This window comes from Sporolactobacillus pectinivorans (genome assembly GCF_002802965.1).
GTDB classification, from domain to species: domain Bacteria; phylum Bacillota; class Bacilli; order Bacillales; family Sporolactobacillaceae; genus Sporolactobacillus; species Sporolactobacillus pectinivorans.
Window position 1 is genome coordinate 3720416 of record NZ_NXGA01000001.1, and the last position, 115343, is coordinate 3835758.

General features: G+C 42.0%; 103 protein-coding genes, 4 pseudogenes and 1 riboswitch (2 of these 108 running past the window's edge). Of the genes and pseudogenes, 34 read left to right on the forward strand and 73 right to left on the reverse strand.

Translation table 11 applies throughout. From position 1 onward, the window contains the following. The 3 genes in view from COP04_RS18195 to COP04_RS18205 are tightly spaced (each overlapping or abutting the next) and all read right to left on the reverse strand, a layout consistent with a single transcriptional unit that may run on beyond the window. Positions 1–386, reverse strand: partial view of an ABC transporter permease gene (locus COP04_RS18195; protein WP_100489321.1) — the 5' portion only. Its footprint begins 355 nt before the window's first position; the window shows 386 of its 741 coding nt (coding positions 1–386); it begins with the start codon at positions 384–386; its stop codon lies beyond the left edge, outside the window. Continuing rightward, positions 383–1297 (reverse strand): ABC transporter ATP-binding protein, encoded by a 915-nt coding sequence (locus COP04_RS20380; RefSeq protein WP_100489322.1) that lies wholly within the window; start codon positions 1295–1297, stop codon positions 383–385. The genes COP04_RS18195 and COP04_RS20380 overlap by 4 nt, the downstream gene beginning before the upstream one ends. After that, entirely contained in the window at positions 1290–2123 is an 834-nt protein-coding gene (locus COP04_RS18205) for a MerR family transcriptional regulator (RefSeq protein WP_100489323.1), read from the reverse strand. The genes COP04_RS20380 and COP04_RS18205 overlap by 8 nt, the downstream gene beginning before the upstream one ends. A gap of 471 nt (positions 2124–2594) precedes the next feature. On the opposite strand from COP04_RS18205, the gene COP04_RS19800 reads away from it, so the two are divergent. Continuing rightward, positions 2595–2747: a hypothetical protein gene (locus tag COP04_RS19800; RefSeq protein WP_157800377.1), complete on the forward strand. Its 153-nt coding sequence runs from the start codon at positions 2595–2597 to the stop codon at positions 2745–2747. A 399-nt stretch (positions 2748–3146) separates the two neighbouring features. Here the strand turns inward: COP04_RS19800 and COP04_RS18210 are convergent, their stop codons facing one another. After that, positions 3147–3668, reverse strand: a complete 522-nt coding sequence (locus COP04_RS18210; RefSeq protein ID WP_100489324.1) for a GNAT family N-acetyltransferase — start codon at positions 3666–3668, stop codon at positions 3147–3149. A 219-nt stretch (positions 3669–3887) separates the two neighbouring features. On the opposite strand from COP04_RS18210, the gene COP04_RS18215 reads away from it, so the two are divergent. The 8 genes from COP04_RS18215 (at position 3888) to COP04_RS18250 (ending at position 14204) form a co-directional block, all read left to right on the forward strand. After that, positions 3888–4514 (forward strand): DNA alkylation repair protein, encoded by a 627-nt coding sequence (locus COP04_RS18215; protein ID WP_239984933.1) that lies wholly within the window; start codon positions 3888–3890, stop codon positions 4512–4514. A gap of 951 nt (positions 4515–5465) precedes the next feature. Then, on the forward strand, positions 5466–7067 hold the full coding sequence (locus COP04_RS18220) for an AMP-binding protein (protein WP_239985014.1): 1602 nt from the start codon (positions 5466–5468) through the stop codon (positions 7065–7067). 689 nt (positions 7068–7756) lie between these two features. Further along, positions 7757–7857: riboswitch (SAM riboswitch) on the forward strand. A 358-nt stretch (positions 7858–8215) separates the two neighbouring features. Next, positions 8216–9826 (forward strand): ABC transporter substrate-binding protein, encoded by a 1611-nt coding sequence (locus COP04_RS18225; protein WP_204988055.1) that lies wholly within the window; start codon positions 8216–8218, stop codon positions 9824–9826. 27 nt (positions 9827–9853) lie between these two features. Next, the gene (locus tag COP04_RS18230; protein WP_100489325.1) at positions 9854–10840 is read left to right on the forward strand and encodes an ABC transporter ATP-binding protein; all 987 of its coding nucleotides are present in this window, start codon (positions 9854–9856) and stop codon (positions 10838–10840) included. Further along, positions 10837–11763: an ATP-binding cassette domain-containing protein gene (locus COP04_RS18235; protein WP_100489326.1), complete on the forward strand. Its 927-nt coding sequence runs from the start codon at positions 10837–10839 to the stop codon at positions 11761–11763. Before COP04_RS18230 ends, COP04_RS18235 begins: the two co-directional genes overlap by 4 nt. Then, a complete protein-coding gene (locus COP04_RS18240) occupies positions 11760–12707 on the forward strand; it encodes an ABC transporter permease (RefSeq protein ID WP_100489327.1) in 948 nt (315 codons plus the stop codon). Before COP04_RS18235 ends, COP04_RS18240 begins: the two co-directional genes overlap by 4 nt. Positions 12708–12722: 15 nt before the next feature. Beyond that, positions 12723–13589, forward strand: coding sequence for an ABC transporter permease (locus COP04_RS18245; RefSeq protein ID WP_100489328.1), 867 nt, complete (start codon positions 12723–12725; stop codon positions 13587–13589). 9 nt (positions 13590–13598) lie between these two features. Next, the gene (locus tag COP04_RS18250) at positions 13599–14204 is read left to right on the forward strand and encodes a peptidase C39 (protein WP_100489329.1); all 606 of its coding nucleotides are present in this window, start codon (positions 13599–13601) and stop codon (positions 14202–14204) included. 249 nt (positions 14205–14453) lie between these two features. On the opposite strand, the gene mqo is transcribed toward COP04_RS18250, so the two are convergent. Further along, a complete protein-coding gene (gene mqo, locus COP04_RS18255; protein ID WP_420852771.1) occupies positions 14454–15941 on the reverse strand; it encodes a malate dehydrogenase (quinone) in 1488 nt (495 codons plus the stop codon). Between the two features lie 231 nt (positions 15942–16172). Here mqo and COP04_RS18260 point away from each other — a divergent pair. Further along, positions 16173–16301 (forward strand): annotated as a pseudogene (locus COP04_RS18260) (YdeI/OmpD-associated family protein); the annotation flags it as partial. 181 nt (positions 16302–16482) lie between these two features. Here COP04_RS18260 and COP04_RS18265 read toward each other — a convergent pair. From COP04_RS18265 to COP04_RS18275, 3 genes are all read right to left on the reverse strand, one after another. Next, positions 16483–17421, reverse strand: a complete 939-nt coding sequence (locus COP04_RS18265) for an aldo/keto reductase (RefSeq protein ID WP_100489330.1) — start codon at positions 17419–17421, stop codon at positions 16483–16485. Between the two features lie 470 nt (positions 17422–17891). Beyond that, positions 17892–20138, reverse strand: a complete 2247-nt coding sequence (locus tag COP04_RS18270) for an ATP-binding cassette domain-containing protein (protein ID WP_100489331.1) — start codon at positions 20136–20138, stop codon at positions 17892–17894. A gap of 111 nt (positions 20139–20249) precedes the next feature. Beyond that, positions 20250–20726 carry a GyrI-like domain-containing protein gene (locus COP04_RS18275; protein ID WP_100489332.1) on the reverse strand — a complete coding sequence of 159 codons (477 nt, stop codon included), beginning with the start codon at positions 20724–20726 and terminating at the stop codon, positions 20250–20252. A gap of 84 nt (positions 20727–20810) precedes the next feature. Here COP04_RS18275 and COP04_RS18280 point away from each other — a divergent pair, with 84 nt between their 5' ends. The 10 genes from COP04_RS18280 to dhaM all read left to right on the forward strand — a co-directional run bounded on the left by COP04_RS18280 (position 20811) and on the right by dhaM (position 31893). Continuing rightward, positions 20811–21767, forward strand: coding sequence for a helix-turn-helix transcriptional regulator (locus tag COP04_RS18280; protein WP_100489333.1), 957 nt, complete (start codon positions 20811–20813; stop codon positions 21765–21767). A gap of 93 nt (positions 21768–21860) precedes the next feature. Then, complete coding sequence (locus COP04_RS18285) at positions 21861–23006, forward strand: sensor histidine kinase (RefSeq protein WP_100489334.1); 1146 nt, start codon at positions 21861–21863, stop codon at positions 23004–23006. Then, positions 23003–23692, forward strand: a complete 690-nt coding sequence (locus COP04_RS18290) for a response regulator transcription factor (RefSeq protein WP_100489335.1) — start codon at positions 23003–23005, stop codon at positions 23690–23692. Before COP04_RS18285 ends, COP04_RS18290 begins: the two co-directional genes overlap by 4 nt. Positions 23693–23868: 176 nt before the next feature. After that, complete coding sequence (locus COP04_RS18295; protein WP_100489336.1) at positions 23869–24780, forward strand: ABC transporter ATP-binding protein; 912 nt, start codon at positions 23869–23871, stop codon at positions 24778–24780. Then, on the forward strand, positions 24773–25576 hold the full coding sequence (locus tag COP04_RS18300) for an ABC transporter permease subunit (RefSeq protein WP_100489337.1): 804 nt from the start codon (positions 24773–24775) through the stop codon (positions 25574–25576). Before COP04_RS18295 ends, COP04_RS18300 begins: the two co-directional genes overlap by 8 nt. Positions 25577–26836: 1260 nt before the next feature. Next, the gene (locus COP04_RS18305; protein ID WP_204988056.1) at positions 26837–28858 is read left to right on the forward strand and encodes a sigma 54-interacting transcriptional regulator; all 2022 of its coding nucleotides are present in this window, start codon (positions 26837–26839) and stop codon (positions 28856–28858) included. 164 nt (positions 28859–29022) lie between these two features. Next, on the forward strand, positions 29023–29730 hold the full coding sequence (locus COP04_RS18310) for an MIP/aquaporin family protein (protein WP_100489339.1): 708 nt from the start codon (positions 29023–29025) through the stop codon (positions 29728–29730). Between the two features lie 35 nt (positions 29731–29765). Continuing rightward, complete coding sequence (dhaK, locus tag COP04_RS18315) at positions 29766–30767, forward strand: dihydroxyacetone kinase subunit DhaK (RefSeq protein WP_100489340.1); 1002 nt, start codon at positions 29766–29768, stop codon at positions 30765–30767. 21 nt (positions 30768–30788) lie between these two features. Next, a complete protein-coding gene (dhaL, locus tag COP04_RS18320) occupies positions 30789–31421 on the forward strand; it encodes a dihydroxyacetone kinase subunit DhaL (protein WP_100489341.1) in 633 nt (210 codons plus the stop codon). Between the two features lie 85 nt (positions 31422–31506). Then, positions 31507–31893 carry a dihydroxyacetone kinase phosphoryl donor subunit DhaM gene (gene dhaM / locus COP04_RS18325; RefSeq protein WP_100489342.1) on the forward strand — a complete coding sequence of 129 codons (387 nt, stop codon included), beginning with the start codon at positions 31507–31509 and terminating at the stop codon, positions 31891–31893. A gap of 390 nt (positions 31894–32283) precedes the next feature. Here the strand turns inward: dhaM and COP04_RS18330 are convergent, their stop codons facing one another. Beyond that, positions 32284–33063, reverse strand: a complete 780-nt coding sequence (locus tag COP04_RS18330) for a LysR family transcriptional regulator (protein ID WP_100489343.1) — start codon at positions 33061–33063, stop codon at positions 32284–32286. A gap of 114 nt (positions 33064–33177) precedes the next feature. Here COP04_RS18330 and COP04_RS18335 point away from each other — a divergent pair, with 114 nt between their 5' ends. After that, positions 33178–33909: an SDR family NAD(P)-dependent oxidoreductase gene (locus COP04_RS18335; RefSeq protein ID WP_193437434.1), complete on the forward strand. Its 732-nt coding sequence runs from the start codon at positions 33178–33180 to the stop codon at positions 33907–33909. Positions 33910–34198: 289 nt separating this feature from the next. On the opposite strand, the gene COP04_RS18340 is transcribed toward COP04_RS18335, so the two are convergent. From COP04_RS18340 to gabT, 3 genes are all read right to left on the reverse strand, one after another. Then, a complete protein-coding gene (locus COP04_RS18340; protein WP_100489344.1) occupies positions 34199–35020 on the reverse strand; it encodes a carbon-nitrogen hydrolase family protein in 822 nt (273 codons plus the stop codon). A 29-nt stretch (positions 35021–35049) separates the two neighbouring features. Continuing rightward, entirely contained in the window at positions 35050–36447 is a 1398-nt protein-coding gene (locus COP04_RS18345; protein WP_157800378.1) for an APC family permease, read from the reverse strand. A gap of 163 nt (positions 36448–36610) precedes the next feature. Next, positions 36611–37936: a 4-aminobutyrate--2-oxoglutarate transaminase gene (gene gabT / locus COP04_RS18350; RefSeq protein ID WP_100489346.1), complete on the reverse strand. Its 1326-nt coding sequence runs from the start codon at positions 37934–37936 to the stop codon at positions 36611–36613. A 95-nt stretch (positions 37937–38031) separates the two neighbouring features. Between gabT and gabR the strand changes: the two genes are divergently transcribed. Beyond that, entirely contained in the window at positions 38032–39450 is a 1419-nt protein-coding gene (gene gabR, locus COP04_RS18355) for a MocR-like transcriptional regulator GabR (RefSeq protein WP_100489347.1), read from the forward strand. Positions 39451–40050: 600 nt separating this feature from the next. Here gabR and COP04_RS18360 read toward each other — a convergent pair. Together COP04_RS18360 and COP04_RS18365 are read right to left on the reverse strand one after the other, a co-directional pair. After that, entirely contained in the window at positions 40051–40377 is a 327-nt protein-coding gene (locus COP04_RS18360) for an AzlD domain-containing protein (RefSeq protein WP_100489348.1), read from the reverse strand. Next, positions 40364–41071 (reverse strand): AzlC family ABC transporter permease, encoded by a 708-nt coding sequence (locus COP04_RS18365; protein ID WP_100489349.1) that lies wholly within the window; start codon positions 41069–41071, stop codon positions 40364–40366. The genes COP04_RS18360 and COP04_RS18365 overlap by 14 nt, the downstream gene beginning before the upstream one ends. Before the next feature lie 224 nt (positions 41072–41295). On the opposite strand from COP04_RS18365, the gene COP04_RS18370 reads away from it, so the two are divergent. After that, positions 41296–41850, forward strand: a complete 555-nt coding sequence (locus COP04_RS18370) for a helix-turn-helix domain-containing protein (RefSeq protein WP_100489350.1) — start codon at positions 41296–41298, stop codon at positions 41848–41850. A 30-nt stretch (positions 41851–41880) separates the two neighbouring features. Here COP04_RS18370 and COP04_RS18375 read toward each other — a convergent pair whose 3' ends face one another. From COP04_RS18375 to COP04_RS18405, 7 genes are all read right to left on the reverse strand, one after another. After that, on the reverse strand, positions 41881–42144 hold the full coding sequence (locus COP04_RS18375) for a hypothetical protein (RefSeq protein WP_100489351.1): 264 nt from the start codon (positions 42142–42144) through the stop codon (positions 41881–41883). 35 nt (positions 42145–42179) lie between these two features. Continuing rightward, positions 42180–42644 (reverse strand): phage tail protein, encoded by a 465-nt coding sequence (locus tag COP04_RS18380; protein ID WP_100489755.1) that lies wholly within the window; start codon positions 42642–42644, stop codon positions 42180–42182. 284 nt (positions 42645–42928) lie between these two features. Next, entirely contained in the window at positions 42929–44104 is a 1176-nt protein-coding gene (locus COP04_RS18385) for a spr1629 family repressor/antitoxin (RefSeq protein ID WP_100489352.1), read from the reverse strand. An 18-nt stretch (positions 44105–44122) separates the two neighbouring features. Beyond that, entirely contained in the window at positions 44123–44890 is a 768-nt protein-coding gene (locus tag COP04_RS18390) for a spr1630 family ClpXP-sensitive toxin (RefSeq protein ID WP_100489353.1), read from the reverse strand. A 599-nt stretch (positions 44891–45489) separates the two neighbouring features. Then, entirely contained in the window at positions 45490–46437 is a 948-nt protein-coding gene (locus COP04_RS18395; RefSeq protein ID WP_157800379.1) for an MBL fold metallo-hydrolase, read from the reverse strand. A gap of 600 nt (positions 46438–47037) precedes the next feature. Then, on the reverse strand, positions 47038–47487 hold the full coding sequence (locus COP04_RS18400; protein ID WP_204988057.1) for a LysE family transporter: 450 nt from the start codon (positions 47485–47487) through the stop codon (positions 47038–47040). Between the two features lie 434 nt (positions 47488–47921). Continuing rightward, positions 47922–48506, reverse strand: coding sequence for a TetR/AcrR family transcriptional regulator (locus COP04_RS18405; RefSeq protein WP_100489355.1), 585 nt, complete (start codon positions 48504–48506; stop codon positions 47922–47924). 136 nt (positions 48507–48642) lie between these two features. Between COP04_RS18405 and COP04_RS18410 the strand changes: the two genes are divergently transcribed. The 3 genes from COP04_RS18410 (at position 48643) to COP04_RS18425 (ending at position 51925) form a co-directional block, all read left to right on the forward strand. Beyond that, positions 48643–49536 carry an SDR family oxidoreductase gene (locus COP04_RS18410; RefSeq protein WP_100489756.1) on the forward strand — a complete coding sequence of 298 codons (894 nt, stop codon included), beginning with the start codon at positions 48643–48645 and terminating at the stop codon, positions 49534–49536. A gap of 392 nt (positions 49537–49928) precedes the next feature. Then, positions 49929–50186, forward strand: a complete 258-nt coding sequence (locus tag COP04_RS20385) for a maltose acetyltransferase domain-containing protein (protein ID WP_239984934.1) — start codon at positions 49929–49931, stop codon at positions 50184–50186. An 827-nt stretch (positions 50187–51013) separates the two neighbouring features. Next, positions 51014–51925 (forward strand): DMT family transporter, encoded by a 912-nt coding sequence (locus COP04_RS18425; RefSeq protein ID WP_100489357.1) that lies wholly within the window; start codon positions 51014–51016, stop codon positions 51923–51925. A 398-nt stretch (positions 51926–52323) separates the two neighbouring features. Here the strand turns inward: COP04_RS18425 and COP04_RS18430 are convergent, their stop codons facing one another. The 8 genes from COP04_RS18430 to larA form a co-directional block, all read right to left on the reverse strand. After that, positions 52324–53154 (reverse strand): SDR family NAD(P)-dependent oxidoreductase, encoded by an 831-nt coding sequence (locus tag COP04_RS18430; RefSeq protein ID WP_100489358.1) that lies wholly within the window; start codon positions 53152–53154, stop codon positions 52324–52326. Between the two features lie 87 nt (positions 53155–53241). Then, the gene (locus COP04_RS18435; protein WP_162297126.1) at positions 53242–53859 is read right to left on the reverse strand and encodes a TetR/AcrR family transcriptional regulator; all 618 of its coding nucleotides are present in this window, start codon (positions 53857–53859) and stop codon (positions 53242–53244) included. 116 nt (positions 53860–53975) lie between these two features. Next, the gene (locus tag COP04_RS18440) at positions 53976–55025 is read right to left on the reverse strand and encodes a HoxN/HupN/NixA family nickel/cobalt transporter (protein ID WP_239984935.1); all 1050 of its coding nucleotides are present in this window, start codon (positions 55023–55025) and stop codon (positions 53976–53978) included. Positions 55026–55118: 93 nt separating this feature from the next. Beyond that, on the reverse strand, positions 55119–55952 hold the full coding sequence (gene larE / locus COP04_RS18445; protein WP_100489360.1) for an ATP-dependent sacrificial sulfur transferase LarE: 834 nt from the start codon (positions 55950–55952) through the stop codon (positions 55119–55121). Positions 55953–56046: 94 nt separating this feature from the next. Next, positions 56047–56760, reverse strand: coding sequence for a D/L-lactic acid transporter LarD (gene larD, locus COP04_RS18450; RefSeq protein ID WP_100489758.1), 714 nt, complete (start codon positions 56758–56760; stop codon positions 56047–56049). A gap of 29 nt (positions 56761–56789) precedes the next feature. After that, positions 56790–58028 carry a nickel pincer cofactor biosynthesis protein LarC gene (gene larC / locus COP04_RS18455; RefSeq protein ID WP_100489361.1) on the reverse strand — a complete coding sequence of 413 codons (1239 nt, stop codon included), beginning with the start codon at positions 58026–58028 and terminating at the stop codon, positions 56790–56792. Positions 58029–58058: 30 nt separating this feature from the next. After that, entirely contained in the window at positions 58059–58805 is a 747-nt protein-coding gene (gene larB, locus COP04_RS18460; protein ID WP_100489362.1) for a nickel pincer cofactor biosynthesis protein LarB, read from the reverse strand. 30 nt (positions 58806–58835) lie between these two features. Then, complete coding sequence (larA, locus tag COP04_RS18465; RefSeq protein WP_100489363.1) at positions 58836–60110, reverse strand: nickel-dependent lactate racemase; 1275 nt, start codon at positions 60108–60110, stop codon at positions 58836–58838. 204 nt (positions 60111–60314) lie between these two features. Between larA and COP04_RS18470 the strand changes: the two genes are divergently transcribed. The 3 genes and pseudogenes from COP04_RS18470 to COP04_RS18480 all read left to right on the forward strand — a co-directional run bounded on the left by COP04_RS18470 (position 60315) and on the right by COP04_RS18480 (position 61959). Beyond that, entirely contained in the window at positions 60315–60980 is a 666-nt protein-coding gene (locus tag COP04_RS18470; RefSeq protein ID WP_100489364.1) for a Crp/Fnr family transcriptional regulator, read from the forward strand. Between the two features lie 326 nt (positions 60981–61306). After that, a pseudogene (locus tag COP04_RS20860) lies at positions 61307–61543 on the forward strand (EamA family transporter); the annotation flags it as partial. Further along, positions 61471–61959, forward strand: coding sequence for a DMT family transporter (locus COP04_RS18480; RefSeq protein ID WP_100489366.1), 489 nt, complete (start codon positions 61471–61473; stop codon positions 61957–61959). The pseudogene COP04_RS20860 and the gene COP04_RS18480, both read left to right, overlap by 73 nt. Before the next feature lie 122 nt (positions 61960–62081). Here COP04_RS18480 and COP04_RS18485 read toward each other — a convergent pair whose 3' ends face one another. The 11 genes and pseudogenes from COP04_RS18485 to COP04_RS18540 form a co-directional block, all read right to left on the reverse strand. Beyond that, on the reverse strand, positions 62082–63011 hold the full coding sequence (locus tag COP04_RS18485) for a tetratricopeptide repeat protein (RefSeq protein ID WP_162297127.1): 930 nt from the start codon (positions 63009–63011) through the stop codon (positions 62082–62084). Further along, positions 62977–64116, reverse strand: coding sequence for an ISAs1 family transposase (locus COP04_RS18490; protein ID WP_100489368.1), 1140 nt, complete (start codon positions 64114–64116; stop codon positions 62977–62979). The genes COP04_RS18485 and COP04_RS18490 overlap by 35 nt, the downstream gene beginning before the upstream one ends. A 69-nt stretch (positions 64117–64185) precedes the next feature. Continuing rightward, on the reverse strand, positions 64186–64455 hold the full coding sequence (locus tag COP04_RS18495) for a helix-turn-helix domain-containing protein (protein WP_100489369.1): 270 nt from the start codon (positions 64453–64455) through the stop codon (positions 64186–64188). Between the two features lie 624 nt (positions 64456–65079). Continuing rightward, positions 65080–65841 (reverse strand): annotated as a pseudogene (locus COP04_RS18500) (tyrosine-type recombinase/integrase); the annotation flags it as partial. Further along, on the reverse strand, positions 65834–66040 hold the full coding sequence (locus tag COP04_RS18505; RefSeq protein ID WP_100489370.1) for a DUF3173 domain-containing protein: 207 nt from the start codon (positions 66038–66040) through the stop codon (positions 65834–65836). The gene COP04_RS18505 and the pseudogene COP04_RS18500, both read right to left, overlap by 8 nt. 517 nt (positions 66041–66557) lie before the next feature. After that, on the reverse strand, positions 66558–66785 hold the full coding sequence (locus tag COP04_RS18515) for a helix-turn-helix domain-containing protein (RefSeq protein WP_093672815.1): 228 nt from the start codon (positions 66783–66785) through the stop codon (positions 66558–66560). Next, the gene (locus tag COP04_RS18520; RefSeq protein WP_100489371.1) at positions 66782–67249 is read right to left on the reverse strand and encodes an RNA polymerase sigma factor; all 468 of its coding nucleotides are present in this window, start codon (positions 67247–67249) and stop codon (positions 66782–66784) included. The genes COP04_RS18515 and COP04_RS18520 overlap by 4 nt, the downstream gene beginning before the upstream one ends. 291 nt (positions 67250–67540) lie before the next feature. Beyond that, positions 67541–68239, reverse strand: a complete 699-nt coding sequence (locus COP04_RS18525) for a 4'-phosphopantetheinyl transferase family protein (RefSeq protein WP_100489372.1) — start codon at positions 68237–68239, stop codon at positions 67541–67543. Beyond that, on the reverse strand, positions 68236–69606 hold the full coding sequence (locus COP04_RS18530; protein WP_100489373.1) for an MFS transporter: 1371 nt from the start codon (positions 69604–69606) through the stop codon (positions 68236–68238). Before COP04_RS18530 ends, COP04_RS18525 begins: the two co-directional genes overlap by 4 nt. Beyond that, entirely contained in the window at positions 69596–70435 is an 840-nt protein-coding gene (locus COP04_RS18535) for an alpha/beta fold hydrolase (RefSeq protein WP_157800383.1), read from the reverse strand. Before COP04_RS18535 ends, COP04_RS18530 begins: the two co-directional genes overlap by 11 nt. Further along, positions 70435–73239, reverse strand: a complete 2805-nt coding sequence (locus COP04_RS18540) for a non-ribosomal peptide synthetase (protein WP_239984936.1) — start codon at positions 73237–73239, stop codon at positions 70435–70437. Before COP04_RS18540 ends, COP04_RS18535 begins: the two co-directional genes overlap by 1 nt. A gap of 199 nt (positions 73240–73438) precedes the next feature. Here COP04_RS18540 and COP04_RS20865 point away from each other — a divergent pair. After that, positions 73439–74322 (forward strand): annotated as a pseudogene (locus COP04_RS20865) (IS4 family transposase); the annotation flags it as partial. A 31-nt stretch (positions 74323–74353) separates the two neighbouring features. Here the strand turns inward: COP04_RS20865 and COP04_RS18545 are convergent. The 8 genes from COP04_RS18545 to lgt all read right to left on the reverse strand — a co-directional run bounded on the left by COP04_RS18545 (position 74354) and on the right by lgt (position 81600). Next, entirely contained in the window at positions 74354–74650 is a 297-nt protein-coding gene (locus COP04_RS18545) for an ArsR/SmtB family transcription factor (RefSeq protein WP_010024626.1), read from the reverse strand. A 216-nt stretch (positions 74651–74866) separates the two neighbouring features. Continuing rightward, a complete protein-coding gene (locus COP04_RS18550; protein WP_010024625.1) occupies positions 74867–76027 on the reverse strand; it encodes a murein hydrolase activator EnvC family protein in 1161 nt (386 codons plus the stop codon). 478 nt (positions 76028–76505) lie between these two features. Beyond that, entirely contained in the window at positions 76506–76880 is a 375-nt protein-coding gene (locus COP04_RS18555; protein ID WP_093672803.1) for a hypothetical protein, read from the reverse strand. Positions 76881–76882: 2 nt separating this feature from the next. Then, positions 76883–78517, reverse strand: coding sequence for a mercury(II) reductase (gene merA / locus COP04_RS18560; RefSeq protein WP_010023127.1), 1635 nt, complete (start codon positions 78515–78517; stop codon positions 76883–76885). Between the two features lie 20 nt (positions 78518–78537). Next, the gene (gene merR / locus COP04_RS18565; RefSeq protein ID WP_010023125.1) at positions 78538–78930 is read right to left on the reverse strand and encodes an Hg(II)-responsive transcriptional regulator; all 393 of its coding nucleotides are present in this window, start codon (positions 78928–78930) and stop codon (positions 78538–78540) included. A 116-nt stretch (positions 78931–79046) separates the two neighbouring features. Further along, positions 79047–80210, reverse strand: coding sequence for a geranylgeranyl reductase family protein (locus COP04_RS18570; RefSeq protein ID WP_100489375.1), 1164 nt, complete (start codon positions 80208–80210; stop codon positions 79047–79049). Positions 80211–80345: 135 nt separating this feature from the next. After that, positions 80346–80777, reverse strand: coding sequence for a hypothetical protein (locus COP04_RS19805; protein ID WP_010023122.1), 432 nt, complete (start codon positions 80775–80777; stop codon positions 80346–80348). A gap of 37 nt (positions 80778–80814) precedes the next feature. Next, positions 80815–81600, reverse strand: a complete 786-nt coding sequence (gene lgt / locus COP04_RS18580) for a prolipoprotein diacylglyceryl transferase (RefSeq protein ID WP_010023121.1) — start codon at positions 81598–81600, stop codon at positions 80815–80817. 326 nt (positions 81601–81926) lie between these two features. Here lgt and COP04_RS18585 point away from each other — a divergent pair, with 326 nt between their 5' ends. Then, on the forward strand, positions 81927–82301 hold the full coding sequence (locus COP04_RS18585) for an ArsR/SmtB family transcription factor (RefSeq protein WP_093672797.1): 375 nt from the start codon (positions 81927–81929) through the stop codon (positions 82299–82301). Then, the gene (locus tag COP04_RS18590; RefSeq protein ID WP_100489376.1) at positions 82294–84408 is read left to right on the forward strand and encodes a heavy metal translocating P-type ATPase; all 2115 of its coding nucleotides are present in this window, start codon (positions 82294–82296) and stop codon (positions 84406–84408) included. Before COP04_RS18585 ends, COP04_RS18590 begins: the two co-directional genes overlap by 8 nt. 261 nt (positions 84409–84669) lie before the next feature. Here COP04_RS18590 and COP04_RS18595 read toward each other — a convergent pair whose 3' ends face one another. The 19 genes from COP04_RS18595 to COP04_RS18685 form a co-directional block, all read right to left on the reverse strand. Continuing rightward, entirely contained in the window at positions 84670–85332 is a 663-nt protein-coding gene (locus tag COP04_RS18595) for a methyltransferase family protein (protein ID WP_100489377.1), read from the reverse strand. A gap of 140 nt (positions 85333–85472) precedes the next feature. Then, a complete protein-coding gene (gene istB / locus COP04_RS18600; protein ID WP_100489378.1) occupies positions 85473–86228 on the reverse strand; it encodes an IS21-like element helper ATPase IstB in 756 nt (251 codons plus the stop codon). Continuing rightward, the gene (gene istA / locus COP04_RS18605) at positions 86225–87742 is read right to left on the reverse strand and encodes an IS21 family transposase (protein WP_100489379.1); all 1518 of its coding nucleotides are present in this window, start codon (positions 87740–87742) and stop codon (positions 86225–86227) included. Before istA ends, istB begins: the two co-directional genes overlap by 4 nt. Positions 87743–87944: 202 nt before the next feature. After that, positions 87945–88316, reverse strand: a complete 372-nt coding sequence (locus COP04_RS18610) for a cupredoxin domain-containing protein (protein ID WP_100489380.1) — start codon at positions 88314–88316, stop codon at positions 87945–87947. 19 nt (positions 88317–88335) lie between these two features. Next, positions 88336–90450 (reverse strand): copper-translocating P-type ATPase, encoded by a 2115-nt coding sequence (locus tag COP04_RS18615; RefSeq protein WP_100489381.1) that lies wholly within the window; start codon positions 90448–90450, stop codon positions 88336–88338. Between the two features lie 376 nt (positions 90451–90826). Beyond that, positions 90827–91141 carry a winged helix-turn-helix transcriptional regulator gene (locus COP04_RS18620; protein ID WP_100489382.1) on the reverse strand — a complete coding sequence of 105 codons (315 nt, stop codon included), beginning with the start codon at positions 91139–91141 and terminating at the stop codon, positions 90827–90829. A 178-nt stretch (positions 91142–91319) separates the two neighbouring features. Then, on the reverse strand, positions 91320–93176 hold the full coding sequence (gene ftsH / locus COP04_RS18625) for an ATP-dependent zinc metalloprotease FtsH (RefSeq protein ID WP_100489383.1): 1857 nt from the start codon (positions 93174–93176) through the stop codon (positions 91320–91322). A gap of 196 nt (positions 93177–93372) precedes the next feature. Further along, a complete protein-coding gene (locus COP04_RS19810) occupies positions 93373–93546 on the reverse strand; it encodes a hypothetical protein (protein ID WP_157800384.1) in 174 nt (57 codons plus the stop codon). Positions 93547–93980: 434 nt separating this feature from the next. Continuing rightward, the gene (locus COP04_RS20080; protein ID WP_010025839.1) at positions 93981–94145 is read right to left on the reverse strand and encodes a hypothetical protein; all 165 of its coding nucleotides are present in this window, start codon (positions 94143–94145) and stop codon (positions 93981–93983) included. 29 nt (positions 94146–94174) lie between these two features. Further along, complete coding sequence (locus tag COP04_RS18635) at positions 94175–94366, reverse strand: hypothetical protein (protein WP_010025838.1); 192 nt, start codon at positions 94364–94366, stop codon at positions 94175–94177. Positions 94367–94683: 317 nt separating this feature from the next. Further along, positions 94684–96093 carry a sensor histidine kinase gene (locus COP04_RS18645; protein WP_100489384.1) on the reverse strand — a complete coding sequence of 470 codons (1410 nt, stop codon included), beginning with the start codon at positions 96091–96093 and terminating at the stop codon, positions 94684–94686. Then, positions 96090–96797, reverse strand: a complete 708-nt coding sequence (locus COP04_RS18650; protein ID WP_420852772.1) for a response regulator transcription factor — start codon at positions 96795–96797, stop codon at positions 96090–96092. Before COP04_RS18650 ends, COP04_RS18645 begins: the two co-directional genes overlap by 4 nt. Before the next feature lie 153 nt (positions 96798–96950). Next, positions 96951–97610 (reverse strand): TIGR01906 family membrane protein, encoded by a 660-nt coding sequence (locus COP04_RS18655; RefSeq protein ID WP_100489386.1) that lies wholly within the window; start codon positions 97608–97610, stop codon positions 96951–96953. A 195-nt stretch (positions 97611–97805) separates the two neighbouring features. Beyond that, the gene (locus COP04_RS18660; protein ID WP_157800385.1) at positions 97806–98618 is read right to left on the reverse strand and encodes a DUF4247 domain-containing protein; all 813 of its coding nucleotides are present in this window, start codon (positions 98616–98618) and stop codon (positions 97806–97808) included. A 19-nt stretch (positions 98619–98637) separates the two neighbouring features. Continuing rightward, positions 98638–99141 (reverse strand): DUF4178 domain-containing protein, encoded by a 504-nt coding sequence (locus tag COP04_RS18665; protein ID WP_100489388.1) that lies wholly within the window; start codon positions 99139–99141, stop codon positions 98638–98640. A gap of 96 nt (positions 99142–99237) precedes the next feature. After that, a complete protein-coding gene (locus tag COP04_RS18670) occupies positions 99238–99903 on the reverse strand; it encodes a PspA/IM30 family protein (RefSeq protein ID WP_100489389.1) in 666 nt (221 codons plus the stop codon). Between the two features lie 317 nt (positions 99904–100220). Beyond that, a complete protein-coding gene (gene copZ, locus COP04_RS18675; protein WP_100489390.1) occupies positions 100221–100436 on the reverse strand; it encodes a copper chaperone CopZ in 216 nt (71 codons plus the stop codon). Between the two features lie 64 nt (positions 100437–100500). Further along, positions 100501–100716, reverse strand: a complete 216-nt coding sequence (locus COP04_RS18680) for a cation transporter (RefSeq protein WP_100489391.1) — start codon at positions 100714–100716, stop codon at positions 100501–100503. 67 nt (positions 100717–100783) lie between these two features. Continuing rightward, positions 100784–103183, reverse strand: coding sequence for a heavy metal translocating P-type ATPase (locus COP04_RS18685; RefSeq protein WP_100489392.1), 2400 nt, complete (start codon positions 103181–103183; stop codon positions 100784–100786). Between the two features lie 545 nt (positions 103184–103728). Here COP04_RS18685 and COP04_RS18690 point away from each other — a divergent pair. Next, the gene (locus COP04_RS18690; RefSeq protein WP_100489393.1) at positions 103729–105399 is read left to right on the forward strand and encodes a multicopper oxidase family protein; all 1671 of its coding nucleotides are present in this window, start codon (positions 103729–103731) and stop codon (positions 105397–105399) included. Between the two features lie 60 nt (positions 105400–105459). Beyond that, complete coding sequence (locus COP04_RS18695; RefSeq protein ID WP_100489394.1) at positions 105460–105699, forward strand: SHOCT domain-containing protein; 240 nt, start codon at positions 105460–105462, stop codon at positions 105697–105699. A 96-nt stretch (positions 105700–105795) separates the two neighbouring features. Here COP04_RS18695 and ltrA read toward each other — a convergent pair whose 3' ends face one another. The 6 genes from ltrA to tcpF all read right to left on the reverse strand — a co-directional run. Beyond that, positions 105796–107181 carry a group II intron reverse transcriptase/maturase gene (gene ltrA, locus COP04_RS18700; protein WP_100489395.1) on the reverse strand — a complete coding sequence of 462 codons (1386 nt, stop codon included), beginning with the start codon at positions 107179–107181 and terminating at the stop codon, positions 105796–105798. A 590-nt stretch (positions 107182–107771) separates the two neighbouring features. Continuing rightward, positions 107772–108341, reverse strand: coding sequence for a YdhK family protein (locus COP04_RS18705; protein WP_100489396.1), 570 nt, complete (start codon positions 108339–108341; stop codon positions 107772–107774). Between the two features lie 669 nt (positions 108342–109010). Further along, positions 109011–109907, reverse strand: a complete 897-nt coding sequence (locus COP04_RS18710) for a conjugal transfer protein (RefSeq protein WP_100489397.1) — start codon at positions 109905–109907, stop codon at positions 109011–109013. A gap of 22 nt (positions 109908–109929) precedes the next feature. Continuing rightward, positions 109930–110937, reverse strand: a complete 1008-nt coding sequence (locus COP04_RS18715; protein ID WP_100489398.1) for a bifunctional lytic transglycosylase/C40 family peptidase — start codon at positions 110935–110937, stop codon at positions 109930–109932. Continuing rightward, positions 110934–113210 (reverse strand): CD3337/EF1877 family mobilome membrane protein, encoded by a 2277-nt coding sequence (locus COP04_RS18720; RefSeq protein WP_100489399.1) that lies wholly within the window; start codon positions 113208–113210, stop codon positions 110934–110936. The genes COP04_RS18715 and COP04_RS18720 overlap by 4 nt, the downstream gene beginning before the upstream one ends. Then, positions 113211–115343, reverse strand: the 3' portion of a protein-coding gene (tcpF, locus tag COP04_RS18725; protein WP_100489400.1) for a conjugal transfer ATPase TcpF. 318 nt of this gene lie beyond the right edge of the window; only the last 2133 of its 2451 coding nucleotides appear in the window; its start codon lies off the right edge, out of view — the gene reads right to left on this strand; it ends in the stop codon at positions 113211–113213. It lies immediately after the preceding gene.

The following is a 115343-nucleotide window of genomic DNA, read 5'->3' on the forward strand; positions in this document are numbered from 1 at the left end:
GTCGCCTTTGGCCAGTCGGCATGAAAGGCGGACGGCGCAACGAAATAGATGATCAGTGAGGCAATGAACAAGTGCACGCAAGCACTGAGTGCCTGAACGGCAAGCACGGCACCGCCGGGGATGCCGCTGACTTTGAATGCACGCAGTGTTCCCGACTCGCGCATCTGCACGAGCGGCATCGGCGTGCCCATCACCGCCCCCATCGTAACAGCAAAGATCGTCATCGTCGCTGCAAGTGTCGCTTTCATCTGCGGATTAGTCGACGTGAACACCGAACCCATAACAAAGAAAAACAGCAGCGGCACAAGATAGAAATGCAGCAATATTGAGCGGTCACGCACGTCCATCTTGAGCTGAATCGGCAAATATCTTAAAAAAGCGCTCATTCGTGTTCCCCTCCCTCTACAAGTTCGAGGAAGCGTTGCTCAAGCGATGGCCGCTCAACACGCAAGTCCTCGACCACATCGCCGGCCGCCTCCACCCGGCTGAGCAGTTCGATGACGGAAGCCGCCGCATTGCGGCTGCGCCATTCCAGATAGCCGTCATGACTGCCGGTAAGCGTTGCCGCCGCAACAGCATCGCCCGCATGCAATGATTCGCCAGACGTGCGCAGCCGGATCAGCGTTTCCTCGTTGCCGTGTGCTGTGATTTCCTCCGGTGTCCCGCTGGCAACGATACGGCCATTGCGCAAAATGGCAAGCCGGTCGCACAATTCCTCCACTTCGGCCATGTCATGGCTCGCCATCAGAATCGTCATGCCAGCCTTCTTCATCTCGCGCACCGCTTCGTGCAAATGTGCCCGGCTTTGAACGTCAAGCCCGGCTGTCGGTTCATCAAGCACGAGCACGCGCGGCCGGCCGATCAAGGCAAGAATCAGGTGCACGCGCCGTCTCTGCCCGGTCGAGAGCTGGCGATATTGTTTCTTCAGCAGCGTTCCAGCATCAAATCGTTCAACAAGATCGCTGCACGATCCGGCGTGCTGGTAGGCGCGCATCAGTGCAATCGCCTCATCGACACGCATGCAGCCCGGAAGCGCCGCCGACTGGAGCTGAACACCGAGCCGGCGGCGCAGCGTGCGCCCGTCCGTCTGCGGATTGCAGCCGGCGATGCGGATGGCTCCGGCACTCGGTTGACGCAGTCCTTCCAGACATTCCAGCGTTGTCGTCTTGCCGGCGCCGTTTGCCCCGAGCAGTCCGAACACCTCACCGCTGCCAATCTGAAAATCAATACCGTTCAGCGCAGTAAACGTGCCGTAATGCTTGACTAATCCCCTAACCGATACAACAATTTCAGTCATTCCAATCTGCCTCCGATCCGGTCTGAATATTGTTCTTTTTAAAATAAATATCAAGTGCAGCAGACAGGAAATCGCGAATCGGTCCGCGCACCTGTTCTGCTTCCTCCGGCCAGTTGTCAACATCCTCACCGGAGGCCAGCAAAGTCTGCAGCAGCTCTTCACTGCCGCCGGTAAACTCCGTCACCATCTTCCACCACGCTTCGGCAAAAGCCTGACCTGCCGCTCCAGCGGGATCGACGTGCTCACGATAAAGTTGATGGAGCTGCTGAAACAGCGTGTTGGCCTTATCAGTAAATTCCCCTGCCTGATGCGAAGATGTAAAACGATTCATCAGCTGCTGCAATTGATCGTCCTTAAAATAGCGAACAACAAATGTATAAGGATTGCCTTCTCTCATGAGTTCAAGAATAACAATCAGCTTCTCAAGACTGACGCTACTACCGTTTTCCGTCTCAGCAATGACCGTATTCAATGTACCAACAATTTGCTGCAGATTCTCAATCTTTCTGAACAGAATGTCACGCTGTTCGGTGAAAATCCGCTTAAAATCCGTCGCATCGCCTTGCTGTATGATGCTGCGGATCTCCTTGAGCGAGAAGCCAAGCCCTTTCAGAAAAAGCAGCTGCTGCAGTTTGAAAACGGCATCGCGTCCGTATATTCTTCTACCCCCTTCACTGAAGGTTGCTGGCAGCAGCCCATTTTGATCATAGTACTGCAACGTTCTGACACTGACACCAACGAGCTTCGCCAGCTCGCCGACTGTAAAATGACGTGCATCCGTCAATTCTCCTCCTGCCAATGTGTCAATTTGCCGATCATGCGTCATTCCAGTTCCTCTTTTCTCTCATTTGAAGCGGCCGCTCCTTCCGATTGCTCTTATTGTAGTACGCAACGTTACGTCACAAGCAAGTGATTTTTTGAAGAAATGTGAGGTCCTACAGATGGCATCATCCGATCAGTCTTTCAGGTTTTCTTTTCAGCTCACGTTTGCATGTACACTTTATTGCATGAACTCTGAAAAATCTATCAAATCAAATTCTTTAAGTGTAGCTACGCCTTTCATTCTTCATTTTGTGGGGCCTTGTTGTTAGTGTATTAAAAAGCTTGCAAGTGACGCATCGTAACGGCGTAGGATGAACACATGCAGTTTTCTGGAAGGCGAGAAAACGACGCATGCCAGAAACAGAGTAAGAGTCAACGGTCCATAAAGGAAGCCACGCTTCTCGTCTGGGTACGTAGACTTTTGCACGTGCAGCGTTCAAAAGTGCCCGTCATATTCAATTAAGGGGGAAGCATTATGGCCATTATCTTCGTTGTTGTATTACTCTTCTTTGGTCTGAGATTTTTGATTAAGCCGGGGAAGCTTCAAAAGTCCGGACGTATGATCGGAGCGATGCTCTGCGTGATTGCAGTTATTATCTGGTATTTGCAGACCTATCCAATAAAGTGATTAGAAATTATTTAGCTGACAAGCTAAATTACATTAAGCATCAGTTCAGTCCGTTGTTCTTAGTCTGCGTCCTACTGAAATAGTCAATATATAATACAAAAAAGAGGAAAAAAGTTTGTTTAAGTGTCCAGTCAGTGATTGATTCAAAAGTATCTATTAAGCCTTAAACTACATCAGTATGCCTATCGCACTATCGCACCCAAAGTGACACATAAAAGGCTGCCTGAATGTCTTTTTCAGACAGCTTTTAGTGATTTTCAAAAAAAACATCACAAATTGCTAAACTCATTCATTATATAAATCTCCTAGAAATCTGTTTCTTTTATTGCACAGTATTCGTCTACCCCACAATATGGCTCTTTACTGAGAATAGAACTACTGCGCAACAGTGTGAATATCTTATTGGTCAATGAACAGCCCCATTGCAAAACAGTCATAAAATATTCCGTCAATTAAAAAATCTCTTTTTATTGTTCCTTCTTTAACAAACCCAAATTTCTTATATAAATGAATTGCCTTCTCATTATCAGTACGTACTCTCAAGTTAATTTTTCTTATGACCCTTGAACTTTTGCTCCACTCTATGAATGTAGATAATAATTTAGTTCCAATTCCTCTTCCTCCATAATTTTTTAGAACAGTAATTCCAAATTCACCTGTATGAGCTACCCTAACTTTTGTACCTCCTGAAAACTTAAGATTTCCAACAATTTCCCCGTTCAATTCAGCCACCAAGTTTATTGCGTTATTTCTTTTATAAATTGACTCGATACTCTTTTCAAGTTTTACGATATTCAACTGCAATTCTTCAACAAATCGAAATGTTAAAAAGTTGGATTCAGTTCCAATTTTATTCAGATATGAAAACATTTCAGAAGCATCTTCTTTTACTGCTTCTCTAATTATTATGTCTTTTTCCATTGTCAAAGCTCTCCTCTTATTACGTTTTATGCATCGACTGCGCTATACTTTTATTCCATTTAACACCTAATGCCCACCGCTAGACAACCAATGGAGGTGTACAGAAATTTTGTTTGTCACTATATTTATAATTTTTTAACAGAAATACCCACTTTTTTGCTATAAAATAAAATGGTCGAGTGGTTTGAATGAATTGCTGCTTGTAGAGGGGAAAACGTGGTGACCTACAATGATGCATTTGTTGAGAAAATCAAACACGAAAAAGTAAGCTTCAAGGAAATTGAAAAGATGTCGAAACTCTTAGTGAAAAATCTTTCAATTGATCAGTGCGATGAAATGGCTGAAAATCTTTATTCATCCTCTCATTACCAAGTAAGGGAATTATCCGTTTTTACTTTAGGTCTCATCTCATCCCAAATGGAAAAAGCACTAAATTATTTAAAGAAAAATGTAAGTCTTGATGAAAACTGGCGTGTTCAAGAAATTTTAGCAAAAGCGTTTGATATCTATTGTCATAATCAGGGTTACGAGAAGTCATTGCCGATTATAAATAGTTGGTTAGCTGATGAAAATCCAAATGTAAGAAGGGCCGTTACTGAAGGACTACGAATTTGGACGAACAGAGAATATTTTAAGCAAAATCCTGAGCAGGCAATTTGTTTATTATCAAATCTTAAATATGATGAAAGCGAATATGTCAGAAAATCAGTGGGAAATGCTCTGAAAGATATAAGTAAAAAACACAAAGAACTAGTGATTTCAGAGTTAAGCAAGTGGGAGCTGAACCAAAAATCTATTAATCAGGTCTATAAATTTGCCACAAAATATATCAACAACAAGGGATGAGCCAGATTGATTAACTATGATAACTTTTTCTTGGGCGTAAAGGTGTGATTTCAAACTAATTTGACTGATATTCTACTCGTTTCGTCTGATGCATTCTCAGTTTCCGCTTATAAGACACGGCTAATAAACTGCGGAGCCCGCTGGCTCTGTCCGAAAATGGAAAAAACTTTATCATGAACGGACATGTTTATTCTGATATTTATACAAATAAGAACCCTCATTGAAAACTGTTTCAGATTATTGAAATTTATAAGGGGATGTTAAACTTGAAGTAACTCATAATTTTATTTACACTACCACATATTTTACAAATACGCCTGTTGCACGTGCAGAAATGACGTCTTAATCCCTAGTAATTAAAGCCAATATAATGTGCCAGCTATATCATCCTCATTACCACATTACCACCGATTGCTGATAACTTTACCGCATTTACCCAAGGTGTTTTCCAGACAAAGAAATTCCAACAGATCATCTATAATGTTTTTTATTAACCCAACTTGCGCACCTCAACAAGATTAACTAAGCCCTGATTTTATTTAAATTGATCAACAGCAGTACGCGCGATAATCATTCGTAACTTCTGTTTATAATTAATTGAAACTATCCGCGAAAAATAACGTACTTAGAAGAGACATTGAAAGCGAAAAAATTATGTTATCAATCCATCGCTTTTTGGCACAGGGATTACGCACGAATCACAATCAGTGGATTCGTGATTTATTCAAAATCCAACATTTTCACTGTGCTCAAAAGTAAGCGGACTGTGCGATTGATCCATCAACGCCTGCGTCAGTTCTTAGTCAGGCTCAGGTCTCTTTTCAGAGACAACTGCTGTATCTGGCTGAACAATTGTCCCAGGTAAAATTCTGAATGATCAACAGGCGGAGGAGCATGAATTTGAGAATAAAAAAGTTGAACAAGGCCACACGGTACACTGATTTTCGGGAAATGATTTACTCTAGTGCAGAGAAGTTCAGGAAAAAGCCTGCCTTTCAGATAAAGATTGGGAACGGGAGCTATCGGTATGTGACTTATTTTCAATTTAAAGAGGGGTACAGAACGCTAGGCACGCATTTTCTCAATCTTGGCTTGCTTGGTAAGCGAATCGCAGTCGTTGGAAAAAACAGCTATGCATGGGTGCTGCACTATGCTTGCGCCGCTACAGTCGGTGTGGCTGTTCCAATCGATTGCGAACTTTCACCGGAAGATATGCATCATTTCATTGTCAGTGCCGACTGCGCGGCGGTGTGCGCAGACAAAGAGATACTCGAACAACTAAGACCGATGATCAGCAGTGAACGATTGCTTTTGTCTTTGCAGGACACCCTGCCACCTATGCCTGCAAATGATACGCGAATTGACACCGTTCCAATTGCTGAAGATGAAATGAGTGTGCTGATTTTCACTTCAGGCACTACCGGGAAGCCAAAAGGTGTGTGCCTTTCTCAAAAAAATATTTGCGCGAATATTTTTTCGACCTCACAAATTGTAAAGATTACGTCACGCGACAAAACCCTCTCAATCCTGCCCCTTTGTCATACGTACGAGTGCACATTGGACTGTCTGCTTATTCTGTCACGCGGAGCATGTATTGCTTACGCAGACAGCCTGAATGCCATTCGCCGTAACATTATTGAATACAGGCCGACCATTCTCGTCGTAGTTCCCGCGCTGCTTCAGCTTTTAGACAAGCGGATTCATGCGGCTATCTTAAAGAGTTGTCCAGCAAAGTATCAATCAAAGCTCAAAACCTCTTCCATTTCAATGGCGCTTCGAGATTTTCCTGCGCTTATAAGAATGGTCATCCGTCGAAAAGTAAATAAATCGCTCGGGGGCAAAATTCATACGTGCATTGTCGGCGGGGCTGATCTCTCTTCTGCTGTGGTAGAGGACTTCCTGGCGCTTGGTATTCGGGCTTTGCAGGGCTATGGGCTCACTGAATCTGCCCCTCTGCTGGCGGGAAATAATGATTTTTATTTCAATGCCAAATCTACCGGCGTTGCTATTCCTGGCGTCAAATTGATGATAGACAGTCCAAATGAAGCCGGGGTCGGCGAAATTCTTGCCAAGGGCGATAACATCATGCTTGGTTACTATAACGATCCGGTGGCCACGGCCGACACTTTCAGCAACGGCTATTTCCGGACCGGTGATTTGGGATGCATCGATAGAGACGGGGCTTTGTATATCAAAGGGCGTATGAAGAATGTGATCGTAACAGCTAATGGCAAAAACATTTATCCCGAGGAATTGGAAGCGCGGCTCTTGGAAAAGGAAACGATCAGTGAAGCACTTATTCTTACCGGAAATGATCGCAATGGAGGTGCCTGCGTGAAGGCCAAAATATTCCCGGACATTGATTGTGTTGCCAAAATAATCGGTCATCTTCCTGCAAAAGAAGAAATACAAGCCATGGTAAAATCGATTGTTGATGAAGTGAACAAAAAAATGCCGGATTATAAACACATCCGTGTGTTTGAAGTTCTTGAAAAAGGATTTGAAAAAACAACGACACGGAAAGTCAGGCGATGTGGTATGAACCTCGCCTGATTGCATCTGGCAAACGAAAAGAATCCCATTTGCCGAAAGAACAGCACCCACGTCGGATGATGTTATTCGTTCGTAATACTTGATGACGGCCAACTCGAAGGAGTTAGCTGTATATACCGTCCGCATTCAATAGGTAAAGTCTTTCCATCTTTTTTCTTCAGAGGATTTTTTAGCGCTGTTCCAGCAATGCGCGTAAAAGTTCTCTTTTTTCTTTTGATTCGTCATGAAAACGGTGGCCGAACAATTGAATGTCATGATAACTTATTTGAATTGTTGCGCAGTAAGGGCGTACTGCGCAACAAATAAAGTACCTGTATCTAGCAATACCTCATGCGTTTCGATGCAACCCAGGAAATTAGGTGCAACCATTTCAGTACGGCTCGAAACGACTCGAAAAATTAGGTGCGACTTTCTCCGGATTAGATGCGACTTCGGTTCATATCAGTCGTTCAAATAAATTTCACTGTTGCGCGGCAGAACGCGAACTGCGTAACTGAATGTCTTTAATGCCCAGTTATAGACTTCCTGTCCACTTTGCACTGCAAAACAATTTAATAAATTATATTGACATACGAATAGTATGAATTATAATTTAGCTAATGATCAGCGCAACAAAAGTCCGGAACGCGTCCGGGCATGGTCAGGCAGAAACGTTTCGCAAGACCTGTTTTTAAAAATGAATATCAACATTCTTATCAAGAGCGGCGGAGGGACTGGCCCAATGAAACCCGACAACCAGCACAGTGTGTATGGTGTCAATTCCAACAGATTAAATTCTGACAGATAAGAAGAGACGGCAAAAAGGCTGCTTTTCTGATTCTGTGAAAAGGAGCCTTATTTATGTCTCTATATACCCAACTTTAAATTTTCCCAGCTAAATTGGGACAGATAATGCTCAATAGAACTGGGCAGAAACGCAAACTATCAATAGAGTTAACCAATCCCCATCTTTTTGATTCAGCCAGGTGAGTGCGACGATCACAGAATGTATGGCAAGGTATGATCATCGGCGCTGCAGCGGTTCTGCCAGGATAAAAGAATAATATCTCGCAAAGACAATTGTTATGTAACTGACGAACAGATTGAGATCAGGAGAATCATAAAGCCGGTTTCATAGATTTAAAAATAATTTACGAGGAGGCGTATCAATGAAATTTAAAAAGGAAATAGTTTGTATTTTATCTTTTCTTTTAGTTATTTTAATGCTCACAGGATGCAGCAGTGCGCCCGGCGGGACGACTGGAAATAAGATTAATAAAAATGTTGTCAATATTGGCGTTACCGATTCATTGACAACGATCAATCCGTTGTTAATAGATGCTACTGAATTAAGCAAATACGCGATCGGGTTCAGTTTTCTGCCGTTAATTGAACTGGATAGCAAGCTGAATGTTGTCGGCCAGCTGGCGAACAGCATTACAACAAAAGATAATCGGACATTTACCGTCAAAATTAATAAAAATGCAAAGTGGTCGGATGGTCAGGATATCACAGCGGATGATGTGATTTTCTCTGTTCTGAGATTAACCGATCCCAAGGTCGGAAATGTAAATATTGGCGGATATGCTGCATTAAAAGGATTTGATGAAAATGGAAATTCTCCGGAAGGGGCGAAGAATATCGCAGGCCTGAAAAAGGTAGACAATAAAACAGTAGCGTTTATTACAAAGAGCCCGCTGTCGCTCGCAACCTTTGATAATACTATAGGGCGATATCTGTTTACAATTCCAAAGCACGTTCTAAAAAATGTGAGTCCTGATAAATTAAGCAAATACAGCTGGTTCAATAAACCGACCGTAATCAGCGGTCCTTACAGATTGATAAATTACGATTCGAATCATTATATCTCTTATACGGCAAACGAGAATTACTGGAAAGGCGCACCCAAAATTAAATATCTAAACCTAAAAGTTGTTCCGGCAAGCCAACTGTATCCTGGGCTTAAATCTGGAGAAATTGATTTTGTTCAACAAACATTGGGTGTCTTTCCACAAGAAGATTATAAAAACGTTCAAAAATTAAGCAATGTAAAAACAGTCTTAGAGCAGCCATTGACGAATCAGCTCGTTTTATTAAATACCAAAACAATTTCTGATGTGCGAATTAGAAAGGCCATTCAACTGGCTACAAATCGAGAACAGATCGTGAAAAGTTTACTGAATGGAAACGGTGAGGTAGTTGATGGCTTCGTTACGTCTTACAGCCCATACTTTGACTCATCGATCAAGCCGGTCAAGTTTGATTTGGATCAGGCAAAAAAACTGGTTAAAGAAGCACATTGGGACAAATCAAAACAATTGACTTTTCTTGTTGATTCCGGTGACAGTACTTTCGTCCAGGCAGCTAATATTATTGCAGCCGATCTGAAGACCATTGGTATTAATGTAAATGTACAGACTCAGGATCTTTCCAATCTTCTGGCCAAAGCTGCGAAGCATAAATTTGATTTGTTCGCCGTTCAATATACTTTATCTCCGATTGACCCTTATCCGGACGTCGATTGGATCGTCAATAGTGATGGAGACTGGCCGCAATATAAAAATAGTGAACTGGCCGCAAATCTTTCCAAGATTCAGTCAGCGAAAAGTACGGAAGAAACTAAAAAGCTGTACAGCAACATTGATAAAATTGTTCAAAATGATGTTCCTCTTTACTCGGCATATGTTTTACGCTCACTCGGCGCTTACAATAAAGAGCTTAAGCACGCTGAACCGCATATTTATGGTTCCTTCAACAATGTTGAAAAGTGGGAAAAATAGGAGAATGGCATAAGGGAATGAGCATTGATGGATCATTTGCTTGAGATAAACCATCTTGATACCACATATACGGTTCATTCAGAAGACCGGATTCTCGTCCATGATGTCAGTCTGCATGTAGACAGTGGAGAAACATTGTGCCTTGTGGGAGAATCCGGGTCTGGAAAGAGCCTGACTATGCTTTCTGTATTGGGATTATTAAAAAATAATGGCAGGATTACTTCCGGGTCGATAAGATTTGAGAATCAGGAAATACAAAATCTTACGGACCGTCAGCTGGATAAAATCCGCGGAAGCCGGATCAGCATGATTTTTCAAGATGCATTGACCAGCCTGAATCCTGTGTTTACAATCAGAAACCAAATTGAAGAGATCATTGATGCCCATCTTAAAATTTCTGGCAAAGAGAGAAATGAAAAAATGATTGACCTACTGAATAAAGTAGGTCTTTCTGATCAAGAGCTGATCTTGAAAAAATATCCGCATGAATTGTCTGGAGGACAAAGGCAAAGAGTGCTGATTGCCATTGCCCTGGCATGTAATCCCAAGGTCCTGATTGCAGACGAACCAACGACAGCACTGGATGTCACCATTCAGGCTGAAATAATGAATCTTCTCGATCGGCTTAAGAAAAAAATGAATATGGCCCTGATATTAATTACTCATGATATGGGTCTCGTGGCACAAATGGCGGATCGAGTGGCGGTGATGTATGCGGGGCAAATCATTGAAGAGGCAAAAGTGAATGACATTTTCTTCTGCCCCAAACATCCTTATACAAAAGCTCTGCTTCAGTCGATTCCAGATGTCGGGCTTTCAAAGTCTAAGAAGATTGAGCCAATAAAAGGAGTCGTTCCGGAAAATTATTATCAGATAAAGGGATGCCGCTTTGCCGAAAGATGTGCTTTTAGACAATTAACATGCACGCAGAATGTCCAGTCATTAAAAAAACTTCAGGAAACAAGTGTACGCTGCCAGCATGCTGAACAATTACCGAGTGGTGAACAGCGATGAATAACCATATATTGTTGAAAATCAATAAGCTGAATAAGGTATATAAGGTTCAGTCCGCTTCGTTTTTTACTAAGGCTGTAGTACATGCTGTGAATGATGTGTCCTTTGATATCAAACAAGGGGAAATATTAGGATTAGTGGGCGAGTCAGGCAGCGGGAAGACGACAATTGGCAAACAAATTGTCGGATTGGAGAAACCTACATCAGGGACTATTCAGTTTCACGGCAGGGATATTATGACTTTCAAGCCGAAAGATAAAAAAACGAACAGAGTGAAGATCCAGATGATCTTTCAGGATTCTTACTCTTCTTTAAATCCCAGAAGAAATGTCTTTGATATACTGGCAAAACCAATTTTAGTTAACCGTATAACTTCAAAGCGCGATGTGGCTGTCTATATCGACCATCTGCTCGATATTGTCGGACTCTCCAGAAATTCAATAGACAAATATCCCCATGAGTTTTCGGGAGGACAGCGGCAGAGAATCGGTATTGCGCGCGCCTTGTCGCTTAAACCCGAACTATTGGTATGCGATGAACCTGTTTCCGCACTTGATGTTTCTATTCAGGCTCAGATACTGAATTTACTTAAAGAAATAAGAGAAGAGCTGAATATTTCAATGCTTTTTATTGGTCACGGGCTTGGGGCAGTGAGTTATGTAAGCGATCGAATCGCCGTGATGACCAAAGGCAGAATTGTCGAAATCGCTGAATCAGTTGAGCTATTTAAGCATCCCGTTCATCCGTATACAAAGATTTTAAAGGAAGCCATTCCTATTGCTAACCCCTTAATTAAATCGATGAAAGTGGAAGAAAACGATCGTTGTCTTTGGGACCCGGATGACGAATCACCGCTCCAGCTTATTGATCTGCGGACGGCTCATTATGTGAAATCTTCAATTCTGAAGGGAAAAGGGCAATGAGAAAATATGTTATAAAAAAAATTCTATTAGCCATTCCGATTCTCATTGGTATTACGATTATTGATTATCTTTTTATGAGCTATGCGGGTAATCCGTTGGAAATGATACATGGGCCAAAGGTTTCTCAGGCAGCTCTGAATGCGAAGGAAATAGAATACGGATTGAATAAACCCTTTTATATCCAGTATTTCGTTTGGCTAAATCAAGTGCTCCATGGGAATTTCGGCTATTCATATAAAAGCTATCAGCCTGTTTCGAATTTAATATCCAGCCATGTTGGACCCACGCTGTTATTAATGGGAAGTGCTCTATTCATCAGCATTGCCTTCTCAATCCCGATTGCCATTTACAGCGCGACGCACCAATACTCAAAGAAAGATTATGCAATTGTCACGACCTCCTTTGTCGGAACAAGTATTCCAAGCTTCTTTTTAGCTTTATTTTTGATTTATCTCTTTACCGTTAAGCTGGGTTTGCTTCCCTCCAGTGGAATGAATGAGTTTGACGAAAGTGCAAGTATTGGAAACGTCGTCAGTCATATGCTATTGCCTGTCAGTGTATTAGTCGTGGCGACAGTCGGAAGCAACGTTCGCTATATTCGTTCCGCCATGCTGGAGATACTGCAAAAAGACTATCTAGTAACTGCCAGGGCGAAAGGTATTGGCAGGTTTCTGGTCATTAATAAGCACGCATTCAAAAACGCACTGGTCCCAATCATCACGATTATCGGTATGCAGATTCCTTCATTATTCGGCGGAACAGTCATTATTGAGCAGATCTTCTCCTGGCCTGGGTTGGGACTGTTGACCATGACTGCGGTTCTGAATGAAGATTACCCTGTCATTATGGCGGTCTGCCTGTTAACGGCTGTTGTGGTGCTCATAACAAATTTGCTGACTGATATTCTTTATGCTGCGGTCGATCCGACAATAACTTTCAAATAACTTTAGAGGGTAAAAATGGAAGAAATTATTCAAAAAGAAAATCAAAAGCACACTCGCTCTCATGTTTTCTGGAAACATAAACTGGCTTTCGCCAGTGTGATTATTATCGCTATTTTTTCAATAGTTGCAATTTTTGGCCTCACGATTTTTCCATATCATCCTAATGATATTACGGGCCCTTTTTCTTCCCCTCCGTCAATGCAGCACTTGCTGGGAACGGATGAGATTGGAAGAGACGTTCTAAGCAGACTCATTGCCGGGATGAGAATCTCTCTGTTTGTTGGGTTGTCTGTAACCATTATTTCTTCGGTTATTGGGATTGTTATTGGACTTGTGGCAGGCTTTTTTGGAGGAAAGATCGATGTTGCATTAATGGGACTGACGGATATGGTCATGTCCTTCCCTTATATTCTATTATTGCTTGTAGCTGCTGCGATCTTCAAACCCGGTTTGCTTTCCATTATTCTCATTCTCGGATTTGTCGACTGGCCAGGTATTGCGCGATTGGTACGCGGCAGTGTTCTCTCTATTCGGGAAACAAATTTTATTAAAGCAGATGAGCTGGCGGGATTGCCAAAGACATACATTCTCTCTTCTGAAATACTGCCCAATGCCATAGCACCAGTCTTAATCTATGCTACATCTGTTATGGCCTACTCCATACTCGATGAGGCAGCGCTGAGCTTTCTGGGAATGGGCATTCAGCCGCCGACGGCCAGTCTGGGCAATATGTTAAATGGAGCAGAGAATCTGACCATCCTGACTGAAAAACTATGGCTTTGGCTTCCGCCGGGAATTGTGATCATTTTACTGGTGCTTGCCATCAACTTCATCGGTGACGCGTTAAGGGACAGCTTTGATCCAAACAATCATTTTAAGTGAGGTGATCGCGTGAAGACTCCGCTCTATTATCAGATGTCTGAGTATGACTGCGGTACAGTAACGCTATTAAATGCCGTTAAATATCTTTTCCCGCGAGAATTGATTCCGCCTGACGTAATCAAAGCGATTACGGCTTATTCACTGGATACATATAATTCGGATGGTGAAGTCGGCAAGAGCGGCACATCGAAAGCATCGATGAAGTTTATCGTCGAATGGTTAAATTATAACGGACCAATAAAGGGGCTTCCCATTCACGGAACTTATTATGCAGGTGAACGTGTACATTTGGGAGAAAGCAGTGAGATCATTGACGCCATCAAAAACGACGGTGCAGCCATTTTCAGATTGAACTACGGTGGGGCGCATTATGTGCTGGCAACGAAAGTAGACACGAAGAATAAATATCTTTATTTATTTGACCCTTATCTGGATGAAGATTTAAAGTATACAGACGGGATCGTTCTGCTTGACGGATTTCCCTATGAATATAACCGCAAAGTACCGTTCAGTTTTTTTGAAGAAGAGGATAACCAAAAAGTATATGCATTTGGCAAAAAAGATCAAAGGGAAGCCGTCGTGTTTTATGCGCGTGACAAGGTGGCTTTCAGATGAAAACAATTTACAAAATTTAGCGAATCGTACAGGAACGCGGTTCGGCAATTGCACTAATTTTCATGTGATAAAAAACCTTCTCTATAGGAGAAGGTTTTTTAATAAGTTCATTTATCCATCTTTTATTCAGATTCCCGAAAGAAGCATCCAATTTAGTTTGAGAAATAGATTCATCAAAGTGAGACTCAAACCGAGAGTGCCACAGTGGTGACGTAATCATTGCCCTTTCAATCTCTTAGATGATTCTTTCTAGCTTAGACCGAGCGTCCGCGCTGTTGACGAATGAATTTTTTGGAAAAGCTCCGGGTTTTCCACTAGCGGTACACCGTAAGAAGGAATCATTTCTTTTATCTTCGGTTCCCACTCGCTCATCTGCTGCGGGAAGCATTTTCCCAATACCTCAAGCATCACGTGAACGGCGGTAGAAGCACCCGGAGACGCACCGAGCAACGCAGCGATCGAGCCATCAGCAGCCGTAACCACTTCCGTACCGAATTGAAGTGTTCCCCTGCCGCCGGCATCCGTATCTTTGATCACTTGCACACGTTGACCCGCGACTACTATATGCCAATCCTCGCTTTTGGCATTCGGAATAAACTCGCGTAATTCTTCCATACGTTTCTCACTCGATAACATCACTTGCTGGATCAGGTATTTTGTCAACGCCATCTCTTTGACGCCGGCCGAGAGCATCGTGAAGACATTATTCGGTTTCACGGAACCTATTAAATCAAAGTTCGAACCTGTTTTTAAAAACTTTGGTGAGAAACCGGCAAACGGTCCAAACAGCAATGTTTTTTTGCCCGCGATATATCTTGTATCAAGATGCGGAACAGACATTGGAGGAGCACCAATTTTCGCTTTACCGTATACTTTGGCATGATGCTGCCGTGCAATTTCCGGATTGTCACACACCATAAACAGCCCGCTTACCGGGAATCCGCCAATATGTTTGGACTCAGGAATACCGGTTTTTTGCAGTAACGGCAGACTTCCGCCCCCACCGCCAATAAAGACGAATTTCGCCGTATGGTATTCAATTTTACCGCTGTCGCTATCGTACGCCTTCACTTCCCACGAGCCGCCGTCGGTCCGTTTAATATCTTTAATGAGATGCCTGTAGTTTATCTCGACATTTTTATGCTTTAAATGGTCAAACAACATGCGTGTTAAAGCGCCAAAGTTGACATCCGTTCCAGAGTCGATCTTTGTGGCTGCTATCGGTTCATTCAATGTGCGGCCCTCCATGATCAGCGGAATCCATTCCTTCAGTTTTTCCGGATCATTGGAAAATTCCATCCCTTTAAACAACAGATTTCTTGACAGCGTTTCAAAACGGTTTTTCAAAAAGGTTACATTTTTCTCCCCTTCAGCTAAACTCATATGAGGTATTGGCCTGATAAAGTCCTGCGGGTGACGAATCAGATTGCTGTTTACAAGATAGGACCAAAACTGTCTGGAAAGCTGAAACTGTTCATTAATTTTCACAGCTTTACTAATATCTATCGACCCGTCCGGTTTTTCGGATGTATAGTTCAATTCGCACAGTGCAGAATGGCCCGTACCGGCATTATTCCATTCGTTCGAGCTTTCTTCCCCCGCGTTGGCGAGTTTCTCAAACACTTTGATTTCCCATTCAGGTGATAGCGCTTTCATCAATGACCCTAAAGTCGCACTCATGATTCCGGCACCAATTAAAATAACGTCTGTTTTTTTCTGAATACGGCCCACTGTCATCTTCGTCATCCCCTTTATTTACGCAAAAGAGCAGGCGCTGCCTAGGAGCACATTTTTTCTGACTCAATAATTATCTTATCAAAGTCTATTATAATGATTTATCCGTTCAAATAGCTACCACAAGGGCTAGGCACAAATATAAATTCAGACTTCATCATCAAAGTAACGTGTGAGCTGAACTTTGAACGGGACATACTTGTCAACAAAAATGAATATGACAAAGATCAGCAATGTTTGACGCCTGGACGTCAAAGAGCCTACCTGCTTTATTTTTCCCAACCCAAACAATCCAAAACCCGAGAGTCAAGGGTTGAAAAGTACATGCCGGAAATCCTTAGTGGAAAGGGATTAAATGATTAATCTATTCGATGAGAAAATACATCCAGAACGGATTATTATATTTTCAACAGAATGAACGCTGTGTGCTGCGGCGCATCACAGGAACCGGCTTTTTCCATTCAGTATGATATCACCTTAAGAAAAAAGAGTGCCACTCAGGCACTCTTTTTTGATCTCCGGTATCGTTTCAAGAAAAACACGATCACAAAGCCAAGAAATTTCGGTCGATGAGATCGTATTCGTCCTTTGAGAGGTTGACTTCAGATGACTGCACAATTCCCGGAACCTGACCGGCATTACGGGCGCCGGGAATCACTGCGGTCAAATCAGGATTGGCCAAATACCACGCCAGCACGATCTGGAGCACGTCAACATGATGCCGGCGTGCAATCGGACGGAGCGTATCAACCGCCTCCATCGTGCTTTGGAACGATTTGCCCGTGAATTTCTCATTTTTGCTGCGCGGATCATTTTCAGCAAAAGTCGAATCCTTTGTGTACTTGCCGGTAAGCAAACCTGACTCAAGCGGGAAGTACGGTACAAAAGAAATGTGCGCGTCTCTCAAATACGGAAATAACTTTTCTTCCTCATCGCGGTGAATCAGGCTGTAGTAATTCTCGACAACATCAACATAACCATCCCGATTCGCTTCCTTAACCTGCTCAAGCGTGAAGTTGGAAATACCAATCGCCCGTATTTTCCCTGCCTCTCGCAGTTCCTGAAGAGCGCCGACTGCCTCACTTTTTGGCGTCTTTTCATCGGGAAAATGAATATAGAAAATATCGATATAATCTGTTTTCAATCGTTGGAGCGCATCATCCACCGATTTTTTCAGAAATTGCGGTTCATTATTCAGTACCATTTCACCGCTTGAGAAGTCATGAGCGGCTTTGTCGGCAATGATCACTTGATCCCTCGGAAAATCGGCAATAACCTCGCCGATTAATTCCTCGGAGCGCCCTTTTCCATACATAAAGGCCGTATCGAGCAATTGAATTCCCGATTCAAGAGCAGCACGAACCGTCTCCAGGCCGTCTGACTCCGATAAATTGGGAAACAAATTGTGTCCGCCGACTTTGTTTGTGCCTAGTCCAAGTGATGTTGTCTCGACCTGGCTTTTTCCGACTTTAATCCTATCCATCAATATGCCCCCTCAATAATACTTCATCCCTATGAATATATCACAGCAACTGATAAAAATCCGTTTTTGTGCTTGATCCATAGGTACATTAATCAAGGAGCTTTCATGCCACGAACATGAAGAGATCACCCGTCTTTTGGAATTCTTCCTAACCTGTTTTATACACAAGAAACTCTCAGGGTGGTCGAAACCCGATTGAATATCGGGTTTCGACCACCGAACAAGTGGCTTAATAAGACTGTCCAACTTTTGGGGTTCGGATCATGTCAGTACTTTAATATCTTTTTCACTTTATCACTGCTAATTCTTTGTTTTTAAATATTTGACAATCGCAATATATCTCGCGTAGACAAGTGTATTGATAACGGATGTACTGAAAAGTTCTGAGATCTGTTCAAAGATGAATGGCAGCAAGTCCAACTCTTACCACGTATTTTTACAAAAATACAAATCTATTCAAAATCATCATTTTAAAAAAGATACTGTGCAGTAACTGATCGGCTGGCACTTGAAATCTCTTCTACGGGCCCTTCATAAATAATCTCACCGCCACGAGAACCGCCGTCCGGACCAATATCAATAATCCAATCTGCGCTGCGCATAACGTCAGTATTATGTTCAATCACGAGAACCGTATTCCCTTTACCTGCCAGATCATTAATAATACGAATGATGTTTTCAATGTCAGAAGTGTGTAACCCAGTTGTTGGCTCATCAAGGATATAAATATTCCCCTTTTTGTCCAATTCTTTTGCAATCTTCAGGCGCTGACTTTCACCACCAGAAAGGGTGTCAAGTGGTTGTCCTAACGATAGATAACCCAAACCAACATTTTGAACATTAGCTAATTTGGAACTAATTTTTGAATCATTGAAAAAGTCAAAGGCTTCTTCAATCGTCATATCCATAATCTCAACAATATTTCTGCCCTTTAGCTTGTGGGAAAGAACTTTAGGATCATAACGAGTACCATGACACAGCGAACATTCAACTTCGGAATTATCCATGAAAGCCAAATTTAATTCAATCACACCTTTACCACCGCATTTCGGACAAGCACCCGTCGAGTTGTAACTAAACAATCCCTCACTAACCTGATTGTGCTGAGCAAACAACTTGCGAATCTCATCCATAATGCCTGTATAGGTGGCGGAATTAGACCGATTATTTGCGTGCAGGGCACTTTGACTGATCCTGACGGCTTCCGGAAATTGTTTCGCAAAGACCTGTTCCACTAACGTACTCTTACCAGAGCCAGCAACGCCTGTAATGACTGTAAATAAACCAACCGGAACCGTCAAACTGATGTTTTTCAAGTTGTGTAAGGAGCTTGGCTGACTGCTCATAAATTGTTTGGGTTGCCGCGGGGTATCATTAAATGGCAATCTGTGCGTTAAGTATTTACCAGTCAACGTATCCGATTTTAATAATTCTGGAAAGGTGCCAGTGAACATAATTTCACCGCCATGAATCCCAGCGTTAGGACCAACATCCACCACGAAATCCGCGATTTTAATCACATCGGGATCATGCTCCACCACAATAACGGTGTTTCCTTTGTCACGTAGTTTCAATAGTAAATCATTCAGTCGATGAACATCTCTTGGATGAAGCCCGGTACTTGGTTCATCCAAAATGTAAATTAAGTCAGTTAAACTATTTGACAAATATTTAACCGTTTTGACTCGCTGCGATTCACCACCCGAAAGTGTTGTCGTCTCACGCGTTAAGTTTAAATAGTCCAACCCAATTTCAATCAAATCGCCAATACGCTTTTTAATATCAGCAATGATCGGCGCCATGCGCTCGTCGTCAAATTGATCTAAGGTATGATCTAATTCATCCAGTTGCATATTGGTGAGTTCAAAAACATTTAAGCCGTTGATTTTTGAATCCAAAACTTGTTGATTATATCGCTGGCCATGGCACATATCGCAAGCTGCCATTTCTGTAAAACTTTCAATTTTTTTCTTATTTGCTGCGGTCATTTCTTTATTGGCCTTAATGTTGAGACGAAAGAACTGCTTCGCAATCCCCTCATAATTGATCTTGCGTTTTACGCCATTAAAATCGACAGTGATTTTTTCCTCGCCATTCAGAAATAGATCCATTTCGGCTTCATTAAAATCTTTAATGGGTTTCTCGTTATCAAACAACCCCGAATTCAATATCACTTGGAGATAAAACGATCCCTTTGAGTAGCCAGGCAATTGGATTGCCCCTTGTGCAATTGATTTTTCGCGATCAACGGCCTTATCCAGCTTTAAAACATAACTTCGCCCAATCCCCTGGCACTTAGGACACATCCCCGCCGGATCGTTAAATGAAAATGCGTTGCTGCCGCCACCGTAATGCGGCTGACCGAAACGCGAGAATAACAGGCGGAAGAGGGGGTTAATATCACTAATTGTGCCTAAAGTAGAACGGGCGTTACCGCCAAGCGGTTTCTGGTCAATAATAATGGCAGTCGAAAGATTGTGAATGTCATCAACATCGGGCCGCTTATAGTGTGGTAAAAACGTACGAACAAAGCTGTTATAGGTACTGTTCCACTGCCGACCGGCTTCCTGGGCAATCGTGTCAAAGACAATCGACGATTTACCGGACCCCGAAACCCCGGTGAACACGGTTAGCTTGTTTTTCGGAATCTTTAAGCTCACACTTTTGAGATTATTTTCACGATCATTAACAATTTCAATAAATTGATTATTGGCCATGGAGACCTCCAGTGAATTATTTTTATGGACGACCCAAAAGCTGCGGGAAGCTAAAACGCCAAGTCAGGACTAAAGTCCATAAATAAGGGACACGACACTAAGCGTTTTAGCCTACTTTCTAACGACCGGAATCCAAATCTCACCGCTTACTTTGCCATCGATTTCGCTCGTTTTCACCGATGTGTTTGGACCGCCAACATAAGCAAAATCAGTCACGTTACTCAAGACTTCACCAAAGGCAGCACCTTCTAATTGACCAAATAATTGTCCTTCATTGTCGGCTGAACCGGCAATGACCAGATATTCACCGGCGGGGAATTGAATCGCGCGGGAATCTTTGCCATCGGGCAGCTCAGCGTTACTTTGAACACCGGAGTAATACCACATCTCATTATTAACGGCTTCATTGACTGCAAATTCTAAGTCGTTATCCGCCAAATTTTTTAACTGATCCCAGCGACCGTCATTGATTACCGTCTGCCACCAAGCCGCTTTAGCAGCAGGGATTTGTGCGTAGTCGCCTGGCAGCCTTGTACCATAACCTAAAACAGTGAATGCTTCTTTTGTTTGAATTTCGTAAGCTGACATGTTTGTTATCTCCTTTAGTTTGATATACTTAGTGTAAAACTTAATCATGTCAAAAAATGATACCTTTTAAAAGGAAATTAAAAAATGAAAAGAACTGAACGTTTAAATACAATGATGCGTTACATGAATAACCGGCAATTCTTTACGATCAGCGAATTGATGCGTGAGTTTGCCATTTCGCGCTCGACGGCGATTCGTGATGTGCACGATATTGAAGCATTAGGAATGCCACTCGTGACAGAAGTTGGCCGTGATGGTGGTTATTCGATCATGCCAAATCAATTACTGCCGGCTGTGCAATTTACAAACGATGAGCTCAAAGCATTATTTATCGCTTTTTTAGGAACAGCTAATCAACAACTGCCCTATTTACAAAATCGTAAAACGTTAAGTGAAAAACTATTGGCCATTGCCTCAACCGGGCAACAAGACGAATTAATTGAGTTAAAGCACTTGCTGCAATTTGCAAACACCAACCCCAATAATGCCGACTTGCTGGAACTGACCGATTTTGCCACACCAATGCTTAAAACGGTACTCGAACTCGCACTAAGGAGTCGCTATCTCATATTTGATTACCAAAAGCCGCACGATGGGCAGATGACGCGACACGTGTACCTGTTAAATTTTTTCAATCGCAATGCAAATTGGTACGCAGTAACTTTTGATTTTTTGCGCCGAGAGCAGCGGACATTTCGAGTTGACCGTATTCAAGCTGCGCGTTTAGATGATCAGGCATCAATGCCGCAAAAACAACTCGCTGCGCTATTAAAGCTTAGCCGCCCTGAACCTAATTTAATCGTCAAGTTAGGCAAGTCAGCAATAAGCAAATTCAAACAAATGCACCTGCCAGCGCTTAGTTTGCACTATTTAGACGCTTTTCAACAAACAGCAAGATTTTCAGATTTTGTTGAGGCGCACAATCCGGAACGCTTGGCTTCTTACGCTGAGTGGCTGTTGTTTTTAGGGGACGAGTTAGAAGTTGTGAAGATGCCAAATGAACTGCGAAACGTGATTCGAAAAAAGGTAGCCAAGTGGTGAGATCAAATAATTTATAAAAAATTTAACACTAATTTGTCAGCAGTTTAGCACCTTGTATTATTGTAAATAAACAAGGCATGAGGAGTGAACAACATGACAATTAAAAAGCGGCTTTTTATATCAAATATAATGATGATTATCATTCCAAGTGTCGTTACAATTGTTGTCTTTTCAATCTGCGCCATGATTTTTAGAATGATGTTTCAAGAAACGCCAAACCTGAACCAAGTTGGAATTGATGCACATGAAGTCCGGGACGCATCTATGAATGCCCTCATCGCGTTGCTTGCTTTTTTGGTTTTGGTCGGTTTCGTCACCGTAATGTACTTTACCAATCGCTTTCTGACAAAGTTTGTGTTTAAAAAAATTGAACAACCTCTGGAAATGCTGTCGGATGGCGTTCACCAGGTGAGTGACGGCAATCTGGATTATCGGCTCACTTATCAGCAAAATGACGAATTCAAGCCAGTTTGTGAGGGCTTCAACAATATGGCTGCGCGACTGAAAGATTCCATCGAGGAAGTCCAAAAAAACGAGAGGAATCGGAAAGAACTGCTGTCCAGCATTTCACACGATCTACGTTCACCTTTGACTTCCATTAAAGCATTCGTGGAAGGTTTACTTGACGGTGTGGCTACGACACCTACATCACAGCGGGAGTATTTGGAGATTATCAAACAAAAAACAGATGACATTAACAGTATGGTGTCACAATTGCTTTGGTATTCAAAAATGGATATGGGCAACTACCCGATGTCACCGGAAAAATTGGACATTGGGCGAGAACTTTCTGATTTTGTGACTGCTTCCAAGGAGGAATATAAAGCCAAAGGGCTGATGGTTCATGCAGGCGACATGTTTGCGTTTGCCAACAAATATATCTACGCTGACCCAGCACAACTTCGGAGCGTTTTTGCCAACATCTTAGACAACAGCGCCAAATACAAAAATAAAGATGCTGCTAACACATCCATTCATTGTGCGGCGAAAAACGGTGTAATCCATATCGTGTTTGAAGATGACGGGCCGGGTGTCCCGGAAGATTCACTTCCCAACCTTTTTGATGTATTCTATCGCGGCGATTTTTCAAGGAGTAATCCCCGTCAGGGAAGCGGATTGGGGCTTGCCATTGTTGCCAAAGCGGTAGAAAGGATGAACGGCACGATTTATGCCAAAAATCGCAAGGAAGGCGGCTTGTGTATGGTAATAGAAATCCCGGAGATGAGGAACGCGCGATGAAAAAAATTTTGATTGTTGAAGATGACCCTCAAATCGCCATGATTGAAAGAGATTACCTTGCCGTCAATGATTTTGAAGTCAAAATAGCACAAACAGGAGATGAGGGTATTCAAGAGGCGTTAGCCGAACAATACAACCTGATATTGCTTGACCTCATGTTGCCGGGAACAGACGGCTTTTCGGTATGCCGCACATTGCGGGAAACGCTGGATATTCCTATTATCATAGTGACGGCCAAACAAGAGGATATTGACATGATTAAGGGGCTTGGACTGGGCGCGGACGATTATATCACAAAGCCTTTTTCGCCCAATGTTCTGATTGCTCACGTCAAGGCGAATCTCTCTCAATACGAGCGGCTAAAAAAGACCGGACACAGAAATATGAGTGAAATACGCGCCGGTGATATTTGTATTCAGACAGGTTCCCGACGTGTGTTTGTCCAGGAGAGGGAAATTGAAGTCAAAAATAAGGAGTACGAATTGCTGCTGTTTCTCGTTACAAACATAGATATGGTGTTTAGTAAAGAAACGCTGTATGAGCGGATTTGGGGGTTTAACGCGCTCGGTGACAATGCTACAGTAGCCGTTCATATCAACCGTCTGCGTGAAAAAATAGAGCATGACCCCGCAAATCCAAAGTATATCCAAACTGTTTGGGGAGCGGGCTACCGGTTCAAGGTATAAACAATACGGAAAAACGCAACTTTGGGCAGCGTGAACTGCCAAAAGCTGCGTTTTTTGTTTTCACTCTGCTCATTGTCCAGTTTATAAAAAGTTTATGAACGGTTTAACCTCGTTTTATTAGGATTTTCAGTAGCGGACTTATACTTGAAACATCTTAAAGAAAGGTGGTTATACGTATGGATTATTTACTTCAAACAAAAGAGGTATCCAAGAGCTTCGGTGGCAAAATAGCTGTTGACCACGTGTCTCTCGGTGTAAAAAAAGGTGACATCTACGGCTTCATCGGAGAAAATGGAGCCGGAAAAACAACGCTTATGCGTATGGCCTGCGGCCTGGCAAAGGCTACCAGCGGTGAAATTATATTATTCGGAAGCCATGACCTCGTTTCTCAACGACATAGGATGGGCTGTACAATTGAAAACCCGGCGCTGTATCCGTCCATGACGGCAATGGAAAACATGGAAGCACAGCGTTTGCTGCTCGGCATTAAGGATGAAAAGGTATCGGAAAAGTTGCTGGATACAGTCGGACTTAGCAGGACGGGCAAGAAAAAAGCAAAAAATTTCTCCCTCGGTATGAAACAGCGGCTGATGATTGCTCTGTCGCTTTTAGGTGACCCGGAACTACTCGTACTCGATGAGCCGACAAACGGCCTTGACCCCATGGGTATAAAGGAAGTCCGTGACTTGTTTCTGCATCTGAACGAAGATCGTGATATGACGATACTGATTTCAAGTCACATCCTCGGTGAATTGGAGAAGATCGCCACCCGTTACGGAATTATCAGCAACGGAAAAATGGTAGACGAATTTCAAGCAGATGAATTGAGTACCCGTTGCGGCAAAAACCTGCTGATATATGCAAATGACCCTCGGCAAACAAAAGAGATCATAAGCCATATGTTTGCGGACGCGCTGTGTGAGCAAACGCCTGAAAATGCGATCCGACTGAAAGGCCATCTCGAAGATGCCGGCCATATCAATACACAGCTCGTCAACGCCGGGATTACCGTAAATGCGTTGATACCGGAGGGTGAAAGCTTAGAGGACTATTTTATGAGTCTGATGGGAGGGAAAAAACGTGCTTAACATTTTAAAATCAGATTTTTATAAATTGAAAAAGAGCAGAGCTTTTTGGATTTGCACCGCTCTTTGCGTCATATTCGGTGCTATGATGGTTTTTTACATGCAAAAACAACTGGCAGCCGCCCAACTGTCGGGACATGACCATGACCTTGACCCGTTGGTTCCGCTTATTCCTCATGTCAGTGGTATCTTTATGATGGGGAATCTTATGTCAGTTTTGGGCAACACTCCGCACATTCTCATTATGGGTGTATTCACAGCTATATTCGTATCAAGTGAATTTATCTATGGAACGATGAAGAATACGCTCTCACGCGGAGCGGACCGAATCAAGGTCATTTTTTCTAAATTCATAGTTTGCAGTATCGCTTCTCTTGTCATGCTCGGTGTGTATACGCTGGCAACGCTTATAACAGGAACGATGGTATGGGGATTTGATCCGCAAAAAGCCGCAACCTTCTTGGGAATACTCGCTATGCTACTGACACAAGCACTCCTAGTGCTTTCCTTTACTACAATTTTTGTCTTCACTTCTATGTCTATGCGTTCCAACGGTGGAGCGATCGCAGTCAATGTTATATGTGTTGTATTGGTATCTTTATTGCTCAGCGCAACCAGCTCGCTTTTGGGCCCTACTGTTGATTTAGGAAAGTATTGGCTTATGGGCAATATAACAACACTCGCAACCATCTCACCCGCATCCGGAGATATCACTCATGGAATACTCGTCGCACTTGGGTGGAGTGTTGCCGCCATTCTAGCGGGAATAGGGCTGTTTAAAAAACAGGATGTAAAGTAAACCTGAAAGCCGACGTGACGAAAGGCCTTGTCCATGCATACGAGACAAGGCCTTTCGCAATGGACACAAATATGAAGCAAATGAAGCAAGATATTTGTATCTTTATGTATGCACTGATATGCATACCATTTGAGCTTTTGAAATTTAAAGAGCTCCTTAATCGTTGAAAATTTTCTTGAACATCCCCATCGTCCCTGCTTATGATATAGGTGGTACGGTCTTTTACTATATATAGCCTTGATGAATATTTCAGATACATCTCTGGTACCACTTAATACGGGCGTCAATGGTTGTTCGCAAGGTTTTCCGTGATTCTGCGATGAGACATCAAGTGGGTAAAACATCTACAAACATAAATTACTCACCCGGCTGGCCGAATAGGTAAAATAGTTCACCTAAAAAAGTCTCAACAAGTTAGTTAAGACTTTTTTTATTATGAGTAACTTTATTGAGAGAAAAATAAGACTGAAAATTGGTGATTTTAATGAAAAGTCGAATTATCACACCCGTCGCAATAATAGCCGCTATGCTTCTCTTCTTTTGGGTAACAACGTGATCACATACTTGTTTTGCAGTTCAAAAATCAAGGTGATTGCATAACCTTACAAGTCGCAAAGCTCATGAACTAAGGTTCTTGATTAAATAGAAAGACACCACTCTTTTTGATACAGTGAATTTGACCGAAACACTACCAATCAGAAAAGGTGTCTTTCCCGTGATAGCAAATATCATCACAGTAATCGACCCCCTGGAGGCACCGATATAGCTACCGCCCATTATAAAGATAAAAAATAAAATAACAGCAGCACTCGAATCAAGAACCGCTACTGTAGCAAGGTTACTCGTGTATCCATTCTTTTATTCAAGCATAAATTTCATGAGATTTCATGACAAAAAAATTCTTTACTGCTCTATAATTAATGAAATAGACTATTCCGTAGTTGACAATTATCACGCAATTAGATAAAGACTTAATGGAAGAAAGAAATACGGTGGATTTTTTGGATACAAGCGATCCGTTAGCTCGTCACAGTAAAATTACAGGCAGCATCTATGCGGATTATATGTCAATGTCAATAAGATGATTGGTTCTGCGAGCCCTAATTAAATATTCTGCAAATCAATCACTCTTCTAAAAATCTTCTCTCACCTTCTGCTCGATAAAAAGCAAGCGGTTCAAAGTAATTCAAGTAGCTTTTTTTAAATAAACTATAAAACCTGTGGAAGCGTGTCCAAAATGGAACATGAGGAGTGATGATCTTGAGAAGTCACGAAATTGAATTAAATTTTGCAAAGGGATTACATACGCGTACGGCTGCCGCTGTTGTCAACATGGCAGACAGAATCCAGGATAAGTATCAAGTTCGTCTATTCATTGTTTTTCGTAACAGGCGTGTGCCTGCAACAAATCTGATGCCACTTGTTAACTTAAAGATTAGAGATAAAGATCGATTGACGCTCATGGCGACAGGAATGCATGAAGAACAAGCTCTGAATGAATTCAATCAATTTTTTGAAAGCGGATTCGAAGATTTAAACAACCAGACGATTAATGATATTGATACGATCTTAAACGAAAATATGATCACGACAGAAAAAATTTTCCATAACATTGCGAATGGCATTATCGTCACCGATCAAGCCAATCGCGTGATTCTATTTAACTCGTTTGCTGAACGTTTGTTTCAAATAACAAGCGATCAAGTCATTGGCGAACCGTTCACCACATTGCTCCCCTTACCCGATTTAGCGCTTAAAGATGATGCACCTGAAACGATGATTCGCAAGGTCATTAATAACCAGATTCTTTTAATCACCCGTCGACCGCTTGTCATCGATGGGCAAACGCGTGGAACGATTACCATTCTTCAGAACATATCCCGATTAGAAAAAGTAAAAGGCGAATTGAAAGAGGTTAAAGAATTAAAAGAACGCCTTCAATTAATCTTAAAATATGTTCAAGACGGAATCTGTGTCATGGATAAGAACGGCTTAGTTAATTACGTCAATGACGCCTATTTAAAAATACAAAAACTCAACAAGCCCGATGTTATCGACAAAAATATCAGTGAACTTTCACCGCACGGGATCAGACAGACTGTACTAAAGACCGGTCACGGTGTTAAGAACAAAATTATAAAGAAAAACGACGACGTCATGATTATCTCAAATGTCAGTCCGATTATTGTTGATGGCGAGCAGGTTGGTGCCATATCGATCGTGAAAGATTTTCGTGAAATTCAGCAGCTGACTGAAAAGTTGAATCAGGTCACATCACGCGCCGAGTATCTTGAAGAGGAACTGATCCGATCGCGAAATCCGGAAAAGATCTTCAGCAATTTTATTGGCAAAAGCGGCAAAATTATCGATGCTCTGTCCATTGCTCTCAAGGCCGCCCGTTCGAAAGCCACGATCTTGATTCGCGGCGAAAGCGGCACAGGTAAGGAAATGATCGCAAAGGGCGTTCACTATGCCAGCGCCTATCGTAAAGGACCGTTCATCCGAGTCAATTGCGCCTCGATTCCGGAAAATCTATTTGAGAGCGAATTGTTCGGTCATGAAAAAGGATCGTTTACTGGAGCCGTCTCGCGAAGACTTGGTAAATTTGAACTGGCTCAGCATGGCACGATTTTTCTTGATGAAATTGGTGAATTGAATATTCATATGCAGGCAAAAATCTTGCGCGTTTTACAGGAAAAAGAGATTCAGCGCGTCGGCAGCGAAACCGTTGAGAAACTGGATATCCGTATTATTGCTGCGACCAATCGTGATTTAGAAGAAATGGTAAAGAAAGGTGAGTTTCGTGAGGATCTTTACTATCGGTTGAATGTCATTCCTATTTTTCTTCCGCCGCTCCGCGAAAGAAAACAGGACATTGCCCTTCTCGTCGAACATTTCATGAATCGATTTCAAGAAAATCGCGATCGCCCAATTCTTGGTATTTCAAATGATGCTATGGAATCCCTGCTAGCCTATGCATGGCCCGGAAATGTACGGGAAATCGAAAATCTATTTGAACGTTTGTTCACTTTGATCGATAACGATTACATTGAAGCCGAGGATCTTCCAACGTATATTCGCGGTAAAAAATTGAGCTCACAGCATATTCAGCATTTCGGGCTGCTTTCATCCGATCGCATACTGCCTATGGAAGATTATGAAAAAGAAATTATTAAAAAAGCTTTGGAGAAATATGGGAGCTGCAACGCTGCCGGAAAAGCACTACATTTAAATCATAAAACCGTTGCTGCAAAAGCAAGAAAATATAACCTTATCAACTAACCGGTGGAGCAGGTTGATAAATAGTACCAAAGCAAAAATTTCCCTTGCGCATTTTTACCATGTAAGTATTTGGTAAACGTTAATACAACACTGTTTTTGCCTTCCTAAAGAATTGGCATCAAAAATGCTTCTTTAAAATTAGCAAGAAAATAAGGGGGCAAAAAATGGAAGCGTTTTTAGGAGAACTGGCCGGCACGTTTATTATGGTACTTTTGGGGGATGGTGCGGTGGCCAATGTCATTTTGAAAAAATCTAAAGCAGAGAATTCAGGCTGGATTGTGATCACAGCCGGATGGGCCTTTGCCGTTGCTATTCCCGTTTGGATTTTCGGCAGCGTCAGCGGCGCCCATTTTAATCCGGCAGTTACTCTGGGACTCGCTTGTATTGGCAAGTTTCCTTGGAGCAGCGCTGCAGCATATATGACTGCACAGTTTATTGGTGCTTTCCTTGCTGCAGTGGTTCTCTTCCTCCACTTCTACAAGCATTTTGAGGCAACAACTGATCCGGCAACTAAGCTTGGGGTTTTCTCCACCGGACCTGCGATTCGCAGCAAATTCTTTAATTTCTTCGGCGAGTTTATCAATACTTTTGTTCTTTTATTTGGAATTGTAGGCATCGTTTCGCAAAAAATGGCTCCGGGACTCATGGGACTGGCAATCGGTATTCTCATCTTTGCCATCGGTCTTTCACTTGGCGGAACGACCGGGTATGCGATTAATCCGGCGCGGGATTTAGCTCCGAGAATTGCTCATGCACTTCTTCCCATTCCTGGGAAAGGAGGCTCGGATTGGGCCTATGCCTGGATTCCCGTTGTCGGCCCGATCCTTGGCGGAATTTGCGGTGCGTTTGCCTATGTCCTTCTTTTTCACTGAATTAAACCATTTCATCCTATCAGGGAGGCATCATCATGAAAAAACTGATCAATCAACCGGAAAATAGTCTTAATGAAATGTTGTCGGGTATGACCAAAGCATATCCAGATTATTTAAAAAGGCTCGAACATACAAATGTACTTGTTCGTCAAAATTTAGATAACCAAAAAGTTGCCGTGATCAGCGGCGGCGGAAGCGGCCATGAACCGACGCATGCCGGCTATATCGGCACGGGCATGCTGGATGCCGCGGTTGCCGGCGATATCTTTACGTCACCTACACCCGATCAGATCTACGAGGCAATCAAAGCCGTTGACAGAGGCAGAGGCGTACTGCTCGTTGTCAAAAATTACAGCGGTGACGTCATGAACTTTGACATGGCAAAAGAAATGGCCGAAATGGAAGGCATTGAGATCGATTCAGTGATTGTCAATGATGATGTGGCTGTGGAAGACAGTACCTTTACTACGGGAAGACGAGGGATTGCTGGAACTGTTCTCGTTCATAAAATTGCCGGAGCAGCTGCAGAACGGGGTTGGAATTTACAAAAGGTCAAAGCAGTCGCTGAAAAAGCAATCACACACATTCGCAGTATGGGAATGGCACTCAGTCCATGTACCGTCCCGTCAGCCGGGAAACCAAACTTTACTTTAGCTGAAGATGAAGTAGAAATCGGCACTGGTATTCACGGTGAACCGGGCACGCACCGTGAAAAAATCAAAACAGCTGATGAAATAACCAAAGAACTTTTTGACCAAATCCAGGCTGACACCCCGTTCAAAAAAGGCGATGAAGTTGCAGTTATCGTGAACGGCATGGGCGCAACGCCGCTGATGGAACTCTACATCGTAAATAATAAATTCCATGATCTTTTGAAAACACTCGGTGTGCACATTCACCAAACGTTTGTCGGTGAATTTATGACCTCCCTGGAAATGGCAGGCATGTCGCTTACCGTCCTGAAACTGGACGATGAATTAAAGTCACTTCTCGACGATTCGGCTGACACACCTGCGCTCAAAATTATTAAACATTAAACAAAAAAGGATGGTTGACTTATGGCAAATCTTAATCAAGTTGTCGGCGCTTTGAATCTTGCGGCAGACATTATTGAAGAAAACAAACAGCATTTGACGGAATTAGACGGAGCCATTGGCGACGGCGACCACGGAATTAACATGAGCCGCGGATTCTCTTTTGTCAAGAAGACTCTTAGCGAGGGCGGCTTCGAAACCGTCGCCGACCTTTTCAAGAAATGTGGTATGGATTTAGTCGCTCATGTGGGCGGAGCATCCGGGCCGCTTTTCGGCACAGCTTTTCTAAAAGCGTCCATGGTGCTTAAAGATAAAACGGAAGTCAGCGCAAGCGATTATCTCAGCATTCTCAAAGCTTCCGTCGAAGGCATTAAAATGCGAGGCAAATCAGATGCAGGTGAAAAAACGATGCTCGATGCGCTTATCCCCGCCTATGAAGCCGGCGCAGAAGTTGAGAAGCAAGAAAAGAGCGCTCAAGAAGTGCTCAAGGCGGTCAAAGCAGCTGCAGCAAAGGGCGCGGAAGATACCGAAGCATTAGTCGCTAAAAAAGGCAGAGCCAGCTATCTCGGAGAACGAAGCATTGGCCATCAAGATCCGGGAGCAGCGTCGACTGCACTCATTCTTGGCGCTGTCTCCGATTTTTTTGCCGCATCTTGATAGAATGCTTAAACGCTTTTTCAGGTTAATTCGTTCTGAAGCTAATGTTGCAGTCTTGAAATAAGAAGGGAAGGTATTTGTTGAGATGGTTGGAATTGTATTGGTTTCGCATAGCCGAAAAATTGTTGAAGGAATTCAAGAACTCGCTTCTCAGATGTCGAAAGATGTCCCTGTTGCTCTTGCCGGAGGAACCGATGATGACCGACTCGGTACAGATATTACAAAAATCAGTAAAGCAATTCATGACGTTTACTCCAATGACGGCGTTTTGGTTTTCTTTGATATGGGCAGTGCCTATATGAATGCACAGATGGCATTAGATTTTCTGGAAGAGGACAGCAGCAAAGTAGAAATTGTTGATTCAGCATTCGTCGAAGGCGCCATCACCGCAATTGTTGACAGTGGCTTAAATAAAAACATTGACGAAATAAAAGCAGACATCGCTACTATGAAACTTGGAAAAATGCCTTGATTGATCCACTTAAAATTTGATCATCGATTTTTAGAATGAACCGAAGATCATGCGCACGCAGTGAACAGAATCTGTTCGATTGACCTCCGCTTAACGAAGAAGCGGAGGTTGTTGCTCTATATACTCAAGTAAAAAGCATTTTATCAGTCACGGATTCTTTTCGCCCCAGCTTATCCTACAGTTTCATGGCCTTATTATAACGAGGCTGTACCAGAAAGTTAACAGCCTCAATTCATTCTTTGTTCGAGTGTAAACAAATAATTATTTTCATTCCCACTCTTTTATAATCAATAAAGTTAGCAAACAGAAAGCCGATTTGTTAGGTTTTTGAATGAGCTGAAGACGTTCAGATAGGGTTAATAAGAATTTAAGTGGTGACATGGCAAGTACCTAGCCTAAGCTGATTATCGTTTCTTTTTTTGCCACTAAATCAATATCTACATATTCTTTTATGTAGGTTATCTTTAAAGAACGATCAACGCCGTTTGCCAACCCTTTAGGTAAAAGAGTCACGCTGTTCGGGACTGTATGGATGCTATTTAAAACAGACCCAAGATTATCAAAATCGATAACATTATATTTCTTAAGTTTTAAGAGACTCATAAGTTTTTTTCGATAAGGACAATCTTCGTCTTTGCTCACCACAATGTTAAAATTATTCTTTGTGTTCCAGTCACAATTACTAAGGATGAAAAGCTCCTCGCGGAAAGAATGCATGGATTTGTATGTTTTATTATCAAAATCGCGATTTATCCATATACAATCCACTTCATTTTGATCTAATTTCTTGAATAATTCAGAGATTGAATGCGTCGAATTGATAACATTTCGGTAACCACAACCTTTCAAACGCTGCGTAAACTGAGGGACTACCGAATATGCCAGAGTCGGCGTCGCACCAACTCTAATCGTTTTATATTTTGACAATTCTTCGACCATGTTGTGATAGTCCATAAGGATTTTCTTTGAATGAACATACAATTGATCTGCCGCCGGGAGTAAAGATATCCCCTTATTTGTTCTCTCAAACAGTCTAATTCCCAATTCAGTCTCTATTTTTTTGATTCTGTTAGAAATATTGGGCTGAACATATCCAAGATTATCCGCAGCTTTCGAAAATGAGCCACACTGATAAACCTCGACGAAAATAAGAAGATCATTGAACTCCATTCCATTTCCCCTCTTGCCATAATTATTATTGATACCGGATATGATTTACAACTATTATACAGGTCACGCTAGAACATGTAATCTTATTCATAGTAAATAAAATGGGGTGTTGAAATGATGTTTAATAATAAAGTGGTATTGGTAACCGGTGGCGCAACAGGAATTGGGAGCGCAACCTGTGTAAAATTATCTTCTCTGGGTGCTAAAGTCGTTGTAAACTATTCAAAGTCACTTCAAGAAGCTCAGGATACGTACAATCAATTATCAAATGATGGGCTGTTGTATCAGGCAGATATTAGTGATGAGCGTCAAGTAAGGGAAATGATTCTCGCTTGTATTCAAAAGTTTGGGAAGTTAGATTATCTCGTTAACAATGTTGGTATAACCCATCAGTTAGCTATGGATGATTTTGATGGGGCCACTGATGAAGTCTGGGATAAGCTTTGGAATGTAAATGTTAAAGGAACATTTTACTGCATTAAGCACGCAGTACCTTATTTAAAAAAAGAACAGGACGCAGCAATTGTTAATGTCGGTAGTGTAGCAGGTATAACCGGGTTAGGTTCCTCTGTCCCATATGCAGTGACAAAATCCGCTGTTCATGGATTAACAAAATCGCTCGCGTTTTCACTGGCACCAAACATAAGAATTAATAGTATTGCCCCCGGTGCTGTTAATACAAGATGGTGGAAGGGAAATGAAGAAAAAATGAAAACTCTAGCTGGGAATATTCTCTTGAAAAGGATTTCCACACCTGAGGACATTGCCGAAACCATTTGTTATACACTTCTTCAGAAATCGCTAACAGGACAAATCATCGCAGTAGACAATGGTCAAACTATGTAAGAAAGCATTACTTTTTGAGTTGTAACCCAAATTCTCGGGAAATTATAACAAGGTGATCAAAAATGTGCGTCAGAAAGGGATTTTTAGGTTAGCGCCCCTTCTTCGAGTAAGTTTAATGTTTCTTGTTTAACCTACTACTGTTATACCTTTTTTCATAGAAAGAAAAAAGATTCGAGGATATTCACCCATTCCTCGAATCCAAATTTACTTGGCGGTGCATCGCTCCATATATTAGGTTCTGTAAAACGAGACAAGCTATAGCTGCTGTTTTCGAATTAACGCGATCATTTTAGTATTTCTTGCAAACCATACTGTACGTATCCGGTTTACGATCCTTAAAAATAGTGTAGTAGCCCGACTTTAATTTAAGCGGTAATTCAGAATCGAGTTCTGCAAAAATGTATCCTTCTTTTTCTTCGTTCAGTTCTCTAAGCGGTTCACCGAGAGGGCTAATAATCTTGCTTCTTCCAAAAAAACCGAGCGTCGTATCGAAACCAACACGATTTGCCGCCACGATATAAATAATGTTGTCTATTGCCCGTGCCCTAATAACAAGATCCCAGTCCGCTTCATACGGTTTCTCCCAATTTGTAGAAATCACAAGAAGATCGGCTCCGCGAAGGGCATAAGTCCTCGCTACTTCAGGAAATGCTGTATCATAACAAATCATCATTCCTATTTTTCCAATTGATGAGTTGATTAGGGTATATTCACAGCCAGAACGAAAATAGGTTTTCTCATTTCCAAAAAGGTGAACCTTCCGATATACACCCAATACTTTTCCATTATTGTCAATAAAGACAGAAGAGTTGTATAAAACGTCAGTAAGAGTGGAATCCTGTTCCGGAAAACCATAAATCACATTAACTCCGTGTTTCTTGGCACACGACCCTATCCGTTTCATACTTTCGCCGTACGGTACTACTTCGGCAAGGGCATGGAATTCCTTGTTACACTCATATCCCGATGTGATGAGTTCGGGGAAAACGATAAGGTTCATTTCCGGATGTTCTATCATAACTTTATCGATATAGTTTTCCATTTTTCTGATATTTTTATCCACATGGTACATGACCGGTTCCATCTGAACGCAAGAAACATTCACATTCATGAGTGACTACCTCCCCAAATTATAGAATCTTATATTTGTTCCGTATTCGGGTTCTCTTGCAGACTAGTGTGTTGTTTAACAAAAATATAAAAGACAAAAGAAATAATAAGCCAGGCAAGAAATATAATTGGCAATACGGCCATCGGGAATGAAGGGAAGGGATAGACACTTCCGATCAGCGGTATGCACAGCAAGATGAACGAAAATACTGCCGTGACGACGTGGGGCCATTTCAGTTCCTTTAATTTATAAAGTAGAAGAGGCGCTGAGACTGTCACAAGCAGATAGTTAATTAAAAATCCGTAAACAGCCATACTTCCAGTCCAGTTGTACACATCCATATTTGAACTTCTGAGCAATTCCAGGACAACAGGAATACCTCCTACGACAATTGAACAAACCATGATGGCGATGTACGGAGTTTTGTTGATCTTGTGGCACTTACCTATGGCATCAGGTAAATACCCCTCATGACTCATATGAAGCATGACCCTAGCCGCAGCCGTTATCGATGCCACGCCGCAAGACCAGAAACTGACCATAGCGCCTATTGAAATTAAAAATCCGAGAATGCCAACGTGGCTTTGCCGCGCAAGATAAGTGAGCGGCGCAGTTGATTCACCCAGAGATGTTTTACTACCTGCAAAACCCATGACCATGATCAAGGACATGACCACAAAGAATATTCCCACGAAAACGCCACTTCCAATGACTGCACGTGGTATGTTACGTAGCGGTTCTTTGGCTTCCCGCCCCATAGTCGTCGCACTTTCAAAGCCGACAAAACTGAAGAAGGCAAAAACAAGTCCTAATCTTATGCTGTCAAAAGACATGCCTTTAAGATTAAACTGGGAAGTTCCAAGGTTGAACCCATGATGGATCAAAACGAGAATCCCCAAAAGAGTGATTAGCGTCACAGAAATGGCTTCAAAAATGAGCATAACTTTGGCTGAAAGTTCAACACCCTTATAAGTCATAAACCATGCAACTGCGGAACCAATAATAATAATCAGGGCAGGCGAAAGCTGAATACCAGCATAGGCGAGCAGATTATTTGCATAGTTTGCAAAACCACAAAGCACTGCACTTCCGGTTACTAAGTAAGAGAATACCAAACCACTTCCGGAAACAAATCCGCCTGCGGGGCCGATACCCTCTGAAATATAAGTATACAGAGCGCCTGTTGTGGCAGAACGCTTAGAGAATACATTTATTTGTAAACTTAATAGAACGATGGCTAATGTTGCAAACACATATGCGATCCATGTTGCATTACCGGATGTAGCAAAGACAACAGGTATGGTTATCGCCGGTGTCGCGGTCGGTGCAATATTTGCGATAGACTGACCAAGAACTTCGATGAATGAAAGACATTGTAAACGGAGTCCACTTTTTTCTGAAGGTGCTTTGACCATTGAATGACTCATTTTTTTCATCCCCTAATAGAGTTGTCTTTAACAGCACCTTGTATTTTCTAACGCAATATTGCAAAATTAACCATCATTTATCTCTCTTTCAAACCTACAGATCAAAGTTTGTCAGTGATTTGTAAGCTTTTTTTTCATCTGCCATTTTGATTACATGAGCAGTCTATTTTTCTAATTGATTTAAACCCTCTTCAATAATGTCAATCCCTTTTTGCAACTGATCATCCGTGATCGTCAAAGGCGACAAAAAACGAATGCAGTTTCCATTTATTCCAGCATTCAAAAGCAGCAAACCATGATCATTAGCATAATGAACAATGCGTCCTGTCCTTTTTGAGTCAGGTAGTTTAGAAACGCGATCCTCAACAAATTCAACCGCCGCCATAGCACCCAGACGTCTGACATCACCTACGAAAGGAAATTTTTCTTTCCATTCATTTGCTCGCTGCTCAAATAGTGATCCGATTTTCTCTGCTCTTTCAGTCAAGTGTTCCTCTTCGATAATCTCCAAAACGGCTAACGCAGCTGCACAGGAAATAGGATTTCCGCAATACGTCCCTCCAAGAGAACCTTTCAGATCGCAGGCATCGATAATCTCAGCTTTCCCTACAACTCCGCTTAACGGAAAACCTGCTGCTAACGATTTCGAAACAGTCATCAAGTCAGGAGAAACAGCAAAGTGTTCGATAGCAAACATTTTTCCGGTTCTGGCAAACCCCGCCTGAATTTCATCGGCAATAAAAACAATACCATGCCGTGTGCAAAAATGACGGACAAAGGTTACAAAGCGCTTTGAAGGAATAATAAATCCGCCTTCACCCTGCACAGGTTCCATAACGATACAAGCTACGGATTCCGGTGCCACTGTACTGACGAAGAAGTTTTCAAATGCCGCAATCACTTGATCATCGTAGGCTTCATTGGTCATTCCTTCGGGTTTCCGGTAGTAATAGGGATAAGGAGCTTTATATGTTTCAGACGTAAAAGGACCAAAACCAAACTTATAGGGTTTTACTTTACTCGTCATACCCATCGTTAAATTGGTCCGTCCATGGAATGCCCGATCAAAAGAAACCACAGCTTGGCGTCCCGTATAACGACGAGCAATTTTAACTGCATTTTCCACAGCCTCAGCACCTGAATTTAACAATAAGGCTTTTTTAGCAAATTCTCCGGGGGCAATTTCACACAATTTTTCACATAACTCAATGTAAGACGGATACATAATCACATTAAAACCCGGATGAATATAACTTTCTAATTGTTTTTTGGCTGCTTCAATAACTTTAGGATGACAATGGCCTACATTTTGAACACCGATCGCACCCGCAAAATCAATGAATTGATTTCCGTCAATGTCTGTAATTAAAGCCCCCTCCGCTTTGGAAGCTATATGAAGATTCCCATTCCCTACGGCAGCCGCTACAAACCGATCTCTCCTCTCCTGCCATTGTTTTGTTGATACATCTCCTAGAAGATCCTTTAGCACATGGCCCACTCTCCTTTTAATAGATATTTTGATTAATTTTTGGTATTATGTATAGTATCAAAATTCTAATAATTTTGGTATCAGAGGTTGATTTCATGTTATCGTTAATTAATCTATCAAACCAAAAAGACGATTATATTTACCGGCAAATCTATAAACAAATAAAAAAAGAAATTTTACTCAATCACTTTCTGCCTAATGAAAAATTACCATCAAAGCGCGAGCTGGCTGAAAGTTTACATGTGAGCATAAACTCGGTTAATGGTGCTTATCAGCAGCTTCTTGCGGAAGGCTATATTTACTCAGTTGAACGTAGTGGATTCTTCGTAGAGAAGCTTGAAAAAGTACCAACCCCATTTAGTACGCTAAAACCCCTCAACCCAAATCTTGTCGAAAGATCGGAACCCAAAAAGGACTGGATCTCTTTTTCTCACATGTCAGCAGACCGATCCGTTTTTCCTTTTGATAGCTGGCTGAACTGCGAACATAAGGCGCTTAAATCAAAACGCACGGAGTTAAATGACGACTCCTCACGTTATCCCCAAGGCATCTATTCTGTTCGTTGTACAATTAGCCGTCTCTTATCGATTACCCGGGGTGTTAAATGCTATCCTGAACAAATTGTTATTGGCGGAGGAACCCAAATCCTTATCCAGATACTTAGTCATTTGTTTCCGGAAGGTTCAAAGTACGCCATGGAAGAACCCGGTTATAGCCGAATTTATCAATTGCTCAAATTGCAGCATGCCGATGTAACGTCCATCGAATTAGATCATAAAGGGATTGCGATTTCTGAAATAATAAAGCAAGACCCAAATATTCTCTACATTACACCTTCCCACCAATTTCCAACGGGCATCGTAATGCCAATCTCTCGTCGTATTCAACTGTTAAATTGGTCTTCGCAAGCCAAAAACCGTTATATTATTGAAGATGATTACGACAGCGAATTTAAGTATCAAAGTGATGCAATTCCCTCCATTCAAGGCTTGGACACATTTGACAAAGTCATTTACATGGGAACTTTTTCAAAATCTCTGCTTCCTGGTTTGAGGATTAGTTACATGGTACTCCCGCGGCATCTGCTGCAAAGCTTTCGCGAGAGTGAAGGTTTTCTGATGCAAACATGCAATGTCCTCGCACAATTAGCCTTACAAGAGTTTATTGATTCAGGAGAGTATCAGAAACATATTAAGCGAATGAAGCAAATTTATTCAGAAAGGCAAACGAGGTTAATTAAAGAATTGAACGGGCGTTTTGGCAAAAACATAGCGATTCATGGAGCGAATGCTGGTCTCCATTTTATGTGCACTTTCAAAGCAGAACGTTCCATTGAGGATATACTTAATCGGGCCGAACAGAAAAAACTGGAATTATACAGTATAAAACGGTGTTGTCTCACTCATTACCATCCCTCCAAAAAACCTGTATTTATTTTGGGATTTGCTAATTTGCCTCTTGAAAGAATTGAAGAAGGAGTCGACAGACTTTATCGATCGGTAATCGGGCCTTAAAAGCTTATGAAAAGAACGAAACGAGCCTATGTTTTATTCGCAGTTTACGCCTACTACCATTTTCCAGTAAATACCCTAGTGCTTTCCCCACCATTTAGTTTTGTAGGTAAGTTGACTAACAAATTCCAATCAACTGACTGCGCTAATCATTTGGGCTAAATAATGTTTATTTAATAGTCCTTTGACGCTTAAGTCTTCCACCATAATCTGGTCGTGGTTTTTGACCAGTTGAGTGGAAAGCTGATACAGAAAAATCTATCATTCATCACCCAGTGTAATCATGAATTTTGAAGTTATATCTTTGCTATACTTTATATTAATATCGTCTAATATCGAACCCAGTTTTTCGATCTTTAAGCTGTTTTGACCAATAACAGCAATATAGGGTTGAAAATCAAAAAAGAAAAAAACATAGCAATCCACCTCATAACACAATTCTAAATCTTCATCATCAATGCGCTAAACTGTGCATACCTTTTGTTGCTCTATTACAATGCAACATCGCTTTTTATTCTGAACAAAGTATGGCTCCAATTAGTTTCTGCCTATGATAAAGTGGATAGAAAGTTCACTACTTATCGCTAAAAATATAAATAACCCTCAAGCTATTAAGCGAATAATGCCAAGTGAAACAATTCCAATGATCACAACGACAAGTAAATTTTTGAAAATAATTGCACTAATTACAGTTGGGACAGAAGCAAGCAAGTTTTCATAATTGACTTGGGGGAGACTCCCCAAGTGTTGATTGAAAAGACTGATAAACCAAAGAGCCGACATAATGACAATGGGAACAAAACTTAAATAGTCGATGACTGGTTTAGGTAAGTCAAACTTTTTTAATAAAACAAATGGTAACACACGAGAGATCCATGTAGCGATGCCACAGCCGAGGATCGTCAGTAAAGTAAAATTAAAAGAAGGCATGTTTGATGATCACTCCAAATTCACACCCTAGCAGGGTCACTAATAGAATTAGTAAATTACTTGGTACAAAGATCAATCCGATATAAATCAAAACAAATGTGAATGCAATGACGATAATCTGTAAGAGTTTAGGTGTTGATTTATCGGATATAACTTGTAAATAGAGCAACCCAATAAACATGGCAACGATCGCAAAATCCAATCCCAACTTTTCCGGATTTGTAATAAAGTTCCCCAGTAGCGCCCCTGCAAGGGAGGAAATAATCCAAGTCAAATAGGAAATCCCATTCGCCGTATTGAACCAACGCAAACTTAACTTATTTCCTGAATAGTTAAGTTTGTTCATGCCTAATGCAAAACTTTCATCCGTCAGCAAAGTTCCAATCAAAATATTCTTTGACAGACTCTCTTTTTTAAAATAAGGGGCAAGTGTCATACTCATTAAAAGCATTCGTGAGTTGACTAAAAAAGTCGAAAATACGATTGATAGTATTGGGCTATGACTGGCCAGCATGCTGACGGTAATAAATTGAGCTGATCCTGCATAAATCAAAACGGACATCAGTAAAACTATTAGCGGATTAAAACCCGCTGCTTTGCCTACGATACCGAAAGCGATGCCGATTCCTATGTACCCGAAAACAGTGGGTAAGGTATCTTTTATAGCTGTGTGGATGTCTAATTTTTCATCCAATGTCTACTAACTCCTCTGTATTTTTTCTATAATAATCTTGAATCGATTGTTCGAATCGATACATTTGATCTGTATACCGCACTCATCCTGATCGTCTCCAGAGCTTTGCTCCTGTGATCAGAGTATTATATAATATAAAGAACGGTTGTTTAATATATTGAACTAGAAATTACTTTAAATTCATTTGATGCGTTTGTCAATATATTAAGAGGAGTTTCTTTACAATGGAAATCAATCAGATTATTGGTCTTAATTTAAAAAGGCTGCGCACAGAAAAAAATATGACACTCGGTCAATTAGCAGAAGCTGCGGGAATCAGTAAAGGTATGTTGTCCCAGATTGAAAATGGCGATACAAATCCAACGATCAATACGATCTGGAGGATCTGTGCCGGATTGAATGTGCCGTACACTTCATTATTGGAACCGCAAGAACAACCGAATACACAAGTAATGACTAAAAAAAATACACTAGTTCAAATATCTGATGAGGGTACTTATCGTGTGTATTGTTATTACACAGAAACGCCAAGCCGAAATTTCGAGCTTTTTCAAATGGAATTGGATGAAGGGGCAGAGTATACTTCTGTCGGACATTCAAAAAAATCAGATGAGTATATTATGGTGTTGGAAGGCCAACTGACACTTAAGATAGATGAACAAACATTAGTATTGAATGCAGATGACGCGACAACCTTTAATGCGGACAGGAAACATATCTATAAAAATACTGGCAGAGGCACTTTGAGAACAATCATAATCAATTATTACCAAGTATAGCGGGTGTCCCCCTTAATTTCATAAACGCTATCACACAATGAAATGAATCAAAAAAAACCCACCAAAATCAAATTTTGGTGGGAAAAAGCAGTGGTAAAGGTAAAGTTGGGCACGTGTCTGCTGATTGGCTAGCAGTGCTTCTCCCAAATCCATACTACCGTTTAAATCATTTTGTTTCACAGGTACCTTTCCGATCATGTCTTTAGCTTCACTTTTACTCGTCCCATTAACAGCGGCATGGGTTTGTTCATTCATCATCAAAACGGCGTCTGCAACAAAGCCAATCAGGAGCAATCACGTTGTCCCCCTCACCATGCCTATTGCTTCCTTTAATATTCTCCTTTAATTACAAAAAACGAACCCCGAATTGTTCCAGCTAGTTTAGACTTCTGCCTAGCAAACTTAAACTTTCCTTCTAATTCCTTGGGAACTTCCATCCCCTCAGAAAGCTTGAGACCAACGGCCCGCTTCTTAGATTCATCAATCGTATACATGACGTTAACCTCAAGGCCATCCTCATAAAAGACGTAGGCGAATTTGATATTTTCCACTTGAAAACGCGATGTTTCTAAAGGCTTGGCCGCAAACTCAATATCCCGTTCTTCTTTCAAAATTCTATTCACATAATCAAGGGTTTCCTGACTTTCGCTGGTTGGTACAACTGTAAATTCATGCTTATATTTGTTCATAAAGTAGCGGGCCTCATTAGCACGTAAACCGGCAAGCGCCTCTGCCACAGGTGAGGACCCGAATCCAATCGTGGACACGTTTTTAAAATCAACGATATAAGCCATTTTCATTTCTCCTTTTATCATTTTATCTTCTAACAACAGAAATCCACAGATCGCCAAAAGTCGGGCCGTTTCGCTGTCCGTCTCAATCTTTGCTTTTAAAATGCTTATTTCCTTCACTTGACGGTTATATGATACCCCAAAATGATATCAAAAAGCGATACTGTTTAGGTGTCACGATGAAAAAAGTGAACATCAAATACTACAGTTTATTGAGCCATTGACGGACCCGAAACATTATAATGTAATAATTGGAACGTATTTCACTGCAGATATTTACTCAGGCCTTATTCTATTCTCCTGATAGGAATGACTTGTCCAGAATCAAAGTATTCTTTCTTCGGTTGCATATATCGGTCAAAGAAACCCTTGTCTAAGCAAAACAGGTTAGCAAGAAACAGGGGCGTGATATGAAACTCGGATCCCAGATCAGAAATAGAAACAATACACTTATCGAAGAGTAGCTGTATCAGGGACTTTATCCGGCCCGGACGAATTGGCGGAATTCGATCGTCAAGGGGTTCAAGTATTTGATAGCTCTTTTTGTGTAATTGCCCAAAGAAATAGCGATTCTCCTGATAGGTCATTAAGCCTAATTGATAAGCACGGTACTCCAATGCGACGAGCGAAACCATATACTTGCGTTTCATCTCGATGTAGTAGTCTGGATTGGAATGCCTTGGTAATTCAGCAAAATCTCGCTTAAATTCCTCCTCAGGCAGCAGGAAGGCAGAGGCAAATTGATTGGCTTGCTGCTCGATTTGTTTGTGCTCTTGTTTGGTCAGTGTTTCCATATCAACGGCAGTGTGGAGCAGAAGGTGTCCAAGCTCATGTGCCAGATCAAAGTTTCTGCGAACTGCTGATTTTTTGATGTTTCCTAAGATAATGAATGAGCGGCCATCATCTGTGATTGTGCTGTAGGCATCAATTTCCGGGCCAAGGTTCTTTTCAACGATGTAGATGCCACTCATTTCAAGTGTATACATCAAATCTTTATTGTGTTGGAGCTTGAGAAATTTTCTTGCCAGATTGGCCGTCTGAGAAATTCTTTGATCCATTGACTGATCCGGATTGGATCGCAACATTTCCGTAGCCTTTTGTCGGAGTACAGTGATCGCTGAATTAGGTGTAATTAAAAATTTTTCAAAAAAACTGACGTAGTAATCAACATAGCTAATGTAGGTTAACTCAAGCTTTGCTTTTTTCCGTGAGTCACGATCCTTCGACCGATAAGCAACCCTCTCTTCGGATGCGGTTTTATGCAGGAATGTCTTTGAGAATAAGAACTTTGTGTCTACAAAGAAGAGCTCACGCACTTTGTTTAAGACTTCGATCCTCGGAATCGTTGACTCATTCTCATACTGCCAAACTGCTTGTTCCGAAACGTTGAGCCAGGCTGCAAGTTCTTTTCGGGAGAGACCGTTTAATTCGCGTAATTCAGTTAGTTTCTCGCCGAAAAACATAGCTCATCACCTCTTCTATTATTGAGCACCCTGGTTGTCTTCTTTCTCTTTTTTCACCACTTCATAACCAAAGGACTGTTCTTCAGAGGAGTATACACTTTCAGGGATTTTGTCGTTTTTAACCGCTGCTAATTCGTCTTCATCAAAAGTAACACCACTTAACCTGATGAGACGCGTTAGATCCGTAATTTCTACCAGGCGCATCGTTTCCTGGTTTGGCATAGTCAGCTTGATGGTGCTGATCATCTTGCTCATATCGTCAATTTCGTAAGTTACAATATAGAAACGATAGAAGCCGGATGGTTTCTCCATAACTTCGTTCTTGCGGATTGCATCAAATTCTGGAAACGAGAGTTCAAGTTGAATTTGACGGTTCTCTCGTTTCCCTTTCAATTCACCTGATTGAAATGCCGGATTATTGATTCCAGCGTACTCGTAAAGATAGTTCTGATGGGTTGCACTACCGGGCCTGCCATCAAAGTTTCTGTCCGTAGAACGGGCGTTCTTGACAATGATCAGTGCTTTTCCGTCACCATCGTCATATGTAAATTGCAAGTATTCCCACGTATAGCCAGCCTTATCGAGATTAGGACTGACACTCTTGAGGCTTTGAATACTGTCTTTAACGCTTGAGTCAATGTGATTTCCTTTGACCCAGGCATAAGCACCACTAACGGCCAATTCATCTTGGGCGTTTCTACGGGCACCAAGATAAGATTTATAGCCCGCCATAATACCATTTACCAACTGTTGTTCCAATGAAACAGGCAGGTCGAATGCTGACATAGCAGTTTCCTCAACTTTCTAGCATTTTCTCTTATTATATTTCTTTCTTTCAAATTAAGCAGTAAAAACTCGATTTTTTTTAAAGTGTCGTAGGGGACATGAACATATCGGATTCAATTGGACTATTTTGTCATGCCAGGCGTGTGGAGATGTCACACTGGCGCCTACTCATCTGTGCCAGTGTAACATTTAATTGCATAAATGCCCTTCTCTTAAGCAGGGAAATAAGAGAAGCTTTTTGATTCGCTCATAGGTTATGCGGAAAAACATTCTCCCCCACTAAATCAAGTTGAATAAAGTGGATGGTGACACAAAAAGCTGGGAGGCCCTGAATTCCTTGATACAATAGGGATTCCGGGATAGTTTTTCCTATTCCTACTCTTTTGTATTCAATGGAGTTAAAGGCCAGAACATTTACTGGGATTTTGAATGAGTTAACGACACTTTAACAGAGTTAAAAGCGGGTAAAACAGTGACATACGGTATTAGTGTATAGTTGTAAACCGATAATATTAAAAACCTTTCTTGTTCAATTGAAAGTAATCGAGAACTCGCCCTATAATTTCCTTATTTCTCAGCGGTCTATACAAATTGCTTGATCACTTTTTCTTTTCAAGTAAAGATTTTATATTGTAATAAAAGATACTTGGTGCACCATAGGAAGTGTATTTTTCTGGCACATCGATCTGATCCACATTCTCAATAGTACCTCCACTTCGAATCCAATCTATCGAAATTTGTTTAATAGCATAGAGGTAATCGATCATATCATCCAGAACCTTTGCCGTCCCAATTGTTCCATGACCAGAAACAACTTTTTTGATTTTGAGATTTTTAATTTTTTTTAGTATATCCAGCCAATGATCCACATTTCCCTGTCTGATATCAGCATGGTATCCGATGTGCATAAGATCAGCCAAGAATATTATTTGCTCCTTTGGCAGATATAGAAAAGAATCACTGCTTGTATGCCCCCCACCATAGGTGATAAAATTGGCCGATATCCTCGCTCCATTTAAAGTGATCTCATCTTCAAAAGTAATCGTTGGTAACGTCAGTTTAAACCTTTCCGTGTCCTTTATAATCATTGAATATTCGCCGAGTAAATCTTCTAGCTCCTGACGCTTTTCAGGATTTTTTTCTTGTTCAATCTCCACCTTCGTTTGATCTAAAAGTCCCGCATTATCCTTAAATATTTCTATAAATTTTGGCTGCTGAATAGCTATCTGTTCCCGAGTGAGCTTTGTACTAATAATCGGTACATCCTTAAAGACTTGATCTCCATTTACATGGTCAAGATGATAATGGCTATTCAGAACAATTGTTGCTTGTCGGCCCGTTAATTTTTCGGCAGCAATTCGTAAATCGTCGGCAGCCGTGGGTGTAGCGAACGCATCAAAAATAATCGTTTGATCTCCAATATCAATGATTCCTGCATTTGACCATGAGCCCGTTCCGGGTATAGAGAGCGCTGCCCAAACACCATCAGCGAGCGGGGTCAGCGAAAAATATTTAGATTCAGGGAGAAACTCTGTTAATACAGTCAAATATGACCAACTCCTAAAATTAGGGTGTTTTATTACAATCTAAATTACAAATGGTGATCAGTTCTACCCGTTAAATGTTGACGATGAACTAGATTACGATTTATTTTTCGCAAATCATTTTTCGATATGATCGATAAGCTTTTTTCCTTCGGGTGATGCCTGTCCGATTAAAGAAAAGGATAGCATAATTATTCGCAACGATCTATCTGCCAATCCGACAATCGCGACGTTTTGATTTTGTCCATGTCGTGCGTTTCAACATCAAGCTAATTCTCAATTTATCCTCTACTATATAATACAACGACATGATCATCTACGAATTTAACTTGAACATTTACTTGTCGGAGAATACTAGAAACTGTTATGCAGTCTAACTAAATAAGATTACCAAGGTATCACTTATTATTCTACTAACCTCTTTCTGCACTTATTTCTTGAAGTGATGTTTGATTTAATCTTCTTTTATTTATTGTAGTAATAGGCTAACGACGCATTGCAAAAGTAATAATGCCAGAACAATATTAACGATTTGAAAATGTTTCATATATATCTTTTGAAATAAGTCGCCAAAAAAGATCCAAGTTAAGGTGGCAATTGTACCTATGGTAGCAACGATAATTTCAAAAAAAATGATTCTAGCGTTGAATAATATGGACTTACATAACCTGTTAAAGCCGTTATACCAAATAAAAATATTTTTACATTAACAATCTGCAAGATAAAACCAATAAAAAAGGAAGCCGGTCTCTCATCTGTTTTAGTATCTGGCTTACTCATGACAATGTGGTATGCAAGCCACAAAATATAAATAGCTCCTGAATATTTAAGTACTGACATGATTGGATTGATTAAACTCTCTAGTCCAAAAACAAAAATGGCACATAGTACTTGAACAACATAATAACCGAAAAAGATCCCGAGGAATAAATGTTTTCCTTTTTTCCATCCAAAATTAGTCATCGCATTTAATGCGAGAATATTTCCCGGTTCTGGTGTGAAGGCATTGATTAGAGAATAAACGACAAATGCGGATAATGCGTGAACACCCATATCAAAATCCACTCTACTTTCCATAAATGTTTTGCAATAACTAAACCTGCTGATCATCTCTATATGAACGAGCCGCATAATAACAAGCGAAGTTGGTTCACTTTACTTGCTACTAATTAGAGTCTGCATCTTCATGTCTCTGGCATTTATGTCACCATCCAAACCCTTTTCAACCCTTCTTGCACGTCCTTAACTGATCCAAAGTCCCGGCAACTCAACGTTCTGCCTGCTAACTCCGTTGATCAGGAAATAGATGGGGTAAACTACACAAGAGCCCGTAATCCTTGATACGTCAAGGATTACGGGCTTTGCTTTTAACTCAATATCACAGCTGTGTCGCGATCCATTTCCACTGGTTGCTGATGAACGAGCTGTAGATGATTCCGTGAAAACAATTGCTTAAATCTTAATGGAATGATACGTATTCTGCTGTGTTATCCCGTCGGTTTCAAAATCGCCGCCATAATCATTTCGATCACGTCGCTGAGAGGAACTTCTTCCGAAGAATAAACTTTATTTTGAATACTCCTTGAATAATTTTTGATGGTTGAAAAAACGATAGAAAGTAAAATCGAAATATGGGTATTACGAAGCAAACCAACCGAAATTCCCTGTTTGAGTAACTGTTGAATTTTTTGATTTTGGTCGCCATTCTCATTTTCTCTTACGATTAATTGGACGCTGGGTGCTTCTTTGATTCTCTCAATTGCAGTTATGATGATCGGATACGCCATTGAAAACACGTATAAGGCTTCTATATACCGAATGAGTTTTTCTTTTAAAGGTGCCTCATCGTCCACTTTTTGGTTCAAATAAATGCTCATCTTCGTAACCTGATTCAAATACACATTCTTAATCAGGTCTTGTTTGTCTTTAAAATATATATAAATATTGGACTGAACAATTCCGGCCCTTTTCGCAACTTTGGTAGTCGACAACTCGGCGATTCCATTTTCAGCTATTAATTTGACTGTTTCATCAATAATTTTTTGGTATTTTGCTTCGCTTTTCTTTTTCATGATACTTTAATGTTACAAAGATAGGACTATCCTTGTCAATGCAGGCGCTAAAATCATTTTTGACAAAGGATAGAATTATCCTTTATAATGGTTAATGAAGATTGATCTATCTTTTTTAAAGGAGGCATATATGATTATGAAAATTACACTCACCGGTTCCCTTGGACATGTCGGGCTGCCACTCACAAAGCAGTTGGCCGCATCCGGTCATGATGTGACTGTTATAAGCAGTAATGAAAACAGAAAAGAGCAAATTGAGCAGTTGGGAGCCCGTGCCGCCATTGGACTCATTCAGGATGAATCTTTTCTGGCCGATTCTTTTGCAGGAGCAGACGCCGTCTATTTAATGCTTGCATTGAGTTCTTCATTTGACAAAAATGTCGATGTTATGGATCTTGGCCGTCAACAGGCAGCTGTCTATGCGAATGCCGTCAGACGTTCCGGCGTTAAACGAGTCATCAATTTGAGCAGTATTGGAGCTAATTTAGGCAAAGAAGCAGGTACTCTCTATGTTTACAATATTATTGAAGGTATTCTAAGCAACTTGGAAGGTGTGGGAATTACTTTTGTTCGTCCAACGAGCATGTATTACAATTTATTTGGCTTTCTCAATACAATTAAAACACAAGGGGTTATTGCGACCAACTATGGCAACAACATCACACAATCCTGGGTGGCGCCCGCGGATATAGCAGACGTCGTTGCGGAAGAGTTAATGACACCGCTGACCGGAACCAAAGTACGTTATGTTGCCAGTGATGAATTGACAGGACAGGAAACTGCGCAAATTTTAGGCAAAGCAATCGGTATGCCTGATTTGACATGGGTTGAAATTAGTGATGAACAGCGGCTCGAGGCACTGGAAAAAGCAGGAATTAATAAAGCGATTGCAGCCGGCCTCGTTCAGATGTCGGCAAACCAGCGAACCCATACCTTTTATGAAGACTATAAGCGTCATCATCCAAAGTTGGGCAAAATCAAAATGGCGGATTTCGCCAACGACTTTGCTAAAGTATATAATAAACGATAAAGCTGATTGGATTAAAATAAAAGAATTTGGCATAAGCTTCATGAACTCAGTATGCGTTCATGAAGCTTTCTTGATCTACCTTTTTGGGCCGATGCGTGCTGGGCGTTAAAAATGAATCACGCATCATCCGTCGTTACCTCGTGTGATTGCTTCAGCAGATCTTTGAGCGATTTTTCTAGATTATCGACATCTAATGCGTTGAGCTCCTTTGAAGAAAAATGAAATTCTAATCTGGTATGATCTTTTTCAATTTGATTGCTTGTAGCTAAAGCATTATATTGACGATAAGTATATCTCGAAATGACATGCAATACTGTACGATAACGCATATTTTGAAGCGCCAGGACCAATCGATTTTCATTGTGACTGTAGACTTAAAAAGGAGAAAGCTTATGAACATGAAGGAGAAGATGCACAGCGGCGAGTTGTACTTGCCTGATGAGCAATTGATGAATGAGCAAACAATATGTCTAGACCGTTTGTATGATTTTAATATGACACGCCCGACTGAATTTGAGAAGCGAAATACTATGCTCAAAACAATGCTGGCTGAAATCGGTGAGGGGTGTTATATTGAGCCACCATTTCACGCTAATTGGGGTGGGAAATATGTCCACTTCGGAAGCCAATCTATGCAAACTTTAATTTGACAGTGGTGGACGATACACATGTTTATGTTGGAGATTATACAATGTTCGGCCCAAATGTTACGATAACAGTAGCAGGGCATCCAATTTTACCAGAACTAAGAGAGAAAGCTTATCAATATAACGCTCTTGTTCATATCGGGAAAAACTGTTGGATATGGATTGATTTTATTAAATTAGTATAGTAAATTGATCATATTTAAAAACTTTATACAGAAGTGTATTAAGCAACTTCCTGAAAACCGCCTAAAATCAATTTGGGTGCGTCGGAAAATCAATTCCGTTACTAATTATCGTTGATGGTTCAATGAAAACAGAATAAGAGAAGACCAGTCCTGTCTCTTTAGAGAGATGGGATTTTTTATTAAAATCGACTATACTTTTGTCTCATTTTAAAATTTAAGTTTATGCTTACAAGATCAGGAAATAGACTTTTTAAAAGAATTTTTCTTCATTTGTGAATAATTGAACGGTTAGAATATGCACCTAAGTGGATTTGGAAACGCTTTTTCGTCAATTTATCAAAAATCGTACCGATAAACTCTCTTTTGGAACATACACTGGAGCGTGTCGTCCGTGAATCGGCTGTAAACAACGAAGAGTCGACAGTAGGGGGAAAAAGAATTAGCAATAAATGTTAAAGAATTGACAGTAAACAACCTGAAATCGACAAGTGCGGATAATCAGAATATAGTCCGGGCTTTGACGATATTTTTTCCCTGATCTCGTCAGTCAGAGCAGTCTTCCGTTTCGTTATCACGCATTCAGTAAAAAAAGATGAAACAAGAGGGATACCCAGTTTATTAGAATTAGGAAAGGAAAGTTAATATATGAAAATAACAAAATCAATGGCAAATGTACTGCTATTGTTAGCGTCTATACTTTGGGGCTCCGGATTTGTTGTCATAAAAGTAGCTCTGGACGCAAATGTGTCTGTGGGATTCATAAATTTTTTCCGAGGTATCCTCTTTGCTGTATTGGTACTCATGTTTTTTCATAAAAAAATATTTAAAATGACCTTTAAAGAATTTACAATCGGATTGATTGCCGGATTGCTCAATTTTGGTGGATATATGACACAGACTATTGGTATCCAGTATACCACTCCATCAAATAACGCTTTTATTTCATCAACATATGTGGTTATGGTGCCTTTCATAGCTTGGATCATCTATCGAAAAAAAGTCCAAGTGAAAAGCTTTATTTCCATTCTCTTTTGTTTACTTGGAATGGCTTTATTAACAGGAATATTTAATACCGCGTTCACTATTAATATAGGTGACATATACTCTCTCATCTGTGCGCTGTTTTATGCAGGATCCATTGTATACCTTAGCTATGGAGCAAAGGCAGCTGATGTCAGTGTTGTAGTTTTTATGCTTGCGGCTGTACAGGCAATAGGCGGATTCGTCTTTTTCCTCTGGGAAGGGATCGGACAGCTCGCAGCTGTCAATTGGTCCGTTGCAATCGTACCCTTGCTATACATAGGAATAATATGTTCATTTGTAGGTCAGACTTTACAAGTTTTAGCACAAAAACATACTGCCGCAACAACTGCCGGACTCATTATGATGCTTGAAGGCGTGTTTGGAAGTGTTTTTTCAATAGCTTTTGGATTTGATCGTTTTACAGTTAATCTATTTTGGGGCGGAACACTTATTACACTCTCCCTTATTCTTATGGAAACAGATTTTCAGCAGTTGTTGACCAAGGCTCATAGCCGTTCCAAAGGGATACATTAACCAAACAAATACTATTAATTGATTGGTATTTCCGGTCAATTCCAATCGAATTTTAATGGTTCAGCAAGAAATCCTTACACCAATCTACGAATTATCGACATAGGAGCATCGTACAATTAGAAATTTAGCGTAACTAAAAACCCCTGCCCGATTAAAGCTTTAGCAGGGAACCATATCATTTTTAACAGTTTTTATCCATTTTACATCGCAACAAACGTTGTTAAACCGGCACTGTCGCTCCAATTTATATTTTCCTGCTATTTCCATTATTTTGCAGTCAACAAAATTAGAGCAAAGATCGTTGATTTATTAGAATTTTGAATGAGTTAAATACGGTCAATAAGAGTTAAATAAGGTTTGGATGGTGACATGTTAAATTCGTCATCTTCTCTTCCTCTTTACCGATTTATTCGACTCATAATTTTCCCCATTCCAAATCGCCAAAGTGATGGATGATTTCTTGCAATCCATACTGCAATTCTATCTGTTAATGAGTGATAATATCTTCTTGAGGGATTTGAATCCGTCGCAGCTTTATAGAAAACTTTTGCTAAATCATCAGAAGTGGCCGATACTTTATAAGACGTTAAAATCTTCTTAATCGCCTGCACAAGTTTCTTGTATGGTGAATCTGCTGTTAAATTTTTTTCTGCGTTTTGCACCGCTATTTCTCCCCACTCAGATTGAGTACCACCGGGCTGAATCACAATGCTCCGAAGCCCGAATTGTCGAATTTCTATATCCAGTACGTCTGACCACATACCTAATGCCGCTTTGGTCGCATGATACCAACCACCGAGTGGCATATAAACGTTTTCCCCAATAGACGTCACATTGATAATTCGGCCAAATTTTTGCCTTCGCATCAGCGGCAAAACTAGCTTAGATAATTCACTTGCTGCAAATAGATTAACATCAAACTGATATTTGGCATTCTCGAGACTAATCTCTTCAAGTGGTCCATATTCTCCATAACCTGCATTATTGATCAGCGCATCAATTTGACCTTGTTCTTTTATTGCAGCCTCTATAAAATTTTTATTAGATTCATTATCCGTAACATCCAATTGATGAATGTGAATGCCAAGTTCCTGCAAATCTTTCATGCGTTGAATTCGTCTAGCACCGGCATAAACAATCCACCCGTTATTATAGAAGTATTTTGCGCTCGCATACCCCATACCCGATGAAGCTCCTGTAATTAATACGACTTTCTTTTCATTTTTCATCCCCAATGCTCCTTTTAAGAGACCGAACGATCGGTCATTTTTGATTTTATTTAAAAGCGCATTTCTGCGCTTTGGTTAACCATTGATTTATTTTTGCACTTTCATCGCTCTCAACACCATCTGAATTGTAGATTCGAGTTCCGAATCCGTTAGGTTATCATTCATCTGTGCCACTTTCATGGGTAGAGAGAAAAAAGCTACATATACATATGCCGGTGCTTTAACAAAGTTCGGATCTTTAATTATTTCTTCAAAAGTTCTAAAAATGGGTGCAGCCGTAGTTTCGGCATATTTATGTGCTTCTTCGCTTACCATACTTGGATTAGATTGGATTGCTTCCATAAACTTTGCTTCTTTAGGATAACGCTGATAACGATGGACAAAATGACGAATGAATGCGCCAATACGCGTTTCTAAATCCAAATGCATGGCTTCAGCTTCTGCAATGCCATCATCCATCAGATCCTTTACATACATGTAGGTTTTGGAAAGCAGTTCCTCTTTATCTTTGAAATAAACATATACCGTTGATTTGGATATTCCAGCTGCCGCTGCAATCTTGCTCATAGACAAATTGACTAAATCATTCGTTGAAGTTAAATTAAAAACTGCATTGCGAATCAGTTGTAATTTATTCTTATCTTTACTTTTCATATCGCAATAATAACCGAACGGTCGGTCGTTGCCAATTATCTTTAATTCCAACATCATACTCCGTAAACCAATCTATGCATACAAGTATAGTAATCCGAGAATTTCCCTATAACGTGCCTGTAATAATTAAACCAAAAATCCCTGCTAACCCCCTTCCTTTATGAACACTATGTTCTATATGAGCGGTTCGGTGTTTCATCTGGCTTAAGCTGGAGTTTATCACCGCCCCATCTTTGATCCGTTCGAAATCCCTTCCAAATAAGATACGAGATTGCCCATACGCAGACAAAGAGGACGATTAAGCCGTAACCCATCCAATTCAGGTCGATTTTCTGTATCCAGCGCCAGTAGCCGCCTTGCAAATGAAACAATTTGCCTGCAACCTGGCTGAGTTCGACAGCCCCGATCAGCACCGCCGCGGCAACCGAAATGGTGGTGACCGTGAGATTATAATAAACTTTCCGAATCGGCGTATCAAAAGCCCAGCGATAGGCATGCGTCATCATCACCGAATCCGTCGTATCCATAATATTCATCCCTGCCGCAAACAGAATCGGTAGCGCGAGTACAGCAATCCATGAGCATTGTGACTTTGCCGTTTCCGCAGACAGCGCGAGCAGACTGATCTCAGTTGCCGTGTCAAAACCAAGTCCGAACAGGAAGCCGAGCGGCAGGACATGCCAGCTCTTGTTAATGAAACCAAACAGTGGACGAAACAGATGTACCAGCATGCCGCGCGATTGGAGCAACTGATCAAACTTTTGTTGATCAAATGCATGTTTTTTTAATCGAATAAAAAGTTTCTCCAAGTCAATTAAGATGAACAGATTGACGCACGCGATCACGATCAGAAAACTTCCCGATACAATGGCGCCGATCAGCCCGCCAAGATGCGAAAACAGTGGCAGGTGGTGCTGTGCCCAGTGAACCGATATCGCCAGCACGGCAGCCATAAGAAACACAACCGACGAATGACCGAGTGAGAAATAAAAGCCGACACCCATCGGATTTTGTTTTTGCTCCGCCAGCTTACGCACAGTATTGTCAATTGCTGCAATATGATCGGCATCAAAAGCATGACGAAGACCGAGCGTATAGGCAACCATCCCAAGACCGAGCATCACCGGATTGGTTTCGACTGCAAGAAAAAGAAGACAGACTCCGATAAGATGCAGCGCCGCTGAACCCAGATAATAAGGCAGACATTTTTGAATCACAGGATTTCTTCCTCTCTATGATACAAAAAGGCGGCGTCCATTTTCATGATCACGAAAATTTGCGCCGCCTCTTTATTCATTTACTTGGTTTCATTAAGAAGCAAAGGCTTTGCGTTCAGCTTCAGAAAGTGATTCGTTCATTCGTCCGCTGCGGAATCCGCTCAGATCAAGCGTGACATAGCTGAAACCAAAACCAATCAGAGCTTTGCTGACTTGGTCGCTGAATTTCAGAAAATCGTTTAGTCGCTCCGCGGGAATTTCAACACGCGCCACTTCGCTATGCCAGCGCACACGGACCGTTGCGAAACCGAGATCACGAATATATTTCTCTGCTTTCATGACTTGGGCAATGTTTTCCACCGTCAGCGTGGTACCATATGGGAAACGAGAAGAAATTGAGCAGGAAGAAACCTTATTCCAGTTCGTCAAAGCGACTTCTTTAGCCAACGCGCGGACATCGGTTTTGTAGAATCCTGCTTCCTGAAGAACACTGCGGGCACCGGCTTCCGTGCGGGCACGCAGACCGGGACGGAAATCGTTGTTGTCATCCATGATCATACCGTCCAGTACATAGTCAATTGTGTTCGCTGCGGCAAGTTCATTCATTCGCGCATAGAATATTTTCTTTGCATAATACCAACTGTCTGGTGTGTTGTGCTTAATATGGGATTCTTCCAGATAATTGAGTTCCGTGCCGATCACTTTGGCGCCCAATTCTTCAGCCAGAGCAACCGCCTTATCGTATTCTTCATTGGTGAACAGTTCGGAATTGGCGACAACAGCCAGTACCTGATCACTACCCAGTGTATCGAGTGCCATTTTCAGCACAAGTGTGCTGTCAATACCACCGGAAAAGGCAACAACGACGCGATTCATTTTCTTTAACAGGACGACTAAGGTTTGTTTTTTTTCAGCTAACGTTTGCATGGATGATGACCTTCCTTTTCTTCTCTTAACTTTATTTGTCAATCCATAGTGACGATTCATGAACCATCGTAGGTGATTGTTTCCTTACATTGTTTTAAATACTAAGGAAATAGCGGGCAAACAAAGCAGCACATGCACCACCGAAAAACGGCGCAAGGCCTGGTACGAGAATGCCGTACTTCCAATCGTTGTCTGCCTTTCCGCCTGGGATCGGCAAAATCGCATGAGCGATACGCGGGCCCATATCTCGGGCGAGGTTCATCGCGAATCCAGTCGGACCGCCCATGCCCATGCCAATTGCCCAAACGAGCAGACCGACGGCGATCGGGACAATGCCCGGTGTCTTGACCGTACTAATAGCCAATATTGCGGTAATAAAGATAAACGTATCGATAAATTCGACAAAGAAGTTACGCGGTAAGTAGCGTACGTTTGGATTCGTTGAGAAAATATTACGGATCTTAATCCGGTCAATGTTCTTGGAAGCTTTAAATTGATCATAATAAGCGATAAAGACAACGATCGCGCCGAAAACACCGCCGAACACCTCGGCAATGCTGAGCGGAATCACATTCGCCCACGGAATATTGCCGAGGATAGCCTGAGCCAGCACCATTGCCGGGTTAATGCAAACATTTCCAAAGATAAACAGAGAAATGGTGATACCGAATCCCCAAGTCGTAATCGCAAAAATATGACCTGAGTGCTGATATTTCGATGTATTTAGCACCTCGCAGCAATGCACACCGACACCAAAGACAATCATAAGTGCTGTTCCTAAAAATTCCGCAACTAATTGATGAATCACAGACTTTTCCTCCATACACGGTTATTCTCTTATTGATTTTCTGAACATGCCAGTCGGCGCTGCACTTCCCGTTCAATCTCCGCCAGGCTAACTCCATGGGTGCGTGCGGCCTGAGCGCAATCGTCATATTCGGCAGTCTCTCTGACCACATCGCCACGGCTGGCGATCTTAACGCGAATCGCACCGAATTTCGTGTCAACCGTTTTAAATTGGCGTTTCATGATGGATCGCTGCATTCGCTGATAACGGACGCCGATGGTCTGTGTATGCGTCAGCAGCAAGTCAACAAACTTTGCCTGGTCTGCAAGGGCACAAAGAACGGAAAGCTTACAGGCCGGCCGATTTTTCTTCATATAAATAGGGGTGAAAAAGACATCCAAAGCGCCGGCTTCAAGCAGAAGATCCATAGCAAATCCGAGCGACTCACCGCCTTGATCGTCCAGATTGGCTTCAATCAGCAGCACCTCGTCAGCGTTGGTACGTACGGTCTGCCTGCTTTTTTTTGACTCAAAAAGCAGCACACGCAAGGCATTGAAAGCACCTGTCTCGCGCTTTCCGAACCCGTACCCGGTCTTAAGCAAACTATCATGTTCAGGAATGGGACCAAATACGCTGACCAGCTCCTTGACAAGACCCATGCCCGTCGGTGTAATCAGCTCGGTCTGAACGTCTGTTCGCTGTTTGATCGGAATCGTGGTGCCGACGCGCATCTGCATTACCGCAGGCACCGGAACCGGCATTTGTCCATGTGCGACTTGAATAAAGCCGGAGCCATCGGACAGAGTCGAGGCATGAACTTCGTCGACGCCGAGCATATCAAGGGCGATGAAACAGCCAACAATATCGACAATCGAGTCCATCGCACCGACCTCGTGAAAATGAACGGCTTCAACAGGCATCTGATGTACCGCTGCTTCCGCTTTGGCAATTTCCGTAAACACAGCGATGGACTGATCTTTTATCTTCTCAAGCAAATCGCTTCCCGCAATCAGCGCACAGATATCGCTCAAATGCCGAACGTCATGGTGGTGGTGATGCGTGGAATGTTCAATAAAACCGCGGTCCTTTTCATGGTCTAAAACCACATCAAAGCTTGTCCCGTAAATACTGTTTTTCGCGAGCCGCTTATTTTCCAACTGGTAGCCAGGCACATGCAGTTTCGCGAGTGCCTCTTGAAACTGTTCATAGTCGATACCGAGATCGAGCAGCGCACCGATAAACATGTCTCCGCTGATTCCTGAAAAAGCATCTAAATAAAGTGTGCGCATTTCTTTTTCCCTCCGTACAGATCGAAGCTATTACAAATGATTGATCATGCTCGCTGAATAAGCGGCACCGAAGCCGTTATCAATATTAACAACCGTAACACCTGATGCACAGCTATTGAGCATCGCCAAAAGCGCCGTGATCCCATGCAAATGGGCGCCATAACCGATACGCGTGGGTACGGCGATCAGCGGTTTGTCGATCAAGCCGCCGACCACGCTGGCAAGTGCGCCTTCCATACCGGCGATGACGATGACGACCTTGGCGCGGCGGATCACATCGATCTTAGCGAACAGACGATGAATGCCGGCAACACCAACGTCATACACACGCGCAATACGATTTCCATACGCTTCAGCAGTTACCGCCGCTTCTTCGGCAACTGGAATATCTGACGTACCCGCCGTGACAATCGCAATATAGCTTTCGGTTTTGGGAACAACGGCACGATTGACGATAGCACAGCGTGCCTGCTGATAATAAACGGCATCCGGTTCTTCCTTTTGAATCGCTGCAAACTTTTCCGGAGAAAGACGCGTACACAAAATATTCACTGTCTGCTCGCGCATGGCATCAATGATTCCGATGATCTGCTGGGCCGTTTTGCCTTCTCCGTAAATCACTTCCGGATAGCCGTTGCGCCGTTTCCGCGACAGATCCACTTTGGCAAATCCGAGATCGGCAAAGTTGTCCTTATTCAGCGCATGCACAGCGGAGTCAACCGATTTCCTGCCGCCGGCAACCTCTTCAAGCAGTGAACGCAAAGCATCCTGTTTCATGACCGTCTCCCCCTTCTTTGCAGATGCAGATTATTGAACAATAACGCCTAAACCATCGGGAATCACAGCCACTTTCGCATCTATTCCTTCGCGTTCGAAAGCCATTTCCAGTGCCTGATCCAATGAAGTTGCCAGCTCCATATGCATGTCGGTAATCAGTTTCGGATCGACGAGATCGGAAAACATGATGACATGATGGTGGACAAGAATGCGCGCGAGAATTTGCGCGGTCCATTGATCCGGTACCGTCTTGAGCCGCGGTGTATGTACGGCACGCTCCAAAAATTCTTTAGGATCGGACACATCGGCCAAATTGTGGTAAAAACCATCGCCGCCGTGTCCGTCACGGCATCCGGCAACCATGATGATCGTGCCGCCTTCTTTATTTGTCGCTTCTGCCGCTGTCATCCCCTTCACTGCCTGATAAATGTTCTGGTCCAAAGGATAACCGCCGTTCGTCGAGATCGCGATGTCACAGTCAATCTTTTGAACACTTGAGAGTTCTTGAAGAAACTGGCAGCCTGCGTGATGGGCTTCCTCCATATCGCCGGCAAAGGAGCCGATGATTTTCTTATCTTCATCCAGGACAACATTGAGGATAAACGCAAGTTTGGCTTTCCTTGCTGCGTAAACCATATCCTTGTGAATCGGATTATGGTGCAGATTACCGGTACGTGCCTTGTTTGAGTCAATGAATTCACCGGAGTGGTTGGCCATGATCGTTTTGTAGGAGGCAACGCCTGGCAACACGGATTTGCGTCCGCCGGAAAAGCCGGCAAAGAAATGCGATTCAATAAAGCCTTCAGAAAGCAGCAAGTCGGCTTCAGCAGCCACTCTGTTAATGATGCAGTCGCCACCGGAAGGAAGTTGTCCGATTTTGACCATCGCAGCATCATCCGTCGAGATATGCATGACGATTTCTTCTTCATCAACGATCTTTTGTCCATATTTGTTAACCAGTTCTTCATGTGTGGACGGGCGGTGAAACCCGGTGGCAACCAGAATGCGAATGCGCGCACCCGGCGCTGCCTGTCTCAGCCGTCTCAGGAGAATCGGCGTTATGATATGCGACGGGACCGGACGTGTATGGTCCGAGCTGATGAGTACAATATCTTTTTTACCGCGCGCCAGTTCCTCTAAAGGGACGGAACCGATCGGATGATTCAGTGAATCTTCGACAATCTCATTTTCCGAGCGTGTGGTCCGGTAGGTTGCCGCTTGGGATACTAATTTGCCGGCAAAGTTGCGGTCGGGCAGATTCGCTTCAAGTGTTGTTTTGTCATAAGGAAGTTTGATGCTAACCATATAAATGAGCAGCCCTCTTTTCTTTTTTTCTACAAGGAACGTTATAAATCAAAACAAAAAGGCTGTCCGCTCTGTTTGCTATTCTCAAAATGTGTTAACATATGTATACTCAATTTGTGACAAACATTAGTGAAAAAGGCGTTAAAATAGAGTCCAGTGTAACATATGTATCTATCTAACAAACAAGATGGGAAGAAACAAAGAATGGTCTTAAGTGAGGTCGAATATCTAATCAATTTTTTGGATGCACATCATGTACCAACGATAAACAAAAGTCGACATACCTATCTGACCTATCATGGTCTTGAGGAACGCTACACGTATGTACTTAAGAACGGCATCATCAAAAACAGCATTATCCTTCAGGACGGACGAGAATTCAATTTGTCTTACATTGCCAAACCGGATGTGATCTCGTTGCTTCGTGACGAAGTGTCCAAGTTTACCTCCCAACCGTTTAATGTACGTGTTGAATCCGATCAAGCGACCTTTTATCAGATTGACCGTGTCACTTTCTGGAAATATGTCAACGCAACGCCAGAGCTGCAAAATTATGTGAAAAGTTATTATCGAAAAAAATTATCGGAGAACATTTTCCGCTCACAACGGATGATCATGAATGGAAAAAAAGGAGCCATCTGTGCGTTCATTTACAGCCTGATTGATTTGTTCGGGCGCAAAATACGTGAAGGTGTGTTGATTGACTTTACCGTAACCAACGATGACATTGCCGGCTTTTGTGGAATCAGTGCACGCAGTAGCGTCAACCGAATGATCAGCGAATTAAAGCAGGACGGCGCGCTCATCGTTAGAAATCGAAAATTTATCATCACCGACATCAGTTATCTTTTGGATCATATTGCGAATTAAGCAAGATCATTGGCGACGCAAAGTATGTTCGACAAGAGATCCTGCGCCTGCAAATGCCCATTGGATGACCGTTAATGTGACCAAGCCGAAGAAAATGGATGATCATTCATTTCAAAATATCCATACAAAAAAAGGATTGGCCGCTATGGCCGATTCCACCCCCTCGATGCGATGTCCATCAGAATTTGTTATTTCATATTTTGGACATTGCTGTTTTTTGAACCCTGCGATTTTTTATAAAAATCCTAAATTACAAGAATAAATTAGCCATCACTTCATCCGGAGAGTGATCCCCCCAGTAGGTAGGGTCACCTTTACCTGCTTCAGAGGCAGGAATTATTCAAGCTATGATTCCTGTATTCACTTTACTTTTTGCAGCTCTGTTTCTTAAAGAACGGACTAACTGGCTACAAAAGCTTTCAATTTGTTTGTCCGTTTTTGGTATTATATTTATTCTTGTAATGACAGGCGCTCAGTTTGGCTATATTAATTGGTTAGGTATTATTTTATTGCTTGTGAGTACTTTGTCCATTCAGGTTATAATGTCTTGGCAAGAACGATGACAAGAGATTATAAGATGATCGACATAACTTATTTAATGGTTATCACCAGATTTTTGTCATTTAACATTATGGCTTTAGCTAATCATCTGATAGATGGAACAATCTCAAAGTCTTTTCAGCCGTTTTTACATCTCTCGTTTTTTGTATCAATTTTAGTTTTGGGTATTTTTGCATCTTTTATTGCTTTCTTTTTGGCTAATTTTGCCTTATCTGAAATTGAAGCTCCAAAGTTTGGCGTTTTCACCAATCTCACAACCCTTATTGCCATGTTCTCCGGTGCTGTTTTCCTGCATGAAACCTTGTTCTATTATCATTATATTGGGGCTCTTTTCGTTATCCTTGATGTTGTCAGCGTTAATGTTTTTTCAGTATCCACTGATAAAACAAAGAAACACTTATCCAATAACTTTATCTGATTATACCGTTAGCTCATTATCTGGTAAAAAAATTAAACATTGATGTGTCATGGCCACTTCTTTGCCGTATCTCCCATCGTGCAGTGACTTTAGGATGACCTCTTTTTCAATACGTTGATTTTTTACATATCAGCAATAGCATTTTTTAATTCTTTAATCGCTTTTTCATACTCGGGAATTCCGGCTAACACTTTTAGACTGTCATCATCTATCAGTGACTCAATCATTTTTTTTCTTATTATTTTTTGCCCTGTTGGATTTACTTCTAGGTCATAATTCTCAAAATAAGGGTTGCCCTGATAATCATAGCCGGAGGAGAGCAGTCCATCCACATACGTTTGGAACCATTTGGCTGCCTCCTCCTTCTTACCGTTTTCTATGTGTAATTGGCAGTAGTTGTATGCTGCTGAATGTAACCCCGTTCCAAATAGATTCTGCATCTTATAAATGGCTTCCAGATAAAAGAATGCCTTATCATAATTCTGTTCTGTTTTTGAAATGTTTGCCAGCGTAGTTAGCGTAAGATAAGTTTGGTTTACATGCTGCATTAACATCCTGCTGCAAAGAATGATCGCCTCCTTGGTCTTACCCTGCTTCAGATAAAGAGTTGGGTACAAAGCCATTGGATTTATCGGTGACTGTGGAAGCTCCTTAAGTGTTTTTTCACTCTCTTCATAGTTCTCAAGTATCATCTGAATATTGGCGACAGAAAACAACGCTAGTGGTGTATATTTCGGTTCTCTACTTTCAACTACCTGTTGGAACAAGGCCAAGGAATGATACATCTTGGTCTTAATAAGTTCTTCCGAACGCTCATTTGACATCAACCAATACATTTGGAGCAAACTGGCAACAGTAAATTTTAAATGAATACTGTTGGGATACTCATTTAAGTACTCTTGACATCTTGCCTCTCCAACAACATAACCTTCATGCAGGAATACTTCCGTTAATTTCCAGGGCAAACGCATTAGAAATTCTGATTGATCGCGTGCTACAATGAGTGCAACAAATGAATTATGAATGATCCGAGAGGCGATAAGCCAGCGCAAGCACCGTTTTTAAATAGGGAAAATCAAAACCTGCTTTTAACCGCTTTCCTCGAATACTCCACTTACTCGTTGTCTCCTGCTTCAGTAAATTGACCACACATCGGCGCAGCAGAGCCATATTCTGCGCACTATTTTTCAGACGCATGCGCTGCTCGTCCTCTCGGAACGTGACATCGAGCACGTGATGAAGTCCATTTTCGATCTGCCAGTGCTGGCGCACGGCTTTAGCGAATGTTTTCGCATCGCTGGAAAGTGAGGATAGATAGAACCGGCGTTCCACGCTGACCTGATCACCAGTCTGCCGTTCAGACTCAACCACACCGACACTTTTAAGTCCTTTCCATTCCTCTTTTTGATCCAAAAAATCAATGGCGTCGGTCGTCCAGTAACGGCGGACATCGACACGACCATGACCTTTTTCGACCTGTTTATAGAAGCTGTGCGGGACATCCTTAAACGCATTTTTCTGTGCGTCTTCCAGATACAGTCGGACGTCTTCATGGAGCGTGGACTGGTTGCCTTTCAGAGCCAGCACATAATCCGCTTCTTTCTCCCTGATCTTGGCGGCAATATCTTTCTGGCAGCCCCTAGCGTCAAGGGTGACCACGCAGCCTTTGAGGTTCAGCAGTTCGAGCAGGTCAGGAATAACGGTGATTTCATTTGTTTTTCCCTCCACTTTTCGCTGAGCCAGTACCGCCTTTTGTTCGGTCGCCCATGCGCATAAGGTATGAATCGCTCGCTTGTTAGCCGCACGGTGATGGGAGCCACGCAGTGTTTTCCCATCAATGGCCACTACTTCGCCTTGGGTCAGTGTGTAGACGTCGGCTGTCCAATTCATGAAGCAACGTTCAACAGTCTCAGGATCGAGCAGAGAAAAGACCCGGGCAAAGGTATCATGAGAGGGAATCCCATTGGGCAACTCAAGGAAGCTTTCAAACCATTCTTTACGGGCATAGCCGAATTCTTCCATATCGGTAAACGAATCAATCGCACAAATCGTCGCGGTCAGCGCGATGGTCAGGATATCAATGAGATTATGGCGCAAGTGATTTCCGCTGCGTGGATCAGGAATATCAGAAAGGTGGTCGATCAAATGTTTCGTCATGGGTACATGTCTCCTAAAACGGTCTTTTTTTCACATTTTACCGTTTTTAGGAATAATATTCCTCATTTTTTAAATGCGTAAGCCCTGCGTTAATTTCTGTTTAATATTGACAACCTCTGTTTCCAAAAGTTCCTGCTGAAAGGACAATAGGATGTCTAGGGATGTATTTAATGCACGGGCCAAGGGAGCTAGCAATGAAATATCTGGTGTTGAATTTCCTGTTTCCCATTTGCTGACTGCTCCTGCAGAAACACCAACCATAATGGCTAATTGTTCTTGGGTAATGTTCTTCTCTTTTCTTAACTGTAAAATTGTTTTTCCAATATTTAATTTGTTCATATTGAATCCCCTCAGATTTTTCAATTCAAAAGCCCTTTGATAAATCTAATATAAGCTGAATTGGCCCCGTGAACAATGGAGAGGAAGTTGGACTTAAGCAAAGAAAACTTGAATGGTATTCGACTTATGTGGCTTAAGTCTCTAGTTTCCAAAAGCGGGGTCTAAACCCACCGAACCCACCGCCTTTTTCCTTTTACGATCAGTGTGTATTTTCTCATATATTTTAACCTCCGAATTTTGGTTTTGATTAATAAGCTGATTCAAACTTAAAGTCTGTCGAGAAAAGAGCGGGATGCTTTGGTGAAACCACATCCCTTCCAACGCCAAAAATTTGAAATAAAAATGCTGAAATGATTTCTCATATCAGCACACGATTGATTAAAATTCGTAGCACAGTAAGGGTACCTTTCGAAACAGAATGACTTGGTGGAAAATAAGACAAAAAAAGAAGGCATATTCTTCAAAATATACCTTCCGAATTTTGAACTGATACGGTTCTCTGACTCCGATCCTTGGCGGAATTTTGGCGGAGATCCTTATCAATTTAAATGTTTTTATCCATTTTACCTTTGCCAAAAATGCTGTTAAATCAACGTTTCGACACCAAACGAGGTATCTACTTTATTCCCAGTCCATCTTATTTCTCATAAATAAGATATGATGAACACGAAGCCGCTTATTTTTAAAATCAATATCCTCCCACCATAAGGCTGTCCCTTCACTCACTCGGATCCCTGTCATAAAGTAAACCCACAGCATCACAAAACACAAATGTTCATATAAATCATCTAAACAAATCGTTGAAATGACTCTTTCAAACTCTGTTTTTGTCCAATAAGGAACAATTGCTTTTCCCTTTGGGATGGGTTTAACTTTTTTAGAAATATTGTACTCAAGATACTCCATTTCAACAGCCATATCCAAGCTCTTGCGAAACATACCAAAAACCAAACTCGCATACGCTTGAGAATATCCAGCCCCATCTTCAGAAAGTAACCACGTCCGATATCTTTGGACATCTTCTATAGAAAGCTTTCGAAGTTGGATGGCTGAGAAGCGATCTCTCATACGCTCTAAAGTACGTTTACGAACATAGAATGTACTTTCTTCTACATCTGTCTTGTAAGCAGGAATATAGACGTTATCCATAAACTGACCATAAGTCATATGATAATTTGCATAACCCTGAGTGGACAGATACTCATTCTTAACGCGTACCAATTCCTTGTAGGCTTGCAAAGCAGAAGTGAACTTTTTCCCTTGGCGATTGGTTCTTGATTTTTTTCTTAATCGTTTTCCAGTCAGTCGATCTTTTCCTAATTCCGTTTCATAATAGTATTGTCCAGTATCATCAACATAAACACCAGAATACTTTGTTTTAGCCACGAGTGTTTTTCTCCAATTCTAGTTCACATCCTAGAATCGATTCAACAGTCTCTTTTGGCACACGCCCTAAACGCTTATTATTGTAAAATGGATATCCTTGTTGTACCATAATTTGTTTTGCCTGTCTAATGATATTAACAGCCGTATATTTAGAGTATCCTTTTTTAATTAAATCATCTTTGGTTATTAATTCATTCATAAGGCATTTCATTCCCCCTTTAACCTCTAACCTCAAAAGATAATTCAATAAGTTTGAATCTCAAAATTAAAATCTCAGAATTACCGTCTTTTGGTTATTAGTTGATTAGCAAATCGAACAGCTTTGGCAAAGCTCACGGGAATCTCACCCCTGCATGGTTCTCATCCAGCCGTACCCATTGCCTGCGACGCTTTTAACGCTCGGACTATGGCTATACGGGCGTATCATTATCCCGATAAAGAAGTCATGGCAGCAATCCTGCCTTGGATTGCTTGTGGGTCATTGACAGGAATCGCTCGCTGTTTTATGAGGTCTTGGCGTGTCAGCCCATTGGCTCTTTCATTATCGGAACGTATTCGATTGCTATATACGACGCCACAAGAGGCGTTTTCTTTTTCAAAGAACGTAGGCCTTGTCAGCCTGTCAAAGCATATTAAATAAACAATATGCTTTGATAGAATGACAAATCCTAAATTATCGCGTATAATAAACCTTGTTGTTTTGTGTTTATAGGATACTAGATTTCAAAGTCCAAAATCATTTGCAGTAGGGCAGTGGTCAGCTGTTCCTGCATTTCTTTATCTACAAAGAAATAACCGTTGCTGTATTCGTCTGTGAGCGTTTTTGTAGCAAGTGTGACAATATAGCCCTCGTAATGTTTTAATATATATTGAATGGCTATAGCATCACCACTGTTTGCTGCTTCAATGATAGAAAAGGGAATCAATTTTTTCTTCTCTCTCATGGCTCGTCCTCCAATAGCGTTTTGATCATTTCTAATGCACTATGGCGGTTGCGATAGACTGTGCTTCGGTTTACACTTAATTCTTTAGCAATTTCTGCGTCTGACATTTCCAGATAGTAGAACATCAGAATAATATCACGCTTGCGCTTTGACAAAGTATCCAGTGCTTCAGCAATTTGACAATCAGTAACTTCCACATCCATTGATAAGACTTTATAAAATCGACGGTCCAGACGGTAAGTATCAGAAGTGTGTAATTTATTTATATCTAAGTCTGAAACTTCTGAAAATAGGCTTTCGTGCCTTCTTCGTCTACCAATAGAGCGACGGTAGTTACTTTTAGTACGTATCATCACCTTTCTTGCCATATAATCAAATTGAAATTGTATGGTTGTCTGAAAATCATCTTGAATCTGATAATTAACCTTTTCAGGATGTATTTTATTGAAAGAAGATGGCCTCACAAGTATCACCCCCCTTCCAAGTCAGCAAGAAAAAGGAAAAGTTTGATTCTTTTTCTCTTTCATACTGACTCTCACCAAAGGGAAGCTATTTGTTGCAGGAAACCCCCTATCTAAAGTATTGAAAAAAGCCCGAACGGATGTAATCATCCATACAGACTTTCGAATGCATATACATAATCTTTATTATTCAGACAAGTTTTTACAAGTTAAACGGTAACAGTGGGAATGCTAGTAATTTCATCAAATACAGCTTACCGGTTCATTATTGTAATCTAAACCTCTGGATAATTTTTATGATGGGACAGCACCATCATAAAAAATTTGAGAATCAACCATCTGAACTTTTTCTGTTTTTCTTGTATCAGCTACTGATAGGATATAATCATTATCTATCTCATACTGCTTAAATTTCCAAATACAGTTTAAATCCTCTCCCTCTGATGTAGAGGATATTTTAGGAGACCGATTCTGATTAAGTTCAATAGAGAAAGAGGATAAGTCTCTGCTTAAACCTTCCCCAACAGCCTTTAGAAAACATTCCTTCATCGTCCAGATCTTAAAAAATCGTCTTTTCCGCTCCAAACTATTCTTTGAGAGCTTAAGAAATTCACATTCTTTCTGCGTAAAAAATTGCTGAGCCACATCCAATTCAATTTCTTGAATCTTTTCAATATCTATTCCAACAGGCTCATTATCTACCACGCAAACTACCCAAATCCCAGAGTGCGAAAGATTGAAATGAATATTCTTTGGGGTCATTAGTCGCGGTTTTCCATATATTCCAGTACAAAATTTGACTTCTTGCTTAGAACAACCGCTAAATTGATTGACCGCATATCGTACTAAAAGCTCAGCAAAAACACTCCTAATTTTGTCTTCTTGTTTTCTGTATTTTTTTATCCTAAAGAGTCGTTCTTTGCTAATCCTTGGCAATAACTTTTTGTATCGCAAAACCTCAATATTGAAATCAAGCTTTATCGCCCAAATCATTTTACAAGAGTTGAGCGAAGACCGACTGAGGAAAGAATACCGAGCAGAGAAAGAATGCTTGATCCAATCATTGCAGCACTAAAGCCCTTCGCAAACGCCGTTGTCGTCACGATATCTCCAAAGGCGTAGAAAATGATGACAGAAACCGTGATTCCTACTGCACCACCAAGGAGCCGAAACATGTTATAAATCCCTGACGCTTTAGCAATCTCGGCTCTGCCGACAGATCCAAGTGCTGCTTTCTGCAATGCGGGCCCTGCCATTGAAATTCCAGCACCCGCAAGGATAAGCGGAATAATCATTAGCCAATATGGGCTCCCTGGTACTGAAGTCAGCACAATCCATAAATAACCTATTCCTTGAAGAAGCAGACCAGTGATCGCTACCAGACGTTCACCAAATTTATCGACCGCTTTTCCAGCTATTGGCGCGACAATGACCAATGTCCCTGTCCAAGGCAAAAGTTGAAGCCCGGCTATCAATGCGTTTGATTTATCTGCAACCTGTAAATATTGGGGTAAAAAGAACACCACGCCATACATGGAGGCGTAAAGCAGAAAAGTAGAGATGACTCCACCACTGAAAGTCCATGATTTAAAAAAGGAAAGTGGGATCATTGGTTTTTTTTCATACCTCTGTCTCAAAACAAAAATGATTCCCAAAACGATGCTGAGCACGCCAACAATTAGTGTTGAAGTCTGAACCATTTTAGAAGTACTTTCTGATAACGCCCAGATAATCCCCGCCGAAGAAAAGACAATGAGTATAGAATCAATGATGTTTAAATGACTGCCCTCTAACTGAGTTTCTGGTAATTCACGTTGCGACAGATAAATGCCAACAAGACCTATGGGAACATTAATCCAGAAAATCCATTGCCAAGCAAGCTTAGCAACAATCAAGCCACCCAGTGCAGGCCCTACAATGAGAGCAAGTCCGCCTATCCCACTCCAAATACCCAGAGCCTTTCCGCGTTCGGAAGGAGGAATGGATGCCGTTAATATGGCCATCGACATAGGTGTCATTACAGAGGCACCGATTCCCTCTATGACCCGGGAAGCTATTAAAAGATCGATATTACTTGATAATGCACAAAAAACTGAACCCAAAACAAAGATAAAGAGACCGATATTATACAGCCTTCTGTGTCCGATGCGATCTCCAATCGCAACACCAATCAATAAAACAGCTGCAATTGTAATGTTATAGGCATTGAGCGCCCATTGTAGCTCGCCAACCGAAATTCCAAAGTCGTTTCGAATCGCTGTTGACGCGGTTGTTACAATCATCGAATCCATCATCGCCATGAAGAAGCCAAGCGATGTGAGCACGAGTACCCAAGTTGGATTTGTTTGTTTATTTGCCATTGGATACCGCCCTCCTGTCAACTCCACTGAGATGCTCAAGAATTTTCAGCAGAAATATCTCTGGAGACGTTACTGGGACAACATGCATTGCGCCTGGAATGATCTGTATTATTGAATTGGGAATTATTTTTGCAGCTTCCTTTGCGACAAGCCTATACGCAGGACGAGCATACTCACCATAACTTATAGTAACAGGACACAAGATTTTTTTTAAGTCCTCCGAAGAAGCTGGTAAATTTGGGGCACTCCGTTCAGTAAACATCAACGGAACTGTGCTTGCATTATCAAAGAATCTCTGTTTTAGTTCCTCATCGAAATCTTCAAACACTCCTTCTCTATTGCAGGCTCCATTAACAATATATTTAACCGCTTCTTTTGTATTCCCAGCTTTTACTGCTCCTATAGCGGGGCTTGCCATTTCTACACGATCACGCTGAATTTGCTGCAATATTTTTTTATCTAAAACAAAAGATGAAATGCCAGGTTCATAAGCAAACACGGATTTAACCAGATCCGGTCTTCTTGCAGCAACCAGCAATACAAGTGACGCTCCATATGACCATCCAACGAGATGAACAGGCGGGGTACAAACATTTTCTAAGAAATCAACAATATCTTCAATATGATTATCAACACTAAAATCACTATCATTGACCTCCAGAGATTCTTCCCAAAAGCCTTCAAGTGTAGGGAAAAATAGATGACCCGAACCGTACCAATGCTCTCTTACCTGAGACCAGATCCGTCGATCGGAAATATAGCCATGAACAAACACGGTTTCTTCGCCCTGTCCGACCTCGTCATAGCATAGGACGCGATTTTTACTCATCATTTCTCAACTCCTTGTTTACTGACCATTTTCGATAACTCGGATCGAAATATCTCCTGAAATTTATCAACAAATTCAGGATTGAGGATTGTATGGTGCTCTCCTGGAACTTCGATGTACCGCACAGGGGAGCGAGAATATTTATCCCACTTCTTTAACATTGTTTCTAAATAATCAGCTTTACTTCCCCATATCGGTTGAGCATAAAAGACGGTAATGTCATTTACGCTTCCCTTAGGTTTGTAAGAACCTCCAATTTGAGAAAGACCATAAGCCAGATCGTTCCAGCGTTTAAATGTCGTCAAATCTTGTCCAAGCTCTCGAATTCTCGAGTTCGGTGCTAATGAAAAAAGATAGTCTACTGGATTTATATCCTCAGATTCTCTTAGATAATTACCAAGAGTATCAAGTTGACTTTTATCAATAAAGCCGAGAAAGAAAGACAACATAAGAGCACTTTCTACCCTATCAACCTTACCTCGTGGATGTTCAATTACTGGCGGAGCATCAATTACTAAAACGTGTACTTTCTCCCCCATCGCTTCCAAAGTTTGTGCAACCGGTAGTGAAACTGGACCACCATAGGAGTATCCTGCAATGTAGTACGGTCCATGTGGTCGATATTGTTTAATAGCAGCAGCATAGGTAGATACAAGTTCATCAAAAGATTCAAAAAATTTCTCATTTGGATTGAATCCACGTGCTCTTAAAGCATAAATGGGTCTTTCATCCATGAAAAAATTAGCCAGATTTACAAAAACCAGAACCTCTCCGACTCCTGGGTGAATCATAAAAATGGGTGCTCCAACTCCCTTTTCCTGAAGCGGCACGATTGGATTGTATTCTTTATTATTAGCTGTTTTAGAAGAAGCAAGATGAGCTATGCCTCTAGGTGTAGGGTCTCGAAGCAAGTCTACTAAAGAAAATTTCCGTTTGGTGTCAGATTGTCCTTTAAGACTAGTAAGTAAACGTAATATCTCTAGTGATGTACCACCTAGTGAAAAGAAATTACTAGTCGCACCTATTTCTCCTGTTGAAATCCCTGTTATCTTGGAAAATAAATTGATTATTTTCTCTTCGTATCCATTCTCAGCAGGCACAATTGGTGGAGTATATTCTTTTTCTAAACTAGCAAAATCTGCTATTAAGCTATCAAACTCTCCTGCTTCGTATTTCTTTCGCAGCTTAGAACGCTGAATTTTACCAAGACTTGTCTTAGTAAGTATATCTTTGGATACAGGAAGCACTAAAAGAGGACGGAATCCCCAGCGTAATATTGTGATATTTCTAATCGCAATGTTAATATTCCTAAGTTGTTGAGGTGTATTATAATCACTCAGTGGAGTATAGAAAACAACAAGTGACTCTGTATCCGATCCAACTGGCCGCGTTGAGAATGCAGCAATAAAAGAAGGCGCTATACCTTCAAGACTTCCAATTACTGTTTCAAGTTCGTAAAGAAAGTAATTGTTACCATTAACAATAATGCTATCTTTACTTCTCCCTACTAAGCGTAAAGATCCTGAGTCGGGCTCAATAATGCCAAGATCTCCTGTTCTAAACCATCCATCTTCAGTAAATGCTTCCTTTGTAGCTTTTTCATTGGAATAATATTTATTGAATATCATCGCACCGTGCAGCTGAAGTTCCCCTTCTTGGCCTGGGTTCATGATCTCCCCGTTTTCCCCAAGAATTCGAATTTTCAAACCAGGAATAGGTTTCCCCAGAGTTGCGAACTCACTTTTGCCGATTTCATTCTCAAAATTAGTTGAATAGATTGATCCAGCACAGGTTTCGGTCATACCAAATGCTGGCCAAATTACTGAACGTTTCATACCTAGATCTGCAAATGCATTTAAGAAACGGTCTCCCGTTTCACATACGTTCGCCTCACCCCCAGAAATAATACGTTTGAGGCAAGAAAAATCCATTTGCTGAATTTTTTCTGGTAGCCCATCTGTACTATCTATCAGTGAAGTGATTTGTCCCAGTAGGAAGTTAGGTGTAAATGTATGTGAAACTCGATATTTGCTAATTATTTTCAAAAAAAAGAGTGGATCTGAAACAATATCAACCGCTGGGACTTGAATCTGCGTTGAGCCCGTGAACAATGGCAAGAAGTGGCACTCTGTTAATGCCGCGACATGATCAAAAGCAATCCAATTCATGGTAATATCGGTATCCTCTATCCCTGTAGCAAGTCGCTTTCCCTCTAATGAATTAAGGATATTTTCATGAGTCAGAGTAATTGCTTTTGGAGCACCAGTTGAACCAGAGCTCAGCATTAAAAAGGAAATATCTGGAACATTATCGCTATCGACTTTTGCAGGTGCAGATACAGGGTTATGTAAATCTTCTACCTTCAGGATTTTGTTATCTACATCAAATAATTTAAGGTTACGCGATGAAATAATAAAGGTGGGATTATTAAGCAATTCTGATATATGGTTTAGACTGCCTCTCCATACTTCCATATCTGCAACTCGTGGAATTATTGGGCAAGGTATTATTCCTCCCAAAACACAGGCCCAAATTAAAGGAATGAAATCAGAGTGTTCCTCTAGAGCTAAGACGACAATATCTCCAGCTTTAATTCCGCTTTGATGCAAATTGTTAAGTATCAACCTAGATTCGTTATAGGTATCAAGATAAGTGGTGATTTTTTCCCCTCTAGAATCTACATAAATAATTGATTTGTCTGGAAAATTCTCAACAGAGTAAGAAATCATTTCGGAAAGATTTGCTATATTCTTGTGAAAGCCCTCTTGTGCTCCACTTTTAGCGGTAATATTATCGCTTATCATAATTATCCCCATCTCCCTTATTAGTTCAAAAGTACAAATTATTTTAAACTATAATAAAGTATACTACTAATGTGTTAACAGTTAAATAGTACAAATACTTTTTAACTTTAATGCAGTATACCACCTACATATCTACTTTTCAATAACATTATCTAGTTTAATATTTCTCAAATCAACTTCACAGTTCAAAATTAAGGACGTGACCCTGGAATGGTCAGACGGAACCACGTTTCTCCCCGTTAACTTTTCCCTGCTCAGTTTAGAAAAAACAGTGATAAATAGGACTCATGCTGGTATCGACAAGAAGTGTTCCGGATACAAACGTCGGATCAATGCCTTGCAGATAGCTCCAGATCAAATTCCTGCCATGGTGGAACGGATGTCAAGGGGGTTCCTGCCCCCTATGTCCTGATGGACAGTTGGTTCACACAGCAGCTGCTGGTCAAAGCGCTGACCTGTCAGGGACTAGATGTCATTAGCATAGCGAAAGCGACAAATCAGCGTTATCAGGTTGACCGAAACAGTTTGGATTAAAACCTCTGTTCCGGCTCGCTGAACCAGTCACCAGTCAAAAAGGCATTCTGTGTTCAATCCGCACCACCCTGCCAATGGGATTCCGTCCAAAGTGGTTTTCGCACAAAAACGTTACCAGCAGGACCGCTGTACCGACTGCACGATGACGGAATATAAATTATCCGAATCTAAAGAAGAGACGGGACATTGAGTTCTTCTTTAAAACGACCAATTTTTTCTAAAACTACAAAAATAATTTTAGGGACGGTCGTATGACCCCATGATCAGCCATACAGCAATCGTATTTACTCGGTTCATTCTTTTCTGGACTGGCGAAACCGCTGCAGTTCGGACGAACGGACACTAGGCGGCATGTTCTACGAACCTTGCGACGAAATGAGGAACCTGGATTGGGGCGTGTCCCTGACCCATCTACTTGACCTTTTCCATGAAGCTTTAGCCGAAACCAAAAATACAATCAAGAAGTGTATCGTCTGTCAGCTCCAGCAATGGATTGACAGGCTACCCAACTATACCAAGGTTTACCTACCAGAATTAAGCTGCGAAAGTTGCGTTCTCAATAAACAAAAAATTTCTAAATTCAAAGAGAATCTAGAAATTTTGTCACATATTTATCAAAGATATCATAATTAAGAGAAACATATTTCTCTCTGGACTGCTTTCGTGTAAGAATTAATCCTGCTTCTCGAAGAATTTTAAAATGATAAGAACCTGCAGATTTACTCATTTTAACTATCTCTCCGATTTCACCACAAGTTACCCCTCGATTTACCTTTTTTAAATATCGAATAATCTCCAATCTGATTGGATCCGATAGAGCCTTAAAAACTTTTACTCTTAATTCATCTTCTTGTTTTTCTGTTAGTTTAATAATCATAATACTATTGTATCAACTTCAGAGAATTTTATCAACCGAAATTACTATTGAATAAAATAGATACACCTCTGAATTGGCTATAATAATATAATGAGCTCACTGATGAAAACCACCGTACAGCTCATTCTATCTACAAGCTTAGTATAAAAATTTTTTATTCTATACCTGATTTTATAATTGTATTCTACTAAAATCTAATCGAAATTCAAACGGCTTTTATTGAATATAGCTCACTGGATTAACTGCCCCTTTATGTGGTGGTGGAGTCCAAGGGCCTATATACAATTCAAAATGCAGATGAGACCCAAATGATTCGCCTGTATTACCCATTCCGCCAATCACTTGTCCCTGAGTCACTCGTTCACCTGTAGATACATTATAAGCGTTTAGGTGAGCATAGACCGTCGTATACAATTTTCCATCAATTTGATGGGAAACCATTACCGTATTTCCATAACTTGAAGATTGATACGCTCTGAAAACTACTCCGTCAGCTGCAGCCTTAACTGGTGTTCCCTCACTGTTAGCTATATCAATTCCTGGATGAAAGCTGTTATCAAATGACCGATTACCAAACCCAGATGAGATATAACCCTGAGTAGGATTAATAAAATCTGATTTGTTTAACGATAACTTTTTTAATGATAAAGTCGATGCTCTATTTTCTGCTGAACTCGTTTGAGCCTTTACAATGTCCTTTTCTTCCTTCTTATCCATTGACTTTTCTTTAATTTTGGATGCTTCTTTTCTTAATAACGCTAACTCATTTTTTTGATCTTTCTGTTTCTGAAGTAGATCATTTTCTAATTTTTTTAGATCTGCCAATCCATTTTTCAGATTTATCAGTTCTTGTTTTAGTATCTTTTGTTTTGATACTTGATCCTTCTTATCTTTCTCTTGAGCAGTCAGTATTTTGTTATCTGTTTCAGTAATCAATTTCAAGGCGAATAATCGATCCAGAAAATTTCCAAAACTATCTGCACCAAGAAGAACATCAAGATAACTGATTGCCCCTCCATTTATGTAAATGGAACGTATCCGTTCTTTTAATAATTTATCCCTAATACTGATCTGTTTGGTAAGCCGATCAATCTGATCTTTCATCGATTCGGATATTGCTTCACTTTCAACCAGTTTAGATTGTTTATCTGCTACACTTCTTTTTATCTTCTCAATCTGCTTTTCGGATGATTTAATTCTATTTATCGCTACATCTTGTTGTCTATCATTCTTCGACAACTGTTGCTCAGAAGATAAGCTTTGTTTCGTATTGAATTGACGTTCTGAAGTGGCGTGTGCGTAGCTCTCCGTATAACTCGTTATCAACAAAAACGCTGTACCCAAGATCATTGTTGTGCGTAAATATTTTCTTTTCACTACTATCTTTCCCCTTTAGCTTCTTTTCTTTTCTTTGGAGTTTTAAGGTGAAAGACCCCCGCTAGAGCCATTAATCATATCGTAACAGTTCAATATGACAAATTTCGACATGTTTCGATCTCAATATTATTTCGTTTAATTAATTAATCGCGATTTATTTTTTTATCTGAAACCTCCTCAATTTCTCTATAATGTGGTTTAGTTATTAAAATAATGATAATCAATAAATGTGTGGATTTTGTGTGGAAACTATGTAGAAACAAATTATGTTGTAAGATTTAGAACATGTTGATGAACATCACTAAATACGATGATTGATAGAAATAAATTGAGGAATAAATATGAAGGAAAGAGCTGTTCATGAATATTCGGAAATGGCAAAAAGTCATGGAAACAGATCAGGTGCTCACCCTGTCGGTGGGTGCTTCTCAGTTGATTTCCGTGATTTGTGAGAAAACCAATTTAATGAAACGATCAATCATCTGCCGGATTGGGATGAGATCCGTTCGAAAGCCTCTCTCGGCGTTCGGTCGAGCGTTGGATCACCTGCACGAGGCCGGCCCCTGGCGTGTGTATTCCACCCCTGTCTCTTTCCGCCTATCAGAAACCGGGTCTCCCGGTGTCCGGTGTCCGCAGCGATACCACATCCTATTTGTTTTAGGGCAGCTACACTTCGCCAGATGGGGCGGACGGGACACCTGCCATTACGTATGGCTACAGTAAACAGCATCATCCTGATTTGAAGCAGATCGTCATCGGGGTTATACTTTTTTAAATTATGAGAAAAAGCCGATTTCCCATTTTTAAGGAAAAATGGGAAATCGGCTTTAATTTGTTTCTTTATTATTAACATTGTTATCCTGCACAACAAGAAAGTGTAGATATATCTTTGTCAAATGTGAGTGCTGCTAACCTTAAGCCTTCGGCCATAGTGAGATAAGGCGTGAGGGTATCTTGAAGATCTTCCACAGTCATCCCAAACTTTACGGCTAATGTCGCAGCATAGATCACGTCTCCCGCATTTTCAGCAACAATATGGACGCCCAAGACCTTGAGTGTCTTTGCTTCTGCCACTAATTTAAAGACACCAGTCGTCTCTCGATTAACGATTGCTCTGGGCACGGTACTTAAAGGCAGAACAGACGTTTTTACCTTAAGGCCTTTTTTTATTGCCTGCTCTTCCGTTAATCCAACCATGGCAGTTGATGGAGTTGTAAACATAACGCTCGGTACAAAGTCTAAGTCGGTTTTTTGACCAAGTCCTCCGACGGCATTGTCTGCAGCAAGACCGCCTTGATAAGCAGCGACATAGACGAATTGCGGGCCGAGCGTGACATCCCCAGCTGCATAAATACGTGGATTGGTCGTTCTGGAAAATTCATCAATGAGGACTTCACCCCGGGTACCGACCTTAACGTTTGCTGAATACAGATTTAAGTTTGCTGTGTTCGGTTTGCGTCCTGTTGCGACAAGCAACTGCTCTGCTTCAATAACTTGTTCCTTACCCTCAGTCTTTATATGGACTTTCTTTATCTGCCCGTCTTGTTCGATACGCTTGAATTTTATTCCGGTAATAAAATGAATACCTTGTTGTGTTAAAGCTCGTGTTATGGTTTCCGATATTTCCGGATCATATTTTTTTAATAATTGATTGCTCTGCTGCATCAATGTTACTTCCGTACCTAAATGATGAAAAAGCTGACCTAATTCAAAACCTACATAACCGGAACCGATGACCGCAAGACGTTTCGGGATCTTTTTCAGTTCAAGTAAAGTTGTGCTGGTTAAGAAATCCACATGATTTAATCCGGGAATATCGGGTATGAGCGGTGAAGCACCGGTGGCGATTAAAAAACGCTTTCCCGTCAGTTGTCTGCCATTCACTTCGATCGTTTTTTCATTGACAAACTTTGCCTCTCCTTTAATAAGTTCAAAACCATAAGTTCCAATTAAATTTTCATACTTTTGGATCCGTAATGTTTCAACCAATTCATTTTTTTGCTCAACCAGTTGCGCTAAATCAGCTTCAGCTGCTGAAGTGTGCAATCCCTTGAATGGATGATTTTTTGCCTGGTTATTAATTTCCCCGGCTCTGAGCAAGGTCTTAGAAGGAACACAGCCGATATTAACACAGGTACCGCCAACTATACCTCGTTCAATCATTGCCACTCTGGCGCCATACTCTCTGGCTTTAATGGCTGAAGCAAAAGCCGCACCGCCAGAGCCAATAATAATGTAATCGTAGTCGTCTTCTTTATCAGAATCTCCTTCTGATTGGATCTGCATAAAATTTACAGGTTGATAGTGTGCTTCAACTATTGCCCGTTCCACAGTCTCCTTTTTAATACTAACCGGGAGCCCAAAAAGAGCTTCCCCACGTTGATAATTAACCTTAATGTTTCTTGCACCAATATGTTCCAGAGTACTTGCCACATGGTCTTCACACCCGGCACAAGTCATCCCCTGAACAGTCATTCGATACGTTATCATATGATTTCCTCCTCGTATTCTCACATTAAGGATTCAATAATGGGGCACTCATAAATCTCTTTATTCTCAGGACATCTTTTTTTCAGATCGACAAGCATCTTTTCAAGTTTGTTTAATTCCTCGATTTTATGCTGTATCTCACCAATCTTGTTAACGGTAAAATCATATATATCTCTGCACTTCACTTCATTGCGGTCAACAACGCCTAACAACTTGTCAATTTCATTCAATGTAAATCCTAATCTCTTCAACTTTTTAATAAAATTCACTCGGTCCACTGTTTGAGCCTTATAGATACGGTATCCTTTCGCTGTACGAGAGGGAATTGGAATTAGCCCCAGCCGTTCATAGTACCGGATCGTTTCTTTGTTGACGTAAGTTCGGCTGGCCAGCTGTCCGATTCGTAACCCCATTTGTTTCACCTCATATACAATATAAACCCTGTACCAAAGTACAGGGTCAACCTTTATTCCTAAACATAACTCCGTATCATGACGGTAATATCATTAATTGGTCTTTTAGAATGGACTCAAGTGAAAATAGAGCTTTTCAGATTCAAAAAATGGCCGTACGATTTTACTATATTGAATTTCTTGTACAGTTTGCTATAATCTCTTTTTCCTTCTAATACATCAAAAACTAAGCTTAATAACTTAGGAAAACGAGAAACAATCTTTTGCATCAATTTCGGATTTTTGTAAAATTTCCGGCCAAACTGATCCAATGTACTGAGTTCGGGCATGATTGTCAGATCAACATCTCTTTGATAGGTTAAGAATGCTTCACTATATCTATCCCTGATCGACTTTATTAAATGGTCAGAAAGTAATTCAGCACTCCACAAAGCATAGTAGATGCCCTCTCCGGCAAATGAATCGACCAGTCCGGCTGCGTCTCCGATTAATGCTGTTCGTTGCGTCATGATTGGCTGCCGGGTACCGCCAGCAGACAAAAAAGATCCCTTCGCGCTCAGCAGATCTCCACTCATTTCCTGATGGTCCAAAAATGAAAGCAAATATTTCGACATCAATTTCTGACTTAACGAGTAAGAACCGATGCCTGCCGATAGAATTCCATTTTTTGGAAATATCCATATATATCCATCGGGTACTCTGGTATAATCAATGATAACCTTGTTTTTATATTTTGCGTTTGTTGCCTGGTCACATCTGAATTCATATTCCAATGCCAGAGCTTTCCTTCGTTCCGACATTAACCCCACCTGTTTCGCAACGATACTGTTTACGCCATCGGCTCCAACCAAATACCGTCCTGAATATTTCTCATCCCTTGTAAATACATCGACCCTTCCACCGTACTCGACCACTCTTTTAACGAAGGAATCCTCTTTCAGTTCTGCACCACAGTCAACGGCATGTTTCGCCAGTAGTTGATCCAATTCGTCTCTCATAACCATATAAATAAACGGCGTTTTATGTTTAAACCCCTGAATGTCATGATTTCCTTCCACCGTGATAAGTGAAGTGATCTGATCTCGAATAATCGGTGTGATATCAATCGGCATTTTCAGGAGGGCTCTCTTGGTAACCCCGCCTCCACATACTTTATAACGTGGAAAACTTTGCTTCTCTAAAATTAAAACATGAAGTCCTACTTCAGCAAGCTTTGCTGCCAGTGAGCTGCCACCAGGACCTGCTCCGACAATAATTACATCATAAATCTTTGAATCCATTTTGTTTCCAACCTTTTAGCCTTCAATCTTTTAGAGACTGATGCAATTCTCACATCATGAAAATACGTACATTCCTCATAAAAATAGAAAGTCACCCTATGTCCTGCTTGCCATTTGCTAAAAATCATTTCACCACTATTTATTCATATCACTATGATTATGGTCATGCGTGTTTATGCTGTTAGGATTCTGTGTGTTTGAAGGTGGCTGAATGATCGTACTGATTGTCTGGGGTACAGCAGAAAATACAATCACAATCGAAAGAATCGAAGCGATGGCATAAACCCATGCGACCGGGCGTTCATGTCTCCATTTGCGTTTCGCTACGAAAATAAACCGGATCGAAATGACAAGGGAAATGAGTAACAGGATGACTTTTAAAAGGGGAGGCATATTAAATAAAACTGCCCCGATCGACGTTAAACCGACAGAAATCAACAGTATATGCAGCCAGTGATGGGATGTAGCAATAATGGCGAAAAGGACAGAACCTATGGTTTTTAGTAAGGTTTTCCCTCGATTTGACTTTTTATTTGCTGAAACTGATCCAGATTTTCTGTTCCTCATGCCGCTTCTCCTTTTCTTTGTTTCCTAATTTTCTTTGTTACTCTCGATGAGCAGCTTTCATTTGTCTATAGCGTCCGATCATAAAACCGATCGCTAAGATAATCGTTGCCAAAGCCGTCAATTGAGCGACTTTCAGATTAAGTAATGTCCTTAGGCTGTCTCCTCTCCAGAACTCTAAAGTAAATCTCAACGTTGAGTAAAGTATTAACATCTGAAGGAATAGAAACCCTTGGAATGGTTTTCTATATTTAATCAATAGCAAAAAGCCAAAGATGATCAAATCACCGATGGCCTCAAATAAGGGCATCGGCAGGACCGGCGTGCTGCCAAAGATGTTGTAGACAAATGTTCCCGGAGGATAGGAAACAGCCAAGATGGAATTGCTTGGAATACCATAAGCGTCACCGGTAAGAAAATCTGATATGCGACCAATCGCCATTCCGAGTATTAACGCCGGTGCCACGATATCGGCTACCTGCCAAACTGGCAATTTATGCTTCTTAGCGAGCCAGATTCCTACTAAAGTACCGCCGAGAATGCCACCTTGTATTGCCAGTCCCCCCATCCAAACCATAAAAATTTCTGCTGGATGAGCAGCGTAATACGGCCATTTGAAGAGAACAAACCACAATCTTGCTCCAAGAACACCACCCAATACACAATAAATAGCGAATTCCACCATGTAATCCGCTTGAATACCTTGCCTCTTGGCCTCACGATTTATCAACCATAAACCAAAGAGCGTTGCCAGAGCTACCGAAGCACCCAACGTATTAATTGGAATCGGTCCGATTCTAAATAAAACAGGTCCTGGAAACCACATGAACCTTCCTCCCTTTTAATAAAAATAATCACTTTATAAGTTGAATCCTATTGCAAAAATGTGTGGAAACGATGTGGAAACGATAAACTTCGGTTATGATTATAGAAAAATTTTTGGTGATGCATATCAATGAAGAAGGTCATGGAGATTGACCAAAGGAAAAAAAGTCATCTATCTTTTATCATCTTATTTTTCTGTAGTTAATGGCACATAATTGACATCTCTAGCACACTAAAAAAATTTATTCAAATGTACATTTGAATAAAATAAGAAATGATGTATAATATAATCAAATGAATATTTGAATGATAAGGAGGTCGCTATTAGTGGTCGAAAAAGATACATGTGAAATTTATTGCTATGACGAAGAAAAGGTCAATCGCATACAAGGCCTTTTAAAAAATGAAAATGATGGGCTATCTCGCGTTGTTCGATTGTTCAAAGCGCTTGCTGATGAAAATAGGTCAAAAATAGTCTTTGCCTTATGTCAAGATAAGGAGCTATGTGTTTGTGACGTTGCAAACATTATTGGTTCTTCCATAGCAACGGCTTCACATCACCTACGCACTCTCCGTAAGCAAGGTCTTGTAAAATATCGAAAGGACGGAAAAATGGCATTTTATTCGCTTGATGATGAACACATCAAACAATTAATTTCTATTGCAATGACGCACAGAAAAGAGGAGAAAACTCATGTCTGAACAACAAGTCAAGTCATATCGAGTTCAAGGGTTTGACTGCATGGAATGCGCGAACAAGTTTGAAAAAAATGTAAAGCGGTTAGATGGAGTGATTGAAGCTAAAGTGAATTTTGGCGCTTCTAAGATTATGGTTACTGGAAACACAACCATTGAAGCGTTAGAAAAAGCAGGAGCATTTGAAAAATTAAAAGTCAGGGATGAAGCAGAACAAACTGTTGAACATGTACCATTTTGGAAGCAAAAAGAAAATTTTAAAGTCTACATTTCAGCCTTTCTATTGATAATCAGTTGGATTATTGGGACTCAATACGGAGAGCTGAGTCTGATTCCTACCATCGGATTTTTAGCGGCTATTATCATCGGTGGCTACTCGTTATTCATTGAAGGTTTTAAAAATCTGATTCGGCTTGACTTTGATATGGACACTCTTATGACGATTGCTATTATAGGAGCGGCCGCGATAGGTAAATGGGAAGAAGGAGCAACGGTTGTTATTCTCTTTGCGATTAGTGAAGCGTTAGAAAGTTATTCAGCAGATAAAGCGAGACAATCTATTCAATCGTTAATGAAAATTGCACCAAAAGAAACATTGATTCGTCGGAACGGTCAAGAATTGATGGTCCCTGTTGTAGATGTTCAGGTTGGTGACACAATGATTGTGAAACCAGGGCAAAAATTGGCTATGGACGGAGTTGTGACTAATGGAACATCGACTCTAAATCAAGCCGCCATTACTGGCGAGTCAGTACCAGTAACAAAAACCATTAATGACGAAGTCTTTGCTGGGACATTAAATGAAGAAGGTTTGTTGGAGGTCAAAGTTACAAAAAGAGTTGAAGATACAACTCTTTCTAAAATTATTCATTTAGTTGAAGAATCTCAAGCAGAAAAAGCACCTTCTCAGACGTTTGTTGATCGTTTTGCAAAAGTCTATACGCCAGCGATTATTATTTTCGCTGTCCTGTTGTCCGTGATTCCTCCTTTATTCATGGGAGATTCTTGGGGAGATTGGATCTATCGAGGGTTAGCCTTGCTGGTTGTCGGTTGCCCGTGTGCTCTGGTCATTTCTACACCCGTAGCTATTGTCACATCGATAGGAAATGCTGCCAAAAACGGTGTAATTATCAAAGGAGGAGTTCACCTAGAAGAAGCTGGCTCCCTCAAGGTTATTGCCTTTGATAAAACCGGTACATTAACAAGAGGGATTCCAGAGGTTACAGACGTTGTAACTTTTAATAAAAACGAACAAGATATCATAACCTTAACAGCGGCTCTTGAAAAAGGATCTCAGCACCCACTCGCCTCAGCCATTGTTAGGAAGGCTGAGGAAGAAAGGCTGAAATTTAACGATATTGAGATTGAGGACTTTCAATCCATTACTGGTAAAGGTGTCAAGGCTAGAATTAACCAGAACATGTACTATGTGGGAAGCCCGAACCTTTTTGAAGAAACACTTTCTAATGGGATTAAAAAAGCTATTCATAATCAGATTGTAACCCTTCAAAAGCAAGGGAAAACAGTAATGGTTTTTGGAACGGACGGAGATATTCTTGCCCTTATCGCTGTGGCTGATAAGCTAAGAGATTCAGCGAAGAATGTTATCCAAAAACTTCATCAGTCCGGTATTGAACAAACTGTAATGTTAACAGGGGACAACAAAAGTACAGCCGAGACAATAGGAAAAGAAGTCGGTGTTTCTGATATTCAAGCAGAATTGCTACCGGAAGAAAAGCTAAATTATATTAAGTCCTATCGTGGGAAGCAAAAGGTTGCAATGGTTGGTGATGGGGTGAACGATGCCCCAGCATTGGCAGAAGCCACTGTGGGTATTGCTATGGGGGGTGCTGGAACAGATACAGCTTTAGAGACAGCCGACATTGCCCTTATGTCTGATGATTTAACAAAATTGCCCTACACAATAAAATTGAGCCGTAAAGCTTTGGCGATTATTAAACAAAACGTCACGTTCTCACTAGCTATTAAAGCTATTTCTATATTGCTTATTTTCCCAGGGTGGCTAACACTATGGATTGCTATTTTAGCTGATGTAGGAGCTACTATAATAGTCACATTGAACAGTTTACGACTCGCAAAAATTAAAGAGTAAAAATCAATACAAAACCTTCGCTTGATTGGCGAAGGTTTTAGTGCTGATTATGGAAGATGGAGGGATGTGTAAGTTAGTACGTTTTGGAACAGCATTGATACACAGATAAGTTTGGTCGATTATGTGAAGCGTTCCGGTTACCATTATTGTTTTGTTCAATGTTTTCTCAAATTAATCATAGAGGGACAAAGAGAGTGAATGAACTACCACACTAAAATTATGCTTAAAAAAATCAGTAAAAGGATCATCTGTCAATTTCTTTTAACTTGTTTCCTTCTTTGTGAAATTAGTTAAATGTATCTTGGGAACGAATCTAGGTACTTTTTTCATGTATTCAAAGTATTCCTCACCAAACTCTTGAACCATGTTCTGTTCTTCTCTTTTTGCGAGTTTCCTGTACATAATCAGTAAAGTAGGAGCCATAATGAGTGTAATTAGCGTTGGCCATTGAATCAGAAAACCGATAATTGCTATTCCGAAACCCGTGTACTGAGGATGGCGGATGAACCGGTAAATACCATCTGTAACCAACTTTCCTTTCCCTGAATGTATTTTTCTCCAACCAATCCCAATGATAATCAACCCACCAAAAATAAATACATTGCTTAAAGGGTGCAGAATATCATATAAAATCGGAGATCCCCCTGTCAGCGCCACCCAAAGATGACCATTAATATGGTTAAACGGATCAAGAACCGGATAGTTTTTACCTAGAATAGACGTCAGGATATAAATGGTTAGAGGATAGCCAAACATTTCACTAAACAATGCGACCATAAACCCTGTAAACGCCCCCAAAGTTCTCCAGTCCCGTTTTGTCGTCGGTTTAAACACAGAGTAAGCAAACATTCCGAAGAAAACGATGTTGAACAGGACAGCACCCCATAGACCGTACGCGTATTTTCCATCAGGTGTTTTTGTCAATATGAAATTGAGCCAGAGTGATCACATCAAAAGTGAGCCACTTTATGAAACTGAGGTACCATTAATGGGATAATATGGGTGTAAGGGGGCACTGGCCCGGGGAGGGCCAGTGCCCCCTTACACCCTCGCTGATTCTGGGCTTACCTTTCATCTTCTTGTCGTTTCATACTCTGCCTGAATCGGTAGGATTCACCGTTAAGCAGATGAATGTGACAGCGATGCGTCAACCGATCAAGGAGTGCAGCGGTCATCTTTTCATCGCCAAACAAGTTGGTCCATTCGTTGAATTCCAGATTGGTTGTTAGAATCAGACTGGCCCGCTCGTATCGGCTTGAGAAGAATTGAAACAGAAGTTCAGCCCCGGTTTTAGAGAAGGGGACATACCCGAGTTCATCCACAATGACGACATCAAACTTCAGCCATCTTTTCTCAAGCACACTTAATTTCTGCTCCTCATAGGCTGTAAGCAACTCTTCGACTAATTCAGACGCCGTGATAAATTTGGTTTTAAAACCGTTCTGAATCATTTCAATACCCAACCCAATAGCCAGATGAGTCTTTCCTGTACCGCTGTTGCCGAGAAAGATCACATTCTCTTTCTTTCGGACGAACTCGCCTTTCGCCAGAGTAAGAAAGTGATTTCGGTTTAAGCTGGGCATCAGGCTGAAATCATAGGTGTCCAGCGTTTTATGCACGGGAAAGCGGGCCTGTTTCAATCGCCTTTGGCGCTGATTCTCTTCTCGGCTCTGAGCTTCAGCTTCAAGCAGTGCTAATAGATAATCCTCGTAACGCAGATTATGTTCTTCCGCTTCTCGTGCCAGAGACCGGTACTGCTTGGCCAGAGTCGGCATTCTAAGTTGACGTGTCAAATGATCTAATAAAAGTTCTGTGGTCATTCGTTCGCCCCCCTTACAAGTTGTCGGTATTGATTGATATCGGTCACTTTCACCTTATAGCCCTGCAGGGCTTCCGGAGCTTGACCAACCGGACGAGTCACATTACCGATCACCTGTTGAATGATTTCATAAACCGCTTCGTAGGTGAAGCTCTGCCTTCGTTCCGCTTCGGTCATCGCCTCGCTCAATGGGTCCATACCCAGGTCACGGTGGAGGAGAAGAAGTCGAATAAATTTGCGGTCTCCATCTGCACCTTCAGCCTCACGCATTTTGCGGTGAAATCGCCGGAAGACTTCAGGGATCTGTGGATTCTGAAAGGGAAGTGCATCCCGGATGGCACGCGGTTTTTTCAGAAGCACCTCCAGATAGTGATCCAAACGGGTGAACAGCTGATTTCGTTCATAAGAACGAGGATACTCAGCGATCACTTGATCCTGAGCCACAATGACTAGATGATCCACGAACTTCTTGACCCAGACGGCCTGTCCCACATAAACGCAAGGAACTGAATACTGATTCGTTTCCACATGGATTAAGGAGAGCTGATTGACCTGGCAGGACACCAGCTGGCAGGCCTCAAAAGGTGTTTCCGGAAGGGGATGGAGCGTCAACTTTTCCCTGGCCCAAACCTGTGCCACCGTTTCATCGGTATGCGGAACACGGACGTGCTTAGCTTCTTTCTGGCACCAATCCACAAGGTAGTCATTCAACTCGTCCAGGGACTGTACGTCTGGAAAAGGAACCAGTGCGTTGCGCCGGACATAGCCGACCGTTCCTTCAATCCGGCCCTTTTCATTTCCTCTCCGGGGATTGGCAAAGGTTGCTTTGAATCCGTAATGTGCCTGGAGCGCGATAAAAGCTTCCTGTTCCAGGCGATGCCGGCCTTCCAGAATTTTCTCTACGGCTGTCTTCAGATTGTCCAAGAGGCCTTCGACAGGCACACCCCCCAGAAATTCAAAGGCGTGTACAAAGCCATCCAAAAAGGCCTCCTGTTTTTGATGGGCATAGGCCCGGACAAAACGTAAACGGCTGGATGAAAGCTGGAGGCAAAATAAAAAGATTCTCTGCGTCCGTCCGCTCAGGATGACATCCGCCTCGCCCCAGTCGAACTGGAATTGAAGGCCCAATTGAAATTCAAGAGGGATGAACACCTCCTTCTGTTTCTGTCTTCTCCGGGCGACAAGTTTACGGATGTTAGAGGCAGATCCTTTGAAACTGTATTCTTCTACCAATCGTTGATAAACTCTCGCTGCCGTATGTTTCTGCTTGACCCAGTGTTTCTGATCCTCAAGGAGCCACTGGTCGATGACGGGCAGAATGCGTTGGGTTTCCTCCGAGTATTCTTTCTTCCCGTACGAACGTTGCCGAACCGCAAGGGTCGGGGGCTCCTTCTGTTTGAGATACTTACTCACCGTATTTCGTGAAATCCCTAGATTTCTCGCAATCTCACGTTGAGAAAGGCCTTCAACCTCCTTCATAATTTTGATACGATCATAGAGAGCCATATCGATCATCCTTTTTTCCCTCTCCCCTATGTAGAATTGCTGGTTACTTTTCTATCATAGGAAAGATGGGCTAAAAATTGGAAATCATGTGGCTCATTATTATGTGATCATTTTGCCTGTAAATGGCTCAATTCCAAGTTATCAAAAACATCAGGCATGAATCATTCGCTCCTCTTCATTTAATATTCTTAAACCAGCTTCTTGATTCTTTTTAGTTTTTTACAATGATCTTCCCTCTGAACATGCCCATCTGGCAGGTAAAGTCATAGGATCCTGTTTTCATGGGTGGAAGATCAACAATGACTTTTTCTCCGGCAGGGAGCGTCGCGCTTTTCTCAAAATCAGGAAAGATCACCATTCCATCGCAGGCTCCTGTCTCGACACGGGTAAATTCAAATCGAACCGGTTTCCCGCTCTGAACAACAATACGGGATGGATTATAGCCGTTCTTAACCAGAATCTTAGCTTCCTGATAGCCGGAAGCATTCGTTTCCACAAGGCTTCCTCCTTTTTTTGGTCCCCAGAAGTACCAGGCGATCACACCAATCAGTAACAGTCCGCCAATAGTAACGATCCAATTCATGTGAATCATTCTCCCCTCTTTAATTAAATTTAAGTTTCAATCTTTTCAAACGGTTGGCGTTCAAGACAACGGTTAAAGAACTGAAGGCCATCGCTGCCGCGGCGACCAACGGCGATAATAGGATACCTGTGAAGGGATAGAGAACCCCCAGGGCAATGGGAATACCGATCGCATTGTAAATAAATGCGCCGAACAGCCCTTCGTAAATGTTCTTCATCGTCGCTCTGCTGACCTTAATGGCACTGACGACTCCCTTCAGGCTCCCGGAAATAAGGGTAATATCACTGGCTTCGATGGCGACATCCGTTCCGGTTCCGATGGCGATACCGACATCGGCCTGCGTGAGAGCGGGCGCATCATTAATTCCGTCGCCGACCATGGCCACTTTCTTCCCTTCTTCCTGAAGCTTGCGGACATTTTCCGCCTTATGCTGAGGAAGCACCTCCGCCAGAACCCGATCAATGCCCACCTGTTTAGCGATCGCGCGGGCCGTTCGCTCGTTGTCCCCGGTAATCATCACGACTTCCAGGCCCATTGATTTCAATTCATGAATAACGGAAAGCGAATCCTTCTTGACGGTGTCCGCAACCGCGACGATACCGCCGGCTTCCCCATTAATCGCCAAGAACATCGGTGTCTTTCCCTGATCGGCCATAGAAGCGTCATAACGGTTAAAACCGTCCAGAGGAATCCCTTTTTCCTTCATTAATTTTAAATTGCCGAAATAGATCTTTTTTCCGTCAATTGTTCCTTCAACTCCATGTCCCGGAATCGCATTGAAGCCCTCGCTTTTAACAGGCCTCGACCCTTTCTCCTTTGCCTTTTCCACAATAGCGGACGCCAGCGGATGTTCAGATCCCTGCTCAATCGAAGCACTGATTAAAAGAAGTTCTTCCTCAGTAAACTTTCCAAGGGGAACGATATCCGTGAGTGAAGGCTTTCCTTCCGTAATCGTGCCGGTTTTGTCCATGACAATCGTTTTAAGTTTCTGTGCGATTTGCAGCGCTTCTCCGGAGCGGATTAAAATCCCGTTTTCTGCCCCTTTTCCAATGCCGGTTGTCAGGGACATTGGGGTTGCCATACCCAGCGCGCACGGGCAGGCAATGATTAGGGTCGTCACCGCAACAATCAATGCGTATACCCATCCCGGCTGCGGCCCGAAATCATACCAGACGATATAGCCAAGTATGGCCGCAATAATGACACCCGGAGTGAAGAATGACGAAACCTGATCGACAACTTTTTGAACGGGGATACGCGATCCCTGGGCCTGTTTCACCATCTCCACAATATTGGCCAATGCCGAGTCCTTTTGGTCCTTGGTTACTTTGAATGTGAAACTTCCGGTTTTATTTAATGTCCCTCCGAAAACTTCATCGTTTTCATTCTTTTCCACAGGTATGGATTCTCCGGTCAGCATCGATTCATCAACAGCTGAACTTCCGGAAACAACGGTTCCGTCAATGGCGACCTTTTCACCGGGGCGAACAACAATATGATCCCCAATTTTTATTTCCTCGAGCGGAACCCTGACTTCTTTTCCATCCCGTACAACGTTGGCTGTCTGCGGCTGAAGGGCGACCAGTTTATTGATCGCTTCGGATGACCGCCCTCTTGCTTTCACTTCAAGCGCCGATCCAAGAACAACGAGCGCCGTGACAACTGTGGTGACATCATAGTAGACATCAGCCATTTCAGGTCTCGGAAAAATTTGCGGCCAAAACAGAGCGACAAGAGAATAGAGCCACGCCGCTGAAACACCGGTTGCGATCAGCGTGTTCATATTAGCGGAGCGCTGTTTCAGCCCTTCCCAGGTGCCGACAAAGAATTGACCGCCGCTTCGGATCACAACATACAGGGCAAGCAGTCCCATGATCAGCCGTGCCCACCAAAGTTGTCCGCTTCCCATCGGAAATAAATTCCCTAATCCAAATAAATTGGGGTAGGAGACTAAGATAACAGGAACGGATACAATCGCTGCCCGCCACCATTTCTTCATTAAGGAACGATATTCCCGTTCTTCAGAGGATTCCTCCTGCTGGCCCTGGTCCTGCATCGAGTGATTGCTCAACATCACATGTTCCTGCATCTGATGTTGATGTCCGTGAATGTGCTGTGCATTTCCTGCGTCCATCATACATTCTCCTTTACACATAATTTTGATGTTGCCGGACAAAAGTTACATTTATGCTCCGTGTCGCCTTCAGAAGCGGATCATGGTTTTTATAGGATTTTCTCCTTCATAAGTATAGTAACCAGTAATGATGTAGATTTTGAGTTGAAAACGTGTAGAATCTGTTAACCTCCAAAAAAAAATCAGGCAGGCTGACATCTGCCCCTCCTCGCCTTTGTCAATTCTTTTTTTGGAAAAAATACAATCATGTTCGTATCAAATATGTTCTATTCGACGTGAAGCTAATCAAAACTCAAATTATTGAAAATTACTTAATTGTATATCTAAAAAGGAAGTTCTCTCTTCTAGTCGTAATATCATTTCGATTTTTTCATTTTTATTCCACAAGAATCCACTCTTCAGACCAATTTTGAGTGGCTGTGATAATAGGTAAAGTAGCCCTTCCCTTTTCAGTTAACGAGTATTCTATTCTGACTGGTATCTCTGGGAATACTTTTCGCTTAACAATGCCTTCTACCTCAAGTTCTTTCAAACGCTCGGAAAGAACTCGCCCGCTTAAAGGAAGGGCCGACTGTATTTCGCAGAAACGCTGTTTTCCCTTGAACAGTTGAAAAAGGATGAGTCCTGTCCAGCGTTTGCTCAGTATAGACATCCCCTTCTCGAACTTAGGAGAAAAATTCGTCTCCGTCATGTTTGTCTGCCTCCAGATGAATCATCATAAAATATCCAGCCCCCTGCTTGAGCATCATTACGACCGGCAGTCGATGACGCAAATCCAATGGAAAATATTGTAATAAATATTGAATTCCAACCTGAAGGTTTACTTCTGACAACCAACAATAATTATAAAAATCATTCATACATACTGTTTAGGACGTCGTATTCTCACTAAAACGGTCTCTGCTAGGTTCAATATATTCTCCACGTTCATACAATGCCTTAATTTGTTCGGCTTCCAGTGTTTCAACTTTTAACAAAGTTTGCGCGATCAGCTCCAATTTATCACGGTGTTCCACCAACAGTTCCTTACAACGTGTATATTGTCGCTTAATGATTTGCTGAACCTCGGTGTCAATTTCGTAAGCAATTCGATCACTATTATTTTGTTCGCTTGGCATCATGCCGAGAAAGGGTTGGCTACTGCTATTTCCAAACTGCAGAGGGCCAAGCTTCTCACTCATCCCCCACTCAGTCACCATGCGTCTTGCGATATTTGTAGCTCTCTGAAAATCATTGCTAGCTCCCGTAGATACTTCACCAAATGTGATCTCTTCAGCCACACGGCCACCAAGCAGGCCGGTGATCTGTTCCAGCAGTTCCGGTTTGGTCATTAAATGGCGATCTTCTTTAGGCAAGGAAATCGTGTACCCACCTGCCTGTCCACGTGGAATAATCGTCACTTTATGCACCTCATCGGCACCGTCTAGAGCTAGACCAATGATTGTATGCCCAGATTCATGATAGGCAACAATATTTTGTTCTTTTTTGGAAATGACACGTGATTTCTTTGCGACCCCTGCTATGACACGTTCAACTGCTTCATCAATATCCTCCATATCAATGACGATCTTGTTGGCGCGTGCAGCAACCAGTGCTGCTTCATTTAACAAGTTCTCTAAATCTGCTCCGGAAAATCCTGGTGTCAACTTAGCTACCGTTTTCAAATCAATATCTTTCGATAGCGGTTTGTTTCGTGCATGAACTCGAAGTACAGCCTCACGTCCATTCAGATCTGGACGGCTAACTGGAATTTGGCGATCAAAACGGCCTGGTCTCATCAAAGCGGGATCCAGAATATCCGGCCTGTTTGTCGCTGCAATGATTATGATTCCTTCATCGGCCGCAAAACCATCCATTTCAACGAGCAGCTGATTCAAAGTCTGTTCCCGTTCATCGTTTCCTCCGCCTAGACCGGCTCCTCGCTGGCGGCCGACGGCATCAATTTCGTCAATAAAGATAATACAAGGTGAATTTTTTTTTGCCTGTTCAAATAAATCACGAACCCTTGAAGCACCGACACCCACGAACATTTCAACAAAGTCAGAGCCGCTGATTGAAAAGAAGGGAACACCCGCTTCTCCGGCAACCGCACGCGCCAGCAATGTTTTCCCTGTTCCCGGAGGTCCTTCAAGTAAAACGCCTTTTGGTATTCTTGCACCCAAAGCAATAAATTTTCTCGGTTCTTTTAGAAAATCGACAATCTCAACTAATTCCTGCTTTTCTTCATCCGCACCCGCCACATCTTTAAACGTGACTTTATGATTATCCTCTTTATAAAGTTTAGCCTTACTTTTACCAACGCTCATCATTTGGCCGCCACCACGTGTACGATTCATGAGAAAGAAAACCAGCAAGAACATGAGAACAAATGGGATCAGTGAAGTAAGAAATACGACCCAACCAGGTGTACTTGCTTCTGGTTGAATAGTCAAATTGGATTGTTCAGCCAATGAAGTGATTTGATTGATTTCCTTTTCACTTGCCGGGACATAGGCTCTAAATGTCGTATTCTTTTTTCCCTTATTCAAGCGGCCTGTTGCTGTATAGACACTCCCATCCGGCTGAAGCGTCAGTTCTCTGACATCCCCTTTGGCAAGATGTTGTTGAAAGGTACTGAAAGACATCGGTTCAACAATGTTGTTTGGACTGGTCAGCCATTTGGTCACGCCTGCAACAACCAGAACGATAAAGACATAAATGATCATATTTCTATAGACGCGTTTCATCCGTCTCCTCCACTCACGCATAAGGAACCCTGTATTTCAAAAGTGAAAGTCACTCTAATTTTCACCGTTCATCATTTAATTATCTGATGGAGATGTGAATTCTTTATGTAAAGCCACATCGGTGGCAGCTCTAAGTCACAGCGATAAGAGTATTCCCTTCACTCTTATCTGCAGAGTTCAACTTAACAACACCTGATTAAAATTCAGTTCTAACGGTTCTTTTGTTAAAAAGATTCTGTTTAGATCCTCTCCGTGTTCTCATTGATTGATTTTCCTTTTCTAAAATGGGACAAACATATTCTTCTCTTATTTTTTGCTTTTGCCAAGCTAAAGTCCCCGGTTGTGCTTTTTCATCTTTTGATTTTGTCAATCTACATTTCACCTCTTTTTACTGGTTTTATTATCTGTAATGATCAATGAAATCCTTATTAAATAGAGACGAAAAACCCGATTGAGTTTTCGTCCCTATAAAGAAAAGTCGAATTGAAACTTTTTTCAAGTCAATGATGATGTCCATTACCTTTCTTCATCATAGCCGGCATCATGAACAGATGCATCAACGGGCAAATAAGTACAGCCGCGAGTATGAGCAAACTATTTGATCCTGAAAATCCGCCTGTGAAAAACAGACCAATGATCACAGCTATTGGAATAATGAGGCAGACTGCCATCATAAGGTTATGATTGTGTTGATGAGTTCCATGAGCACTATGATTTTCATTTCCCTGATTTTGATTTTCGTGACCCTGACTGTTATGATCATGATTCCCGCAACAATTCATCAAAAATCCCTCCTCAATCTCGTTATGCTTGTTTACTTTTCAGCTGCTGAAGTTCTTTCCGCAACTGATCATTCTGTTCTTTTAACGCGTCAAATTCATTCTGTTTCTCATGAATATGCTGATGTGTGCTGTGTTGATGGCTTTCAGACTGATGACCTTCATGATTGTGATTTCCGCAACAAGACATAAAAAATTCCTCCTCGTAAACTTTGATTATTAATCCTTGTTTTTAAGCTGTTGAAGCTGTTCCCGCAAAAGATTATTCTGTTCTTTCAGGTCGTTCAATTCATTCGAGCTTTTTTGATGTTCAGAATGATCCGTTTCTGAATGATTTCCCTTCATCATCATAAACATCATCGGGAGCATCATAAGGGGACAAGCGAGTAATAGTAGCCAAGACCAGTCCATTGATTTCTTCCTCCTCTCATTCTTCAATAATGATTATAGGAAAGAAATGTGTGGAATCTGTGTGGAAAACATGTAGAAGGCGAGTAATTGTTGAAAAAATAAAAAAAGATTTACATATTACTCTTTGTTCCTGTAATGGAACCATAAATACAGGCTGCCAAAGAGGATCACAGGGCAGGCGACCCACATGCAGACTTTGAAAAAAATCCTCCCAAATGCAAGAAAACTCTCATGACCAAAAGCATTGGCTGAGAAGAGAAGGCAGGTTAGTCCAACGATAATTAAAAAAAGTGAAAAGAACCAATCAATTTTCTTCATTATTTCATCCCGTCCCTTCTCTGCTTTTTTTCATGAGTAAAGATCAATGTGAAAGTAGTCCCGACGCCCATTTGGCTATCAACTCGAACCGTTCCGTCCTGCATTTCAACGTATTTTTTGACGATAGACAGGCCTAATCCAGTCCCCCCGTATTCACGCGCACGTGATTTCTCCACTCGATAAAATCGTTCAAAGATATAAGGCAACTCTTCTTTAGGAATACCAATGCCTGTGTCTGATACGGAAAGGACAGTTGCTTCTTTCTTCCCGGTCAGTCGTACAAGAACGCTGCCCTTCTCCGTATAACGGATGGCATTCTCAAGTAAATTTAACAGTACTTGTTCCATCCGTTTACGATCTCCTCGAATGAACGGAATCTGATCTTGAAAATCCAGTTGCAGGCTTAGCCGTTTACTGTCGGCTTTAAGTTTGACTTTCTGAACAGCTGTTTTTATGACTACCTTCAGATCCATCCATTCCATCTTAAGTTTGATCTGTCCTTCCTCCATCTTTGAGAGGTCAAACAGATCATTAATCAAATGCTCAAGACGAACGGATTCTTGATAAATAATGGAGAGGTACTGTTTTTTTTCTTTATCAGAGTTAACTAATCCATCTGTCAGAACTTTTGCATAGCCCTGAAGATAAGTGACTGGTGTTCGAAGTTCATGTGAAATGTTTGAGAAAAACGCTCGCCGTGTATCTCGATATCTTTGCAAACTGGCAGCCAGATCATTAATGGAGTGCCCAAGCATGCCGATTTCATCCCGGCTCCCGACCTGAAGTCGTGTATCCCAGTTTCCTTTTGCCATTTTATCGGTCATTTGCTGCATTTGAAGCAGAGGGCGGGAAAGCAGTTTGCTCATAATCAGGATCATACCTAGAGCGAGCAAAAACGCGCCCAGTCCGGATAGCATCAGCAGATTTCGAAGCCGCTGCAAAGAGTCATCTATTTTTTTCATGGAGGAGACAATATAGATCGCAGATCGGGTTGCTTTTCCGATTTGTACGGGTTTGCCAACGACATAAAATCGGTTTCCATGAACATCATGGTTTTGAAAAGCTACAGAATGACCGGAAAGCAGGCGCCGAGTATCGCCTGCACGTAATAAAGACAGATTCGGTTGTTTTTCCCCTGGAAGTGTCAAGATCCTTCCTTCATCGTTCAACCAATAGACTTTTACGCTTGAAAATTTGGCAAAAGCTCGAATCATGGATTGTGAAGAAGTATCATTGGATTCTGCCATAGTCACAAAGTGTGCAGCTATTTCCTGTGTATTGTCCTTCATTTGAGTATCATAAAAATTTGTGAACAATCGATCAACAGCAAGGCCGGATGATACTAGAATCACAATCATCAGCACGATGACAGCCGCACCCAACTTCAACCCAATTCTATTGATCGTCATGATTTTCCGACCTCTGCCTCAAATTTATAACCGACTCCCCAGCTTGTCTGAATCGGGTTATAGGCTAAACCGGATCTCTTTAATTTCTCTCTGATATTTTTAACGTGGATATCGACAACCCGCGCATCCCCTTCGAAATCATAACCCCATATTTGTTCAATCAACTGTTCACGAGACAGAACACGGCCTTTATTTTTGGCCAGCGTAGCAAACAGGTCAAATTCTTTATGTGTTAAATCCACCGATTTATCATGAACAAAAACCTGGCGTCCGTCTCTATCAATCGTTAGTGCGGTAAAATTCAGCACATCGTTATTTGTTTGTTTGGTCGGGGTCGAGGATGCGCGGCGAATCAGCGCATGAACGCGAGCAATCATTTCCTCTGGATCAAAGGGTTTTGTCAGATAATCATCTGCGCCGAGTTCCAGCCCCTGGACTTTTTCTTTTGTCTCACCTAAAGCCGTTAACATCAGAATAGGAACGGATTGTGTCTTTCGAATCGACTGGCAGACCTGCCAACCATCCATATTGGGCATCATCACGTCAAGGATGACCAGGTCAAAGGACTGATTTTTAATTTTCAACATCGCTTCATTGCCATCCGCTGCCTCAACAGTATCAAAACCTTCTTTAGATAAGTAAATACGTAACAAATTGCGCAACTTCCAGTCATCATCTACGATTAAGACATATAATTTCTTCATACTCATCACCTTCTCCCATCATACAGCAAATTTTAATTTTCAAGATTACATTTTTTAACAAATTAAGATCAGATCAGTACTCACCATACATCCTCATGTTTCTTAAAGACCCAGTATTCGTAAAACCTGGATCTCTTCCTATGGATGGTTTGATTAGAAAACAGACTTATTTTTCCACCTTTTCAATAACTTCCTATGACATACACTTAATAAAATCATGCCTATAACAATCCAAATCAAAATAAATAAAGCGGCATGTAGAAAAAAGGCTTCCGGGAGGATCGTGATCACAGGGTCTGTAACCGGATCGAACAGCCAGTAATTATTTCTAAAAAAAATCTTGTGAAACAAAGTGAATGATGCATCAAAGTTCAAGGTGAAAGCAGTTAAAGTAACGATAATGAAGAACAGAAGAATGAAAGATGTTTTTTTCAGAACACTGATCGCCCCAAGCTTAATACTGCGATACAGGCCGGCCACACTAACTAAACCTGTGATGATAAAGAGCAGCTCAATCGAAGTAAAGATCCTCTTGACATCCCCAAAATGAATCTGTCCGCGATTTGAGTAAGGCAGGGATGGAAGCTTAAAGAATTGAGGCCTTGGATCTAACAGATATTGAATCATGTAATTATAGTTTTCCACAATTCTATCTCTACTGATACCTGCAATCTTGTCAATACCAAGATACCAAATATCGAAATAGTACAGAGGTTTAAAGAGCAGAGCAAGCTCTATTGACAGGAAAATAATAAACAACGCAAGATTGATGGCAAGCAGGAACTGAAGTACACTGGATTTTTTGAAATGCATCCGCACACACACCCATATGAATATTTTGATTTGAACCCCATAAGCCTAAAGAATTGAAAAATGGTGGATTCATATTTCTGTCAGGAAAAGGACTAAGCCTCTCTTTTACGGCTTAGTCCCGAACAGAATTTCATCGACGGCCATTAAACTGAAATCAATCAGTAGCTTTGTCATCAATTAATTGGTAATCTAAATTCATTTTCTTCTCATAATCCTTCCAAAACTTTTGAATTTGATTTTTGGCGGGGAATTATTTTTTGGGATTGAAATTCTTGAATTTTTCGGAAAAACTTTATTAGTCCCTTGACCCGTATCCGATTTCAAGATTTTCCCTGTATTTTTCTCTACCGAATTAATCGCCTGTCCTACATCTTTTGTAACGCTATTCCTTATTCTTGAGAATGTACTTGAAAACGAGTTTGAATTGTTCCCGGAGCGACTACGCTTAATAATCGAGCCGGTTGTCTGTTTCGTTATTGGAGGAATCGTTTTCTTTTCGCTGGCGGTAGGAGGCTGATACTTTACCGTAGGCTGAACTGTATTACCATCCGTATAGCCACGATAATTGCCTAGAGCGCCTTTGCCCAATTGATACAATCGATCCAAGAGAATGGCAGACAGATATCCCTTCAAAAACGACGAACTGTAATTATTTCGAACAAACTCTTTATTACTTACTTCAATTAAAGTATTTTCCGGATTTTTGCTGTCTCTCTGAATGTCATATAATTCATCAGAATAGACAAGGAACATTTGCTGGTTATCGTTTCTGGAAATCTGATCCGGTTTTTTTTGGTCGCTCAGTTTCTTGGCTACTTCCGGAACCGACTGTTTGTCAGCCTGATAAATATAGGACTCCTGATTTCCATTTTTGGATACGGAGGTCAGCGGATAGCCTCCGGTTACAGATGGCTGACCAGATCTGGAGGCAGAGCATCCGGTTAAAAGGGAAGCCCCGAGAACAATAGCCAATACAATTTTTATGCTGTTTGACAATCGCTTAATCATATTTAACGCTTCCTTCTTTTCATGACTGAATGATCCTGACGTCCATCGGCAGGACATCCTCTCCCTCATACAACATCATCTGGCCAGACTGCCATTCGATTCGTAGTAGTTTCCAATTATCTGATTGAAAGTCCCAGAGATAGTGTTCATCAGAAGATGAAAAAGGGGTATCACCTGACGAGTGAATTGAGCCTATCGCTTGATCTTCCATATGATACAATGTCTCTTCCATCTCAATGGTCGTTGGAATTTCATTGATGTCTTCAAGACGTCCGTCAATTGCCTTATAAAGCACGAGATCCAATTTTTCTCTCTTAGTCACCCGAAAATATTTGATTGAACTGCCATCCTTTAAAGTAAAGAAGGCTTCCTGACGCTCCGGAAAAAACATTTTTCCCGCAACAGTATAACTATTAAGTGAAAGATCTACAATGTCACCAATAGATAAAGTGTAAGGCGTTTTTTCTTCAATTGGAGGTTCGGGCTTCTTCACTAAATTGATGATTCGGTGAAGTAGGGACATTTCTTTATCTCCTTTCCATTTGCAAAAATAAAACCGACAGCCGTCTTTTGTAATTCTCTCGGCGTGCCGGCTCATTGATTTGCCTATTGTTATCCTTTATTTTTTATGCTGTTCGATGAGCTGTGCCAGTTCATCTTCGACTTTCTTGTCCTTTCCTAGATTCTCAAACTCTTCATCGATGGATTTTTCTTTTTTATAGACTTCTCCGCTTGCTTCAGCCTCAGCTTCTAGTTGCAGTGTTTTTTCTTCCATCCGTTTCAGTCCGGCCATCGCTGTATTGGAATCAAAGCCAGACATCGTGTCATTAATCTTTTTCTGCGCCTCGGCAGCGTTAACCCGTGCGACAAGAGTTTCCCGTTTATCCTTCAGCTCGGCAACCTGCTTTCGCATCTCATCCAGCTTTTGACGAAGATTTTCTGCAGACGCCTGATTTTGTTCGAAGCGTTCCTTGTATTCATTCATTTTTCGTTCAGCGTTTTGCTTATCCTCGATAACTCTTCGTGCCAGATCCAAGTCTCCTGTTTCAACAGCAAGGTGCGACTGTTCTTCACGTTTAGCCACAAGGGCTTTTTGTTCCTCGTAAAGGGCCTTGAATTTTTTTTCAAGGGCAATTTGCGCCGCAACGCCATGTTCCGCTTCCTGCAGATCCTCCTGCATATCGCGTAGATACTGATCGGTCATTTTCACTGGATCTTCTGCCTTTTCGATCACAGCATAAATATTTGAAACGGTAAGGTCACGCAGTCTTTTAAATAGTGACATTCAATAAAACCTCCTGATTGTTTTTCATGTCGATATCGGATCCCCTTAAAAGGGTGACCAACACTTTTTTACCTTATTGATAAGTACATTCGCCATTTGCTGTTTTATATCAATGATACGCCCCCTTCTCTACTGCAATAAGATTACACGTTAAATGTGTAGAAACCATGTAAAAGTGATATTTCTCTAAAAAGAGAATTGAACATGATTTTGAAACATCAAAGCTACCCGCTTTTTTACTTTAATTCATTGTCTTGTTTATTTTATGGTATAAAAAAATGCCTCTAACCCATTTCGGGCGAGGCACTTCTTAACAATTAATTCTGTCCGACAACATCGTATCCTTGTTCTTCAACTGCTTCCTTCATCTTACTGAACTGAATCCTTGCATCATCATATTCAACTGACGCTTTACCTTTTTCAAGATCCACAGAAACGTCAGATACACCATCTAATCCCTTTAAAGCATTTGTAACCGAGGCTTTACAATGTCCGCAATGCATACCTTTTACATCAAGTGTGGTCTTTGCCATCGTTTCAATCTCCTTTTTTACACTGAAAATTTTTTATTTAAAGATGAATGGACAGATTTAAACGTCAGTGCTGTCCAACAACATCGTATCCTTGTTCTTCGACAGCTTCTTTCATTTTGTCGTATTGTACTTTCGTTTCATCATAGTCGACAGCAGCTTCACCAGTTTTAAGATCAACAGAGACAGCAGATACCCCATCAAGACCCTTCAGTGTTTGAGTCACCAGATTCTTGCAGTGGTCTCCCATCATACCCTTAACATCAAGCTTCGTTTTTGCCATAAGCCATCAATCTCCTTTTCATCTTTTTTGATGCTCTACAGCTTCTCAGTCAAAAAACCTTTCAATTTCAGACTTTGACCCGTTTCAGACGTAAACTGTTCGTCACGACGGATACGGAACTAAAGGCCATGGCAGCACCGGCTACCCACGGTGCAAGTAAGCCAAGTGCGGCGACCGGAATGCCGACCGTATTATAGAACAGAGCCCAAAACAAGTTCTGACGAATGTTCCGCATCGTTTTCCGGCTCAAATCAATCGCTTTTGGAATATGAAGCAGATCACCACCGACCAATGTGATATCAGCTGCCTCAATTGCCACGTCTGTTCCAGTGCCAATTGCCATGCCGATATCTGCTGTAGCCAATGCCGGAGCGTCATTTATTCCATCACCAACCATGGCTACCTTCAGTCCCTTTTTTTGAAGAATTTTCACTTTAGCTGCTTTTTCCTCGGGAAGGACCTCGGAAAACACATGGTCAATGCCTGCCTGTCTGGCAATTGCCTGAGCCGTCCGCTCATTATCGCCCGTAATCATATACACCGAAAGACCACGTGTCTTTAATTCTTCAATGGCTTGCTTCGAAGATGTCTTGATCGTGTCCGCAACGGCAATAATACCCTGAAGCTTGCCATCGTAGGCAACAAACATTGCCGTTTTCCCTTCAGATTCAAGCTTCTTCATCCGTTCCTCAGTCTCAGCAAAAGAAATGCCTTCATCTTTCATCAGCCGCCGTGTGCCGATTGCTATTTCCTTCCCGGAAACAGTTGCTTTAATACCATAACCGGCAAGAGCTTTGAACTGATCCGGTGATGGGAGATCCGGGCTGCTTAGCTTTCCATAGGTAACAATCGCCTGCGCCAGCGGATGTTCACTGGCTGATTCTGCTGAAGCAGCAAGCGTTAAGAGTTCTTCTTTTGCTGCGCCATTCAGTGCAATAATGTCAGTAACATCCGGTTTACCATTAGTAATTGTCCCCGTCTTATCGAACAGAATAGCCTGCAGACTTTGGGTTGTTTCGAGATATTCACCTCCTTTAAAAAGAATGCCGTTCTCAGCCCCCTTGCCGGTTCCAACCATGATGGATGTCGGCGTTGCCAAGCCTAAAGCGCAAGGGCAGGCAATCACAAGGACACTAATAGCCGCAATCAGTGCTGGGGCAAACTGACCGGGAGTGACAAACAGAATCCAGACAAGAAATGCCAGCACCGAAATACCGATCACAATCGGGACAAAGATACCCGAGATACTGTCAGCGAGCCGCTGGATCGGTGCTTTTGATCCCTGGGCTTCCTCAACAATCTTGACAATCCCGGCAAGTGCCGTATCTTTCCCTACTTTTTCAGCCTTCATGGTCAGCGTTCCATTTGCATTCACCGTTGCGCCGATTACTTTGTCATCTTTTCCTTTTTCGACAGGGATGGATTCACCAGTAATCATTGATTCGTCAACAGAAGAACGGCCGTTGACAACGATACCATCTACAGGTATTTTTTCTCCAGGTTTGACACGTAACAAATCACCGACAGCAACCTGATCGATCGGTACTTTTCGTTCCTTCCCGTCCTCAATGATTGTCGCCTCTTTGGCCTGCAGTCCCATCAGTTCAGTAATCGCCGCAGTCGTCCGCCTTTTTGCACGTGATTCAAAATATTTACCCAACAGGACAAGCGTAATTAAAATCGCACTCGTTTCAAAATACAGCTCAGGACTGGTGAGTCCGCCGAACTGATAACGGAGTGTCTCGAACGCGCTATAAAAGTAAGCAGCACTCGTACCCAGTGCAACCAGAACATCCATATTGGCACTCTTATTTAATAGAGCCTTTGTACCACTGATATAAAACTGGCCGCCAATGTAGAACTGCACAATACCAGCCAAGATGAGCTGGAACCATGGATTCATCAGCAATTGAGGGATCGGTAGGCCTGTGTTAAAGGGCAAGTGTGCAATCATGGTGTAAAGCAACGGCAGCGAAAGAACCGCGGATATGATCAGTTTCTGCAACTTTCTTTTAAGTTCCTTCTCTTTTTCGTCCGTCGCCTGTTCTTGTTTCGGGACAGCCTTGTAACCGAGTTTCTTGACTTGATCATAAATCGCAGTAGGTTCGGTGATCCCGAGCTGAAAGATCACAGTTCCAGACTCAGTCGCTAGATTAACCTGGGCTGATACGACACCTGCCATACGGCTCAATCCCTTTTCAATACGCGCGGCACAAGAGGCACAGGTCATACCAAGAATATCCGTATCCAACCTTTGCGTTCGCACGCCGTAACCCAGCTTTTCAATCTTTTGTACAATGTCCGTGGGTTTTGCTTTTTCCTCATGGATGGTCACCTTCGCTTTTTCCAATGCGAGGTTGACATTCGCTTCGACGCCATCCATCTTATTGAGCGATTTTTCAATCCTTGTCGAGCAGGAAGCACAGGTCATCCCTGTAATCCCAATCTGCATTGCCTTTGAACTCATCCATTTCATCCCCTTATATCCGTTCATCCAGAAGTCAATGTGAACCCCCAGAATAAATGATTTGTATTTATTCCAACTAAAGATTCAGGTTAACAGCTCCTGCCATCTTCTTTCAACTTTATTATACCCATGGGGGGTATACGTGTCAAATGATAAATTGAGCGATCTGTTATACCTAGTCGTGGGGCTTTTCGTAATTAAATGAAGGCACTGCTTATCCCTTGGTCTCATTTATTCTAATAAACAGATGTGTAGTTTTTGTTAGGATATGAAAAATATCATATCTTTTTTGAAATCATTTGCGAACAAGCACGAATAGAAATGGAAAATCAGAGAAACATCAGGTTTCCTTATTCCCTCAGTTCTAAGGAATGATACGATCTCTGCCTTTTATATTTAACATTTAATAGCTATAGATTTCTTGATCATTACGATCTCTAGATACATTGATTTAAACTTTATTTTTATTGAGTATTTATAAATCTTCACAGTTTCTCCACATTTGTTCGATACACTTGTGGAAACGAGATAAGGAGAGTGTACCCATGAAAAAGTTTCTTTTCGTCGCACTGGCAATTTTCACACTACTCATCATTACTGCGTGCTCTGCGACTACAGAAAATAGCAACAAAACAGCCAACAAGCAGGCTGCGAGCAGCGAATCAGCTGCTTCAGAATCACCCAAAATATTGAGAGGGCCAAATATTACGCTTGTTGCCGAAAAAGGGACACAAAAATTGAGCAACGGCGTTACTGTCCCAGTTTGGACGTTTAACGGATCAGCACCCGGACCGGAAATTCATGTACAAAAAGGCCAGAAAGTGCGTGTCACCTTAAAGAATGAGCTTTCTGCACCCGTTTCGATTCACTGGCACGGTTATCCAGTTCCTAATAAAATGGATGGTATCCCAGGTGTCACACAAAACGCTGTAGCCCCAGGAAAGAGCTTCACTTATGAGTTCGTTGCTGACAAAGCAGGCACTTATTGGTATCACTCTCACCAGGATTCAGTGAATCAGGTGGACCGAGGGTTATATGGGGCCTTCATTGTTGAAGATCCTAAAGAAAAATATGATAAGGATTACACCCTAATGCTGGACGAATGGGTGACCGATAAAAATCAGATCAACAGTCAGATTAAAGCGATGACACCTGCGGGTCAAAGCAATAAGAACAACGGAGATTCCGGAATGGGCAGCATGCCCGGCATGGATATGGGCGGTTCAGATCAAGGCAGCTCAAATAGTGGTGGCAGTAGTGGAATGAATATGGATAATATGGACAACATCAGTTCAGATAGCAGAAACAGTAACGGCATGAATATGCCCGGGAATATGATGGCCGACAATATGAGCATGTACGACTTGTACACCATTAATGGAAAAAGCGGCAGTCTGGTCAAGCCCCTAACTGTTAAGAACGGCGATAAGGTTCGGCTGCGTTTCATTAATGCCGGCTATCTCCCGCATAACATTCATATCCATGGTCACAACATTAAAGTGATTGCAACTGATGGTCAGCCTATAAACAATCCGCAGGCCGTTAAAAATCAGGTCATTTCCATCGCACCAGGTGAACGATATGATGTATCCTTTACTGCGGACAATCCGGGAAAATGGTATATCGAGGATCATGGAACAGCAAAGGGTACAAACGGGATGAAGGCTTTGATTGACTATGAAGGCAGCAAGGCTACAACCGATCAACCTAATGCAAGCACACAATTGCCGGCTATAAACTTTGCTGACTACGGGTCTAAAACAAAACCTGAGTTTACGCTGAATCAAAAATACGACGTCACCTATACCATGAACCTTAATGCAGGTATGAACAATAATGGGATGATCTATACGATCAATGGGGAAACCTTCCCAAGTACAGATCCGATTAAGGTTAAAACGGGTGATCGCGTGAAGGTCAAGCTGGTCAATCGTGATCATATGAATAACCATCCAATGCATCTCCATGGCCACTTTTTCCAGGTTTTGAGCAAAAATGGCAAACCGGTCAGCGGTTCCCCCATTTACAAAGATACGTTGAATGTAAAACCGGGTGAAACTTATGAGGTTGCCTTCCTGGCCGATAATCCGGGTAACTGGCTGTTTCACTGCCACGATCTGCATCACGCGAATGCAGGGATGATAACCGAGGTCCAGTATACAGATTTCCATTCAAGTTATGTTCCAAGTTCTTCGAGTAACAATAAACCGGAGTAAGTATTTTTAAAATAGAGGCTAAGCGATCACGTTACAATAGTCTCAAAGGTGGTGGTAGATATGATGGGATGGAATGGTGGTATGATGAGTGGTTTTAGTATAGGTATGGGTCTTATCGGATGGCTTGTGCAACTATCACTATTCATTGCCGTGATCTATCTAGTGGTTACCCTAATTAAAAAATTGAATCACCATTCAGACACCAATAAACAAGGGTACGCGATTTTAAAAGAACGATTTGCCCAAGGTGAAATCACAGAGGATGAATACAAAGAAATGAAAAAGATCTTGGATGACTGAACAGGTGATAGGTCTTAAAATCGAGTAGGAGGCAGTTCACACTGCCGACCTCTCACACCACCGTACGTACGGATCCGTATACGGCGGTTCAATAACTTAAGCACTTTGAATATGCCGGAGTGTCTTGGAGAGATTAATCAATCCAAGATGCTCCAGCTTTTCATTCGTTAGGGTGTAACAAAGCGTTTTGCTGTGCGCCGTCCGCCAGTATCCTTTACGGGTGTTGGCGAAGGTGAAGGCTTGTGCTTCCGACATCCCCAACTTTCGGAGTTTCCTGAGACGGGTTCTTATTTTCTTCCATGATTTCCAGATATATTGACGAATTCTCGAGCGAAGCCACTCATCCAGGCGCTGGATAAAGCTCTTCATCTGCCCCATCCCGTAGTACTGGAGCCAGCCCCTCATTTTCAGCCGGATTTCTCTGAAGAGGACATCAAGACTGCGTCCCCGGTTGCGCTTGGTCACTTGCTTCAGGGTCCTTTTGATGCGCTTCTTGGTTTTCGTGCTGGGTCGCGCATAGGCACCCTTACGGGAGACACCCAGGGAGAATCCCAGAAAGTTAAGCTTCAGCGGCGAACCCACCTGCGTCTTTTGCCGGTTGACTGTCACTTTCAGGTCTTTCTCCAGAAACCTGGTGATACTGACAAGGACTCGGTATCCCGCGCGCCGGCTTTTGACATAAATGTTACAGTCATCCGCATAGCGCACGAATTCATGGCCTCTTGCGGTGAGCAGCTGATCCAGTTCATTGAGATAGATGTTGGCCAGCAGAGGCGACAGGTTCCCACCTTGCGGCGTTCCCTTAGTCGTTGCCTCAAAGAGTCGACCGTTCATCGCCCCACTCGTCAGGAATCTGCGGATCAGATGCAGGAGCCACGGATCGTCAATATACTGACTGATAAATTTCATCAGAAGATCATGATTGACCGTATCGAAGTAGGCCTTCAGGTCTAAGTCCACCACATAGTGGTAGCCCTGGTTGTAGAGCGCCATCACTCGGCGGATCGCATCATGAGCCCTGCGATGCGGCCTGAATCCATAACTGCGATCTGAAAACACCCTTTCGAACGTTGGCATCATCACTTGCGCCACGGCTTGCTGGATCATGCGATCCACAACGGTCGGTACGCCAAGTTTACGCTTGGATCCATCCGGTTTGGGGATTTCTACACGTTTTACCGGGGCCGGTTTATAGGTTCCTTTTCGTAATGATACTAATAATTCGTCTCCGTGTTCTTTGAGATAGGGCAAGGCTTCTTCTACGGTCATTCCGTCCATTCCTGCCGCGCCCTTATTGCGCTTCACCCGAAGGTAGGCCTGATTCAGGTTCTTTCGCGACAGGACACGCTCCATCATTGACGTGCCATTCTCAGCTGCACGTTCACCGGAAGCCGTACTACGCGCCCCGAAGTCCTCTTGGCCTTCCATGCCTATCCTTCTCCGGTGGTCAGCTTGATGTTCTGTTTTCTGCGATGGTCGCACGGCTTCCACCTCCAGTATCAGTAAGAATTGTTATAGTTCAGTCCTTCGCTGCAAAGGCAGCTACTATGACCTCGGCTGACTTCTGCATCATTCGGCGGCACATCACTGTACCGTTTGTCGCTGTGGGATATACCGTCCCTCTTGTCGGCCACGTATGATGCAGATCTCCCCGGGTAAGAGCGATAACTTTCGTGCCAGGTCACTGCCAGCTTTACTGTCCGTCATTTGGAGCGGTATCGGACTTTGGTTTGTTTAGCAACCTGATCCATGACGCACAGCCTTATAGCTGGTTCTTGTCCATCAGTTCAGCACTTTGCCTGAGACTTCCTTCAGATTCTCCCTCACAGGAGACACCCTTGTCCTCAGCTAGTAGTTCCGACCGCTACGGTCTACAGCGGACTTTCACCGCCAAGTTATCGCCCATGCCGGGCGCACTAAATGTGAGGGGGAAAGTCAATATGACTTTCCCCCTCACTTTTTTGCATGAGTAGCTACTAATTCATAGAAAAATTATAATCTGCAAAATGAGCATCGGTATACCTTGAATAAAAGGAGGGGAAAGAACGAATAATGATCAAAATATAGATGAATTATCGAGATATCAATTCATCTTCAGTCACCCATTTATGGCTTTTTATCACTTTTCCAGTCTTAGTATCGGTATAATTGACCATATAAATATTCGTTTGCTTAGCACTGTCAATTGTTGCTTCTGCGCCCATCATCCCTGGCATATGGCTGGCGTTTAGATTAACCTTTGTCCCCGTTTTGAGAAGTCCTTTGTTGTGAGTCTGTAACTCTTGCTGGATAACCCACTTATGATTTCTAACCACCTTCCCACCGTTAGTTGGATGATAAGTAACAGTATACACATTAGTAGTATAAACTCCGGCAACCGTTCCTTTAGCATTCATCATACCGGACATATGATCTGTTTTCAGCGTCACTTTACTCCCCTTTTTAAATTCAGGATTCATTGTTGCTACAAGGTCCTGTGGAACATCGCGATCCGACGACATAGCGTGCTGATCATGATCTCTATTCATATCATGGCTCATGGAGCTTGAACTGTCATTTGTTCCCTGGCTTGTGCTACACCCAGTTAACGCTACAACAAAAACTAATAAAAAAAAGGATACGCAGAATTTTTTTATTGCCAAAGCTGATCACTCCTGACACAATAAAATTAATCACATCAGGTAATATACCCTATAAGATGAAAATAAATCGTATGCCCTGTCAGATCTGGGAACTGCGATGTCCCCCCTTCCAGGGCTTGTACTTACGTTATAATAAGGTTATTGAGTTCCTACGGAGGTATGCCAGTTGGCTAGTAAAGAGCAGATAAAATCATTGAGGAATACAAATACATACGAGATGCGGAATCAGTTTATCGATCATACCTAGTTTATCAATGATGAACGCCTTAAAGCATTTCGTACCATAAAAAAATCATTACTAAGGTGGTTACTGAAATTGAAAACAGTACCTTTGGCAATGATTTTAAGAGATACTTTAGTCTACCTAAAAAAAGAAAAAAAAGCACGAAAGAAAAATGCATTCTCTCGTTTACCCTCGTATTTTTCCTGTCAGGACAAAAAGACAGCCCGAATAAACTCTTAATACTACGAAGTTGAAGCATTAAGACTGTATGAAAATATTTCACCGAGTCCTGAAAAAACCTACTGGCAGCCGGTGGGTTAATATTAGGCACTTATTGAAAAAAGTAATCAAGAAGCTAAACTTTTTTTTCATCCAATACTTCTACTGATATTTTTAGCTTTTCTGAGATAAATGGCTTAAGTTCTTTGAACTAACCGAAATACTTTTTATTTAACAATCATCCAATTTTTATCTTTTTGCAGAGTCAAATCAAACTGTGAAATCTGCGTCGCCTTTGTTTGCTGATCGAGATACTTCACGGATACTGAAACCTGCACTTGATTGCCCACTTTCCGATACACCGGATTGATCATCTCTGAAAAGACATAGTCCTTGCCAATCGGTTTCAGCACATTGTCTTTGACATAGTAGGACAGTTCTTCTTTACTTGCAGTAGGATATAGTTTAAAGAACGTTTTTAAAAATACGTTGATTTCTTCTGTCGTACCTCCATTCACCGTACCATCATTTTCTACTGCTTTTGGCTCATAACCTGACTTCACAGGATTCTCGCAAATGGTGGGATTTCTGACGATGACCATGTTTCCGGCTTTATCCATATAGACTCCCACCTTATAAGAGGCATTCACCGCCTTTTTTGTGTCGCCCTCCGTTATCAGCTGATCAACGGAAAAAATGACGGCATACTCGTGTTCATCGATTCGCCTTACCTTCCAGATTTCCACGTCGTTAACTGAAGAAGAGGTAGGAATGTCCCTGCGAATGGTGTCGATGTTTAAATCCTGTAATTCTTTAGTCAGATACCCTTTGAGAGCTTCTGTCCGTTGGTCGATTACATTCTGGTTGTTTTTCCATGAATAATAGACTTTAGCAAAGTTTTTGATGAAATTTTCGATCGGGTTGATATCGATCACTTGTTTTTCAATCACTGTTGTTTCATGAACCGTGTGCCTATTGACGGCGGTAAAATTTTTATATATCCCAAAAGCAACGCTGCTGATCAGCAGAATCCAGAGGAAAATCACCCATTTTCGATGGGGACCAACTTTCATCACATGGACCTTTTGAGGCTTGGACAGTTTTGCTTTTCTTCTGATTTTCATCGTTTAAAACTTCCTTCCTATTCTATTTGTTTTTAATCCGACCTGCACTGACCAAGTGCTTCTGCCAGTAAGGAGTTGTGAGATCCGCATAGCCAATCGGATCACCAGCTTGGTACATACGATTGTTTCCGACATAAATTCCAACATGCGTGATATAGGTGCCTGCGTTATAGGTATCATGAAAAAACACCAAGTCCCCTGGCTTGGCTTCTGAAAGCGGAAGATGCTGCGTCACGTCATACTGTGCTTGAGCCGTGCGTGGCAGGCGAATGCCCGCTTTGCCAAAGCTCCACTGCGTTAATCCACTACAATCAAAGGACGTGTTAGGATTGTCTCCCCCAAACACATAGCGCCAGCCTTGATATTTTAAGGCTTCGTTCATAACGGTTTGAACAGTAGAATCTCCGAATTGTGCCACAGCTAGATATTGAGAGACTAGTGAAACATAAAACATATTTCCGTAACGGTATCGCCAGCCACTATTTTTCTTCAATGCAATCGGGTTTGTGTAAGAAACTTTTTCCCCAGCGGATTTTTCTTTCGCAAAGGTCTCGGCAAGTTCAAAGGTGTATTTTTTACCGTGGCTCGCCACGTAATCAATGAATTTTCCTCCATAGTTATAAGCCTGGATCACAGTATTGATGTCGTCTCCTTTTTTCTTAGAGGACTGTAATAAAGCTGCGAAGTATTTACATCCTTGCTGAATCGATTCCTCCACAGTAAAGGAACGCGGAGACTGCCCGGTCGAGGCCATCGACTGCATGACATCTGTACCACGACCTCCGCTTTCCACCTGCATGATGGCAAGCAAATCACCGACATAGCGCTCGATTTGATATTTCTTGGCATACTTTTCCACCATTGGCTGGTGGGCCAGTACTTCCTGTGACAGATTAGCGCCTGCAAGATCTATCCCATTGCCGCTGCCGTCTCCATCCTCTTCATTTGAAATGAAAACAGCGACAAAAATTAGTAGGGAAATCAGCATAGCCAAGACGGCACCGAAGATTAGCCAAACGTTTAATCTCATTTTTGGCTTCCTCTCTGCCTACGAGTCACGCGTTGCCTTGTCTGTTGACCCGTTTCTGTCCGATTATGCCTGAGGGTTGCCTCTTGTTTTTTGATCATCGGGGCCAGTTGTCGGCTCTTTTTTGGTGTAAACGGTTGTCGCGTTGCGTTTGGATGAGTCGGTGCGTGCTCTTTCTGCGTCGCAACTGGGCTTCTCCTGTTAAGATCCTGCTTGGTGAGATCTTGGCGTACTGTAGAATCTGGCATCTGGACGACCGGACGATTGAGCTCGGTATTTTTTGCTTGGCTTTTTTTCTCCTGATCCTTGAATGAGTGGATTGAGTTTATCGCCCTTTTGTTTGTCTTCAGCGTGGAATCAGGCATTACAGACCGTGCAGGTGCCGAATGAGGCCTTGCCGTTTTTTGCTTCTTGGCTGGTTTATCTTTTGTTAATTTGGTTTTAGGCCGTTCAACGAAATCCTGTTCGGTTGCCTTTTGTTGACGGGTCCGGTTAAATTCCAGTCGGCGTTGCGCAATCGTCGGACGCTGCTGCATTTGGTTCTTTTCACGGTTCTGTTTTTTGTCCGCGATTTTTTGCACTGTACGACTTTTGGCGTCCTCTGTCTTTTTTGTCATCGTGTCGTGCTTTTCTGTCTTCCCATGAATCAAGACTTGGCGGGTATTCAAAGGTAAAGCCGCTGTTTGCTTCTTTCTTGGATTTGGGTTGTCCGTGCTTCGCTTTATTGTCTCTTTGCCCGCACCCGCTGACCGACCTGTACGAGGCTCAAGCTGGGATTTCTTTGATCCTTGTGTTGGACGTTGGCTGCGGGTTTGCGTCTGTTGGGAAGCTCCGGACCTCGAAGCTTTTGCCCTTGCCCCAGGGCCAGCTGCCGCACCGGTTGCTCCGGCCGTAAAAAAGCGACCCATTTTCCGCTTCCATCGCCGCGTCTCGCGATGTAAGAACCGATAAGGCCGTTGCAGGATTTGGCTTCCCATCTGCTGAGAATCACTCGCCTGCAAGTGGAATAGGCCCATAAGGTCACCCAGTTTGGCGTAAATACCCGCAAAAGTCACAATCTGTAAAAAGGCAATCAGGAAAAACGGGAATTCTCCGGATAGGGCGTAAAGCATGGTGGAAATGGAAAAGGCAATCGTGACAATTAGCGTAATGCCTGCCCGTGTCATGATGACATTGAAAAGCTTCATGATGGCCTGTTTGCCCATGCCATTAAAGCCCGGGATCATGGAAAGCAGAAAACTGATGGGCAGGAAGAGGGCATAGATGATGAACAAGATCTGCGAGAAAATCATGATCCCCGAAAGTAGAAACACGAAGATGGAAATCCCGATATTGAATAGAAACAGGAAGAACACCATCCCCAAACGTGGGGTCGTCTTGGTGAGTGTCAGGTTCTTATTGCCTTCTTTTTCAATTTCCTCTTTAACAACCGCTTCCCGGTCTGCGCCGTTGTTTGCGTCCGGATCTGCGGACAGCAGCTTTTCCACCCGTTTCTGTCCGATTTTAGTCATATCAGAATTGCCATACTGTAGAAGCAGCCAGGGCTGCTGCACTTGTATCGAAAACAAGTTATCCCGGATGAGGGCTGCGCTGTCCTGACCATGACTTCCCGAGTGTGGCATCACCATTTTTGTCCCCAGCGACAGACTAGCCTTGCTGATGTCCGCCGAAAATCCATTGATTTTGCCGATATAGTCTGGGGCATAGGCAATAAAGGAAGCGGACAGAAGAAAAACCACCAAAAAGTTCATCACGGCGTGCATCACTTTGGTGGTCTCTCGCTTGATCAGCCCCACATAGGCCACATAGATCCCGAGGATTAAAATAAAAATCAGCAGGAACCCTGGATAAAAGCCAGAACTATGAAAGCCGCTGGGCGAAATACCTGCCAATGTTTGCATGTTTTTTCCAATCGCGTTTGCAGTCTTGGAAACGAAATCTAAGGAATAGGCTTCCTGTACGAGATACCCTGTCGCATTGGACAGGTAAAGAGAAAGCGTCCAAATAAAATTAGTGATCGCGTATAGCCCATACATGACCTGTTTGCCAATGCCATCGGTCCAATTCCACGGCAGCCAGTCCCATGAATTATCCACATAGAAATCGAGCTGGTAATTGCCCAAAGGATATTTAGAGTAAGCATTCTGAGCACTGACCGTATCATCGACAAGACCGGCCGCATGGGCAATCGTTCCAAGCAGTGCGAAGAAAAGCAGCGATCCAACCGTGACCAAAAGAACAGCCATGAAAATTTTACGTCTCTTTTTCAGGTGCATTTAGGTCACCTCTTTTCTGACCGGTGGACGGGTGTCAAAGGCATGGAGCAGTTCCTCAAAGACCGGATGAATCTGGATGACACCTACACGGCCATACAAGTCAGAGATAAGGCACTGGCCATTTTCAAGTTCACGTAATCGTTTCTGGTTTTGTTCATCCTCCTTGTCCACGCCGAAGAATTCCAGTGTCTTCTTGATTTCGTGTATATCCGTCGAACGAAATGCAAATTTCAGACCGATATTGTTTTTCATCTTCTCATCCAGTAAATCATCTGCGTTCTGGGTTACGAAATAAACACCGGCGTTCATGGCGCGACCAGCCCGCACCAGCTTGTTGGAAAGGGTCTTCCCCTGTGCCACCTGCAAAAAGCTCCAGGCTTCATCCAAGTCCACCATTTTAAACACGCTGCGGTTGGAGTGAATGAAATCAAGGGCAAAGGTGCTGATGACAATTAAAATCGCCACACTTAAAAGTTCCACAGTCGTGTATTCCTTAAATTCGGTTTCAGCATCTGGAAGCACCAAGTCCGCCACTTGGATGATGTTCAGCTGCTTATCCAGGCTGATCGACTGAACGGTCATGCCATCAGAGAACAACAAGTGTCCCAGGTTACTGTCCTTAATGCTGTCGATATGGTCAGCCATGCTGCTCGCAACGGAAGTGCCCTCCTTGTATAACTCGTCAATGACGCACAAAAGCCCTCGTCGGTCGCTTTGCGTCACCCGACGGATCGCCTTACGAAGCGTTGGGAACTTCTCACCATCCCGACTGGAAATGCCTGTGAGAAAGGTAAGGATGTCGATGGCGAGGCTCTCTGCATCCTTCGGCTGTTTCATAATCACATAAGGGTCAAGTAAGCCCTTGTTGCGTTCCTCTCTGGTCAGATTGATGATGTTAATTTCCTCGGCAATTTCCGGTAGCGTTTCCTTCCACCCACCACGCTCGGATTTGGGATCTAAGATCACCGCCTGTCCCCCGTAGAGGACGGCATAATAGACGAGTAAGTTGTTCGAGAAGGATTTTCCGCCGCCAAGGGAACCAAGAAAAGCCGCTGCAAGTGCATTAGTGACAGACCCTTTCACGCCTTGTGCCGCAAGGCTTGGCTTTAAGTAAACGTTGCGCCCGGTGTCCAGATTGTAGCCGATATAGATCCCCTCTGTTTCCCCAAGCATCTGCGCGGCACCAAAACCTAAACCGGCTAGAAAATCACTGGTCACATACTGGATGTAATCATTCATATACCGTTTGCTGGCAGGAAGGAACTCGCCATGCAGCCCGATCATATCGCCAAATGGGCGTACGAGTTTAATACTGAAATCATCGTAGAAGTCCATGACTTCGTTACAACGCCGCTTCAATTCGTCTAGATCCGGCGCGGCGACTCGAATCACGTAACTGAGCTTATACATCGCTTCCTTGGTCTGATCGAGAGCCGCTTCTAGTTCGTTGACACTATCCAGTGCTTCCATCACGTCGTTCCCCGACTCATTGTTGGACTGCCAAGCATGGTTATCTAAGTCTTTCAGCTCCTTTTTCTTGTTACGCACCGTCGTTAAGGCTTTCTTATTCGTGACAATCTCCACATTCATCGATGTGTCAATCGAAAACGTGAATTGTTGTTGTTGATAGTAAAAGATCTCTGAGGAAGGGAAGTCCAGCTCCCGCACAATCGAATTAATCGTGAAATAGGAAACGTAAGTCGTTTGATCTTCCCGTTCGATTTTCAAATACCGCTGACTTTCCTCGACGAGGCAACGGGTGGGTTTGATCAGGTCATACCGCTTCACCAACGTTTCCCGCTTCAGCTTTTGGGTTGGCAGAGGATAGGTGTAGGACTCATAAGATGAACCGGTCCTTCCATAGAGATGTTCAATTAGATAACCGAAGTCATCTTTATCTAGCCTGCGGACTTTGAACCGGCGAGCGATTTTGTTTTCCAGCAGGCGTTCCATTTTCATAAACCGATTGATCTCTTTATTACTCAAGCTGACGAAATCGCCCATCAGTTGGTGATTGACCTCATGAAGAAACTCAGAAAAGCTCACTATCACAGACTCACCGAATGCCCTTAGATTCACTTCCTGCTCATTTAATAACAGTTTGAAGCCGATAAAAAAGCGATAGTCGATTTG

Excerpts from the sequence above, each read along its gene's own strand:
- COP04_RS20380 (WP_100489322.1), bottom strand. The coding sequence starts at position 1,297 with ATGACTGAAATTGTTGTATCGGTTAGGGGATTAGTCAAGCATTACGGC.
- COP04_RS18205 (WP_100489323.1), bottom strand. The coding sequence starts at position 2,123 with ATGACGCATGATCGGCAAATTGACACATTGGCAGGAGGAGAATTGACG.
- COP04_RS19800 (WP_157800377.1), top strand. The coding sequence starts at position 2,595 with ATGGCCATTATCTTCGTTGTTGTATTACTCTTCTTTGGTCTGAGATTT.
- COP04_RS18210 (WP_100489324.1), bottom strand. The coding sequence starts at position 3,668 with ATGGAAAAAGACATAATAATTAGAGAAGCAGTAAAAGAAGATGCTTCT.
- COP04_RS18220 (WP_239985014.1), top strand. The coding sequence starts at position 5,466 with ATGATTTACTCTAGTGCAGAGAAGTTCAGGAAAAAGCCTGCCTTTCAG.
- COP04_RS18225 (WP_204988055.1), top strand. The coding sequence starts at position 8,216 with ATGAAATTTAAAAAGGAAATAGTTTGTATTTTATCTTTTCTTTTAGTT.
- COP04_RS18230 (WP_100489325.1), top strand. The coding sequence starts at position 9,854 with ATGGATCATTTGCTTGAGATAAACCATCTTGATACCACATATACGGTT.
- COP04_RS18235 (WP_100489326.1), top strand. The coding sequence starts at position 10,837 with ATGAATAACCATATATTGTTGAAAATCAATAAGCTGAATAAGGTATAT.
- COP04_RS18240 (WP_100489327.1), top strand. The coding sequence starts at position 11,760 with ATGAGAAAATATGTTATAAAAAAAATTCTATTAGCCATTCCGATTCTC.
- COP04_RS18245 (WP_100489328.1), top strand. The coding sequence starts at position 12,723 with ATGGAAGAAATTATTCAAAAAGAAAATCAAAAGCACACTCGCTCTCAT.
- mqo (WP_420852771.1), bottom strand. The coding sequence starts at position 15,941 with ATGACAGTGGGCCGTATTCAGAAAAAAACAGACGTTATTTTAATTGGT.
- COP04_RS18265 (WP_100489330.1), bottom strand. The coding sequence starts at position 17,421 with ATGGATAGGATTAAAGTCGGAAAAAGCCAGGTCGAGACAACATCACTT.
- COP04_RS18270 (WP_100489331.1), bottom strand. The coding sequence starts at position 20,138 with ATGGCCAATAATCAATTTATTGAAATTGTTAATGATCGTGAAAATAAT.
- COP04_RS18275 (WP_100489332.1), bottom strand. The coding sequence starts at position 20,726 with ATGTCAGCTTACGAAATTCAAACAAAAGAAGCATTCACTGTTTTAGGT.
- COP04_RS18280 (WP_100489333.1), top strand. The coding sequence starts at position 20,811 with ATGAAAAGAACTGAACGTTTAAATACAATGATGCGTTACATGAATAAC.
- COP04_RS18285 (WP_100489334.1), top strand. The coding sequence starts at position 21,861 with ATGACAATTAAAAAGCGGCTTTTTATATCAAATATAATGATGATTATC.
- COP04_RS18290 (WP_100489335.1), top strand. The coding sequence starts at position 23,003 with ATGAAAAAAATTTTGATTGTTGAAGATGACCCTCAAATCGCCATGATT.
- COP04_RS18295 (WP_100489336.1), top strand. The coding sequence starts at position 23,869 with ATGGATTATTTACTTCAAACAAAAGAGGTATCCAAGAGCTTCGGTGGC.
- COP04_RS18310 (WP_100489339.1), top strand. The coding sequence starts at position 29,023 with ATGGAAGCGTTTTTAGGAGAACTGGCCGGCACGTTTATTATGGTACTT.
- dhaK (WP_100489340.1), top strand. The coding sequence starts at position 29,766 with ATGAAAAAACTGATCAATCAACCGGAAAATAGTCTTAATGAAATGTTG.
- dhaL (WP_100489341.1), top strand. The coding sequence starts at position 30,789 with ATGGCAAATCTTAATCAAGTTGTCGGCGCTTTGAATCTTGCGGCAGAC.
- dhaM (WP_100489342.1), top strand. The coding sequence starts at position 31,507 with ATGGTTGGAATTGTATTGGTTTCGCATAGCCGAAAAATTGTTGAAGGA.
- COP04_RS18330 (WP_100489343.1), bottom strand. The coding sequence starts at position 33,063 with ATGGAGTTCAATGATCTTCTTATTTTCGTCGAGGTTTATCAGTGTGGC.
- COP04_RS18335 (WP_193437434.1), top strand. The coding sequence starts at position 33,178 with ATGATGTTTAATAATAAAGTGGTATTGGTAACCGGTGGCGCAACAGGA.
- COP04_RS18340 (WP_100489344.1), bottom strand. The coding sequence starts at position 35,020 with ATGAATGTGAATGTTTCTTGCGTTCAGATGGAACCGGTCATGTACCAT.
- COP04_RS18345 (WP_157800378.1), bottom strand. The coding sequence starts at position 36,447 with ATGAGTCATTCAATGGTCAAAGCACCTTCAGAAAAAAGTGGACTCCGT.
- gabR (WP_100489347.1), top strand. The coding sequence starts at position 38,032 with ATGTTATCGTTAATTAATCTATCAAACCAAAAAGACGATTATATTTAC.
- COP04_RS18360 (WP_100489348.1), bottom strand. The coding sequence starts at position 40,377 with ATGCCTTCTTTTAATTTTACTTTACTGACGATCCTCGGCTGTGGCATC.
- COP04_RS18370 (WP_100489350.1), top strand. The coding sequence starts at position 41,296 with ATGGAAATCAATCAGATTATTGGTCTTAATTTAAAAAGGCTGCGCACA.
- COP04_RS18380 (WP_100489755.1), bottom strand. The coding sequence starts at position 42,644 with ATGGCTTATATCGTTGATTTTAAAAACGTGTCCACGATTGGATTCGGG.
- COP04_RS18385 (WP_100489352.1), bottom strand. The coding sequence starts at position 44,104 with ATGTTTTTCGGCGAGAAACTAACTGAATTACGCGAATTAAACGGTCTC.
- COP04_RS18390 (WP_100489353.1), bottom strand. The coding sequence starts at position 44,890 with ATGTCAGCATTCGACCTGCCTGTTTCATTGGAACAACAGTTGGTAAAT.
- COP04_RS18400 (WP_204988057.1), bottom strand. The coding sequence starts at position 47,487 with ATGGGTGTTCACGCATTATCCGCATTTGTCGTTTATTCTCTAATCAAT.
- COP04_RS18405 (WP_100489355.1), bottom strand. The coding sequence starts at position 48,506 with ATGAAAAAGAAAAGCGAAGCAAAATACCAAAAAATTATTGATGAAACA.
- COP04_RS18410 (WP_100489756.1), top strand. The coding sequence starts at position 48,643 with ATGAAAATTACACTCACCGGTTCCCTTGGACATGTCGGGCTGCCACTC.
- COP04_RS20385 (WP_239984934.1), top strand. The coding sequence starts at position 49,929 with ATGAACATGAAGGAGAAGATGCACAGCGGCGAGTTGTACTTGCCTGAT.
- COP04_RS18425 (WP_100489357.1), top strand. The coding sequence starts at position 51,014 with ATGAAAATAACAAAATCAATGGCAAATGTACTGCTATTGTTAGCGTCT.
- COP04_RS18430 (WP_100489358.1), bottom strand. The coding sequence starts at position 53,154 with ATGAAAAATGAAAAGAAAGTCGTATTAATTACAGGAGCTTCATCGGGT.
- larE (WP_100489360.1), bottom strand. The coding sequence starts at position 55,952 with ATGCAAACGTTAGCTGAAAAAAAACAAACCTTAGTCGTCCTGTTAAAG.
- larC (WP_100489361.1), bottom strand. The coding sequence starts at position 58,028 with ATGCGCACACTTTATTTAGATGCTTTTTCAGGAATCAGCGGAGACATG.
- larB (WP_100489362.1), bottom strand. The coding sequence starts at position 58,805 with ATGAAACAGGATGCTTTGCGTTCACTGCTTGAAGAGGTTGCCGGCGGC.
- larA (WP_100489363.1), bottom strand. The coding sequence starts at position 60,110 with ATGGTTAGCATCAAACTTCCTTATGACAAAACAACACTTGAAGCGAAT.
- COP04_RS18470 (WP_100489364.1), top strand. The coding sequence starts at position 60,315 with ATGGTCTTAAGTGAGGTCGAATATCTAATCAATTTTTTGGATGCACAT.
- COP04_RS18490 (WP_100489368.1), bottom strand. The coding sequence starts at position 64,116 with ATGACGAAACATTTGATCGACCACCTTTCTGATATTCCTGATCCACGC.
- COP04_RS18495 (WP_100489369.1), bottom strand. The coding sequence starts at position 64,455 with ATGAACAAATTAAATATTGGAAAAACAATTTTACAGTTAAGAAAAGAG.
- COP04_RS18505 (WP_100489370.1), bottom strand. The coding sequence starts at position 66,040 with ATGAATGAATTAATAACCAAAGATGATTTAATTAAAAAAGGATACTCT.
- COP04_RS18515 (WP_093672815.1), bottom strand. The coding sequence starts at position 66,785 with ATGAGAGAGAAGAAAAAATTGATTCCCTTTTCTATCATTGAAGCAGCA.
- COP04_RS18525 (WP_100489372.1), bottom strand. The coding sequence starts at position 68,239 with ATGATTTGGGCGATAAAGCTTGATTTCAATATTGAGGTTTTGCGATAC.
- COP04_RS18530 (WP_100489373.1), bottom strand. The coding sequence starts at position 69,606 with ATGGCAAATAAACAAACAAATCCAACTTGGGTACTCGTGCTCACATCG.
- COP04_RS18535 (WP_157800383.1), bottom strand. The coding sequence starts at position 70,435 with ATGAGTAAAAATCGCGTCCTATGCTATGACGAGGTCGGACAGGGCGAA.
- COP04_RS18540 (WP_239984936.1), bottom strand. The coding sequence starts at position 73,239 with ATGATAAGCGATAATATTACCGCTAAAAGTGGAGCACAAGAGGGCTTT.
- COP04_RS18545 (WP_010024626.1), bottom strand. The coding sequence starts at position 74,650 with ATGATTATTAAACTAACAGAAAAACAAGAAGATGAATTAAGAGTAAAA.
- COP04_RS18555 (WP_093672803.1), bottom strand. The coding sequence starts at position 76,880 with ATGTTAATAATAAAGAAACAAATTAAAGCCGATTTCCCATTTTTCCTT.
- merA (WP_010023127.1), bottom strand. The coding sequence starts at position 78,517 with ATGATAACGTATCGAATGACTGTTCAGGGGATGACTTGTGCCGGGTGT.
- merR (WP_010023125.1), bottom strand. The coding sequence starts at position 78,930 with ATGGGGTTACGAATCGGACAGCTGGCCAGCCGAACTTACGTCAACAAA.
- COP04_RS18570 (WP_100489375.1), bottom strand. The coding sequence starts at position 80,210 with ATGGATTCAAAGATTTATGATGTAATTATTGTCGGAGCAGGTCCTGGT.
- COP04_RS19805 (WP_010023122.1), bottom strand. The coding sequence starts at position 80,777 with ATGAGGAACAGAAAATCTGGATCAGTTTCAGCAAATAAAAAGTCAAAT.
- lgt (WP_010023121.1), bottom strand. The coding sequence starts at position 81,600 with ATGTGGTTTCCAGGACCTGTTTTATTTAGAATCGGACCGATTCCAATT.
- COP04_RS18590 (WP_100489376.1), top strand. The coding sequence starts at position 82,294 with ATGTCTGAACAACAAGTCAAGTCATATCGAGTTCAAGGGTTTGACTGC.
- istB (WP_100489378.1), bottom strand. The coding sequence starts at position 86,228 with ATGACCACAGAACTTTTATTAGATCATTTGACACGTCAACTTAGAATG.
- istA (WP_100489379.1), bottom strand. The coding sequence starts at position 87,742 with ATGATCGATATGGCTCTCTATGATCGTATCAAAATTATGAAGGAGGTT.
- COP04_RS18610 (WP_100489380.1), bottom strand. The coding sequence starts at position 88,316 with ATGAATTGGATCGTTACTATTGGCGGACTGTTACTGATTGGTGTGATC.
- COP04_RS18615 (WP_100489381.1), bottom strand. The coding sequence starts at position 90,450 with ATGGACGCAGGAAATGCACAGCACATTCACGGACATCAACATCAGATG.
- COP04_RS18620 (WP_100489382.1), bottom strand. The coding sequence starts at position 91,141 with ATGACGGAGACGAATTTTTCTCCTAAGTTCGAGAAGGGGATGTCTATA.
- ftsH (WP_100489383.1), bottom strand. The coding sequence starts at position 93,176 with ATGAAACGCGTCTATAGAAATATGATCATTTATGTCTTTATCGTTCTG.
- COP04_RS20080 (WP_010025839.1), bottom strand. The coding sequence starts at position 94,145 with ATGTCTTGTTGCGGAAATCACAATCATGAAGGTCATCAGTCTGAAAGC.
- COP04_RS18635 (WP_010025838.1), bottom strand. The coding sequence starts at position 94,366 with ATGGACTGGTCTTGGCTACTATTACTCGCTTGTCCCCTTATGATGCTC.
- COP04_RS18645 (WP_100489384.1), bottom strand. The coding sequence starts at position 96,093 with ATGACGATCAATAGAATTGGGTTGAAGTTGGGTGCGGCTGTCATCGTG.
- COP04_RS18650 (WP_420852772.1), bottom strand. The coding sequence starts at position 96,797 with ATGAAGAAATTATATGTCTTAATCGTAGATGATGACTGGAAGTTGCGC.
- COP04_RS18655 (WP_100489386.1), bottom strand. The coding sequence starts at position 97,610 with ATGCATTTCAAAAAATCCAGTGTACTTCAGTTCCTGCTTGCCATCAAT.
- COP04_RS18660 (WP_157800385.1), bottom strand. The coding sequence starts at position 98,618 with ATGATTAAGCGATTGTCAAACAGCATAAAAATTGTATTGGCTATTGTT.
- COP04_RS18665 (WP_100489388.1), bottom strand. The coding sequence starts at position 99,141 with ATGTCCCTACTTCACCGAATCATCAATTTAGTGAAGAAGCCCGAACCT.
- COP04_RS18670 (WP_100489389.1), bottom strand. The coding sequence starts at position 99,903 with ATGTCACTATTTAAAAGACTGCGTGACCTTACCGTTTCAAATATTTAT.
- copZ (WP_100489390.1), bottom strand. The coding sequence starts at position 100,436 with ATGGCAAAGACCACACTTGATGTAAAAGGTATGCATTGCGGACATTGT.
- COP04_RS18680 (WP_100489391.1), bottom strand. The coding sequence starts at position 100,716 with ATGGCAAAAACGAAGCTTGATGTTAAGGGTATGATGGGAGACCACTGC.
- COP04_RS18685 (WP_100489392.1), bottom strand. The coding sequence starts at position 103,183 with ATGAGTTCAAAGGCAATGCAGATTGGGATTACAGGGATGACCTGTGCT.
- COP04_RS18690 (WP_100489393.1), top strand. The coding sequence starts at position 103,729 with ATGAAAAAGTTTCTTTTCGTCGCACTGGCAATTTTCACACTACTCATC.
- COP04_RS18695 (WP_100489394.1), top strand. The coding sequence starts at position 105,460 with ATGATGGGATGGAATGGTGGTATGATGAGTGGTTTTAGTATAGGTATG.
- COP04_RS18710 (WP_100489397.1), bottom strand. The coding sequence starts at position 109,907 with ATGAAAATCAGAAGAAAAGCAAAACTGTCCAAGCCTCAAAAGGTCCAT.
- COP04_RS18715 (WP_100489398.1), bottom strand. The coding sequence starts at position 110,937 with ATGAGATTAAACGTTTGGCTAATCTTCGGTGCCGTCTTGGCTATGCTG.
- COP04_RS18720 (WP_100489399.1), bottom strand. The coding sequence starts at position 113,210 with ATGCACCTGAAAAAGAGACGTAAAATTTTCATGGCTGTTCTTTTGGTC.